Raw genomic sequence first — 115,343 nt, 5'->3', positions numbered from 1 at the left:
CCCAGCGTGCTGTTGCAACGTTAACGCCTTCGTAGATAGCTTCAACGTTGTATTCCGCTTTCAGGCGGGCAACGACCACGTCAAACTGCAGCACACCCACCGCACCCACGATCAGATCGTTGTTTTGCAGCGGACGGAACACCTGTACCGCGCCTTCTTCAGACAGCTGAACCAGACCTTTCAGCAGTTGCTTCTGCTTCAGAGGATCTTTCAGACGAATACGGCGGAACAGTTCTGGTGCAAAGTTCGGGATACCGGAGAACTTCAGCGACTCACCTTGAGTGAAGGTATCACCGATCTGAATCGTACCGTGGTTGTGCAGACCAATGATGTCACCGGCAAAGGCGTTTTCCGCCCGGGCACGGTCACCGGCCATGAAGGTTACTGCATCTGAAATGCTCACCTGCTTGCCGATACGCACGTGGTTCATCTTCATGCCCTGAGTGTAAGTCCCAGATACCACACGCATGAAAGCAATACGGTCACGGTGTTTCGGATCCATGTTTGCCTGGATCTTAAACACAAAGCCGGAGAATTTTTCTTCGGTGGCAGACACTTCACGCTCGTTCGCCTGACGTGGCAGCGGCGCAGGTGCCCACTTCGTCAGTCCGTCCAGCATGTGGTCAACACCAAAGTTACCCAGAGCCGTACCGAAGAACACCGGCGTCAGTTCGCCTTTCAGGAACATTTCCTGATCGAACTCGTGGGACGCACCCAGTACCAGTTCCAGCTCCTCACGCAGCTGTTCAGCCAGTTCAGTACCAACAGCGTCATCCAGTTCAGGATTGTCCAGACCTTTGACGATGCGTACTTCCTGAATGGTGTGGCCCTGACCGGTCGCGTACAGGATCGTCTCATCACGGTGGATGTGGTACACCCCTTTGAACTCTTTACCACAGCCAATCGGCCATGATACCGGCGCACACGCAATGTTCAGCTCGCTTTCCACTTCATCCAGCAGCTCCATCGGGTCGCGGATGTCACGGTCCAGTTTGTTCATGAAAGTGATGATCGGCGTATCACGCAGACGGGTTACTTCCATCAGCTTGCGGGTACGATCCTCAACACCTTTCGCTGCGTCGATTACCATCAGACAGGAGTCAACGGCAGTCAGGGTACGGTAGGTATCTTCCGAGAAGTCTTCGTGTCCCGGGGTATCCAGCAGGTTCACCAGACAGTCGTTGTACGGGAACTGCATGACCGAGGTGGTTACCGAGATCCCACGCTCTTTTTCCATTTCCATCCAGTCGGATTTAGCGTGCTGGTTTGAGCCTCGACCCTTAACCGTACCGGCTTTCTGAATCGCGTTTCCGAACAACAGTACTTTTTCAGTGATGGTGGTTTTACCCGCATCCGGGTGAGAAATGATCGCAAACGTACGGCGTTTGCCCACTTCAGTAAGAAAAGACATAGCGTTGATAATCCTGTGAGAGATTTCAAAATCGAATGGCAGCATGCCGTCACCGGGCGCTTGCTACCGAGCTCCATATAGCGTGCCTGATCAAGCCTGTGACCAGACGCCGTCCTCTGCCTGCGCAGATATGAGGATGGTTTGTACAACAATCAGTTACATTGTTTTTCCTCTGCGGTGCCGCGTGACGGATAATGTATGGGAGCGATAAGAATGGCGGAATTATACGCAAACTCCGCCCAAAGCAACAGCGTTAACGCGCAACTATTGATTAACCGGCTGACAGCATAAGTGGGTACGTCATGATCAACGCATCCTCTCGCCCGTTCTCGGCCGGGTAATAGCCTTCACGGCGGTTAATCTCGTTAAACCCGAGGGCTTCGTAGAGCTGAAATGCACGGGTATTGCTGGCGCGCACTTCCAGCCAGATTTCCTCCGCATCGCGGGAGGCCATCTCGTCGATAAACCCTTCCAGCAGCTGTTTACCGTAGCCCTTGCCCTGACACGCCGGATCCACGGCAATGTTCAGCAGGGTCGCTTCTCCGGCCACCAGCTGACCGAAACAATAACCGGCCACTTTGCCGTTCAGCTCCAGTGCCAGGTTCACCGCAATTCTATTGGGTTCTTTGCGGATCAGGGATTCCGCCCAGGGAAAGGCGTGAGCCGCCTGTTCGATACGCCATACGTCATCAAGATGATGTGGCGCCAGAGGTACAATCTTAAGTGTCATATGAACAAATTTGTTGCCAGAGGGCCTTTTTCGCGGCCGGGTTGGTATGCATCTGTTTCAGTGATATCGAGGTGAGTAACTGACACCCGGCCGGATGGGCTGTTTCACAGCCTGCCACCCAGCACCAGGTGAGGTGGTGTTCGCGCACCAGTTCAACCGCCGCCGACGGCAAGGCCATTGCCTGCTCCGGGGACAGTTTCATGCTGCTGAGGATACGGCCGAACAACCAGCGATCGTGTTCATCCAGCTCGTCATCGCACACAAACAACAGCTGGCAGGAAGCCGGAAGATCAATCGCCGAACGCTCCCAGCCCGGAAAAAAGTCCGGTTTTCTGACCTGCCAGTAGGTCAGCCCCATTTCTTTCATCAGCTGCAAATCACGTTGTTTCATTCACTCACCTCGATGATGCTCACTTCCGGCGGGGATACTACCAGATCCTGCTGCCCAGACGGCAGGAAAATGGCAAAAAAAATACCACCCGCAGGTGGTATCTTACGCTCCCCAGCCGTGCCCGGCCTACTGGCCATGACTGCCGGTATACGGCCGCGACAGCAGCGCATCCGTTACAGGGCCGAAAATTCTTCGCAGTAGGCAATGGTGCCCTGCCGCCCGGCCAAAGTGCCCGGGATCAGTTCCAGCACCATAAAGGCTTCTTCCGGAACCGGCCACTGGCATTGCAAGCCATGGTTGACGGCCGGTTCAAAACCGGCCTTCGGGTAATACTCGCTGTGACCAAGCACCACGACCACCGGGTAACCCAGCTCGGCCAGTGTCTGCTTGGCTTCTTCCATCATCGCCTGTCCGATACCCTGGCCCTGGTAAGCCGGACTGACCGCCATCGGTGCCAGCCCCTGCCAGTTGTCATCCTGCCCGTCGAGGGTCACCGGACTAAAAAAGGCATAACCGATCACTTCACCGTCATCATTGCAAGCCACCAGTGCCAGTGTCCGATTACCGTTTTCCCGTAACCGCTGCACCAGATTGGCTTCTGCTTCAGTGTCAAACACTGACTTGAGTAACGCTTCAATCGGCAGGATATCTGCCGGCGACTCGGATCTAATGAGCATTCATAACCTCTTTATGCGCAATCGGCTCCGCCATCCCTTTGTGGATGAAATCGGCTGACTGCTGCAAAACAAATTGCACCGGTGCAGGGAGTGAATCCAGGTCGATACTGTCCATCAGGTTTTTCACTTCCAGCCCCAGCTCGGTGTCCCCTTCAATACGAAGACGGCGCTGGAAGAACAGTGTATCAGGATCTTCTTTGCGCGCAGCAATTAAAACCAGATCATTGCATTCGCCACTAAAGCTGACGTCTTCCTGCTCGACCTTATCGGCCACCACCAGCTGCTCATCACGGTAGCTGATATACCAGCATAACCCCAGATCGCGGACTTCCACTTTCAGCCAGCGATCTTCGAGAAAGTCAAAATCACCGTCTTCCAGGGCTTCCCGGAACACCATACCCAGTCCTTCCAGCATCACCTTTTTCTGCAGGGCAAACGGTGTCAGTTTCGCGGGAATACGCAATAACGCCGGTCCGCGTCGGACCAGCTGTTTTCTCAGCTCGGTAATCACTGTTTATTTTTCCTGTCTGGGTCTTGTTATAGAAGGATTGTATGGCAAGTCCCGAGACCGATTTCATGCCTTGAGTCAAAAAAAGCGCCTTTGACCGCGTAAAGTTTGGTATTGAGCCCTACTGGCCTATATAGTAACGAGAAAACTACCTGTCGCCCCGCCGAACTGGATGGCAGCCATACACGGATAACATGTTAACTATCATGCCGACAGAGCAACTTAAGTACTGGTTTCCCCTGTTGACCGATAACAGCCCGTTTCTGGTGGCTGTGCTGGACCCCCATCATCACTATCTGATCGTCAATAACCGCTACAGCGAAATCAGTGGCATGACGCCGGATGCATTGATTGGCCGCAATGATATCGACACGCTGGGGCCAGCTTTCTATCAGGCCATCCGCCCCTATTACGAGCGGGCTTTTCAGGGCGAGAGCCTGGAAAGTGAGGTCGTTCTGAACGACAACCAGCATGACACCAGCATGCAGTTCAGCCTGCGGCCGCTGTCTCATCAGCCGGATGGCAGTGTTGCGGCGGTGGTCATGCACTGTCTGGACACCTCTGAGCGCCAGATCCTGGCTCAGTCCATTCAGGAGCTGGAACAGCATGTACAGGCACTGAATGCCCTGATCGATGACGGCAGCCTGATCGTGGTCAATAACATGGTGGTCTCCGCCAACCCGCAGGCAGCCATGCTGCTCGGTTTTGAGTTTCCGCAGGATATTCAGAACACCGAACTCGGCAAATTGCTGGTGGACGGCAACAACCAGCCGCTGCAATTCCCACAGCTGGCATCACTGGGCAAAGGCGAAACCCTGAACTGCCAGACCAGCCGCCGCTGTCCGGTACAACGGGCCGTGCGACTGGCCGCCAGACCGATCAGCCAACTTGGTTCTCCGGCCCAGCTGGTATTGCTGCAGGACAACAGCCGACCGGCTTCCCGCCAGGACAAGTTGGATCACCTGTTGTTCACCAACCCGCTGACCGGGCTGTTCAGCCGCCACGGCTTCAGTCGCCGTCTCGATCAGCTGTTGCATCAGGAAACCCCGCTCTGCCTGCTGTATCTGGATGTCGATAACTTCAAGAACATCAATGATTCACTCGGTCACCATATCGGGGATCAGGTGCTGCAGGAAATTGCCGGACGGCTGCGCCGCCAACTGCCGGAGGAAGCCATTATCGGCCACCTCAGCGGCGATGAATTTGCCATCCTGCTGCCCAATCCGGAGCACAGCCGAACCGGCGATCTGCTTGCTAACCGGGTGATCAGCATGATCAACCAACCGTTCAACCTGCACCACTTTCGCAAGCACCTCGCCTGCTCAATCGGACTGATCAGTGCCCCCGATGACGGAACGGATGCCCGCCTGCTGCTGCAAAATGCCGAAACCGCGATGTATGAAGCGAAAAACCGCGGGCGGAACCGGATGGTGAAGTTCAGCCATGAGATGAACAAAGAAGCGCGCATGCTGTTGTGGCTGGAGATTGAACTGCAAAAGGCACTGCAAAACAATGGCCTGGAAGTATGGTATCAACCCAAGGTCAATGCCCGCGATTTTGCGATCTGCGGCGCGGAAGCTCTGGTACGCTGGAAACATCCGGTCGAAGGTTACATCAGCCCCGGCCAGTTTATTCCGGTCGCTGAGCGCTCCGGGCTGATTGAACAACTGGGACAAACCGTGATTCGGGAAGTGTTTACCACGGTAAAACGCTGGAAAGATCAGGGGTTGCTCGCAGGAAAGGTGGCCATCAATCTGTCGCCACAGCAGTTCGGTAACCCGAACCTGATCCAAATTGTGGATCAGCTGCGCCGGGATACTCGGGTCAATCCGGCTGACATCACTTTCGAGTTGACGGAAAGCGCGGTTATGAGTGATGGCGAGCACGCCATTCAGATGCTTAATGCAATTAAGCAGCTGGGCTTTGCCCTGTCGATTGATGACTTCGGCACCGGTTATTCCTCGCTCTCGTATCTCGCCCGTTTCCCGCTTGATGAGCTGAAAATCGACCGGGCCTTTATTCAGGATATCGACACCATTCCCAAGCAGCTGACCCTGATCGAAAACATCATCAATCTGGGCAAAGCACTGAACATGAGTGTCGTCGCAGAGGGGATTGAAACCCGCCAGCAGGCAACTCTGCTGTCGAACCTCAACTGTGACTCAATTCAGGGCTTCCATTTCTACAAGCCCCTGCCCAAAAACGAGCTGGAGGCGATCCTGCACAAACATGCCCGGGTAAGCTGACCTTTATCAGGTACCTTTACCCACAGCGCTTGCATGCGTTATCCAGGCACGACCACCGGGGGATGGCGCATGTGAGTTGTCCGTCCCCCGATTCTGAAACGGGAAACACCGAAGCCTCAGTTGCCAGTTGCCAGTTGCCAGTTGCCAGTTGCCAGTGCATAAAATTAGCCGCCCGGCGGCCTAAACTCAACAAAACCTGCCTGATATCAATACACCCCGTCCCTCCACCCCCTACTATTTGCCCCACTATTTTTCATCCAACACTGGTCGATAAAAAGATTATGGAGCTACTTTGCCCCGCCGGTAACCTGCCGGCGCTGAAAACAGCCATAGATAACGGTGCCGACGCGGTGTATATCGGTTTTAAAGACGATACCAATGCCCGCCATTTTGCCGGTCTGAACTTTACCGGACGCAAACTGGACAAAGCCGTCGAGTACGTACGTGATCACCAGCGAAAACTGCATGTTGCCCTCAATACTTTCGCCCATCCAGACGGTTTCGAGCGCTGGCGGCGCGCAGTCGATACGGCTGCCAGTTTGGGCGTCGATGCGCTGATCGTGGCCGATATCGCGGTACTGGAATATGCCGCCCGCACCTATCCGGATCTGGAGCTGCACCTTTCGGTACAGGCTTCCGCCACCAACAGTGCAGCCATTGAGTTTTACCAGCAGAATTTTAACGTTAAGCGCGTGGTACTGCCGCGCGTGCTGTCCATCCATCAGGTCAAACAACTGGCCCGTACCACCTCGGTGGAACTGGAAGTGTTCGCGTTCGGCAGCCTGTGCATCATGTCTGAGGGGCGCTGCTACCTGTCTTCCTACATGACCGGTGAATCCCCCAACACGGTTGGTGCCTGCTCTCCGGCAAAATACGTCCGCTGGCAGGAAACCGAGCAGGGGCTCGATTCCCGTTTGAATGAAGTGCTGATTGATCGTTACCGTGCCGGTGAAAATGCCGGTTACCCGACCCTGTGCAAAGGCCGCTTTGATGTCAGCCTAGAGGGTGAGTCTCGCCGTTACCATGCGCTGGAAGAACCCACCAGCCTGAATACACTGGCGATCCTGCCCGAGCTGTTCAAAGCCAATATTGCGTCGGTCAAAATCGAGGGCCGCCAGCGCAGCCCGGCTTATGTGGAGCAGGTCACCCGAACCTGGCGCGCAGCCATTGACCGCTATCAGGCGTCACCGGACACCTATCAGGTTGACCCAGCCTGGGATGCCTGCCTTGGCAATGTGTCCGAGGGCCGACAAACCACCCTCGGTGCCTACCACCGGAAATGGCAATAACAGGAGTCCACGATGAAATATGCTTTAGGCCCCCTTCTGTATTTCTGGCCGCAAACCGATGTTGAGGCGTTCTACCAACAGGCGAAAGACAGCACAGCAGACATTATCTATTTAGGAGAAACTGTCTGCTCTAAGCGCCGGGAGATGAAACCGGCGCACTGGCTGGCGATAGCCAAAGAACTGGCTGCTGGCGGCAAACAGGTGGTGTTGTCGACCATGGCGCTGCTGGAAGCCCCTAGCGAAGTGAATATCATGAAGAAGTATGTCGACAACGGCGATTTCATGATTGAAGCCAATGACGTTTCTGCCATTCAGCTCGCTCATCAAAGCAAGGTGCCCTTTGTGGTCGGCCCTGCGGTGAACTGCTACAACGCCCAGACGCTGAAACTGTTTCTGGATAAAGGCATGGTACGCTGGTGTATGCCGGTCGAACTGTCCCGCGAGTGGCTGCAGAATGTGCTCACCGACTGTGACACGCTGGGGATCCGCCATCAGTTTGAAACGGAAGTGTTCAGCTACGGCTACCTGCCGCTGGCCTACTCTGCCCGCTGCTTCACCGCCCGTGCCGAAGACTGCGCCAAAGATGACTGTGAAACCTGCTGTATCAAGTACCCGAATGGAATTACGGTACACAGCCAGGAGTCCCAGAAAGTCTTCACCCTGAACGGTATCCAGACCCAGTCCGGCTATTGTTATAACCTGATCAACGATCAGGCGGGCATGGACGGCTTGGTTGATGTGATTCGCCTCAGCCCGCTCGGAGTCGATACCCTGGCAACGGTTGACCAATTCCGGGCCAACCGTCAGGGCGAGAGCCGCTATCCGCTGGAAGACGGCCATCACTGTAACGGTTACTGGCATAATCTGGCTGGCCTGACGATTCAGGACTGAGCCAAGCAGAAACAGAAAAGCCGCGAGAGATCGCGGCTTTTTATTTGCTTAAGATTTTTACTGTCTTAGCCGGTTCCAATCCAGGCTGTGGCGTGACCTGACGGCGACTCAGCGTTCGTCAGGAGTCTTCGTCTTCAGCCGGAATCATCGGTGTCTCACGCCGCGCTTCTGCCGTCAGGCGGCTCAGCTCCAGCGTGGCAAAACGGTGCTCGACAAACTCATACACATTGCCGGACAACGCCAGTTTATAAAGCATCAGGGCTGAGGCGTAATCCTTGTTATGATGATACACCTTACCCATGTAGAAATAGGCTTCGGTCAGACGCTCTGCCAACACCTCGTTGTCTTCGCTTTCAGTGGTGATCTGTCCCAGGAACTCCCGTTCACTGATCTCTCCCAGATACAGGCGAACAATATGCCAGCCCCAGTCCTGCTTGTCCGCCGCGGCGTAACGCTGACGCAGCTTGTCCAGCGCCTGCTGCTCATCCACTTCCAGCTCGACCAGATAGAGCCAGATCACCCGGTAAGGATCATTGATATCCTGCTGGTAATGGGCATTCAGATCTTCGCTGGCCAAATCATACCGGCCGCCATAATACAGGGCGATACCGCGGTTGCGCTGGGCAAACGGGTGGCGAATATTCAGCTCTAGCGTGGAGTCGAAGGCTTCATAGGCCGCATCGAAGTGGGCACTTTGGGTAAAATACACCCCGAGGATATTGAAGACATCCGGCTGATCCGGTTTAAGCGACAAGGATTGGTTAAAATCCAGGCGGGCCAGGTCGCGTAACCCCAGGCTGTCATGCAATAGGCCACGCTCATAATAAATCTGAGCCAGTGTATTACCGTCCAAATCATCGCGTCTGAGTAGCTGATCGATACGCGCCAGCTGAATTTGCTGTTGAATCGTCGGCTGAAAAGGAACTGCCATCAGCGGTTGAGTCCACTGCGACGGCGGTGACGAGCAGCCTGCCAGCATCATAGTGAATGCCAGGCACGCCAGTTTAATCCTATTTGCAATCAATGCAGTTCTCCCTGGGTGAGACTTTACTTATCTCTAGCATAATACCAAACGGTCCATGACGAAGGGCTTTACAGCAAAAGCCAGAAGGCCTCAGAGGCATATCCCCGATAACCCAGCCCATGCCATCGCCCATTTGGCCAGAATAAAAAAGGGGCTGAATAGCCCCTTTATATCATGCTTTTAACCAAAAACCTTAGGCTTCTGGCTGCTGTTCACCAGCAGGTGCAGCATTCTGGTCTTCCTGAGCTTCTTTCATGCTCAGACGGATACGACCCTGACGGTCGATTTCCAGAACTTTCACCTTCACTTCCTGACCCAGTTCCAGGTGATCTGCCACTTTCTCAATGCGCTCCTGAGAGATTTGAGAAATGTGAACCAGACCTTCTTTAGAACCAATCACAGAAACGAATGCACCGAAGTCAACAATACGCATTACCTTACCGGTATAGATGCGGCCAACTTCAACATCAGCAGTGATTTCTTCGATACGGCGGATAGCTTCTTTCGCAGCAGTACCTTCGGTCGCTGCGATCTTCACAGTACCGTCGTCTTCGATTTCAATCGTAGTACCAGTTTCTTCAGTCAGTGCACGAATCACAGCACCACCCTTACCGATCACATCTTTGATCTTCTCAGGGTTGATCTTCATGGTGTGGATACGTGGTGCGAACTCAGAGATATCATCACGTGGCGCGTTGATCGCCTGGTCCATCACGCTCAGGATGTGCGTACGCGCACCTCTCGCCTGATTCAGGGCGATTTGCATGATTTCTTTAGTAATACCTTCGATCTTGATATCCATCTGCAGGGCTGTTACGCCGTCAGCGGTACCCGCCACTTTAAAGTCCATGTCACCCAGGTGGTCTTCGTCACCCAGAATGTCAGACAGAACCACAAAGTCTTCGCCTTCTTTAACCAGACCCATTGCGATACCGGCTACAGAGGCTTTAATTGGCACACCCGCGTCCATCAGCGCCAGAGACGTACCACATACAGATGCCATTGAAGACGAACCGTTTGATTCAGTGATCTCAGACACAACACGTACTGTGTACGGGAACTCGTCAACAGAAGGCATTACTGCAGCAATACCACGCTTAGCCAGTTTACCGTGGCCGATTTCACGACGCTTCGGAGAACCTACAAAGCCAGTCTCACCCACACAGTATGGAGGGAAGTTGTAGTGCAGCAGGAAGTGATCTTTACGCTCACCAGTCAGCTCGTCGATGATTTGCGCATCACGCTGTGTACCCAGAGTTGCCGTTACCAGCGCCTGTGTTTCACCACGGGTAAACAGAGATGAACCGTGAGTACGTGGCAGAACGCCAGTACGTACGTCCAGTGCACGAACCATGTCTTTTTCACGACCGTCGATACGTGGGTGGCCAGCGATAATGCGGCTACGTACCACTTTCTTCTCCAGAGAACCCAGCATGTCGCGGATTTCACGCTCGTCCAGAGTTTCGTCCTGCGCCAGCAGCGCTTCAACTACGTCGCCCTTGATCTGGCCAACTTGCTCGTAACGCGCCATTTTCTCAGTGATCTGGTAAGCGTCAGTCAGACGGGCTTCAGCCAGTTCAGCAACACGGGTTTTCAGCTCAGTGTTTTCAACCGGTGCAACCCAGTTCCACGCAGGCGTGTTCACTTCAGCTGCGAACTCTTTGATCGCGTTGATCACAACTTGTTGTTGGTCGTGACCGAACACAACCGCTTGCAGCATTTGCTCTTCACTCAGGCGGTCAGCTTCTGATTCAACCATCAGAACTGCGCTGTCAGTACCGGCAACAACCAGGTCCAGACGGCTTTGTGCCAGTTCAGTGTTGCTTGGGTTCAGAACCAGTTGGTCGTTGATGTAACCCACACGAGCAGCACCGATTGGACCGTTAAACGGAATACCAGAGATTGCCAGCGCCGCAGACGTTGCGATCATAGTAATGATGTCTGGTTGTACATCTGGGTTTACAGAAACCACAGTTGCAATAACCTGAACTTCGTTTTTGAATGCATCTGGGAATAGCGGACGGATTGGACGGTCAATCAGACGAGCAGTCAGTGTTTCGCCTTCTGATGGACGGCCTTCGCGTTTGAAGAAACCACCAGGGATTTTACCCGCAGCGTAAGTACGCTCTTGGTAGTTTACTGTCAGAGGGAAGAAGTCCTGGCCTTCAACAGCTTCTTTCTTGCCCACAACGCTGACGAATACAGAAGTATCGTCCATGCTCGCCATCACAGCGGCAGTCGCCTGACGTGCCATAACGCCAGTTTCTAGAGTAACTGTGTGGTTACCGTACTGGAAAGTCTTTACGATAGGATTCACGTGAATTTCCTTAATATTATTCCGCTTTCTATTTGCGTCGATAAGTATATCTGACACAAGGAAAAGCGTCATGTGATGAAAGACACTTTACAGTAAATTCACGTATCGCGACTAATGCGAAGCCACCCGCTCACAACGTATCCAACCTGGGCAGACTCGCATTAGCCGCGACCTTAGGGTCGACGAAAACGACTCGTGATTTCTATAAAGCGTAGAAAAAAGAAAGGAGCCTTAACGGCTCCTTTCCTAAGCAATCTTAGCGACGCAGGCCCAGACGCTTAACTAGGTCTTGGTAGCGATCCAGATTCTTACCTTTCAGGTAATCCAGAAGCTTACGACGACGAGAAACCATGCGCAGCAGGCCACGACGGCTGTGGTGGTCGTGTTTGTGGTTAGCAAAGTGACCTTGAAGGTGGTTGATTTGTGCTGTTAGCAGTGCAACCTGAACTTCAGGAGAACCAGTGTCGTTTGCGCCTTGTGCGTATTCAGCAACGATTGCTGCTTTAGTTTCTGCATTCAGAGACATAACTCATTCCTAATAAAAAAGGTTTTAATTTGTGCCAGCCAATCTCTGATTCAGCCGACACCCGAGCCGCGGATTATACTGGCAGCCACCGTGAACTACAAGCAAATATTCCGGCCCTGCTGACAATATTCACAGGCCGTTCGCCCCGCTAAACGCCCGACGTTCAGGGTGCCCGCGGATAAAGAAAAAGCGGAATCCCGAAGGTTTCCGCTTTGGTTCAGTCCGGCTACCGCGGTCTCTGCCAGCCGCGCTTCAGCATGGTGGCTTACTGGATGGTTTGCTTGTTTGCCATCACACGTTTCGGTGCCAGCATGCCTTCCCGGTCAATCACGCCAACGCCAATAAAATCGCGCTGTTGACCTACCGTGATGCGTACCTGCGTCCCTTCCGCCGGCACACGCCCCGCATTAACCGGGTTACCGTTCAGAATATAGACGGCCAGCGCCGGCAGGATGTTCACTTCAGGCAAGTCCTGAACCGCGGTATCCGTGGGCAGCAGAAGTTGGTCCAGCACTTCACTTGGCACCACATCATCCGCTTTGGCCTGCTCCAGCATCGCTTCCAGCTGTTCCAGGGTCACCATGCGCTCAACCGGGAAGTTCGACACTCCGGTCCGGCGCAGGAAAGTTACGTGCGCGCCGCAACCAAGCATTTCGCCCAGATCATCAACGATGGTACGGATGTACGTCCCTTTCGAGACATGCAGCTCCATTTCCACCTCGTTGTTGCTAAAGCGCAGCAGTTCAACCGAATACACGGTGATCTTGCGGGCTTCACGCGGTACTTCAATGCCTTCACGGGCATATTCATACAGCTTACGGCCCTGGTACTTCAGTGCCGAGTACATCGACGGTACCTGATCCGTGGTGCCACGGAATTTGGCAATGCAGCGTTCCAGCTGACCGCGGTCGACTTTCACTTCACGCGTCTGCACCACTTCACCGTCCGAGTCAGACGTGTCGGTCCGCTCACCCAGTTTGGCAATAACACGGTAGCGTTTGTCAGAGTCCAGCAGAAACTGAGAAAACTTGGTTGCTTCACCAAAACAAATTGGCAGCATCCCGGTTGCCAGCGGATCCAGCGCCCCGGTATGGCCGGCTTTTTCCGCGAAGAAGATACGCTTCACTTTCTGCAGCGCATCGTTTGAACTGATCCCGGTTGGTTTGTCCAGCAGGATCACCCCGTCAACCGGACGCCCCTTACGACGACGTGCCATCAGTTACTCCTCGTCTTCCTCGCGTGGGCTATTGCCACGGCGGTCTTCATCATCACGAACCGCTTTTGTTACCAGGTTCGAGATACGCATACCTTCAGTCAGTGACTTATCGAAAATGAAGTTCAGTTCCGGCGTGACGCGCAGACGGATTTGCTTACCCAGCAGCGAACGGATGTACGGCGCCATTTCGCGCAGTGCTTCCAGGCTGTCTTCTGCTGTTTGCTCACCCACCGTCAGGAAGGTCACGTACACTTTTGCGTAACCCATATCACGGGAAACGTCGACGCTGGAGATGGTGGCCATGCCAATACGTGGGTCTTTGATCTCGCGTTGCAGGATCACCGCCAGCTCTTTTTGCAGCTGCTGAGCAACACGCTGAGTACGGCTAAATTCTTTAGACATTCTTTTCCTCTCTTAGAGAACAGGCTCTTGAAAGAATGGGGAGCCGAAGCTCCCCATGGATATTATGTAAACCTTTTAGCAGGTTACAGCCTTGAGGATTAGTCAAGGGTACGCTGAATCTCAATGATTTCGTAAACTTCGATCTGGTCACCAACGCGAACATCATTGTAGTTCTTAACGCCGATACCACATTCGTAGCCGTTCTTCACTTCGTTCACGTCATCTTTGAAGCGACGCAGAGATTCCAGTTCACCTTCGTAGATAACCACGTTATCACGCAGAACGCGGATTGGGTTATTACGCTTGATGGTACCTTCAGTAACCATACAGCCTGCAATAGCGCCCAGTTTCGGTGACTTGAACACGTCACGAACTTCAGCCAGACCAATGATTTCCTGCTTGAACTCAGGTGACAGCATACCGCTCATCGCCGCTTTCACTTCGTCGATCAGCTGGTAGATGATTGAGTAGTAACGCAGATCCAGGTTCTCAGTTTCAATCGTCTTACGTGCAGAAGCATCAGCACGCACGTTGAAGCCCAGGACGATTGCGTTAGACGCAGCAGCCAGTACGGCGTCAGTTTCAGTGATACCACCTACACCTGAACCTACGATGTTCACTTTCACTTCGTCGGTAGACAGTTTGCGTAGTGAGTCAGCGATTGCTTCCACAGAACCCTGTACGTCAGCTTTCAGTACCACATTCAGTTCAGCAACTTCACCGGCAGCCATGTTGGCAAACATGTTTTCCAGTTTCGCTTTCTGCTGGCGAGCCAGTTTAACGTCACGGAATTTGCCTTGGCGGTACATTGCAACTTCACGCGCTTTACGCTCGTCACGTACAACTGTCGCTTCGTCACCGGCAGACGGTACGCCTGACAGACCTAGGATCTCAACTGGGATAGATGGACCAGCAGATTCGATCTCCTGACCACGCTCATCACGCATCGCACGAACACGGCCATGCTCCAGACCACACAGAACGATATCGCCCTTGCACAGGGTACCTTCCTGTACCAGAACTGTCGCTACCGGACCGCGGCCTTTATCAAGACGTGATTCAACAACCACACCTTTCGCCATGCCTTCAGCAACTGCTGTTAGTTCAAGAACTTCAGCTTGAAGTAGGATTGCTTCTAGCAGACCGTCGATGTTCGTACCCTGCTTCGCAGAGATGTGAACGAAGATGTTCTCACCGCCCCATTCTTCTGGGATAACGTCGTACTGAGCAAGCTCGTTCTTCACGTTATCTGGGTTCGCATCTTCTTTGTCGATCTTGTTCACGGCAACAATCAGAGGTACGCCAGCCGCTTTCGCGTGCTGAATCGCTTCGATTGTCTGTGGCATTACGCCATCGTCTGCTGCTACAACAAGAACAACGATATCCGTTGCCTGAGCACCACGAGCACGCATTGCGGTAAACGCGGCGTGTCCCGGAGTATCCAGGAAGGTGATCATGCCGTTGTCGGTTTCAACGTGGTATGCACCGATGTGCTGGGTAATACCACCGGCTTCGCCCGCAGCAACGTGTGCTTTACGGATGTAGTCAAGCGTAGACGTTTTACCGTGGTCAACGTGACCCATGATGGTAACAACTGGCGCACGAGGAACAGTAGCCAGGTTCTCATCACGATCAGACAGTACCGCTTCTTCCAGCTCGTTTTCTTTACGCAGGATAACCTTGTGACCCATTTCTTCAGCAACCAGTGCAGCGGTTTCCTGATCGATCACTTGGTTGATGGTTGCCATCGCACCCATCTTCATCATCACTTTGATAACTTCAGCAGCTTTTACCGCCATCTTGTTAGCAAGTTCTGACACAACGATTGTTTCGCCGATAACAACGTCTGACTTAGCGACAGTCGCTGTCTTGTCGAAGCCGTGCTGCATAGAGGTTGGCTTAGCCAGCTGCTGCTTGCCACGGCCACGAGGGGCACGGCCACCACGAGGGGCGCGTTCTTCTTGCTGCTTAGCACCGCTCGGCTTTTTCTTCTTGCGGCGGCGTGCTTGTTCTTCTTTACGATCTTGCTCGTCTTCAGCCGCACGTGCGTAACTGGACGTCGTAGTATGGTAGTCGTCTTTATCCATATTACCTGCATTCTGGTCAGGTTTTGACCAGTTCTTTTCATTCATTTCTGCCATCTTGCGTGCCTCTTCTAGCTGACGCTGACTCTCTTCTTCGGCTTTACGCTTGGCTTCCTCTTCCCGGCGACGTTGGAGCGCCTCGGCTTCTTTCTTAGCCTGTTCATCAGCGGCGGCGCGTTTGGCTTTTTCTTCAACCAGACGCTTATCATCAGCTTCACGCTTCAGCTTTTCCTCAGCTTTGCGTTCAGCATTGAGTTCTGACTCTTGCTTAGCTTTTTCTTCGGCTAGGCGTTTCTCTTCCTCAGCGCGCTGTGCAGCCAGCTCAGCATCACGCTTAGCTTGCTCCTCAGCTTCACGTTTCGCGGCTTCTTCCGTTGCACGTTTAGCTGCTTCTTCTGCCTCACGCTGGGCGGCTTCATCCGCCTGGCGCTTCGCTTCTTCCGCGGCACGCTGTTCTTCTTCAAGAGCAGAACGTTTAACATAGGTACGCTTTTTACGCACTTCTACCTGAACACTTTTATTCTTGCCACCAGAGCCCGAAACACTCAGAGTGCTTCGGGTCTTACGTTGCAAGGTAAGGCGTGTAGGAGCCTCGCCAGTACTGCTGCCACCATGTTCTTTTTTCAGGTGGGCCAGCAGCGACTGCTTTTCCTGTTGGCTTACGGTATCGTCAGCTTTTTTGCTGATACCTGCATCGGCAAACTGTTGAAGCAAACGGTCAATTTGCGTACCGATTTCCTCGGATAGTGCTTTAACTGTAACCTCTGACATGCTGCTCCTCCCTTGCGATTTATGAATTATGCTTCGTCACTGAACCAGCAGATATTACGCGCTGCCATGATCAGCTCGCCGGCTCTCGCTTCATCGACACCATCGATATCAATCAGATCGTCGGTACCCTGATCAGCCAGATCTTCCAGCGTGCGAACGCCTTTCGCGGCCAGTTTGAACGCCAATTCACGCTCCAGGCCTTCCAGACCCAGCAGGTCTTCGGCTGGTTCAGCACCTTCCAGTGCTTCTTCCTGAGCCAGAGCAAGCGTGGTCAGTGCTTCTTTTGCACGGTTACGCAGCTCTTCAACTGTTGCTTCATCCAGGCCTTCAACAGCCAGCAGTTCAGCAACTGGAACGTAAGCGATTTCTTCCAGCGTCGTGAAGCCTTCTTCAACCAGACCTGCGGCGAATTCTTCATCGATATCCAGGTACTTGGTGAATACCTCGATAGATTCCTGAGCTTCTTCCTGGTGTTTCTTCTGAAGATCTTCCACTGTCATCACGTTCAGTTCCCAGCCAGTCAGCTGAGAAGCCAGACGTACGTTCTGACCGCTACGGCCGATAGCCTGCGCCAGGTTGTCTTTCTCTACGGCGATATCCATGGTGTGGTTGTCTTCATCAACGATGATAGAACTCACTTCAGCAGGAGCCATAGCATTGATCACGAACTGTGCAGGGTTCTCATCCCACAGCACGATATCAATACGCTCGCCGCCCAGCTCACCAGACACAGCCTGAACACGTGCACCACGCATACCAACACACGCACCCACAGGGTCAATACGTTTGTCGTTGGTCTTCACGGCAATTTTCGCACGAGAACCCGGATCGCGTGCCGCGCCCATCAGCTCAATCATCTCTTCGCCGATTTCTGGCACTTCGATGCGGAACAGTTCTGACAGCATTTCAGACTTAGAACGCGTCATGAACAACTGGAAGCCGCGCGCTTCTGGACGCACTGCGTACAGCAGACCACGAACACGGTCACCCGGACGGAAGTTTTCACGAGGCAGCTGATCTTCACGCAGAATCACAGCTTCAGCGTTGTTGCCAAGGTCAATGATAACAGCATCGCGGTTAACTTTCTTGACCACACCGGTAATTAGTTCACCTTCGTTATCGATGAACTGTTCAACGACCTGTGCACGTTCTGCTTCGCGAACTTTCTGAACGATAACCTGCTTGGCTGTCTGAGTAGTGATACGGTCAAACGTTACAGATTCGATCTGCTCTTCAACGTAGTCACCCAGCTCGACGGTTTCGTCATCGTACTGAGCTGCTTCCAAAGTGATTTCCAGCGTAGGCTGAGTCACTTCGTCAACCGCTTTCCAGCGACGGAAAGTTTCGAACTCACCCGTTTTACGATCGATCGCAATACGAACGTCGATTTCAGCTTCGTATTTTTTCTTTGTTGCTGTTGCCAGCGCGATCTCTAGTGCTTCGAAGATACGCTCACGAGGAACAGCTTTTTCGTTGGATACCGCTTCAACGACAGCCAAGATTTCTTTGTTCATTTCTAATGCCCCAATTTAGCGGTTAGAATTTTGGAACCAGGTTGGCTTTGGAAATATTGCTAAGTGCAAATGTTTCTTCATTGCCATCAACGTTTAACGTAACTAGCTCGCCATCAACGGCAACGATGTCACCTTTCCACTTACGACGGTTGCCCATCGCCATTTTCAATACCAGGCTGACCTCGTGGCCAATAAATTGTTGGTAATGTGCGGCTTTAAATAGCGGCCTTTCCAGACCCGGGGAAGAAACCTCCAGGTTGTAAGCAACAGTAATTGGATCTTCAACATCCATTACCGCACTGATCTGGCGGCTCACTTCGGCACAATCTTCTACTGTGATCCCGTTTTCGTGATCAATGTAGACACGCAGTGTCGAGTGTTCACCTGCGCGGATAAATTCCAGACCCACCAGCTCGTAGCCTGTAGCCGTTACCGGCGCTTCAAGCAGTTCGGTCAATTGCATCTCTAAAGCTGTCAAAACAACCCCCCGGAAACAAAAAAAGGGCTATAAAGCCCAGTAGATACCTGAATGGTCATATTTCAGATAATAAAAAACCCCGAATTACGGGGTTTATTATCACTGGACCCTGATAATCACAGTTCTTACTGTGACTGAAAAAACACACTTCCTTACAAGGATAGTTGTTTTTTCGGAAAGTGGTTGCGGGGGCCGGATTTGAACCAACGACCTTCGGGTTATGAGCCCGACGAGCTACCAAGCTGCTCCACCCCGCGTCCGTAATCTGATGCGAATTATATCGCTCAGAGGTTACTCTTTCAAGTAACGAAACAATGGTGCCGAGAAGGGGACTTGAACCCCTACACCTTACGGCACTAGCACCTCATGCTAGCGTGTCTACCAATTTCACCATCTCGGCTAAATTCTTAGTTACTGAGGAATGTCACTGTTAACTGGTGCATTCTCAGTTTTTTCAACCACTTGCTCAGTTGCTGGGGCACTTAGGTCTTCCCAACCGCTGTTTTCGTGTGCTTGTTTAGTGCTCATGTTACCCAGCACCAGGCTAATCACGAAGAAGATGGTTGCAAAAATTGCGGTCATTCGGGTCAGAAAGTTACCAGAGCCGCTTGCGCCAAACAGTGTACCTGAAGCGCCAGCCCCGAATGAAGCTCCCATATCTGCGCCTTTACCTTGTTGAACCAAAACCAGGCCAATCACACCAAGCGCAGCCAACAGATAAATCACAAGTAGAATTTCGTACATGGGTTCCACCTATGGTTAAGTTGTTGTGCCGGCTTTGCTTTAGCAGTGCCAGCGCACCCCTTCCTAAGGAGCGGGATGAATACTAGCGAAAGCGCTCTTTAGTGACAAGTAAAATTTCATCGAAAAATCAGTTTCGTGAATCACCTGTCGAAGAAATAAGCAAAACCGGCGCTCTTCCTGACGCGAACACGCGCGCCATTAACAGTTGTCTTTGACGGCCTGAGCTATTTGCTGTGCGGATGCTTCAACCAGCTCGGCATCCTCACCTTCAACCATCACCCGGATCAGCGGTTCTGTGCCGGATTTTCGCAGCAGAACGCGACCTTTATTACCCAGTTTAGCTTCTACAGCTGCCTGGGCAGACAATACCGCATCTGATTCCAGCGGATTGGAATCCCCCGAGAATCGCACATTGACCAGCACCTGCGGGTACATGGTCATGCCATCGGCCAGCTCTTTCAGTGACATTTTACTGCCAACCATCGCAGCCATGATCTGCAGCCCCGCTACAATACCGTCACCGGTTGTGACTTTATCCAGCAGGATCACGTGACCAGAGTTTTCTGCACCAATCAGCCAATTATGTTTTTGCAGCTCTTCCATGACATAGCGGTCACCCACTTTGGCACGGACAAACGGAATCCCCAGTTGTTTGAGGGCATTTTCCATCCCCAGGTTGGTCATCAGCGTACCAACAACACCACCTTTCAACTCGCCACGACGCAGGGCATCACGGGCAATGATGTAGGCAATCTGATCGCCGTCGATTTTGTTGCCCTCTTCATCCACCATGATCACCCGGTCACCATCGCCGTCCAGTGCAATGCCAAAGTCCGCCTTCTCTTCTAGCACTTTCGCCTGCAGGGCTGCAACATCAGTCGCGCCGACCTGATCATTGATGTTGGTACCGTTCGGGGAACACCCGATAGTGATCACTTCAGCACCCAGCTCTTTAAAGACATTCGGGGCGATGTGATAAGTGGCACCGTGAGCACAGTCGACAACAATTTTGTAGCCGGCCAGATCGTATTTGCTCGGGAAAGTGCCTTTGCAAAACTCAATGTAACGTCCGGCAGCATCGTTGATACGGTATGCTTTCCCCAGCAGCGCAGACTCCACACAGGTCAGCGGCTTGTCCATTTCTTCTTCGATAGCCAGTTCAACCTCATCCGGCAGTTTGGTGCCTTCCGAAGAAAAGAACTTGATCCCGTTGTCGTAATACGGATTGTGGGATGCAGAGATCACAATGCCCGCTTCTGCCCGGAAAGTGCGGGTCAGATAAGCAACAGCTGGTGTAGGCATCGGACCGGTGAATGCCGCCTGCAGCCCCGCCGCCGCCAAACCTGCTTCCAGTGCTGATTCCAGCATGTAACCGGAAATACGGGTATCCTTACCAATAATTACTTTTCGGGTTCCTTCTTTGGCCAGAACCCGTCCGGCCGCCCAACCCAGTTTAAGAACAAAATCAGGCGTGATTGGCGCTTTGCCCACAAACCCGCGCACCCCGTCGGTGCCAAAATATTTACGCTCTGCCATGAATCACTCCTAGCAACTAATGATTTCAACCAGGGTTGTTATAATTTCAGACCCGTCTGATGTGATTAACGCTGCGCCAGCGTCATTTCACACACCTTCAGTACATCGACGGTTTCTTTAGCATCGTGTACCCGGATGATCTGCGCACCTTTCATGGCGGCAATCGCGGCGCACGCCAGACTTCCGGCCAGACAGTCCGCTGGCTGTTTCTCTAATAATTTATGAATCATTGATTTACGCGACATCCCCACCAACAGGGGCAAACCGAACTGATGGAACGACTCGAGATGAGCCAGCAGCCGGTAGTTATGCTCAAGGGTTTTACCAAATCCAAACCCCGGATCCAACAATAGCTTATCGCGGGCAATGCCTGCCGCTTCGCAAGCGGCAACCCGCTCAGCCAAAAAGTCGCCGACATCCGCGATTACATCCTGATAGGAAGGTTCTGCCTGCATGGTCCGAGGCTGTCCCTGCATATGCATCAGACAAACCGGCACCCCGGCAGCAGCAGCCGCAGCCAGTGCACCAGGCTCCCGTAGCGCACGAATATCATTGATCAGATCCGCACCGGCTTTGACTGACTCCGTCATGACTTCAGCTTTGCTGGTATCAATGGAGATCCAGCAGTCGAATCGCTGGCTGATGGCTTCAATTACCGGGATGACCCGGTCCAACTCGTCCTGCTGACTGACATCCGCCGCACCCGGGCGGGTTGATTCACCACCGATATCCAAAATAGTCGTACCGGCAGCCAGCATCTCTTCGGCATGACGTAATGCCGCATCCATCCGGTTGAAACGGCCGCCATCAGAAAAGGAGTCTGGTGTGACATTGAGGATCCCCATGGTATGGGGACGTGACAGATCCAGGGTTTTCTCTTTATTCGTCAGAATCAAGTTTTGGCTCCTCAACTGGCTCAATTCCATGAGCATAAAACAATAAAAAACCCCGACCAGAGCCGGGGTTTAAATCATATCGGGCGGTTATGCGTTTGGCTTATCATCTTCACTGCGATGAATCGCCGGTGCATCGGCAGTTTCCTGCTCGTCATCCACCTCTTGGGCTGGCGCTTGCTCAGCAGTTTGTTCTGCTTTGGCTTCGTGCGGCTCACCCACTTTCATGGTGTCGTTTTCGTCACCCCAACCTTTTGGTGCGCGAATCACTTCTTTGCGCTTCATCAGGTCGTCAATCTGGCCGGCATCGATGGTTTCATATTTCATCAGTGCATCTTTCATCGAGTGCATGATGTCCATGTTAGCCATCAGAATCTCACGGGCACGTTCGTAGTTACGATCGATGATTGCACGTACTTCCGCATCGATAGCGCGCGCTGTTTCATCAGACATGTGCTTGGTCTTCGTGACCGAACGACCCAGGAACACTTCGCCTTCATCTTCAGCATACAACAGTGGACCCATCTTCTCGGAGAAGCCCCACTGCGTCACCATCTTACGGGCGATTTCGGTCGCACGTTCGATATCGTTTGATGCACCGGTAGATACTTTTTCTATACCGTAGATCAGTTCTTCTGCCAGACGACCGCCGTACAGGCTGGAAATCATCGATTCCAGGTACTCACGTGAGTGGCTGACACGATCCTGCTCAGGCAGGTACATGGTCACACCCAGCGCACGGCCGCGTGGAATGATAGACACTTTATAAACAGGGTCATGATCCGGTACCAGGCGACCAATGATAGCGTGGCCCGCTTCATGGTATGCCGTGGACTCTTTCTGCTCCTGCGTCATCACCATGGACTTACGCTCGGCACCCATCATGATCTTGTCTTTGGCCAGTTCAAACTCAACCATAGACACGGTGCGCTTGTTACCACGCGCCGCAAACAACGCCGCTTCGTTCACCAGGTTAGCCAGGTCAGCACCAGAGAAGCCTGGAGTACCACGTGCAATCAGCTCAGGTTTCACATCACCATCCAGTGGCACTTTACGCATATGCACTTTCAGGATCTGCTCACGACCACGAACATCCGGCAGGCCAACGACCACCTGACGGTCGAAACGACCAGGACGCAGCAGAGCCGGGTCCAGAACGTCCGGACGGTTGGTTGCCGCAATCACGATAATGCCTTCATTACCTTCAAAGCCGTCCATTTCAACCAGCATCTGGTTCAGGGTTTGCTCACGCTCATCGTGACCACCACCGACACCAGCGCCACGCTGACGACCCACCGCATCAATCTCATCAATAAAGATGATACAAGGTGCAGCTTTCTTGGCTTGCTCGAACATGTCACGGACACGGGATGCACCCACACCGACGAACATTTCAACGAAGTCAGAACCAGAGATAGTAAAGAACGGTACTTTGGCTTCACCGGCGATGGCTTTTGCCAGCAGGGTTTTACCGGTACCTGGAGGACCAACCATCAGAACACCGGTCGGAATCTTACCGCCCAGTTTCTGGAAGCGGCTTGGATCACGCAGGTAATCCACCAGCTCTTTCACATCTTCCTTGGCTTCATCACAGCCAGCGACGTCTGCAAAGGTGGTTTTGATCTGGTCTTCACTCATCATACGGGCTTTCGATTTACCGAACGACATGGCACCTTTGCCACCCCCGCCCTGCATCTGACGCATGAAGAAGATCCAGACCCCGATCAGCAACAGCATCGGGAACCAGGAAATGAAAATAGATGCTAACAAGCTAGGTTCTTCTGGTGGAGTACCCAGCACTTTAACATTTGCGTTAATCAGATCGTCTAACAGCTTTTGATCGTTGTAGACAGGCAGATAGGTGACGTATCGCGTGTTATCACGTTTGAATACGGTAATTTCACGATCATTGAATCGCACTTCCCTAATCTGATCCTGACCGATTTCACGGACAAAGGTTGTATAGTCGACTTGACGGCCAGCATTATCACCGGGTCCGAAGCTCTGAAAAACAGACATCAGAACCACAGCGATGACTAACCACAGAATCAAGTTTTTTGCCATGTCACTCAAGGTGTTAACCTCGCGATAACTAAATAAATGAATTTAGGGTACTACAGTTTGTAACCTGTAGCTACAATATATACCTCACGAGAGCGATCCCGCGATGAATCCGGCTTGCGGATTTTGACCACTTTGAACATAGAGCGCACTTCCGCCAGATATGGGTCAAAGCCTTCACCTTGAAAAACTTTTACCGCAAAGCTGCCGTTAGGCGCAAGTACTTGTCTACACATATCTAATGCTAGTTCAACAAGATACATTGCTCTAGGCTGATCTGATGCCAGGTTACCACTCATGTTAGGCGCCATGTCCGACAGAACCACATCGACCATGTCCGGCTGAATACGCTCCAACAGAGCATCCAACACGGCTTCCTCACGGAAATCACCTTGCAGGAAGCTTACGCCCGGCAGTGAGTCCATTGGCAGAATGTCACAGGCAATCACCTGACCTTCGTCACCAACAATCTCAGCCGCATACTGTGACCAGCCGCCAGGTGCCGCCCCCAGATCCACGACTGTCATACCAGGTTTCAGAAGCTTATCTTTTTTCTGGATTTCTTCAATTTTGAAGATGGCACGGGAGCGGTAGCCCTTTTTTTGTGCTTCCTGAACATATTTGTCATCAAAATGTTCTTTCAGCCAACGGCCGGAGCTGGCCGAATGCTTTTTTTTACTCATGATTTACCTAATGAGTTTGGGGACTTATCAAGTATACTCAGCAACACCATTGATGGCGTATACTAAACAAATTAGTCATCCAGACTATATGGCGTTAGAATACGCGGTTTTCAACCCTAGAATGAAATAGAGTCGACATGAATCTAAGCACCAAGCAGAAGCAATACCTTAAAGGTCTTGCGCACAACCTAAAACCTGTAGTCTTAATGGGTGCAAATGGCTTAACTGAAGCCGTGCTGGCCGAAATCGAACTGGCACTTGACCACCATGAGCTTATCAAGGTTAAGGTTGCTGCTGAAGAGCGCGAAACCAAGTTTTTGATCGTTGATGCCATTGTTCGCGAAACCAAAGCTGAAAAGGTTCAGGTTATCGGGAACACGCTGGTTCTTTACCGTCAAAGCGAAAATCGAAAAATCGAATTGCCACGCAAATAAAAAAGGCCGCCGCTGCGGCCTTTTTTATACCTCAATCACGGCAGGGTGTGCCGTGATTTTTATCTGATAGTCACAATTTCTAACAAATTCTGCTGGTTACAGGTAGGCAACGTCAGAAATTTCGAATTCGCGCTTACCGCCCGGCGTCGTGATTGACACTTCGTCGTCTTGCATTTTACCAATCAGGCCACGAGCGATCGGCGAGTTCACAGAGATACGACCCGCTTTGATGTCAGCTTCGTCATCACCTACGATCTGGTAGGTCACTTCTTCATCGGTATCAATGTCGATCAGCGTAACTGTCGAGCCGAAAATCACTTTGCCAGCGTTCTGCATCTTAGTCACATCGATCACCTGCGCCATCGACAGCTTGTACTCGATGTCGCGAATTTGTGCTTCACAAATGCCCTGCTCTTCACGCGCAGCGTGGTATTCTGCGTTTTCCTTCAGGTCACCCAGTTCGCGTGCTTCTGCAATCGCTTGAGAGATCAGCGGGCGACGTTTCATCAGAATATCCAGTTCTTCACGCAGCATCTTTTCGCCGCGCACTGTCATTGGAATCTTATCCATATTTTTATTTACCTCAACGCCCGTATAGCCAAGGCTATAGAAGGCAAAACAAAGCCAGCCCGGCGACCAGGCCGAACCATATCAATTAAAGGGAACGCTTCATTCTAAACAAAGATTCCTCAGAGATCACCTTTGTTCCTCAGCAACCCTCCTCAAACCGGCGAAATTCGCAGTCTTCTGACAAGGCCTAACGAATGCCACAAAATAAGTATATGTAGCAGATCACAAATATACGCAAAGTAACAAATTAACCCTACGTTTTAGATGTCAATAAAAGACTAAAAACAACTAAAAAGCCACAACCTAAAGGAACTTCCAAGTTTTAAGGTAAACACCTGAAATATAAGGATTAAAAACATCTAAAATGCACAATTTTCCTTTTGGATAAGTATTTTTCAGTTTTTTTTACTAACAGTTCGCCAGGCACAACCAGTAAAAAGAACACTATGCATTTAGCACAAGAATGCATCAGACAAAAAATTCCAAAAGGATTCGATAATGAACAAGACACTGATTGCACTGACAGTAGCAGCGGCTTCAATCTCTTCTGTAGCTACAGCCGCAGAAGTTTACTCGGACGAAACTTCTAGCCTGGCAATTGGCGGCCGTTTCGAAGCTCGTGGCGTTATGAAAGAAAACGACCAGGGCAGCAACAAAGTCACCGATAAATCACGTGTACGTATCAACGTAGCAGGTAAAACTGACATCACTGATTCTCTGTACGGTATCGGTTTCTGGGAAGGCGAGTACACCAGCTCTGGCTCTTCTGACGACAAAGGTGATGTCAACAACCGTCACCTGAACGCAGGTATCGGCGGCGACTTTGGTAAAGTGGTATACGGTAAAACTGACGGCTCTCTGGGCATGATCACTGACTTCACCGATATCATGGCTTACCATGGTAACGAAGCGGGTAACAAAGTAGCTGCAGCTGACCGTGCTGGTGACAACCTGGCTTACACCGGTTCTTTCGATCTGGGCGGCAACAACCTGACTCTGAAAGCGAACTACGTGTTTGACGACGGCAAAGGCTCTGAAGGTCTGGACGACGGTTACTCTGTAGGTGCAATCTACGCTCTGGACATGGGTCTGGCGTTCGGTGCAGGTTACGGTGAGCAAGACACAGCGACTAACAGTGCATTTAACGGCGAAACTCAGAAGCAAACATTCGGTGCAATCTCTTACACCGTGGGTGACTTCTACTTTGCGGGTCTGTACCAAGACGCTCGCCACACTGAAGAAAACTCTGACAAACAACGTGGTTACGAATTCGCAGCGTCTTACACTATGGATAAGACTGTATTCATCGCGACTTACAACTTCCGTGAAGACCGTTCAAACGACGTTGACCTGAACGACTCAATTGCGATTGATGCGACTCACTACTTCAACAGCAACTTCCGTACTTACGCGTCTTACAAGTTCAACCTGCTGGATTCTGACAAAGTAGGTAAAGCGAACGCATCTGACGAGTTCGTCCTGGGTGCTCGTTACGACTTCTAATGCAATGATTGCCTGACAAAGGCAAAGTCATTACATAGACTTTACAGCGTCAGCCTTCGGGTTGGCGCTGTTTTGTTTTATGATGACTGACCCTGACACGCAATGCAAAAGGCCACTTATGCTGCGAATACTGTTTTCGACTCTCGCCCTGCTCCTGACTACTCAGGTGCACGCTTCTTCTATATCACTCCAGCAAGCGCTGAGTCAGTTGCCTGACGGCAATGATACAGCGTTACTGGTTGCCGACAGCCAGACCGGCGAAGTCCTTTACCAGCAGCGGGCCGATCAACTGCAGCCACCTGCCAGCACGCAGAAAATGCTGACTGCGCTGGCTGCCCAGCTGTACCTCGGGCCTCAATACCGCTTTACCACTCGGGTGGAAACCCGCGGCAATGATCTGATTTTCCGTTTCAGTGGTGACCCGACTCTGACCCGCACGCAGCTGACCCAACTATTACAGCAACTCAAAAAGAAAGGCATCACCTCGATCAGCGGCGACATTTTGCTTAACGGCGGGCAGTTCACCAGCTACGAACGTGCGCCTGGCTGGCCCTGGGACATTCTGGGCGTCTGTTATAGCGCGCCAGCCAGCAGCCTGACCCTGGAGCACAACTGTGTGCAGGGCGCACTGTATAGTAACCGCTCACTTGGCGAACCGACCCGGGTTAACATTCCTTCTCACCAGCCGATCACCGTGACCACAAATGCCGTCATCGTGAACAAAGCCCAGCATGAAGCCAGCCATTGCGAGCTGGAACTGGATATTGCCGGGACAGGCAACACCTACCACCTGGACGGTTGCCTAGTAAAACGCGACCAGCCCCTGCCGCTCAAATTCGCGGTTCAGGATACAACGGACTACATCAGTAAAATTCTGCGCAGCGAGCTGACCCGCCAGCGAATCAGCTTCAAGGGTAAAATTAAGCGGGATGATAAGGCGCAGGGCCAGCTTGTTGTCCAGCACCAGTCACAGCCGCTCAATGTCCTGCTGGATATCATGGTCAAAGCGTCAGATAACCTGATTGCCGATAACCTAACCAAAACCCTGGGTGCCCGCTACTACAAACAACCGGGCAGCTTCAAAAACGGTGTGGCCGCCATTGAAGCTATCCTGAAAGAAAAAGCCGGGATCACACTGGACAATGCGGTACTGGTCGACGGTTCCGGTCTCTCGCGCAATAACCGTTTAACTGCCGAACAAATGCTGCAAGTGATCGCTTACATTCGAAAGCATGACAACCAACTGGGGCTGCTGAAAACCTTCCCGGTCAGCGGCGAGAGCGGTACGCTGCAGTATCGGCGCAGCATCCGCCAGAAACCGCTTCAGGGCCAGATTCATGCTAAAAGCGGCTCACTGTATGGAACGTATAACCTAGCAGGGATCCTGACAGCAAAATCCGGCAGAGAGCTGTTGTTTGTCCAGCTGGTGACTAACTATCACCCACCAAAGCAGGATAAAAACGCACCGGCTGTCACACCTCCGATTCAGGCCTTTGAGAACACCTTGTACCATACGCTCTACGAGCAGTTTTGACGATCGCTCCCCTGCCTGGTCAGGACGGGGACATACAGATGAAAAAAAAGCGAGAGGCAGAACCTCTCGCTTTTTTATTGCTCAAACCGGATGGTCGTGAACTGGATAAAACGGTTAGCTAGGCCAGCCCCAGCACTGAGTTCACCGTGGTGAAGTAAATCACCATCCCGGTAATATCGACCACGGATGCCAGCACCGGGCTGACCAGTACTGCCGGATCCAGTTTGCACGCCCGGGCAATCATCGGTAGTACCCCGCCGACGGTGGTAGACAACACCACCTGTAAGGCAATGGCAATCCCGATCGCCAAAGCAATATCCGCCAGTTGCATTCCCACCGGCAGTACAGTGCTGTCACTGAACAGCAACACCCGGCCAACGATTACTGTCGCCAGTACCGCAGCAACAACCATCGCCACCCGGAATTCTTTCCACAGCACTTTCAGCCAGTCCCGACAATGTATCTCTTCCATTGCCAGAGCCCGCACCACCAACGTGGCAGCCTGAGAGCCGGTATTCCCGCCCGCCGCGGCAATCACCGGCATGTAAATCGCCAGCAGCACCAGCTGGCTCAATGTGTCCTCGTAATGCGAAATGATCAGCCCGGACACAATGCCGAGCAGTGCCAGCCCGACGATCCAGCCGATCCGCTCGCGCACATGGCTGAATACGCTGTTTTTCAAATAGTGCCCGGCCGGCTCGGCTTCCGAGCAGATCAAGCCCAGACCGTTAGCCAGGTGGCGCATACACACTTCTTCATCCATTTCATCCAGCAGATCCAACAACGTCTGAACATGACGCAGCGGAACTTCATGCAAGATTGCAATCGCCTCAGAAAGAGGCATTTTGACCAGCAGTGCAGCCTGCTCCGATAGATCGTATTTCAGCAGTGCATTGCGAGCAGCCAGAATATCAGTATGTACAAAAGGTTTATTTGTATCAGCAGCATGCGCTGCATAGTTCATTACCGCCATGGCGAATCTCCCGATTGGCAATGCCGTCTGTCACACAGACAGCTTGGGTAACGACCACCTGAATCGCACAGTGCCACCATTAAAGCAGCGGACACCAAGGCACAACAGTGCCACGGCCTGATACCTGAAACAGGGGCAGGCTGATGCAATTCAATACAGAGAAAGAATGGGGAAAACCGGGGAAGAGTGTGTCAAAAAACTTATCAGCAGGATAAAAATGAGAACAGACTTTTCCGAACCTGAGGAACCGGGTTCGGACAATGAGAGACCGACACCGTCAGCAGGTTTGATTTTCCACCTTCATACTCGGGGGATGGTCGGTATCGTTCATTGAAGTCTCCAATAAATCATCAAGTCGCTTATGCGACGCGCTAATTGTACGCGATTCAGTTAGCAGTTCAATAGAGCCGCAGGACAAAAGTGTCAAATTTTCATCAGGATTTTATTGCCCTGTGAGAACCATAAAAAAGCCCGCTCTATAGAGCGGGCTGTGTGTACATCAAAATCAGTCAGCTACTACGCGATGTGCGCTTTCACGCGCGCGTGCAGCTCTTGAACAGACGTCACTTTGTTACGGTCATCTGCTGTCCAGGACATGCAGGTTGCGAAGGCAGCGTTCAGCGTCGTGGTGTAGTTCACCTTCTCCGCCAGTGCGCCGCGACGCAGTACTTTCGAGTCTTCAATCGCCTGACGGCCTTCCGCAGTGTTCACGATGTAGGTGTACTCATTGTTCTTGATACGGTCAAGAATATGAGGACGACCTTCGTGTACTTTGTTAACCAGACGCGGGTTGATGCCAGCTTCACCCAGTACGACCGCGGTGCCGTGTGTAGCATCCAGCTCGTAGCCCAGTTTGATCAGCTTGGAAGCCAGGTCGACAACACGCTGCTTGTCGTTACCACGAACTGACAGCAGTGCGCGTCCTTTTTCCTGCTTCACTTTGCCACAGCCCAATTCGGCTTTGGCAAAGGCTTCGGCAAACGTGTCGCCCACACCCATGACTTCACCAGTTGAGCGCATCTCAGGGCCCAGTAGCGGGTCAACGCCAGGGAACTTGTTAAATGGCAGCACCACTTCTTTCACCGAGTAGTACGGTGGAATGATCTCTTTGGTAAAGCCCTGTTGTTCCAGAGACTGGCCAGCCATAACGCGCGCAGCAATCTTCGCCAGCGGGGCACCTGTGGCTTTCGAAACGAATGGCACGGTACGGGCCGCTCGTGGGTTCACCTCAATCAGGTACACTTCGTTGTCTTTCACCGCAAACTGGGTGTTCATCAGACCACGCACGCCCAGCTCAAACGCCAGTTTCTCAACCTGACGACGCATTTCGTCCTGGATTTCCTGGCTCAGGGTGTAAGCCGGCAGAGAACAGGCTGAGTCACCGGAGTGAACGCCTGCCTGCTCGATGTGCTCCATGATACCGCCGATAACCACGCGCTCACCGTCGCAAATCGCATCCACGTCAACTTCAGTTGCGTCATCAAGGAAACGGTCCAGCAGTACCGGAGATTCGTTAGAAACGCTGACCGCTTCATTGAAGTAACGACGCAGGTCTGCTTCATCGTACACGATTTCCATCGCACGGCCGCCCAGTACATAAGAAGGACGAACCACCAGCGGGAAGCCAATTTCTTTCGATTTCTCAACCGCTTGCTCAATCGCAGTAACAGTTGCGTTATCTGGTTGCTTCAGGCCCAGACGCTCAACAGCCGCCTGGAAACGCTCACGGTCTTCAGCACGGTCAATCGCATCCGGGCTGGTACCGATAATCGGCACACCCGCCGCTTCCAGAGCGCGAGCCAGTTTCAGTGGAGTCTGACCACCGTACTGCACGATAACGCCTTTTGGCTTCTCGACACGAACGATAGACAGAACGTCTTCCAGAGTCACAGGCTCAAAGTACAGACGGTCAGACGTATCGTAGTCAGTCGATACCGTCTCTGGGTTACAGTTCACCATGATGGTTTCGTAACCGTCTTCACGCAGTGCCAGCGATGCGTGGACACAGCAGTAGTCAAATTCGATACCCTGGCCGATACGGTTCGGGCCGCCACCCAGCACCATGATTTTATCTTTGTCGGTCGGCTGCGCTTCACATTCGTCATCGTAAGATGAGTACATGTAAGCCGTGTCTGAGGAAAACTCAGCCGCACAGGTATCCACGCGCTTGTACACCGGGTGGATGTCGTACTGGTCACGCAGTTTGCGGATTTCAGACTCCGCCACACCCAGCAGTTTCGCCAGACGCGCGTCCGCAAAGCCTTTACGTTTCAGCTTACGCAGTACATCCGCGTTCAGACCGGCAAAGCCACCTTCTTTGACTTCGTTTTCCATTTTCACCAGTTCTTCAATCTGAACCAGGAACCAGTGGTCAACGTTTGTCAGCTTGTAAACACCGTCGACCGACATTCCGGCACGGAAAGCGTCAGCGATGTACCAGATACGCTCTGCACCCGGCTCTTTCAGCTCGTGGCGGATTTGAGTCAGTGCATCAGGCGCATCCAGGTCAACCATTTCATCGAAACCTGTGGCACCAACTTCCAAACCGCGCAGCGCTTTGTGCAGAGATTCCTGCTGGTTACGGCCAATCGCCATCACCTCGCCCACGGACTTCATCTGCGTGGTCAGACGGTCGTTAGCACCGGCAAATTTTTCGAAGTTAAAGCGTGGGATCTTCGTTACGACGTAATCGATGGTTGGCTCGAACGAGGCCGGTGTTGCGCCACCTGTGATGTCGTTCATCAGCTCGTCCAGCGTAAAACCAACGGCCAGTTTCGCCGCCACTTTCGCAATCGGGAAGCCTGTTGCTTTTGATGCCAGAGCAGAAGAGCGCGACACACGCGGGTTCATTTCGATGATAACCATACGGCCATCTTTCGGGTTGATACCAAACTGTACGTTTGAACCGCCGGTTTCAACACCGATTTCGCGCAGAACCGCCAGCGAAGCATTACGCATCAGCTGGTATTCTTTATCCGTCAGGGTTTGCGCCGGAGCAACCGTGATAGAGTCACCGGTATGGATGCCCATTGCATCGAAGTTTTCGATAGCACAGACGATGATGCAGTTGTCGTTTTTATCACGAACCACTTCCATCTCGTACTCTTTCCAGCCAATCAGCGACTCGTCAATCAGCAGCTCGTTAGTCGGTGACAGGTCCAGACCACGGCGACAGATTTCTTCGAACTCTTCTTTGTTATACGCAATACCGCCACCGGTACCACCCATGGTGAAAGACGGGCGGATAATACATGGGAAGCCCACCATATCCAGCACTTTATAGGCTTCTTCCATGGTTTTCGCGGTATCAGCGCGCGGACATTCCAGACCAATGGATTTCATCGCCGCATCAAAGCGAGAACGGTCTTCCGCCTTGTCGATAGCATCTGCTGTCGCACCAATCATCTCAACGCCGAACTCAGCCAATACGCCGTGACGTTCCAGATCCAGCGCACAGTTCAGTGCAGTCTGGCCGCCCATGGTCGGCAGCACAGCGTCAGGACGCTCTTTCTCGATGATCTTGCGGACCACTTCCCAGTGAATTGGCTCAATGTAGGTCGCATCAGCCATTTCCGGGTCAGTCATAATAGTGGCCGGGTTCGAGTTCACCAGAATGACACGGTAGCCTTCTTCACGAAGGGCTTTACAAGCCTGTGCACCTGAGTAGTCGAACTCACATGCCTGACCGATAACGATTGGGCCAGCACCCAGAATTAGAACACTTTTAATGTCAGTACGTTTTGGCATTGCTTACTACTCCGGCTTAGGCGCTGTGCTGTTTGATTAGTTCGATAAAGTGATCAAAAAGTGGTGCCGCGTCGTGCGGACCCGGGCTCGCCTCAGGGTGGCCCTGGAAGCTGAACGCAGGTTTGTCAGTGCGGTGAATCCCTTGCAGGGAGCCGTCAAACAGTGACTTATGGGTGGCACGCAGATTGTCCGGCAATGTTTCTTCGTCAGCTGCAAAGCCGTGGTTCTGGCTAGTAATCATCACGACGTTGCGATCTAGGTCTTTAACCGGGTGGTTGGCACCGTGGTGACCAAACTTCATCTTAACGGTCTTCGCCCCGCTGGCCAGAGCCAGAATCTGGTGGCCCAGACAGATGCCGAAAATCGGCAGGCCTTTTTCCAGGAACACTTTGGTCGCTTCGATGGCATAGGTACATGGCTCCGGGTCACCCGGTCCGTTTGATAGGAAAACACCGTCCGGCTTAAGAGCCAGCACGTCTTCTGCCGACGTTTGCGCCGGAACGACAGTCAGACGACAGCCACGGTCAACCAGCATGCGCAGAATGTTGCGCTTGGCACCGAAGTCATACGCGACGACGTGGTATGGCAGCTCGCTGTCATCCTGCGCTTCAGGCAGCCCGCCTTCCAGCGTCCACGAACCTTGCTTCCACTCGTACATTTCCGTTGTTGAGACCACTTTCGCCAGGTCCATGCCTTTCAGGCCCGGGAAATCTTTCGCTTTTGCCAGTGCCAGCGCTTCATCCAGGTTGTCGCCCGCCATGATACAGCCGTTCTGCGCGCCTTTTTCACGCAGCAGACGAGTCAGTTTGCGGGTGTCGATGTCAGCGATGCCAACGATGTTCTGGGATTTCAGGTAATCAGAAAGGGTTTGCTGACTACGGAAGTTGGAAGCGATAAGAGGGAGGTCGCGGATTACCAGGCCTTGAGCGTGGATGGAGGAGGATTCTTCGTCTTCGGAATTCGTTCCGGTATTGCCAATGTGGGGATAGGTAAGAGTAACGATCTGTTGAGAGTAAGAAGGGTCGGTGAGGATCTCTTGGTACCCCGTCATCGAGGTATTAAAAACAACTTCACCAACGGCCGAACCATCTGCCCCAATGGACACGCCGTGGAACACTGTCCCATCTTCCAGGACTAACAGCGCTGATTTACTCAAGACAACCTCCAAGAATAATAATAATGCAATAGAAACAAATAAATTTTCAGTTACTCATTCCATACAAAGTCAAAAGCCGAGTCAAGCGCATTTTTGACAAATTGCGCGCATTCTAGAGATGACCGTTTGCGCTGTCAACCTTTCACAATAAATTAATACAAGATTACAGCCAACTGACCCAAATTACGCATCGAGACTGACAAAAGAGCAAGAAAAGTCCTGTATTTCCATTCAACCCCGTACACCAGGAAAAATTTTATCGTTTGCTTTTTCTTGGAATGTTAAAAGAAAATAACCCACCTTCAAAACCGTCAAAAAACCCAAAGATAACCCAATATTTTGATGACCAGACCACAGAAACCAACCACAAGCCCACAAAAAGCCAAGATTGAACCACGAAAACACCATACTCGGCAGACTTTGACGCAAACACCATAACCACAGATAAAATTTAACTATTTATGCAAAACATACTGAGTAAATCATCGCCACGAATACCCTAAAGGTATTTTTTGCATTGCTATTGAGAAGCCGTAAAACAAAAAGGCCGCGACAAACGAGTCTCCCTGAAAAGAGAAACTACGTCTGTCACGGCCTTTGATCGGGTGTGTTTGGGGATATCTGTGTCGGAAGGTACCTGGTTACAGCTGATCCAGTCCCAATACATCCTGCATGGTGTAGAAGCCAGGCTGACGCTCATTGAGCCAGGCGGCGGCTCGCACAGCACCATTGGCGAAGGTCATGCGATCGGTCGCCTTATGCGTGATCTCTACCCGCTCACCAATGTCGGCAAACATCGCTGTGTGCTCACCCACAATGTCACCGGCACGGATAGTGGCAAAGCCGATTTCATCACGACGGCGCTCACCAGTGATCCCCTCTCGGGCGTAGACAGCCACGTCACTGAGTTTATTACCCATGGCCCCGGCAATCGCTTCACCCATGCCAATCGCCGTGCCTGACGGCGCATCAACCTTGTGACGGTGATGAGCTTCAATAATCTCAATGTCACAGTAGTCACCCATCACTTTGGCGGCTTTCTCAAGCAACTTAAACACCAGGTTCACCCCGACGCTATAGTTCGGTGCCATCACAATCGGCGTCGTCTTGGCGGCTTCATCGATCAGCTCGCGCTCCTGCTCGGTAAAACCGGTTGTACCGATCACAATCTTTTTGCCATGCTGCTTACAGAAGGCCAGATTCGCCAGCGTCGCCACCGGCGCCGTAAAGTCGATCAATACATCAAAGTCATCCACGGCTTTCGCCAGATCATCAACAATAGTCACGGATACCGGTCCCAGACCGGCCAGTTCGCCAGCATCCACACCAACCAGTGTAGACTCCGGACGCTCTGTGGCAGCGCCTAGTTGTGCCTGCTCAGACAGGTGTGTCGCTTTCAGCAGCTGGCGGCCCATGCGTCCTGCCGCACCAGCAATCGCAATTCTTACCATTGCGTAATTTCTCCCTGGGTGAATTCGTTTCGGTGTCTCCCAATGTAGCCTGTTGAGACAGATAAAAAAAGCCCCGGCGACTGGCCGGGGCTCGGATTAATGCCAGGCTGAGCTCAATCAGCCGACGTTTTTGACCTGCAGCTCGCGCGGCACTTCAAAAAACATATTTTCTTCACGGCCAGTCAGCTCTTCCACTTCCGCGCCGGTCAGCGCCTGAATACGGGCGATGATCTGATTAACCAGCTCTTCTGGTGCCGAGGCCCCTGCGGTAACGCCAATTTTGCCTTTGTCGATAAACCAGCTGCTGTCGATATCCTCGGCGCAGTCAGTCAGGTAACCCGGAGTACCAAGCTTTTCAGCCAGTTCACGCAGGCGGTTTGAGTTAGAAGAGTTTTTAGACCCCACCACAATCATCACATCAACATCGGCGGCCATTTCACGCACGGCATCCTGGCGGTTCTGAGTCGCGTAACAGATATCGTCTTTGCGCGGGCCCTGAATCTCCGGGAACACTTCCCGCAGTTTGTTGATCACATCTGCCGTTTCATCAACAGACAGAGTGGTCTGGCTGACGTAATGCAGGTTGCTTGGGTCTTTAACCGGCAGCCCTTCCACATCCTCTGGTTTCTCGACCAGATACATGCCGCCGGTTTCACTCGCGTACTGCCCCATAGTGCCTTCCACTTCCGGATGGCCGGCGTGGCCAATCAGCACCACTTCCATATTCCGGCGACTGGCGCGGGCAACTTCCATATGGACCTTGGTAACCAGTGGACAGGTTGCGTCAAACACTGTCAAGTTACGGGCCTTGGCTTCGTTGCGAACCGCCTGCGACACGCCGTGAGCAGAGAAGATCACGATGTTGTCATCCGGCACTTCGTGCAGCTCTTCGACAAAAATCGCGCCGCGCTGCTTCAGCCCTTCCACCACAAAGCGGTTATGGACAACTTCATGGCGAACGTAGATTGGCGGCTGGTAAAGTTCCAGCGCACGCTCGACGATACTGATCGCGCGGTCAACACCGGCACAGAAACCACGGGGGTTTGCGAGTAAGATTTTCATTGCTAGCTGCTCTTAATTTTCAATGGCAACGACTTCCACATCGAAAGTCACGCGCTGCCCGGCAAGCGGATGGTTAAAGTCGACAGTCACAGAATCACCGGTTACATCCGTAATGATGCCCGGAATATCCTGCCCGTCCGGACCGGCAAATGCGATAATGTTGCCGACTTCCGCCGGGGCTTCAGCACCAAAGCGGGTCCGATCAATATGGTGAATGTTATCCGGATTCGGCATCCCGAAGGCATCTTCCGGTTCCAGCTCAAAGCTGCTTTTTTCGCCCTGGGTCAGACCTAAAAGGCATCTTTCAAAATTTTCGGTCAGGCTGCCGTCGCCCATCCGGAACTTGGCCGGTTTACCCATTGCCTGGGTGGAATCCGCCACTGAGCCGTCTTCCAGTTTGATGGCAAAATGCATCAGTACTTCGCTGTTTTCCGTAATCACCGACATGTAGGGTCCTTTTGCGTTCATTCGTTATCCACCCGGCAGCACAGGCTGCGTCATTGCAGCGGCAGCGCACCGGTTTTCGTTTCTCTCACAGGCGGTTTTCGCGCAGGGAAACGACGGCTTCTTTGTCGCCGGGCATGTTTTATCCCGCCCATTTAACAACAAAGCGCCGCCCGTATCAACGGACGGCGCTCAGGGTTATCTTAGCCAAGGAGGCGATCAGTGCTTAACCGGCTGCTTTTTCTTATCGTCAATCAGGCCTTCGATGATAATCAGGCCTGCACCGATGCAGATTGCCGTATCGGCAATATTGAATGCCGGCCAGTGATAATTCCCGACATAAAAGTCCAGGAAATCCACCACAAAGCCGTGATACATCCGATCAAACAGGTTACCCAGCGCACCACCGATAATCATCGCGTAGCTGCTGTTCGCCAGCTTGTTGGATGCCGGCGAGCGGCGCATCCAGAAAACCAGTAACGCACAAACCCCCAGAGCGATCGCTGTGAACAGCCAACGCTGCCAGCCACCGGCGTCGCTCAGAAAGCTGAATGCGGCCCCGTAATTATGAACGTACAGCAGGTTGAAAAACGGCAGAAGTTCGATGCGGTTAGGCCATCCGTACTCCATGGTATTCATGACCACCAGCTTGCTGGCAATGTCCACGATGAACACCAGAGCCGCCAGCCATAGCCAGCGGACTCCCGATTGTTTCAACGACAGCTTGTTCTCAGACGATAAATCACTCATCAGGCAAACTTACGCTCTTCGCCATCACCTTCAACGTTGCTGACACAACGGCCACAGATAGACTCGTGACCTGCGATTGTGCCAACATCAGCAACGTGGTGCCAACAACGGTCACACTTCGCAGCTTCAGACGCTTTCACAATCACATACAGACCATCTACGTCAGTTTCCTGCGCGTCTTCCGGCTTGCTGTCAACGGTGACCACTTGCGCTTTAGACGTCAGCAGCACAAAACGCAGCTCGTCTTCCAGCAGATTCAGCTTCGCCGCCAGTTCAGCGGTAGCAGCCAGTGTCACTTCTGCCTGCAGAGCGCCACCGATCACTTTATCGTTACGGGCAGACTCCAGCAGCTTGTTCACTGCACCACGTACTTTCTGGATTTCAGTCCAGAATTCGTTGTTCAGCGCTTCGCCGTCCGCCAGACCAAACAGGCCTTCGAACCACTCACCAGTGAAGACAAACTTCTCGCGCGACTCACCGTTACCCTGCGCAGCCGGCATCTCGTTCCAGATTTCATCGGCCGTGAACGACATGATTGGTGCCATCCAGCGAACCATCGCTTCGATAATGTAGAACAGTGCAGTCTGACAGCTACGTTGTGCGTGACCGCCAAGTTTTGCTGTGTACTGACGGTCTTTGATCACATCGAGATAGAAAGAGCCCATCTCGATGGAACAGAAGTGCATCAGACGCTGAGTTACAGCGTGCAGGTTGTATTCGTCATAGGCTTTGATGATGTCAGCCTGTGCCGCTTCCGCACGACCTACCGCCCAACGATCCAGTGCCACCATGTCTTCCGCCGCTACGCAATCGGTCGCCGGGTTAAAGCCACTCAGGTTCGCCAGGAAGAAACGTGCGGTGTTACGGATACGACGATACGCATCAGCAGAACGTTTCAGGATTTCATCCGAAACGGCAACTTCACCAGTGTAGTCGGTTGAAGCAACCCACAGACGCAGGATGTCAGCACCCAGCTTGTTGGTCACATCTTTTGGCGCAACTACGTTACCGATAGATTTAGACATCTTACGGCCTTGGCCATCCACCACGAAACCGTGAGTCAGAACCTGACGGTACGGTGCCTTGCCTTTCATCGCTACCGATGAGATCAGCGAAGACTGGAACCAACCGCGGTGCTGGTCAGAACCTTCCAGGTACAGATCGGCGCTGTTGCCATGGTACTCTTCTCGGCTGTCAACCACGGAGAAGTGAGTCACACCGGAATCGAACCATACGTCCAGCGTATCCAGCACTTTCTCGTAATTTGCCGCGTCGGCGTCACCCATCAGCACAGCCGGATCCAGATCCCACCAAGCCTGAATGCCTTTCTGCTCAACCAACTGAGCCACTTTCTCAATCAGTTCAGCTGTGTTCGGATGCAGTTCCTGCGTCTCTTTGTGAACGAACAGGGCAATTGGCACACCCCAAGTACGCTGACGTGAGATACACCACTCCGGACGACCTTCCACCATTGACTCGATACGGCTTTGACCCCACTCAGGCATCCACTGAACGCCTTTGATTTCTTCCAGCGCTTTCGCGCGCAGGCCAGCCTGATCCATTGATACGAACCATTGTGGCGTTGCACGGAAGATGATTGGCGTTTTGTGGCGCCAGCAGTGCGGGTAGCTGTGCTCGTACGCATGGTGGTGCAGCAGCGCACCGTGCTCTTTCAGCGTTTCGACCACGGCATCGTTGGCTTTAAATACGTGCTGACCAGCAAACAGTTCAGTGTCAGGGAGATATACACCGTTGCTGCCCACAGGGTTCGCCACTTCCAGATCGTATTTCTGACCCACCGCGAAGTCTTCCTGACCGTGGCCAGGAGCAGTGTGTACGACACCTGTACCCGATTCAGTCGTAACGTGATCGCCAAGAATCGCCGGTACATCAAAGCTGTAGAACGGGTGTTGGAAACGAACCAGCTCCAGATCAGCCCCTTTACAGAAGCCCAGGTTGTGGTAGTGCTCAATACCGGCACGATCCATCACGTCTTTCGCCAGCTCGGCAGCCATGATCAGACGTTCTTTCTTCTCACCTTCAACCTGAATCAGTACGTATTCCAGATCATCACGCACCGCCACTGCACGGTTTGCTGGCAGGGTCCATGGCGTGGTGGTCCAGATAACGATAGATACATCACCTTCACCGGTGTGGCCATCAGCACAATGGAATTTCGCTACGGTAGCTGCTTCATCCACGGCCTTGAAACGCACGTCGATAGAAGGTGAAACTTTGTCTTTATATTCCACTTCAGCTTCAGCCAGCGCTGAACCACAGTCAGTACACCAGTGTACTGGCTTGAAGCCTTTCAGCAGGTGGCCTTGGTCAGCAATTTTGCCCAGCGAGCGAATAATGTTGGCTTCAGTACCGAAGTCCATCGTGCGGTACGGCTTGTCCCACTCACCCAGTACACCCAGGCGCATAAAACTTTCTTTCTGGCCTTCTACCTGACCCGCAGCGTATTCACGGCATTTTTCACGAAACTCTGCCGCCGTGATTTTCTGGCCCGGTTTGCCGACTTTTTTCTCTACCATCAGTTCGATAGGCAGGCCGTGACAGTCCCAGCCAGGAATATATGGTGCGTCAAAGCCAGACAGCGTCTTTGACTTAATAATAATGTCTTTAAGAATCTTGTTTAGCGCGTGACCAATGTGAATATCACCGTTGGCGTATGGAGGGCCATCGTGTAATACGAAGGATTTCTTACCCTTCTTGGCTTTACGGATTTCACCGTAAAGATCTTCATCGTACCAACGCTTAAGCATTGCTGGCTCACGCTGAGCTAGATTGCCTCGCATCGGAAACCCTGTTTCAGGCAGGTTCAGGGTATCTTTATAGTCGCTCATTGATTCTCGATTCCGTTACTTGGACGAAGTTGGACATTATTTCGCTCAGCCAGCCACACCCGTGCGGACTGGGCATCACGCTCAATTTGTGCTTTCAACGCATCAAATGATTCAAACTTTTTTTCGTCGCGGAGCTTATGCCGCAACACGACTTCAATCTGGGCTCCGTAAAGATCAGACTGAAAATCAAACAGGTGGACCTCCAGCTGGCGACGAACCCCGTTAACGGTAGGTCGTCGGCCGACATTGGCCACACCCGGAAGTGGCGTCGCCGCGACACCATACACCTCGACAGCATAGACGCCGGACACCGGTGATACCCGGCGTTTGAGCGGGACATTCGCAGTCGGAAATCCGATTGTCCGTCCCAGTTTCCGCCCATGGGAGACGCGCCCGGAGATACTAAACGGACGCCCTAGCATGGACTCAGCCAGTTCCAGCTTGTCTTCCGCCAGAGCCTGGCGAATAGCGGTACTGCTGACACGCTGCTGTGAGACACAAAAACTCTGCGTACTGACTACCGTAAAGCCGTATTGCCTGCCGGCAGCCTGCAGATACGCGTAATCTCCGCTTCGGCCTTTACCAAAGCGAAAATCATCGCCAACTACCAGAAACTTAACACCCAATTGCTCAACCAACAAGCGGCGGACAAAATCTTCTGCTGTCAGGCTGGCAAAGTGATGATTGAAGTGAACGCACAGAAAACGGTCAAGCCCAACTTGCTTCAGTTGTAAGTACTTGTCGCGAAAACGGGTTAACCGCGCCGGCGCATTATCCCCGGCAAACAGCTCCTGAGGCTGGGGTTCGAAACTCATGACGGCCGCTGGTAGGCCCAACGAGATCGCCTCAGCCATGACATTACGCAGCACAGCCTGATGCCCCAGATGTACCCCATCAAAATTACCAATTGTCAGCACACAACCGTGGTGACTGGGTTTGATGTTATGTATTCCTCGGATTAATTCCATGCGTCTTTTTTCAGTTTCGCAGAGTGAAAAACTGACGGATTATATACTACTCTGAACCCATCATACCAATTTGAATCATAAACTGACTATTTTATAGCCAGTTTACGTGTGTTTCTCTCCCCCGCCTCCTATCTGTGTCTTTCGATTGGCCCGTTTCAGTTTGAGGGCATACCCCAACGACACCAACATCAGAGCCAGCGCCAGAACCGAAATCTGCACCTATAAAATAGAGAGGTAGTTTCCTCAGCCAGCAGTACGCAGGTGACGCGGACGAACACCCAGCGCGATGACCGATATCACATATGCCATGGCACCGGCACCAATTAAACCTGCCAGCCACAGCGCACGATGTGCCAGTGACCAGTCGAGCCACTGCTGCATCCCCGGCAGCATCCACAGCAGTACCGCCACCATCACAGCGCCAGACAGTGCCAGTCGCGCAACGAACCACAGCGTTTCACTGGTCAGTTGGTACACGCCTTCCCGGTGCAGCCCACGATAGAGCAGCGCTGCATTAACCAGCGCCGACAGCGCGGTTGCCATCGCCAACCCGACATAGCCAAAGAACGGGGCAAGCATGCCGTTGAAAACCATGTTACTGACCATGGCGATAATACCGATTTTCACTGGCGTTTTAGTATCCTGACGGGCGTAGTAGCCCGGGGCCAGGATCTTGATCAGCATGAAGTTCAAAAGACCGGCCGACATCGCCCACAACGACAGCGCCGACTGGTTCACGTCATAGACACCAAACTCGCCCCGCATAAACAGTACCATCAGCATAGGCTTGGCCAGTATCATCATGCCGAGCATGGCCGGAATCCCAAGCAGCAGCACCATACGCACGCCCCAATCCATGGTGTGTGCAAACTGCTCACGGCTTTCATCGACATGCTTGCGCGACAGCGCCGGCAGGATCACCGTCGCAATGGCGATCCCAAACAGCCCAAGCGGGAATTCCAACAGGCGGTCGGAATAATAGAGCCAGCTGATTGAGCCGGTCATCAGGAAACTGGCAATAAAGGTATCCAGCAGCAGGTTAATTTGGCTGACTGACACCCCGAACAGCGCAGGCAGCATCAGCTTGCGGATTTTCACCACGCCTGGATCGTGCCATCCCCACTGCGGGCGCACCAACAATCCCTCTTTCTTAAGGAAAGGCAACTGGAACAGAAACTGGATCAGCCCGCCCAGAAAGACCCCTATCGCCAGTCCCAGCTCCGGCTGCTCCAGTTGCGGAGACAGGAACCAAGCACAACCAATAATAGCGACATTCAGAAACACCGGGGTAAAGGAAGAGATCGCAAACTTACCCAGCGTATTTAAAATGGCTCCAGACAGCGCGACGAACGTGATAAACCACAGATACGGAAAGGTCACTTTCAGCAGCAAACTGGCCAGCTCAAATTTCGCCGCCGCCGGACCGTCATTTACCCAGTCAAGAAACCAGCCGAAGCCAAACAGCGCAGTGACGGCCCCGGAGCCCAGGATACCCACCAAGGTAACCAGAGTCACAATCCCACCCAGAGTTCCGGAAGCCCGCGCAATCAACTGCCGCGTCTTATCCATATCCCCAGAGGCATGATATTCGGTCAAAACCGGAACAAAGGCTTGCGAGAAAGCACCTTCGGCAAATAATCGACGCAGAAAGTTAGGAATTTTATTAGCAAAAAAGAACACATCCGCGGCGGCACCGGCCCCCATCAGATTTGCGACGACCACATCGCGGACCAAACCAAGCACTCTGGAGACCAGTGTCATGGTGCTGACAATCAGCCCTGAGCGCAAAAGACGCTTGCTCACAAAAAAAAACCTCTTAAAGATGGACGCAAAAGGTGACTTCCGAGTCCAAATGCTGGTAAAATCTGCCGCCATATTAACCGTGTTATTCCGCAAGTGCCAATTCAATTGGTTCGGCGGTTATTTGCACAAATCATTTGACAATCTTCGGTTTAACAGGCATAGTCCTCGGCCTTAAATTGTCACCGTACCAAGTTTTGGAGTTATACCCTTGGCAAACATCAAATCTGCTAAGAAACGTGCGATCACTTCAGAGAAACGTCGTAAGCACAACGCTAGCCGTCGCTCTATGATGCGTACTTTCTTCAAGAAAGTTGTTGCTGCTATCGAAGCTGGCAACAAAGAAGCTGCAACTCAAGCTTTCGTTGAAATGCAACCTGTTATGGATCGTATGGCTACTAAAGGCCTGATCCACAAAAACAAAGCTGCACGTCACAAAGCTCGTCTTGCTGCTAAAATCAAAGCTCTGTAATTTGAGCCCTTTGATTCAATAAAAAAACCGGCATTAGCCGGTTTTTTTATATCCGCTCTCCGCGGAAAGTCATTCAACATGACAATACATCTTGTGCAAAAGCTGAATCATTGATCTGACTTCATCGCTTTTCAGACGATAGTACACCGTCTGTGCTTCCTTGCGTGTCTCAACCAATCCATCGCGCCGTAGCCAGGCCAGATGCTGCGACAAGGCCGACTGACTTAGCCCCAGCTTGTCACTCATCATGCCGACCGACATTTCTTCTTCCAGCAAATAACACAGAATGAACAAACGCCGTTCGTTGGCCATGGCTTTAAGCAGGGCTACCGCCTTCGGAGCGTTCTGCTCCATTTGCTGTAGTTCCATACTGCTACCACTCACTAAGTTTAGTTAATGCTAATATACTTAAAAACTACGGGGTTTTCTAGCAGAAGGTGGTGATAATTACAGCAATCAGCTCAACCTTATTTAAACAATTTCCTAAAATCTGCCTCACAAATACGTTTTACCGCCGGGTGCATGATCATCCGCTCAGCAAAAATCACGTAATACTCTTCTTTTATTTCCCTCACCCGCTTCACTTCGTGAATGTTCTGATTACCCTCTTCCAGCTCTGCGGCATAAATGGACGGGGCAACAAACATCGATTTCTGGTACAAGCCAAACGCTTTCATCAGCGCCGCATCATCAAACTCGCCAAGGATATTGGGGGTGATTCCCATGCGATCAAACCAGTGGTGCAGCTTCCGCCCCATCGCGGTACGCCGCCCCGGAATCAGTAATTTGTAATTTTCGATACAGGCAGGGAAATTCTGGACTTTATCAGTATCGGAGCAGAAGAAACTCATGCTCGATTCGCCCAGCTTTTTACTGTACAGGCCAGGGCTCTGGCTGGAGTCGACAGGACAATCAGACAAAATCATATCCAGCTTGTGCTGGGACAGCTGCTCAAGCAGCATTTCGTGGGTAGATTCGTAACAGCGCAGGTGAATACGCTCGTCTTCCGGCAGGCCCTCCATCAGCACCTTACTGACCAGCCTTTTTGACAAGGCATCTGCCACCCCAACCTCCAGCAGCAGGTTTTCCCGCTGGGTATAGTTGACGATATCCAGCATTTCATAGCTGAGGTCGAACATTTTATCCGCGTACTTGAAAACCAGCTGGCCGAGTTCAGTCGGTTCGATATTACGTCCAACCCGTTTTGTCAGCTTGCCCTTGAGTCGCTCTTCCAGCGCCCGAATCTGGCCAGTTACTGTTTGAGGGGCGAGAAACAGTGCATCGGCAGCTTTCGTGACTGAGCCCTGTTTGCAGACCATCCAGAAGTAATAGAGGTGGTTGTAATTAAGGTGAGACATCGTTTGAAACCATGTTGTCCGGCTCACGCACGCTATGTCGTCAGCCAGAAAGAAAAAATCCCAGAAGCCAGCTTACGCTGAGCTTCCGGGACCTTCAACTCAAAATGTCTCTCGATTCAGGTTAACGCCACTGCTGACAGGCCATCTTGGGTCGCACAGCCAGTAGCGGTGAGTTAACGTCAGAATACTTGTGGTACTGAGGCTGTTTTTTGCTCAGTCTGGGCCATTTTCCGATAACGCTCTCCGACCCGTTGTTCCAGTGCCCGGGAGCGGAAGCCGTCTTGCGCTTCAGCCATCGAGGCCGTTCGCGCCGTCTTTCCGTCGTTCAAGCCAGCCAGGTAAGCCTGACACACTTCTGAATTGCTTGCTGCGGTACAGCCCTGATAATCAGGCGCCGAAATCACCGCCGCAGAGAACAGCATAGAAACCAGATACAGAGAACGTTTCATCTTATACCTCCTTGTTAGGCAAGGCACGGCTTAGCAGGAAGTAACCAATCACTGCAGAGGCCGTAGACCCTATCAGGATCCCCAGTCGAGAATAGGTACTGAAGTCTTCCGGTGCACCGACAAAGGCCAGTGACGAGATGAAGATCGACATCGTAAAACCGATACCACACAGTACAGAGACCGCAAAAATATGTTTAAAGCCAATACCTTCCGGCATTTTCGCCCAACCAGCCTTCACTGCCAGGTAGCTTGCGGTGAAAATACCCAGCGGCTTACCAATCAACAGGCCAAGCGCAATACCCAGCGGCAGCATCGATGTCAGGCCTGCCAGTGAGACACCTTCCAGCGAGATACCTGCGTTTGCGAAGGCAAACAGCGGTAGAATCAGGTACGCCACATACGGGTGCAGGGCATGCTCCAGATGCTTCAGCGGTGAATGCTGATCACTGTGGCCTTCTTTCCCAGAGAGCGGGATAGCAAAGCCCAACACAACCCCAGCCAGCGTCGCGTGGACACCCGACTTCAGCACACTGACCCAAAGCACCGCACCCACAATCAGATACCAGGACAACTTGGTGACATTTTTCGCGTTCATGATGAACAGGGCGGCGGTTGATGCAAACGCAACAGCCAAAGCAATGGTCGACAGATCGCTGCTGTAGAACAGTGCGATAATCACGATTACGCCTAGGTCATCAATGATGGCTAGTGCCAGCAAGAACACTTTCAGTGAAACCGGTACACGGTTACCCAGCAGCGCCATGATGCCCAAGGCAAACGCAATGTCTGTCGCAGCCGGGATTGCCCAGCCCTGGATCGCCAGAGGGTCGTTCATGTTAAACAGGCTATACACCAGTGCCGGGGCAATCATGCCGCCGACCGCGGCAATCGCCGGGAATATCGCTTTTTCTTTAGTATTCAGGGCACCTTCAATCAGCTCGCGCTTAACTTCCAGGCCGATCAGCAGGAAAAAGATTGCCATCAGGCCATCATTAATCCAGTGAGCGACAGAAAGTCCGGCTACATAGCTATGCAGGGTGTGGTTATACACATCCTGCAGTGGTGAGTTGGCAATGATCATCGCGATCACTGCCGCAATAATCAGAATGATTCCGCCAGCGGACTCTAATTTTAAAAATTTACGAATTGCATCGGTCATCGACCGGAACTCCTTTCCATGAAACGAATGTCACAATAAAAAAGTAAAATTAGTTTAGTCGTCACACCGCCAAACTGTTAAGTCGTTTGTTTAGAAGTAAACACTCGGGAAAACCGATGATTTAAACCTTATAGAAAGTAATATCCGCACTATTGCAATTTTGACTCAAAAGCCGATACACAACGCGCCAGATTTATTAAAACTCACTCGAAAAAACCAAATTATTCTCAAAAAACAGTAAAATCATGGTCTAATTCACAAAATCATCAGAGCCCAACAAACCAATTAAAAATCAGCAAGTAACAGACAAAGTAAAGAATTAATGACAACCAGAACCAGAGTTTATTGCTCATAAAATAACCACAAAATGACTTTATGACAGGCAGTGTCATATTTCTGAAATATAACCCCTCTACCATCGCCGACAGATTTCAATGAAATGACACTCAAACGACATATTCCTGTCACGGAGAAATGATTATGACTACCCAAGCCACTACTGCTGAACAACCAATAAGCAGCTCTATGCGCTTGGTCCGCTGGGCAAACCTGGCGTTCATGCTGTATGTCCTGCTTGTCGCCGTTTCAACGGTAAGCAGCGGCTTCAAACTGTCTGTCGGTGAACAAGCTAAAACGCTTTTTGAATTTGCCTCTCATCCGATTGCCGGTTTGATGATTGGTCTGGTCGCGACATCGCTGATCCAGTCCTCCAGTACGGTAACGTCGATCATCGTCGGTCTGGTAGCCGGCGGCCTGCCAGTGGAAACAGCGATTCCAATGGTAATGGGTGCCAACATCGGTACCACTCTGACCAATACGCTGGTCAGCCTAGGTCACGCACGCTGTAAAGAAGAATTCCGCCGCGCCTTTGCCAGTGCCACTGTTCACGACTTCTTTAATCTGCTGGCGGTCTTTATCTTCCTGCCGCTCGAAATGATGTTTGGCCTGTTGGACAAAGTCTCTTCTTGGCTGGTATCCCCGATGCTGGATGCGGGCAACATGAGCATGAATGGCATGAACTTCATGAAAGTGGTGACCAAGCCGGGCGTCGAGCTGATCAAAGCCCCACTGGAAGGCATGGGCTCGATGGGTGGTGTGTTCATGATCTTAGTCGGTATCGGTCTGATCTTCGTGTCAATCACCGCGATGGGTAAACTGATGCGCAGCCTGATGGTTGGCCGAGCTCGCGACATCCTGAAAAGCGCAATTGGTCGCGGTCCTATGCACGGTATTGCATCAGGAACACTGGTTACCGTTCTGGTTCAGTCGTCTTCAACCACGACCAGTCTGATGGTACCGCTGGTTGGTACCGGCGTGCTGAAAGTGCGTGACGTCTACCCGTTTACACTGGGTGCGAACATCGGTACCTGTATTACCGCCCTGCTGGCCGCTACAGCTGTTACCGGTGAGTTCGCAGTATTCGCGTTGCAAATCGCGCTGGTTCACCTGTCATTCAACGTGCTGGCCACTCTGCTGATTTACGGTGTACCGTTCCTGCGTGAATTGCCACTGAAAGGCGCTTTCTTCCTGGGTGACCTGGGTACGAAAAGCAAAGCAGCGGTTGCTGCCTACATCGGCCTGGTATTTATTGCCCTGCCAAGCTCAATCCTGGCACTGACAGCCTAAGTAAGCGACCACAGGCTGAGAAACCAAATACAAAAAGCCCCGCAGCACTGCTGCGGGGCTTTTTCTTTTCTGTCGGAAACGGTGCTATTACATTTCACTGGCACTCGCCCAAGAGCGAAAGCTTAAACCGAAAACGGATACTTAATCGGATCATGGTGCTGATAGCCAACCACCTCAAAGTCATCCATGGTGACCCAAGTTTCCAAGTCTTCCAGCGATTTAATGTCCGGGTTGATAATCAGCTGCGGTGATGGGAACGGCTCACGTTTAAGCTGTACATCGCGCATCAGTTCCAGCTGGTCTTCGTAAATGTGTGCATTCACAATCTTGTGGTAAGCCTGACCGGCTTTGTGCCCGGTAATCTGCGCCACCAGTGCCAGCAGTGTGTAAACCTGAATCTGGTTGAAGTTCAGGCCCAGAGGGACATCACAAGAACGCTGGTAACTGGTCAGGTACAACGTATCACCCAGCAGTGAGAAAGTATGAGTGTGCATACAAGGACGCAGACAGCCCATGTCGAATTCTCCCGGGTTGTAAAACGTCAGAATTTCGCCCCGGTCATCAATCCCCTGGCTGAGGTCGTCAACAATTTTGCGCAGCTGATCGATGGTGGTGCCGTCTGGTTTACGCCAGCTTCGCCCCTGAACCCCGTAGACGCGGCCCATGTCATCTTCGCCTTTACGGTGCGGATTGTTCAGCCAGGCTGCGTTGTCATTGGCGTTCATGTCCCAGGTTTTCGTGCCCAACGCACGAAAATCGGCGGCATTGTCATAGCCGCGAATATAACCCAGCAGCTCGGCAATCGCGGCTTTCCAGAAGCTTTTACGGGTGGTGATCAGCGGAAACTGGTTGTTGGCTACATCGTAGGTTAAATCGGCATTGATCACCGTACGGCAACGCTTGCCCGTGCGCTGGTTTTCGACCCACACCCCTTCGTCAACTATGCGCTGACACAATTCTAAATACTGCTTCATTCCGCTGATCCAAACTTACAAAAAATTAGGGGCAATTCTACCGAAAAATGGCCAATTCAGCGACTGGGAATCGCACCGCCCGGAGACAAAAAAGGCAGCCTTCTCAGGCTGCCTTTGGGGTACATAGCTGACAGTTTATGCAGTCTTGCTTTTCGGCTGGCATTTGTATGCCCACAGCATCATCAGTGCACCGGCAATCACCATCGGCAAAGACAGGATCTGCCCCATACTGATCCAGCCGCCAAACAAGCCAAGATGGGCATCCGGTTCACGGAAGTACTCAACGATAAACCGGAAGCTACCGTAACCAAACAAGAACAGGCCAGATACCGCACCTGCCGGACGCGGTTTACGGATAAACACGTTCAGAATGAGCAGCAGTACAACCCCTTCTAGGAAAAATTCATACAACTGAGACGGATGACGCGGTAGCGGCCCGCCAGTCGGGAACACCATGCCCCATGGCATGTCCGTCGGGCGTCCCCACAATTCGCCATTGATGAAGTTCCCCAGTCGGCCAACCCCCAGCCCAAACGGCACCAGTGGCGCAATAAAGTCAGCCACATTAAAGAAGGTACGGTTGTGTCGGTAGGCGTACCAGAACATCGCCGTAATCACACCCAACAGACCACCGTGGAACGACATCCCGCCGGTCCATACCTTAAACAGGTACAGCGGGTTATCGAGGAACATGTCAAAGTTGTAGAACAGCACGTAGCCAATACGGCCACCCAGCACAACACCAAGGAAGCCAGCGAACAGCAGATCGCTGACCTGCTCACGTGTCCAGCCACTGCCCGGCTTATCTGCCCGACGGTTTGCCAGCCACATCGCAAAGACAAACCCCAGTAAGTACATCAGCCCATACCAGCGTATGGCCAACGGCCCGATTTCAATCAATACCGGGTCTATATTCGGAAACGTCAAATAACCTTGGCTCATCAAATCATTCTCAACATATACATAAGTTTGCCAGCTATCTTAGCCCGTAAACATTTTCACACTGACAAATAACAGAAAAATTGCAAAGATTTTTTTTAGTACCGGGGTCGGTAAACGGCTGACCCAGGCGGCACCAAAACGGGTGGTATACATGGAAGTTAGCACAATCCCCAGCAAGGCGGGCAGATACACATAGCCGATACTGAACAGCGGCAGATTCTGATCCCCCACCCCAGCAGCAATGAAACCGGCCATCCCGGCAATCGCGATCAGGGCACCGGAAAAAGAGGCGCAGCCAATGGCGCGGCGCATTTCAACACCGTGCCAGCTCAGATACGGCACCGTCAATGACCCGCCTCCGATCCCAGCCAGGCTGGATACCACACCGATCAGCCCACCCGAGCCAAATAGACGCACTCCGCCCGGCAGCGGGCGCTGTGACGAGAACCGCATAGACGCCAGCATTTGCAGCCCAAGCAACAGTACAATCACAGCAAAAATTTTCGGCAGCATATGGGACGGAACCATTTCAGCCACCACGCTGCCCCCCAGTCCCCCGAGAATCACGCCGGGCGCCAGACTGCGCACTATGGAAACATCGATGTTGCCGAGGCGAAAGTGGTTTCGCGCCGAAGCGCCGGATGTCAGCACAATACTTGCCAACGAGGTCGCCAGCGCAATATGCATCACCAGGGTTGGTTCAATGCCGGCCAGCGGCAACAACCACACCAGTGCCGGAACCACAACCAGCCCTCCGCCAATCCCCAGTAACCCGGCCAGTACCCCGACAACGGCACCCAAGCCCAGACACACAGCAAACAGCCAGATTTCATTGCTGTAAGCAGCAAACAGGCTCAGCGGCCCCGCAAAATTTTCAGTCATTTTCTCTATTTACCAGCCCGAATAAACCCACCCAGGCCATGTCCATCAACAAATTCAGTGGTTTTGGCACGAACATCCGCCGCGACAGTTGCCTTCAGCGCATAATCGGCCAACTGCTCCATCTCCGTGACCGGTATATGGCGCAGAATATATTTTATTTTGGCGACGTTTCGGGTATTCATACTCAAAGAGCGATACCCCATCCCTACCAGCAGCAGCGCACCAATCGGATCCCCCGCCAGTTCACCGCACACACTCACCGGCAGCTGATACTGACGGCTGGTTTCAATAATGTGCTTGAGCGCGTGCAGTACTGCAGGGTGCAACGCATCATAGACACCGGCAACCCTGGCGTTGTTCCGGTCCACGGCCAGCAAATACTGGGTCAGGTCATTGCTGCCGACGGATATGAAGTCCACCCGATCTTTGAGTACCGGCAGCTGATAGAGGATGGAAGGCACTTCAATCATGATCCCGATGCGCGGGCGGCGTAGGCGGTAGCCCTGCTCCAGCGCAATGCTGGCCACCTCGGTATACGCACGTTCAATCAGTCGCAGCGATTCATCCAGCTCCGCAATGCCGGAAATCATCGGCAGCAGGATATCCATGTTGTCGAACCCAATACTGGCCCGCAGCATCGCCCTGACCTGCATCAGGAAAATTTCCGGATGATCGAGCGTAAAACGGATCCCGCGCCAGCCAAGGAAAGGATTATCTTCTTCAATCGTGAGGTAGGGCAACGGTTTATCCCCACCAATATCCAGTGTACGCATAACAACCGGTTTGTCACGGTAGGTGGAAAGTATCGAACGGTATTGCTGGGTTTGCTCTTCCTCTGAAGGGAAGCTGCGCTGCATCAGGAACGGCACTTCGGTCCGGTACAGCCCAACGCCGTCCACGCCACGATTTACCGCAATGCTGGTATCGGCACTGAGCCCGGCGTTCAGGTAGACGTGAATACGCTCTCCGTCCTGCGTTTTCGCCGGCTTCCCTAAATCGCCTTCGACGACTTTGGCCAGCTCATTCTCTTCCCGCAGCAGGCGGGTGTATTCTGCCAATACATGCCGATTGGGGTTGACCAGCAGATCACCACGGTACCCATCGACAATAACCCGGCAGTTGTGAATTTTTTCCGGTACAAAGTCCACCCCCATAATCGCGGGGATACCCAGTGCCCGCGACAGAATAGCCGCGTGCGAGTTGGCCGCCCCTTCCTGTGACACCACCGCCGCCAGTTTATCGCGCGGCACACTGGCCAGCATGCCGGCAGTCAGCTCCCGGGTCAGCAGGACGATCGGCTCGTCCCATTCAATGTCTGCCACTTCGTCGTTATGGAGGAAGAACAGCAACCGCTGGCCCAGCTCGCGAATATCCCGCGCCCGCTCTTTGAGATAGCTGTCTTTCATATTGGCAAAGCGCGCGGAATAAATTTCAACGACCTGACGAATGGCCCACTCAGCCAGATCGCCTCCCGCCACCTTACTGAACAGATCTTTTCGCAGCATCGGGTCGTTGAGTAGGTGACTGAACAGATCAAATATTGCCAGCGTTTCTTTGTGTAGCTCGCTGTCAAAGCGCTTACGAAGCCGACGGAACTCCGCACTGGCCATTTCAATGGCAATGCTTAGCCGCTCTTGCTCGGCTTCTGAATCCAGGCAGGATGCCGGAGCGATCGCTTCCAGACGGGGTTGATTATCATCCCACCAGGCGCGGGCAATCGCCACACCGGTTGATGCTGCAGAGCCCATCAGGTGTAAGCCGTCATGCTGATCCGGCCACATGCCCTGAGCTTTGGCGTGGGCAAGGATCATCGCCAACTGGGCAGCCAGCGTGACCATGAAAGATTCTTCGCTTTCGTCAAATTCGCGCTGATCGCGCTGCTGAATAACCAGCACGCCCAGTACCTGGCGCTGGTGAATGATCGGGGTACCGAAAAAAGAGCCGAAGACTTCTTCCCCGGTGCCCGGGATGTGCTTGAAATGAGGATGATGCTGAGCATCTGCAACGTTGATGGGTTCGGCGCGTTCCGCCACCAGCCCCACCAACCCTTCACCAAAGGCTAAGCCGACATGGCGGTGCGGTTTAGTCAGCCCCTGCGTTGCCATCAGGGTGTAGCGTCTGCGTCGGTTGTCGACAATGTACACAGAGCAGCACTCCGTTTTCATTGCCTTGCACGTGCTGACCACCAACTGATCTAGCGCATCAAGCAGACTTGGTGCACTTGCTACTTTTTCAACAATTTCTCTCAGTTGTGTCAGCATCTCCCGCCTGCTCCACTTCGTTTGGATCAGCTCCGTTTAACCCGGCGCTTCCTGCGTTCCTTGCGCTCCTTAAACGGCATGGCCATTGCCGCAAATTCTTTCAGCGCCCGCCGGTAGACATCCCGCTTAAAGGACACAACCTGACGCACCGGGTACCAGTAGCTGACCCAACGCCAACCATCAAACTCCGGTGTGCTGCCACGCTGCATGTTCACCTTTGACTCATCACATTCTAGGCTAAGCAAAAACCATTTCTGCTTCTGCCCGATACAAACAGGCTTAGAATCCCAGCGTACCAAACGCTTCGGCAGTTTGTAGCGCAGCCAGTGACGGCTGGTTGCAATAATCCGAACATCTTTCTTGGTAAGCCCCACTTCCTCATACAGTTCCCGGTACATGGCTTGTTCGGGGGTTTCTCCCTCATCAATGCCTCCCTGGGGAAACTGCCAGGAATGTTGTCCATATCGTCGAGCCCAGAATACTTGGCCATGGCTATTGCAGATCACGATTCCCACATTCGGGCGGTATCCATCGCCATCAATCACTGGACGACCTCAAGTATAAATCTCTATTAACAGTGATTTTTTCACAGACAATGCTGGGGGTAAACAAACATTCTTATTTATCATTCTATTTTCTTACTGAAGCCTCACTTTCTGGATAACTTTTCAGCTCCGCTGGTTTTATAAACAGAGCAATGAGACCTAGGCCACATTTATACACGTTTTCTGTGGATAGATTTGTGAAGAAGCCGTAAATCCCGCTGTTTTATCCTTAAAACCCCCACGAAAACCGCCATACCCCAAGATCGAAAAAATCAAAAAATAAATTACAAAACAATAACTAACAAAACAAAACCCCATAAACCCTGAATTCATAGCAAATGCCATAACTTAAAAAACCGGGATCGGTTAAAGATCCACCACCCTTGACGTTATCCACATCAAAAATCATCAACCGCTCAATAATAACGCAACCAAGCGCGCAAAATAACAACACACCCCTGTATGAATCCTCAGTTTTCAGGCTGAATGGAATGCATACCTCCCCACCTGTGGATAACTAATTCTGTAAGATCATTCTGCTTTTATCCCGGAGAGGTCAGAAACGTAACCCAGCTAAATATCATTAGAAATTAAAAATAAAATCAATAGCTTATTATTATCACCTGCGCATATTGCTGCATCATTACGGTGATCAGCCCTATGAGGGATGATCCTTATCTCTCCGCTGTTCTCCACTTTATGATTCATCCTACGGCCTGTGGTAGGATAGCGAGCCACAGTGTGAGGTACCGTAACGATGCAACCAACCCCAAAAACTGAACAGGAACTCCTGGAGCGAGCCCAGTCTCTGGCCGGCCTGACTCTGGGCGAACTGGCCGATGCAGCCGGCATGATCACGCCTCCGGATCTGCGTCGTGATAAAGGCTGGGTGGGACAGTTGCTGGAATGGCATCTTGGCGCCACCGCCGGCAGTAAACCGGTACCGGATTTCGCTGAACTGGGGATCGAACTCAAGACAATCCCGATTGGCTACAACGGCAAACCGCTGGAAACAACCTTCGTCTGTGTTGCCCCGTTGATCGGCCTGCAGGGAGTCAGTTGGGAAAACAGCCACATCCGCCATAAACTGGCGCGCGTCCTGTGGATGCCGGTTGAAGGGGAGCGGGATATTCCGCTCGGGGATCGTCATGTCGGCTCCCCCCTGCTCTGGAGCCCGTCACCGGAGGAAGAACAGCAACTCCGGCGTGACTGGGAAGAGTTGATGGACATGATTGTCCTCGGTCAGGTTGAGCAGATCACGGCCCGCCATGGCGAGGTCTTACAATTGCGGCCGAAAGCCGCAAACGGGCGGGTACTGACTGAAGCCTACGGTGCCAACGGTCAGCCGATAAAAACGCAGCCGCGTGGCTTCTACCTGAAAACCCCGTTCACGGCGAGCCTGCTGGAACGATACTTTGTCATCTAATAACGCAGTGATCTCATACCGCAGAGCTCAAAAAACTCATCATATAAGCACCTCACTCATCGCCACGTTCTGACACCAGTAACCTCAAAATCCAGTAAGGGCAGGCAAACAGGCGGCGACGCAACAAGTTCAGGCTTACAGCGCAATCGTCATATCCTGCTGGCAACTGCCCGACTGGCCATCGGTCGACATACATTCATCGTGTGGATCGGTCACTCTCAGGGTCACGGAGGAGATACCGAGAGGTTTGAGCAGCTCTCTAACCTGTTCAATTGATTGAAATGTCACCATTTGGTCATTGTCATCTTTCAGCGGCTCCAGCTGATTTTTATACTCCACTTCCATCAAATAATCCGCACATCCGGCATAACTGGTCAGAATACAGCGCGGCATATCTCCCTGCTCTGACCGGGTCCAGTGTTTAAACTGTGACAGTTTCATAATCTCTCCCATCGCTTTCCGTCCAGTAACTATTGGTCAGAACTGCAACATCATCAAGCTGCTAGGATGAATTTCCAGGGTTTACCTGCTCTTCTCAGAGCCGCTGACACAGGATATAGTCATATTAGGGTCCGCCCACAATTTGACAGGCTAGCAGTCCAAGGAGGGCTGATGAAATACCATAAAATTCCTCACTCCACCCTGGAGGTGAGCAAAATTTGTCTTGGCACCATGACCTTTGGTGAACAGAACAGTGAACAGGATGCTCACAGCCAACTGGATTTTGCTTTTGAGCGCGGTGTGAACTTTATCGACACCGCTGAAATGTACCCAGTCCCCCCAAAACCGGAAACACAGGGACTGACCGAAACCTATATCGGCAGCTGGCTGAAAAAGACCGGTCGCCGTGACAAAGTGGTGCTGGCGACCAAAGTTGCCGGGCCTCGTAACCTTCCCTATATCCGCCCGGATATGGCGCTGGATCGCCGCAATATCCACGATGCCGTCGAAGACAGCCTGAACCGTCTGCAAACGGACTATATCGATCTTTACCAGCTGCACTGGCCCCAGCGGGAAACCAACTGCTTCGGTCAGCTGAATTATGAATATAAAGAAGATCACTCCGGCGTCACAATCACTGATACTCTGGAAGCGCTGGCTGAACTGGTACGTGCGGGTAAAATTCGCTACATCGGCTTGTCGAACGAAACGCCATGGGGCGTGATGTCGTTCCTGCGTCTGGCAGAAAAACATGAGCTGCCGCGCGTCGTTTCCATTCAGAACCCTTACAACCTGCTCAACCGCAGCTTTGAAGTCGGATTGTCCGAGATCAGCCACCATGAGGGCGTTGAGCTACTGGCTTACTCACCACTGGCATTCGGCACACTGAGCGGCAAATACCTCAACGGTGCCCGCCCGGAAGGTGCCCGGTGTACATTGTTTGAACGCTTCCAGCGCTACTTTAACCCTCAGGGTATTGCGGCGGCCGCAGCCTATGTGGATGTGGCACGTAAGCACGGCCTGGATCCGGCGCAAATGGCATTGGCCTTTGTAAACCAGCGTCCGTTCGTTGCTTCTAACATCATCGGTGCTACTAACCTGGAACAACTGGAAGCGAATATCGCGAGTATCGATCTGACGCTAAGTGACGAAGTACTGGCCGATCTGCAAGCGGTCGGAATTCAATACTCTAACCCTTGTCCTTAATATCGCCCGGTTATCACTGGCAGCCATAAAAAAAGCCCCCGTAAAAACGGGGGCAGTATGACATCAGCTCAACCAACCCAATCAATATGAGTTGATAGTTTTCACTTTAATGATTCCCCTTCCCCACCACCAGATGCCTTTCGTCGCAAATCGTTGTGAAGTGTTACAAGGGATAAACCGTCAAAATCGTATCCCCGCCAAGTCTTGCCCGACGGGGACACTATTACGTTACAAGTCTCGATCGGTACTTGTTGCGCAGACGCTGAGTTTTGCGTCCAGCCGGGGTCAGCAGACGATCCGACGCAATAAATTGCTCCTTGTCGATGCCGATATCACGACGTATATGGACCGACAGATGTGGAATATGTACCTGAATACGGCGGTGCTCATGACGCCATTGGGCGGCTTCGCGTTGCAGATCCAGTTGGATAAAGAAAACAGCAAGACGTAAATAGACTGATTGGCGCATTATCGTGCTCTCCATAAAGGTTAAGAGTATTGGAGGGACGCGAAAACACTGCCGTTTCAGGCTGACAACTTAAGCAAAAAAAGACTTAACTAGCCGCGACAGGTATCCGCGGCCCATTTACACAGCGGATTGCCGTTAGTGAAATTGTTTGAACGGGGTATCACCGAAAGAACAATTTTTTGTATTCAGTAGATTTTGCATCACTTGTTCCTCCGGTAATAAGTTATAAAGATGTGAAATATGGAGTTATTGTAAACAAACACGCTTACAAAACAAGCAGATATTCGCTACAGCAAAAATTACACGATAATCTTCCGGTAATCGTGGTACACCGGTGAGAAATCAGGCTGGATACTCCGGCTTACATATGAAACACAGAGCATCGAACGGTTCAGCTTTGCCGGAAATGTCGCGGCGGGGGCACCAGATCGTGCTTATTCAGCAACCGGTACATGGTCGCCCGCGAGACCCCAAGCTCACGGGCCGCGGCTGAAATCTGGCCTTTGTTGTTTTCCAGTACGGCCAGCAAGGCACCACGTTCGGAGTCTTCACGGATTTTCTTGAGACTTTGGCGATCATCCGCCAGCCTCGGTAAATCAAAATGCTCGTCGTCCAGTTCTTTGCCATCAGCCAGCAGGATTGCCCGCTTAATCTGGCTGATCAGTTCTCGCACATTACCGGGCCACGAATAACTGCTGATCAGGCGTTTAGCCTCTTCGGTGATATGCTTGACCGGGCTGTTGTACTGCCGGGCAAATTTGAGCAGCAGGTACTCCGCCAGCAGCACAATATCGTCCCCTCGCTCCCGCAACGCCGGAACAGTCAGGCTAAGGATATTCAGGCGGTAATAAAGCTCTTCCCGCAGGCAACCCGATTCCAGCAACTCCTCCGGGGTATAGCGGGTCGCTGCAATCAACCGAAAACGCAGATCAATCACTCGCCCGCACTCGGTCGTAAAGCGTTCATCTTTCAGCAAACGCAATAACTCCTGCTGTCGCGCAGGACTGAGCGCAGAAATTTCGTCCAGATACAGCACCCCATTGTCCGCCGCATCAAAACAACAACGCTCTGGCTGATTGCTGTTTGCTTCGAGCATCCAGCGGCTATCAAGGGATTCACAGTTCACAATGACAAACGCCCCTTTTGAGCGGGTCGATGCCTGATGAATCGCCTGCGCCACCAGCTCTTTTCCGGTGCCGATTTCTCCCTGAATCAGTACCGGCATATCTGACATCGCCAGCCGTTTGACCTGATGACGCAGTTTTTTCATGGCCGTCTGTTCACCCTGCAAGCCATGTTGACCAAACTGCCCTAACTGAGGCCAGACCCGCCGCTCAAGCCGCAGCATCCCGAGCTGATGCCCGATCGTTTTAAGCAATTGAGATTCAGGTACCGGCGCCGTGAAATAGTCGATACAGAAACTGACGATAAACTGGCAGATAGCATCGTGCTGCAGTTGATCATCCCGGACCAGAGCCAGCCAGCGCGCCTGCTTGTTGCGGGTAATCACACCGGCAATTCCTTGCAAACTGAAATCATCACGGGTCAGGTCGACAACCCCGATACAGGGACCGGTTTCCAGCAACAGGTTTTCAGCCGCCCGGAGATCATCACATCTATGGCAAAGCCAGCCGGCACGTTCCAGGGCGGTCGACCAGGGAATATCCCCACTTCCCAGCACCAGGAGTGTTCCAAGCAACGAGTTATTTTTCTTCACTTTGTCCATTCAGCGTACCTTTCCCGTGTCAGAGCCAGCATTATCGTGGCGCCCTGTCATGCAGTCATACCATGACGGGGAGTTTCTGCCAGTAAGGATCTTATGTTGCCTACCCGATCAAATGCAACTTGTTTACTATCCAATTTGTAACTAACCGTATTGATACAAAAAATTGTGGTACCAAAACACAAAAAGCGCCCGCAGGCGCTTTTTTTTCCGGTAGGGTTTGTGACTTAACTCACTTTAATGACTTCAGGTTCATCAAGTTCAGCATCAATTTCATTCTCGGTTTTGGCCACAATGGTGTTAACCGCAGTATCACCCACAACGTTTGAGCTGGTACAGAACATGTCATTGATACGGTCTACAGCAGCCACAATCGCCAGGCCTTCCGGTGGCAGACCCAGTTGGTGCAGCAACACGCCCACCATTACCACGCCACCACCCGGTACACCACCAGCACCAATCGACAGCAGTAGGATGGTCAGACCCAGTGTCACCACATCGGCGCTGTTAATTGGCTGGCCGAACGCATTGGCGACGAACAGGGTTGCCAGCGTGATGTAAATCGATACTCCAGACATGTTCATGGTCGCGCCCAGTGGCACACCAAATCCGGCAACCGATTTTGAAACCCCCAGTTTGTCAGTCAGTGTACGCATCGTCACCGGGATAGTGGCATTCGAACTGGCTGTCGACAGCGAGAACAGGATCTGCTCACGGGTGTGGCGCAGGAAAGTCATCGGTTTGATACCAGTTGTCAGCCCTACAGCCATCGGGTAGAAAATGAAGATCCAGAATACCAGCATGGTAATAACCAGTGCCACGTAACCCGCGACTGACATCAGCGTTTCAGCATTCAGTGTCGCGCCCAACTGTACCATCAGGGCAAATACACCGTATGGAGCCAGACTCATGACCAGCACGACCAGCTTCATCATCAGCTCATTCGCCACTTTAAAAGTGCGGATCGCCGGGCCACCGCGCGAGTCCAAAGCCTGAATTGCAAGACCTGTCAGAATCGCCATGAAGATAATCTGCAACATATCTCCATTAGCAAAAGCCTGTACTGGATTACTTGGTACGATATTAACAATCAGTGAGAAAATATCAGGGGTTTCAGTGGTAGTCAGCGTAACCGTTTCGGATACCGTACCTGCCAGATTAGCACCAGCGCCCGGCTGGAAAATCATCCCTACGGTCAGTGCTGCTGTAATCGCAATGATGGTGTTTAAAATGTATAGGGTAAAAGTTTTTCCACCAAGGCGACCAAATGCAGTGATGTCCTTCAGCTCCACAATACCGCAGACAATAGATACGAAAACCAGAGGCACGACCAGCAGTTTAATCAATGAGACAAACATCCCACCAACCCCTTCCGCCGCCCCTAGGACATAGGTATCCATCAGCGTTACGCCACTAAACAGGTATTGAATGGCCGTGCCGAGAATCAGCCCGGCAAACAAGCCTGTAAAAATCTTTCCTGATAGCGATTTGTTCATCGTCCATCTCCAGTCTGTTGTGCTTGTATATGTGTATTTAACGTCCTGCTCCCGCTGTTAACCGCGGGATACGGCGACATTTTACACAGATGCTTTTCCGGAAAAAGCGAAATATTTACACTGGAGTTACATTTCAAAAACCCAAAACAAACACTTTTAAATCACACAAATAACAGATGAAGTCACTAAAGCATTTAAATATCCATAGCTTACTGATAAACAAGACAGCATGATTAACCAAGAACACCGTTTTATTCACTCATTCATAAATGTTAAAGAGTGTGAATGGTGTCACAGCGGAAATTTACTAACTTGCGCAAAAGTTGCCCAATTTTCACTATTGGAAACTCTTTTTCTTTTATGAAGAAACAGACAATAAATGCAAATAACGGAGGATTGGGGAAAGCAAAAAGGAAGCAAAAGTAAGTAAAACTCTGACGCTGAAAAACCTTGTGTTCACAACTGAAACGGCCCCGTTGAGCCGTTTCAACGGCGGTCAGTTTTTGGCAGAGGCAAGGTGGGTCTGGCAAATTTCCGGGGTCAGTACCTCCGTTTCAAAACTCCCATTCCCCGCAAACCAGGCTCGAACACCTAACCCATGGTCAATAGCGGCTCCAAAATTCTTGCAGAGCTTAGGAAATATTTCTGCTTCCGTTTCAGCTTTATGTATTCCCCAAGTCCACCGAGGGTTAGGTAAGCGATAGATGAGCGTTAACAATGCGGTGTCTTCATCATAGTGAAAAGTTTGCATTCCGCCGCGAAATGGCACAGCAGGTTCATCATTCAGCCGTTTAAGTTGCTCGTTCAACTTAGCAGGCACCTGGCTGGCAAAATCGGAAGCGGGTGGCATTAGCTGGGTGGTCATACAGCCGGAAAACAGCACGCAGGCGGCAACAAGGGAAGCTTTTCGGTACATTCTTTCACCTGATCACAATAAGATACTCGTTTTATATAGGCAATATTTTACAGACACAGAAGAAAAAAGATGAGACATATCAAACAGAAAGAAAAAAGCCACCCGGGTGGGTGGCTTTTATAATCATTCCGCGAGAAATCAGTTCACTTGTGGACGCATCGCCGGGAACAGAATCACGTCACGGATGGTGTGCGTGTTGGTCATCAGCATCACCAGACGATCGATACCAATACCCTGACCTGCTGTTGGTGGCAGGCCGTGCTCCAGCGCAGTGATGTAATCGGCGTCGTAGAACATCGCTTCGTCATCGCCTGCATCTTTCGCTTCAACCTGTGCTTTGAAACGAGAATCCTGATCCTGGGCATCGTTCAGCTCAGAGAAGCCGTTCGCCACTTCACGACCACCGATGAAGAATTCAAAACGGTCAGTAATGAACGGGAAATCATCGTTACGACGCGCCAGTGGTGAGATATCCGCCGGGTAACCCGTGATGAACGTTGGCTGAATCAGTTTAGGTTCCGCCGTTTCACCAAAGATCTCTTCCAGCAGCTGGCCACAAGTCCAGAAATCTTCCACTTCCACGTGAACAGACTTCGCAATCGCAATCATGTGGTCACGATCCTGAACTTTGTCGTAGTCCAGCGCCTGAATATCAGCGTGGTTCGGGTTGTAGTGCTTGATCGCTTCCAGCATGCTCATGCGAGCGTAAGGACCGGCAAACTCAACGGTTTCATCGCCGTAAGGCATGCTGGTTGAACCCAGTACGTCTTGTGCGATTTTGCTTAGCATCTCTTCCGTCAGATCCATCAGATCTTTGTAGTCTGCGTACGCCATGTAGAATTCCATCATCGTGAATTCTGGGTTGTGGCGCGGAGACAGACCTTCGTTACGGAAGTTACGGTTGATTTCGAACACACGCTCGAAGCCACCAACAACCAGACGCTTCAGGTACAGCTCAGGCGCAACACGCAGGTACATGTCGATATCCAGCGCATTGTGGTGAGTCACGAACGGACGAGCTGTTGCACCACCTGGGATCACGTGCATCATTGGGGTTTCGACTTCCATGAAGCCTTTTTCCACCATGAAGTTACGGATCGCCGATACTACTTTAGAACGTACCACGAAGGCGTTACGAGAATCTTCGTTAACAATCAGGTCAACGTAACGCTGACGGTAACGCATTTCCTGGTCAGTCAGGCCGTGGAATTTTTCTGGCAGAGGACGCAGTGCTTTTGTCAGCAGGACGTACTCGTTCATGTTGACGTACAGGTCACCTTTACCTGACTTGTGCAGCGTACCTTTCACACCGATGATGTCACCGATATCCAGGCCAGAGTATTTCTCTTTCAGCTCTTTCTGCACTTCTTTGTCAGCATAAACCTGAATGCGGCCAGAGACATCCTGAATCGCCAGGAATGGGCCACGCTTAGCCATAATACGGCCAGCTACAGCAACAATGTTGCCCGCCTCTTCCAGCTCTTCTTTGCTCAGCTCACCAAATTGAGCTTGCAGATCAGCAGCCAGGCTATCGCGACGGAAATCATTTGGGTGGCCGTTTGCTTTACAACCTTCGCGGATTCTGTCTAGTTTCGCGCGACGTTCAGCAATCAGCTTATTCTCATCTTGTAATTGATCAGTCATGGGTGAACCCTTAAATACATTAACCGAACTCGGTTACAGACCCGATTTCAGGCTGGCTTCAATAAAACGGTCTAGATCGCCGTCTAGAACTGCCTGGGTGTTTCGATTTTCCACCCCGGTACGCAAATCTTTAATGCGTGAGTCATCCAGTACGTATGAACGGATCTGGCTACCCCAACCAATGTCAGACTTGGCATCTTCATTGGCCTGCTTCTCAGCATTTTGCTTTTGCATTTCAAGCTCAAACAGTTTTGCTTTCAACTGTTTCATCGCCTGATCTTTGTTCTTGTGCTGAGAACGGTCGTTCTGACACTGCACCACAGTATTGGTTGGCACGTGCGTAATACGTACCGCAGATTCGGTGGTGTTTACGTGCTGACCACCGGCACCGGATGCACGGTATACGTCAATACGCAGATCCGACGGGTTGATATCGATATCGATATTGTCATCCACTTCCGGATAAACAAACGTCGAGGCAAAAGAGGTATGACGACGGCCGCCGGAGTCGAACGGTGACTTACGAACCAGACGGTGAACGCCGGTTTCTGTGCGCAGCCAACCGTAAGCATATTCGCCGCTGATGCGGACTGTTGCCGACTTCAGACCTGCCACGTCGCCTTCAGACACTTCAATCACTTCGGTCTTGAAGCCTTTGGCTTCTGCCCAACGCAGGTACATGCGCAACATCATTGACGTCCAGTCCTGAGCTTCGGTACCACCCGAGCCCGCCTGCAGGTCAATATAACAGTCTGACGAGTCGTGATCGCCGGAGAACATGCGACGGAATTCCAGCTGTTCCAGCTTGTCTTCCAGTTCTTTCAGCTCAGGCTCGATTTCGTCAAACGTTTCCTGATCGTTCTCTTCTACCGCCAGCTCCAGCAGACCTTCGACGTCTTCAACGCCCTGATCCAGCTGATCGATAGTATCTACCACTGCTTCCAGTGCCGCACGTTCCTTACCCAGCGCCTGGGCGCGTTCAGGTTCGTTCCATACATCTGGTTGCTCTAATTCTGCATTAACCTCTTCTAGACGCTCTTTCTTAGCATCGTAGTCAAAGGTACCCCCTAAGGACGTCAGTACGTGCTGACACATCCTCAAGTCGGTTTTTAATAGGATTAATCTCGAACATTGCCACTCTTCATAGCCGAAATGGACATAACCGAAGGATTCTATCGAATTGTAGATAGAATATACAGGGGGGAAGAAAAGGAATCAGCGATTTTCTTCTCCGCCTGAGGCGCTGAAACAGTGCCGTTACCACTCAGTCATACTTTGTTTACTTCCCCTTGCTCGGCTTTGGTTGCGATAGCGGATGCAAGGCAGAAAACATTACCGTGAAAAGGCAAGGGATTACAGACGCAAACGGCAGGGCTGAGCCCTGCCGTTTGCAGACGATAACATGGAGAAAAAGCGTCTTTCCGTGACAGCATGAGAACTACGCCAGACTCAACAGCAAGTGCTCATCACAACCACAGACACGAGTAAGAGTTAACCATGCTAGTGGCTAACGCCCCTGAGTTTTTACAATCCTAAGCTTTTACAGTCCTAAGATTTTACAACCCTGAGATTTTACAACCCTGAGATTTTATACCCCAGATATTGTATATCCCGGAGACTTTGCCACTCGGATTCGTACTGCACGCTACAGCGCTGACAGGTGCTCCACCAGCAGCTGAACGTTACTGTTACCGCGGAACTCATTCACGTCGAGACGGTAAACCAGCTCGACCTGCTGAACCGACGCATCCGGCCAGCGGCGCAGATCGACGTTAAATGCGATCCCGTCAATCACGCTGCCCCCCGCCAATGGCTCCAGCATCATTTTCAGGTGCTTGCCGCCCACCAGTTTCTGATGCAACAAACGGAAGTGGCCATCGAACAGTGGCTCCGGGAACTGCTGTCCCCACGGCCCACCGGCGCGCAGCAACTCGGCAGTTTGCAGGTTCAGCTCCTGCGGCGTCAGCTCACCGTCAGTCAGCAATACCCCTTTGAGGGCATCCTCATCCAGCTCATTCCGGACCACCAGATCAAACGCCTTGGTAAACGCGTCAAGCTTCTCTTCGTGAATCGTCAGACCGGCAGCCATGGCATGGCCGCCAAATTTACTGATCATTCCCGGATTCTGGGTATCAATCAGGTCCAGCACATCACGCATGTGCAAGCCGGGAATCGAGCGGCACGAGCCTTTGATTTCACCGTTACCGGCATCGGCAAAGGCGATCACCGGGCGGTGATAAATCTCTTTAATGCGGGAAGCCAGGATCCCAATCACGCCCTGATGCCAGTCCCGCTGGAACAGCGCCAGGCCGAAAGGCATGTCCTGCTGATTAAACTTGAGGCGCTCACAGATTGCCATCGCCTCTTCTTTCATCCCCTGCTCAATTTCTTTACGGGTCTGATTCAGGGCATCCAGTTCTGCCGCCATTCGTCGGGCCGCTTGAATGTTGTCACACAGCAGCAACTCAACCCCAAAAGACATATCGTCCAGTCGACCGGCCGCATTAATACGCGGACCGAGCGCAAAGCCTAAATCGCTGGCCACCAGCTTGGCGGGATCGCGGTTTGCCACTTCAATCAACGCACGGATGCCCGGACGGCATTTGCCGGCCCGGATACGTTGCAACCCCTGATGCACCAGAATGCGGTTGTTGCCGTCCAGTGCCACCACGTCTGCCACCGTGCCCAAGGCAACCAGATCCAGCAGCTCAGCCAGATTCGGCTCTGCGATCCCCTGCTCGGCAAACCAGTTGGCCTCACGCAAAGCGGCACGCAGCGCCAGCATCAGATAAAAAGCCACCCCGACGCCACACAGGGATTTCGACGGAAAATCACACTCATGCAGGTTCGGGTTCACAATAGCATCAGCATCCGGCAGGGTATCACCCGGCAGGTGGTGATCGGTCACCAGCACCTGAATCCCTTTGGCTTTGGCTGCCGCCACGCCACTGAGCGATGACACCCCGTTGTCTACCGTCATGATCATTTCCGCGCCGCGGGCAGCGGCCTGCTCCACCACTTCCGGACTCAGACCGTAACCGTCATCAAAGCGATTTGGCACCAGATAATCCACATTCCGGCTGCCCAGCATACGCAAAGCCAGTACCGACAAAGCTGAGCTGGTTGCGCCATCGGCATCAAAATCCCCCACCACAATGATACGACGCTGCTCGCTGAGTGCTTGTTTGAGCAACTCAACCGCAGGCTGAATACCGTGGAGCTGGTTGTAGCTGTGCAAGCCGCGCACGCCGCGCTCCAGATCATGTTCACTGCGGATACCGCGGCTGGCATAAATTCGTTGTAACAGGGGATGAACAGCATCGCTGAACTGGCTGGTATCCGCCTCGGGGCGGCGCTTAATTTCAATCATCAGGCTTATCTACTGACCGGCAGGGGTTAAATAGGCAAGGTTTCGTCTTGCTCTTTTATCGTACGCTTTCGCTGTGCTTGTAGGCACCGCCGTTTGCGCTGTGTGTTCATGTGGCTTGTTCATTGGCTTTATCAGCTTTGGCTTTTAACTGCTTGAGCCTTTACAACTTTGGGGGTTTAAAACTTGGGCTTTTATCAGCGCAACGACAGACCGCGGAGATATTATAGACAGTCGGGAAAGACGAGCAACCGCCGCGCCGGAATTTCAACCGGAAAAAAACACGCCCGGAATCATCTTCCGGGCGTGGCGTTTGTACTCTTGTGACGAACTGCTTTAGCTGTCAGGTGCGGCTGTCGAGCAATTTACGCAGCATTGGGGCTGGCTGGTAACCCGGCAGCATGGTGCCGTCTTCCAGAATCATCGCCGGGGTACCGGAGACTCCCATTGCCACGCCCAGTTCGTAATGCTTGCGCACCAGATCATCACGTTTCTTGCCGTCATTCGGATTAAACGTCCCGTTCTTGGCATCGTTCATAGCTTTGGCTGGGTCACTGGCCCCCCAGATCGCGCTCATTTCACCAAAGTTACGCGAACGCTCGCCACCTCGTGGAAACGCCAGATAACGGATAGTAATACCGGCATCGTTGTATGCCTGCATCTCACTGTGCAGCTTGCGGCAGTAACCGCAGGTGGTATCAGTAAACACTGTCACCACGTATTTTTCATTTTTGGCCGGATAAACGATCATCTCATCTTCCATGCCTTTGAGCTTGTCTTTGTTCAGTTTGGCCATCTTCTGCTCAGTCAGGTTGACTGGCTCTGCGCCGTCATTCTGATACAGGTGACCAGCCAGGAAGTATTTGCCGTCATCAGAGACATAGACGATTCCCCGCTCTGTCACTACCTCATTCAACCCAGGCAGCGGCGAAGCACTGATCGTTACTGGCACTAAACCCAGCCCACTCAGTTTGCTTGTAATGGCAGCTTCGTCAGGCTTGGCTGACGCGGCAAAAGCTGTCATGGCCACCGCAGTAGCGAGTAACGTACGACCCAAAAAGTGCATTCGACTCTTTCCTTTCCAATTAGATAAAAACAGACCAAACAGGGATACCGCGCGATTGTGACCAATCGATACCCACTTGTGAGGGATAAGACCACGGGTGTCTGAAAAAATTTCAACGGAACAAAAAATTCCTGACCTGATCAGTATAACCAATCCGGCAGACCTACAGCCAGTCTTCCGGCTGAGACACCCCGCCCGGTAACCGTTTATGCGACAAAAGAAGCCCTTCAACGGGATGATTCCCGCACCATCCCTCTGTTATGCACGCGGATGGTGAGTTTCGTGCAACTGCTTGAGGCGCTCAGTGGCCACATGGGTATAAATCTGGGTGGTCGATAAGTCACTGTGTCCCAGCAACATCTGTACAACCCGCAGATCCGCACCGTAATTCAGTAAATGTGTGGCAAAGGCATGACGCATCACGTGTGGCGACAGGGTTTCGGCATCAATACCGGCCAGCACCGCATAGTGTTTAATCCGGTGCCAGAATGTCTGCCGCGTCATCTGCTTGGCACGGCGGCTCGGAAACACCACATCGGAGCTTTTCTCGCCCAGCAGCTGAGGCCGGCCGTATTGCAGGAACTGAGTGATCCAATCAATCGCGTTCTCCCCCATCGGCACCAAGCGCTCTTTATCGCCTTTACCGATCACCCGGACCACCCCCTGACGCAAGCTGACATTTTCCATCGTCAGGCTGACCAGCTCAGTCACACGCAGGCCGGTAGCATACAGCAGCTCCAGCATAGCTTTGTCTCTCAGCTCCAGCGGATCGTCCGTGTTCGGCGCCTCCAGCAGGGCATCAACCTGGGCTTCAGTAATGTCTTTCGGCAGGCGCTTGGGCAGTTTCGGGCTCACCAGCATCGCACTCGGGTCATCATCACGCAGCTTTTCCCGGTGCAGGTACTGATACAGGCGACGAATCGCCGACGCCATCCGGGCCCGGGATGTCTGCTTGTACTCGGCATCAAACAGCCACTGTTGATAGCGCTGTAAATCGTCTGCCGATACGGTTATCAGGGTCAGCCCCTGGTCATCAATCCAGCCTTCGAGCTTTTTGAGATCGTTGCGATATGACGCTAGCGTGTTTTCCGACAAGCCGCGCTCCATCCACATTGCATCGAGAAACCGCTCGATAATCACTGCCTCGTTTTCCACTACTACCTCGAACACTTTATTGCCTGAACACCATGCGCTGAACACGATTCAAATGAAACACTGCATACCTAAAACACTGAGCAAGTGAAACATATGTACCTGAAAAACAGGCACCTGAACGATTGTGAGCAAGTACAAACACATGGATAAATAAACAGTATCCGTATAGTAGTCGATTTTGACCGAAAATGTAATGGCAGCCGTTATGGCCGCCATTTTATGTCGTTCCGCCAGCGGCATGGCATAGAACCCGTAACCTTAACGTCGGGACCAGCCTGCGATAACCAAACACAGTAGTGACCACGCGGTAGAAGGTCGATAGATCACGCCGTCATGCCGCCACAACCACCGACAGTAACTTTAACTGGCAATCAGGGGATGGGGATAGGTAAAATCCCGTTATCACTTTTTTGTAAAATATTGGATACGCAGCATGAAGATTGGCCTATTCTACGGCTCAACCACCTGCTATACCGAAATGACCGCAGAGAAAATCCGCGAGTGTATCGGTGCGGAGCTGGTTGAGGTGTTTAACGTAAAAGAAGCAGACCTGACCGCCATGAACCAGTACGACATGCTGATCCTAGGAATTTCGACCTGGGACTTCGGCGAGTTGCAGGAAGACTGGGAAGCCATTTGGGAACAGCTTGACGGTCTTGATCTGACCGGCAAAACCATTGCCCTGTTTGGCCTGGGCGATCAGGAAGGGTATACCGAGTGGTTCCTCGACGCGATGGGTATGCTGCACGACAAATTGCTGCCATCTGGCGCAAACTTTGTCGGCTACTGGCCAAATGAAGGCTATACGTTTGAAGCGTCCAAAGCCCTGACCGAAGACGGCAAGTTCTTTGTCGGCCTGGCACTGGATGAAGACAGCCAGTACGAACTGAGTGACGAGCGTATCACAAGCTGGTGTGAGCAAATCCTGACGGAATACAGCGAGACACTGTAAGCGCTGCTGTGTGAAACCCAGGATAAAAAGACAGAAACAAAACGGGATGCCTGAGCATCCCGTTTTTTATGTTCGGATCGTCTTGGATGGACGGGCCTTTATGCCGCAGAAGCTTCGCTTTGTGACTCTGGCGAACCAATGAAGCGAGTCACAACCAGTGCCAGTGCCGTTGGCAGTACCCACGCCATGCCATAGTCAAACAGCGGCAGGATATTCAGCGCGCTTAGATCCATGCCGATAAATTTGCCGGCATCAATCAGGCTGAACAACAGTGATACCGCCAGCACCACACGGTATGCCAGACGCGGATTTGGCAACCAGCGACGCACAAAAGTCAGGGCCACCAGCGCTACTGCCACCGGATACAGCGCAAACAGAACCGGAATTGACAGGGAGATCAACTGGCTCAGACCTACGTTGGCGATTACCGCACAAACCACGCCCAACAGCACCACCCATTTTTCATAAGACAGCTTAGTCAGTGAGCTGAAGTAATCAGAACACGCACTGATCAGGCCAATGGCAGTTGTCAGACAGGCCAGCAGCACAATCGCAGACAGGATCAGTTGACCTACCGGGCCAAACAGTGCCTGTACATAGCTCGCCAGGATAGTCCCGCCATTGTCAGCACCTGCCGCCACTGCAGAGCTGGTCGCCCCCAGATAGAACAGTGACACATACACAAATGCCAGACCCGCAGCGGCAATCAAACCTGCGTAAACCAGATAAGTACAAGTGGTTTTTTCGTCAGTAATGCCTTTGCTGCGAATCACATCGACAATCAGCATCCCGAACATCAGGGCCGCAAAGGTATCCATAGTGTTGTAACCTTCCAGGAAGCCTTTGGTGAACGCCATGTTCGCGTACTCACCCTGAGCCGCCTGAATCTCCCCCTGAGGGAACAGGAAGACAGCCACCGCCAGAACAGCCAGTACCGCAAACAGGGCTGGCGTCAGGAACTTACCGATAGTGTCAATCAGCTTACCGCGAGACCATGCAAAGAACATCGCCACGGCAAAAAACAGAATCGAAAACAGCGTCAAGCTGACTTGACCGGCTTCAGGGATAAACGGCTTCACCGCCATTTCGTAAGCCACAAGACCTGTACGCGGTGCTGCAAAAGCGGGACCAATAATAATGAAGATCAGCACAGCCATCAGAGTCGCCACTTGCGGTGGCAGATCACGAGTCAGCCCTTTCCAACCCCCACCGGCAATCGCTACCGCGATAATGCCGACCAGTGGCAGACCCACCGCGGTAGACAGGAAACCAAACATGGCCGGTAGCAGATTCTCACCCGCCGCCAGACCGGCCTGCGGAGGGAATATGATATTCCCAGCGCCTAAGAAGAATGCGAAGGTCATAAAACCTATCGCCATGATATCAGTGACTTTGAGTGACTTTTTCAAACTGCACCTTCCACTCTTACGGATTAATGTTGTGTTAGCGTTTTGCTTATATTTTTAATATCGAGATCACAAAAAATGAAAAGCTGAATGTGACCTTGCTCGCAGCATAATGACGAAAAAGCATTCAATAAGCAAGGGAATAGATAAAAACACCACAATCTTTGGCTGGATACCTTTGAAACCAGAATATCAAACCAAAATCAAAACCTCGAACGGAACTATAAACCACCACATACGCATTCGATAAAAGATCACCATCAGAATTAAAACCTATTCAACAACCTGTTAACAGCTCATCACTGAACTTGCTTCTCTTTCTTGACGCGTTACTATCATCTGCAAAATTGTGACAGAACCTCAAACAACCATGGCAAAAGGCTTCACCTTCAAACAATTTCACGTCAATGATCACGGCTGCGGAATGCCGGTAAGCACCGACGGTGTGCTGCTAGGTGCCTGGGCGGAATTACCTCCCAGTGCACCGCACGTACCCGACCTTGCTGGTCAGGACGGGAAGACCGCCACAAAAAATACGGTACTGGATATTGGGACCGGCAGCGGTCTGCTGGCTCTGATGGCAGCCCAGCGTACGACTGAGCACACGACGGTGACCGCCATTGAGCTTGATGCCGGTGCTGCCCTGGCTGCACAACACAATTTTGCCGATTCCCCCTGGTCGTCTCGCCTGACGCTGGTCAATGCTGATGTGCAAACCTGGGCGACAGCGCAGCCAGCCGGGGCGTACCCAGCCATTGTCTGTAATCCACCGTATTTCAACCACGGGGAGCAGGCTGACTGCCAGGCCAGGGCCACGGCACGCCACACCGACAGCCTGACCCATCAGGCCCTGCTGACCGCCTTGCGGCACTTGCTGGCCCCGGAAGGCACCGCCAGCCTGATTCTGCCGGATTATGAAGGCCGCCAGTTCATCGCTATGGCTGAGACCTTTAAGCTCCATTGCCGCAGGGTATGTGAAGTGCGCACGACCGGGAACAAACCGGTCAGCCGCTTACTGATCGCACTGTCCCCCACCGCCGGGACGTGCCTGAACGAACAGCTGGTGATCCACCATCAGGGAAGCTATTCAGCGGATTTTATTGCGCTGACACAGGCGTTTTACCTGAAGATGTAACCCTGCCGGACAGAAACGGACGCCATCGCCGGCAGTTTTTTGTATATTTATCGGTGATAGTTACGCCAATAATCACTATAATGCCGCCCCTTGTCGCCGAAGCGATAAGCGGCAAATAAACCGGAACCACAACGAGACGCCCCATCAGGGCCGTCGTCCTGCATTCCCGAGGAGAATTGACTGGTGAGAAACTTTTCCGAATTAGAATTAGATAGTGAGCTGTTGCAGGCCATTGAAGAGATCGGTTACGAGCGCCCAACCGCGGTCCAGACCGAAGCAATCCCACACGCACTGGACGGGCGGGACGTGCTGGCTTCCGCTCCTACCGGCACCGGAAAGACCGCCGCGTTTCTTCTGCCAATGCTGCAGCATTTGCAGGACTTCCCGCGTAAGAAGCCGGGGCCTGCACGCGTACTGGTACTGACGCCGACCCGTGAGCTGGCCATTCAGGTTGCCGATCAGGCTCGCGCCCTGGCTAAGTACACTTCGCTGAAAATCTTCACGATTACCGGCGGTATTTCTTACGACGAGCACGCCGAGCTGCTGGGTAAAACCCAGGATATCGTTGTGGCCACGCCGGGCCGTCTGATGGAGTACATCGAAGCTGAGCGCTTTGACTGTCGCGCCATTGAATGTCTTATTCTGGACGAAGCCGACCGCATGCTCGACATGGGCTTTGGTAAAATCGTGGAACGCATTCACAATGAATGTCGCTGGCGTCGCCAGAGCCTGCTGTTCTCTGCCACTCTGGAAGGGAAAGGGGTTCGTGACTTTTCACAGGGTATTCTGAATGAGCCGGTAGAAGTCAACGCTGAGCCGCCGCGCCGCGAGCGTAAGAAAATCCACCAGTTCTACTACCGTTGTGACGATATGGCGCACAAACTGGCGCTGTTGCAGGAAGTACTGAAAGAAGCGGATCGCACCATCATTTTCGTCAAAACCCGTGAACGCCTGGCCGAGCTGCGCGATCAACTGGCATCGATGAAAATTAATTGCTGCTGGCTACAGGGTGAAATGGCTCAGGCATCGCGTAACAACACGATCAACCGTTTCCGCTCTGGTGACATCAATATCATGCTGGCGACCGATGTCGCAGCCCGTGGTATCGATCTGCCGGATGTGAGCCATGTGATCAACTTCGACATGCCACGTACCGCAGATGTCTATCTGCACCGTATCGGCCGTACCGCTCGTGCTGGTAAGAAAGGCACCGCAGTCTCACTGGTTGAAGCGCACGATCAAAGCCAAATCGAACGTGTTAGCCGCTACATGAAAGAAGATGTGCCGGAGCGCTTCGTCGAAGGTATGCGTCCGAAACACAAGAAAGCCAGTACGGTGAAGAAGAAAAAGAAAAAAGACACAAAGAAAAAAGATGCCAAAGGCACTGCAGCGAAAAAGAAGAAAGTAAAAAAGTAACGACTCTTCCGTAATTTGCTGGACACGTGCTCCCTCTTACTGACGGGGCACCCGGATCAAAAAAGGCTGGTTTCGACCAGCCTTTTTGTTTGCCTGCGGATTGTTCATCCACGGCCTGTGTGCCGCACGCTCTACTTTCCTGACGTCCCGGATTTCCCGGATATATCAGGAACAGCCCGGTTTATTGCTCTTCGCGCTTAAACACCAGTTCCGTTGCCGTCGACTCCGCCGGTACAAAATAATAGCCAGCGGTATCAAAGGCTTTCAAGCCTTCAACCGAATCCACTTTGTGATCCAGAATGTAGCGCGCCATCATGCCACGCGCTTTTTTGGCGTAAAAGCTGATAACTTTGTAGGTGCCGTTTTTACAGTCTTTGAACACCGGGGTAATAATCTTGCCCGCGATTTTCTTCGGCTTCACCGCTTTGAAATACTCGTTGGAAGCCAGATTCACCAGCACATCGTCACCTTGTGCGGCTAACGCGGCATTCAGCTTATCTGTAATGATATCGCCCCAGAACTGGTACAAGTTCGCCCCACGCGGGTTTTCCAGTTTCGTCCCCATTTCCAGGCGATACGGCTGCATCAAATCCAACGGGCGCAGCAGGCCATACAGACCAGACAGCATGCGCAGGTGTTGTTGCGCATAGGCAAAACCGTCTTCATCCAGCGTTTCCGCTTCCAGCCCGGTGTAGACATCACCTTTAAATGCCAGGATCGCCTGACGGGCATTGTCAGTGGTAAATTCCGGTTGCCACTCAGCAAAACGGGCCGCATTCAGGCCGGCAATTTTATCGCTGACTTTCATCAGGCTCGCAATTTGCGCCGGGGTCAGTTCGCGACACACTTCAATCAGTTCAGCCGAATGTTCAGTCAGCTCCGGCTGGGTGTAAGTCTGGGTCGCCAACGGCGATTCATAATCCAGGGTTTTGGCCGGTGATACCACAATTAGCATAAGTTGTTCCTTTATCAGGCGCTCAGGTCCGACAAAATGGTAACAGCATTGCAAAAAAAAACCACGCGTAATCCGCGTGGTTTTTCCTATCAGAACCATCTGCTTGGCCGATGGTTAGCGTGGTAAATGATGGTGACCAGGAAGCGCTTACTGCTTACCGGACTGGTCCCAGATCCCTTCTTCTTCCAGCTGAGCATGCAGCTCCGGATAATCATTGCTGTCGAAGGTCGGCACTTTGCCTTGCTCCAGCTGCTTGTTATAGTCCCGCGCCAGCTTCACCACCGTACCGGACAGCAGCACAATGGCTATCAGGTTGATGATGGCCATCATCCCCATCGACACATCGGCCATCGCCCAAACGGTCGGCAGATCAGCCATTGCACCAAACATCACCATCCCCAACACAACTAACCGGAATAAAGTCAGACCCGCTTTGTGGTTGTGTTCCAGGAAGATCAGGTTCGTTTCAGCGTACGAGTAGTTAGCCACCAGCGAGGTAAACGCAAAGAAGAAAATCGCCACGGCAATGAAAATCGATCCCCAGCCGCCAACCTGTGAACTCAGGGCGCGCTGAGTCAGCTCAATACCGGTAATTTCGCTGTGCGGCACATATTCGCCAGACATTAGAATAATGGCAACGGTCGCCGAGCAGATCACGATGGTGTCCATAAACACCCCCAGCATCTGCACATATCCCTGCGAGGCCGGATGCGGCGGGTAAGGCGTGGCCGAGGCAGCCGCATTAGGTGCCGATCCCATCCCAGCTTCGTTTGAGAACAGGCCACGTTTCAGGCCATTGATCATCCCTTGGGCAATGGTGTAACCCAACGCCCCCGAGGCCGCTTCTTCCAGCCCGAAGGCGCTGCGGAAAATCATCCCCAGCACATCCGGCAGCTTCTCAATATTCATCATCAGAATGAACATCGCCAGCACCAGGTAACACAGGGCCATGGCCGGCACCAGAATTTCAGCTGTACGGGCAACGGCACGCAGGCCACCGAAAATGATCACACCCGCCATAATGACCAGACCGATCCCGACATACATCGGGTTCCAGCCAAACGCGACATTCATCGCCTGAGAAATAGAGTTCGCCTGAACCGAGTTAAACACCAGACCGAAGGCAATGATCAGGCAGATTGAGAAGGCGACCCCCATCCAGCGCATGCCCAGGCCTTTTTCCATGTAATAGGCCGGGCCGCCACGGTAGTTTCCATCGTCATCGCGGGTTTTATACAACTGTGCCAGTGCACTTTCAGCAAACGCCGTGGCCATGCCCAGCATCGCAATCAGCCACATCCAGAAAATCGCCCCCGGACCACCCAGTGTCAGCGCGACGGCCACACCGGCCATGTTGCCGGTTCCCACCCGTGCTGCCAGGCTGGTACATAATGCCTGAAACGACGAAATACCTGCCTCGTCAGACTTTCGGCTGTTACGCATGACACTGAACATGTGACCGAAATGACGGAACTGGATGAAGCCCAGGCGGTAAGTGAAATACACGCCGACCCCAATCAACAGATATATCAGGACGGAGCCCCACAACAGATCATTCAAAAAGTTAATCTGACTTGACACGTCAACCCCTTTCAATTCATTCGAACACTGACGACTGCGACATAAAAATGGCAACCGTCAGGAAAAGACAAATGTAGCCTCAGCCAAACGGGCAAACTGCCGGAACAACGGAGAGTGCTACAACCTTAGTGTTATTATTTGATAAATGGCAGCGAAAGCCGGTTGCAGAGCAACATTCAGACCTTCACTTAGCGCAGTTAGCTTGTTATTGATTTGTAAATAACGGCCGGTTCTGTCGACAACCGGTCGTACCGATTGCACTTGGGCTAACTGCAGATGGGCGGTGATCATGCAAACTTACCCCTCAAAAATCAATATCTCATCCCTAAATTATTGGTGGATGACATGCTTTATGCCTGTCAGGTGCTTATAAATCGCCCCTGCATCCCGATTTTGAAACATCAGGAGGTCACCCCAGGTGGTGAAATATTCCGCAAGCCAAACGTTTTTGCGAGGTTTGACACATAAAACATTCATCAGCTGGCAACAATTGTGAAACACTTCAATTTTATTTTTAGGCCTGTTGTGATATTTAACTACTGACCGATTGTGAGGAAGAGGTGCTCTATGGACAGTTACGCATTCGATGACATTCTTGCAACAGACATGCCGACCCGAAGCTCACGCAGCAAGCCTGTGAAACGCAAGTGGCGGGAAATTGAAGCATTGAAGGACAAACAAAGACTACGCCGCGAACTTGCTGATATCGACATGTTCCGCGATTTATCAGATGACGAATTAGATCTCTAATCTAATCCACAGCTTACCGAAAAAGAGTCGGCCTGTGCCGACTCTTTGTGTTTCCCTGGTTACGTACCAACACGCCACGCTTTTCCTTTTGTCGGTCACTCGCGCCCCGGCCCGTATGCCGGGGCGAATTCCCTCACCCCGGTCGATTCAGCGTTTGGCTCATGTCAGAGGCCGCCTCTATTAACGACTAACAACTAACTACGGGGTGTGATCAATTACGGACTATCACTGACTATGGCAGGCGCTGCAGACGCTCTGACAGCGCGCGATACCGTTCGGCGACCTGAGAGCCAAACAAAGGATCGCACTCGCACTGTGAGTATTGCCCGGACACGGCAAGCCAGTCATCTTTGGTGAAGTTAGCCCGGATCCGCGGAAAGACATTCTGCTCTTCGAATTCCAGGTGAGCCCGCTGCCGGGTGACAAACGCGTTCAGCTTGTCGGCAAAGACATCAAGCGGCACAACCGCATCCATCAGGATCATTTCGACGGTATCTGAAAACTCGTGGGTCAGCTGGGCCAACTCCTGGTGCTCCCGCTCCAGACTGGCCATATCACCCTGATCATCGGCATAGTGGCTCTGATAATAGTGGTAAAGAATATCTTCTTTCGGGTGGTGGCACTGTTCTGCATGGCTTTGCAGGTAATCCACGATCTCTTTGATCAGCGTGTAATTCACCGTCTGTCCCTGCCGAATAGCATCCAGCTTTTGTTGCAGAATATTGAGCAGACGGATGATATAACCATGCTCAGTGTGAATGTCATCCAACATCATTGTCGTTACCTCCCAGTCATCTTTCCATTACTGAAAGTGTAAGCACAGAATGGCATCCCCACCTTGATCCCGATTAGCAAACCCGAAAAAAGATCACACTTTCATCACAAATCACTCAATTAGGTACGATCGGCTAACATCCAGTTAATCGGCGATTTATTCATCTGCTCCAATAACTTATTTGTCTGAGAGAAGTGCTTGCAGCCGAAGAATCCGCGATACGCGGAGAGCGGTGACGGATGCGCTGAATGCAGCACATGGTGGCGGGCAGTGTCGATTTTCTTCCCTTTTTTCTGCGCATGGGCTCCCCAAAGCAGGAACACGACCCCCTCGCACTGCTGATTAATCACTTCAATCAGGCGGTCGGTGAACGTCTCCCAGCCGATCTTGGCATGCGAATGCGCTTTGCCCTGCTCCACCGTCAGAACCGTATTGAGCAACAACACGCCCTGCTCGGCCCACCCTTGCAGATAGCCGTGCTCGGGAGCCGTGAAGCCCGGAATATCGGTCGCCAGTTCTTTATACATGTTTGCCAGCGACGGCGGCACTTTGATTCCCGGCCGAACGGAAAAGCTCAAACCGTGCGCCTGCTCTGGCCCGTGATACGGATCCTGGCCCAAAATAACGACTTTCACCTGCTCCAGCGGGGTGCTGTTCAGCGCGCTGAACACCTCCGCCTCGGGAGGATAAATGGCTTTGCCGGACTCACGCTCAGCCGCCACAAAGTGCTCGATTTGCTGAAAGTAAGGCTTCTCGCGCTCAGCCGTGATGACTTGCTGCCAGGTCAGCGGTTGGCTCATATCATGCTCCTGTCATGTGATTGAGCCGCTATTGTATAGCCTTCCGCAAACAAAAAAAGCGCCCGCAGGCGCTCTCGATTATTCCGGTTGCTGACGTACTTTGGAACGGACTGGCGTTCGCCAGTGGCCACGTCCCTGGATATGACGGTATGCCTGAGGCAATCGGGATATGCCATAGCACAGGATCATCATCTCAGTATTCATAGTGCCTCCTCATTCTTGCGGCCAATGATCACTGAAACAACCTATAAAAAAAGGATGCCAAAATAATTAACCATTAATAATCAATATATTAAGTATCTTACACCCTTTTTCCCCGCAACTCGTGCGCCGAGGTGGGGCGCTCATGCGCCAAACCTGCACATCTCAACCCGAGATTACGCAGGTCGCTGCTGTAACCGTCAGACCCGTTACGATGCCGGGATGAAAGCACGCAGGGTCGCGATCTCCTGCGCCCAGATATCCGGATTGATGGTTTCCAGCACCAGCGGAATGTTATCGAACCGGCTGTCCTGCATCAGATAACGGAAACAATCCCAACCGATTTCCCCTTCACCCAGGCTGTGATGGCGATCCAAACGACTGCCCAGCCCGCCTTTCGAATCATTGAGATGCATACCGCGCAAATAGTGCATGCCAACAATCTGATCAAATTCGGCAAAGGTCTGATCGGTCGCGGTTTCAGTGCGCAGATCATATCCGGCAGCGAACGTGTGGCAAGTGTCGATACACACACCGACCCGACTTTTATCCTCAACCTGCGCAATAATTTCAGCCAGATGCTCAAAGCGCCAGCCCAGATTCGTCCCCTGACCCGCCGTGTTCTCAATCACCGCCACAACATCCGGCACCGCCTGATGGGCCAGGTTGATCGATTCTGCAATCAGCGACAGGCAATCGGCTTCACTGATTTTCTTCAGATGACTGCCGGGATGGAAATTCAACAGGGTCAGCCCCAGCTGCTGGCAACGTTCCATTTCATCGATGAACGCCGCGCGCGATTTCTCCAGCTTATCCGCTTCCGGAGCACCCAGATTTATCAGGTATGAGTCATGGGGCAATATGGATTCGGGCCCGAAACCATATTGCTTACATCGCGCCTTGAACGCAGCCACAACATCTGCGGTCAGTGGCTTGGCCACCCACTGCCGCTGATTTTTGGTAAACAGGGCAAAGGCGTTTGCGCCAATCTGGCGGGCATTTTCCGGGGAATGATGTACACCACCGGCGGCAGATACATGTGCGCCAATTAACTTCATGGCTCTCCTACTCAATCTCGTTACTGATTAACGTTTGCGACGACAATTCTGACACTGTCGACTCACATTTTTCTTAGGGTTAGTGATTTAACCCCTCTTATTTTGTAGTAATTTTACAACAAAATAAGCGTTCAATTATTTTTTAATGTTGGCAAAAACAATTACAAAACCAGTTTATTTAAGGGTTGATTGACCAAGCTCAAAAAATCAGCCTTATTTTATTTGTGGTTTTTTGTGGTTATTTGATCTAAATCAACACAGAAAAAAGGGGCTCGGGGTATATAATACGCAGCTCGACACGAAAATCGAAAAAATTAACGACATCCCCCTGAAGGAGAAAGCCATGATCAAGGGTATTCAAATCACTAAAGCGGCAAACGATGATCTACTGAACTCTATCTGGATCCTGGACAGCGACAAGAATGAAGCGCGCTGTGTAGCCGCTTCAGCAGGCTTTGAAGCCGACCAGGTTGTTGCCGCTACTGATCTGGGCGACATCGAGTACCGTGAACTGCCAATCGAAGCACCGGCAAAAATCGAAGGCGGCCAGCACCTGAACGTGAACGTTCTGAAGCGTGAAACGCTGGAAGATGCCGCGAAGCACCCTGAAAAGTACCCTCAGCTGACAATCCGTGTTTCGGGTTACGCTGTGCGTTTCAACTCGCTGACAACAGAGCAACAACGCGACGTGATCGCTCGTACTTTTACCAGCACGCTGTAATCGCCAATCTGGTTATGCCCAGCTTGGGCAACCCGCCTTAGGCACCCGAAATAAAAAAACGGCATCTTGGATGCCGTTTTTTGTTACCTGCCGTTCTGCGCAGGCTTATTGTACGTCGCGTAGCACCACTTTTAGCTGGGCAAAGTCATTATCACGCTCCAGCGACAGCAGCTCCATGGCGTTATGCTTAGCCAGTGGGGTGGGTAGTGGGATGTCTTTGCCCAGAATGTCATCCACCACTTCCTTAAATTTGGCCGGATGGGCGGTACACAGGAACAGCCCCGTTTCACTGTCTGCCAGTTGCTCATTCAGCACGCGGTAAGCAATAGCACCGTGAGGTTCACACAGGTAACCTTCCTTCTCCATCTGACGCAGCGTGTCGGCGGTCTGCTCATCATTCACCGCGCCGTAACCCAGGGTATCCAGCCCCCACCCCTGCTTGTGGCACAGCTCCTCGATACGCGGCCAGTTGTTCGGCTGGCTGACGTCCATCGCATTAGACAGCGTCGGTACGGTCGGCGTCGGTTCCCAGTTACCGGTTTGCAGGTAACGTGGCACTGTATCATTAACGTTGGTGGCCGCGATGAAACGCTTCACAGGCAAGCCAATCGCCTTGGCCAGCAAGCCCGCCGTCAGGTTACCGAAGTTACCGCTTGGCACGGCAATAACCAGCTCCTCGCGCTCAGCTTTTGACAGCTGTGCCACCGCTTCAAAGTAGTAGCAAATCTGCGCCAGCAGGCGGCTGATATTAATAGAGTTCGCCGAATTCAGACCCACTTCCTGACGCAGTTCAGCGTCGTCAAAGGCCTGTTTCACCAATGCCTGGCAATCATCAAACGTACCGTTAACGGCGACCGTGGTGATGTTGTCACCCAGCGTACAGAACAGTTTTTCCTGCAGCGGGCTGATTTTTCCTTTCGGATAGAGAATGACCACTTTGATGTTGTCCATGCCAAAGAAAGCATGGGCAACTGCCGCGCCAGTGTCGCCGGATGTCGCGGTCAGAATCGTGATCTTGCCGTCACGTTCAGACACCGCAGCCAGTGACTGAGCCATAAAGCGGCCACCGAAATCTTTAAACGCCAGAGTCGGGCCGTGGAACAATTCCAGCGCGTATACCCCCTCTTTTACTTTGGCAATCGGGGCCGGGAACTGGAACGCATTACCAACCATTTGCGCCACGGTTTCCGCCGCCAGTTCGTCACCGATAAAGGCCGATAAAATGCGCGTGCTGCGGCTGATAAAGTCTTGCTCCAGCAGAGCATCCACATCATCAAAAAACGGCAGCTCAGACGGGAAAAACAGCCCTTGATTCGACCCCAGTCCCTGACGGACCGCCTGGCCAAAAGAAACCTGTTCCTGGTGATTTTTTAAGTTATATAGCTTCATGGTTACAGCTCACTTCCTGTTACTTTCGAGCCCTGACTGTCAAGACGACAGACATGGACAAATCCTTCATCGTTCTGAACATAATGATCTTGCAACCATCGTGCAATACGCTGGGCAACGTCAATGTCATTACAGATGCTAAACATGGTCGGTCCGGAGCCGGAGATCCCGCTGGCCAGCGCCCCTGCTTCCAGCGCATATTGCCTCGCCTGGGCAAATCCCGGCAATAAGCGTTCACGGTATGGCTCCGCCACCACATCTTTGATCATTTTTGCGGCCAGCTCAGGCTGCTGCGAATGACAGGCGTGGATAAAGCCTCCCAAATAACGGCCGTGGGCAATAACGTCCTGACGGCGGTACTGCGACGGCAAAATTGCGCGCGCTTCTGCGGTGGGTACTTTGATCCCCGGATACGCCATCACCCAGTACCAGTCGTCAAAACACGGGACTTCCTGGCTGATGATTCCCAGCTCTTCCACCATAAACTGCAACCCGCCAAGGTAGCACGGCGCGACATTGTCGTAGTGCAGGCTGCCTGAAATTTCCGCTTCCATCTCGCCCATCAGGGCCAGCAGTTCCGTTTCTGTCAGCGGCAAATCGTGGTAGTGGTTTAACGCATCCAGCGCAGCCACAATGGAACAGGCACTGGAACCCAGTCCTGAGCCAATCGGCATGTTCTTTTCCAGCGTCAGGGCAACCGGTTTTAGGGTCTGGCCTTTTTTGTCCAGCTCCCGGGCAAAGACCTGCCAGCAGCGGTACACAATATTTTCTTCCGCCTGCTGTGGCAGTTTGTCCACAAAGCGGCCGATACACTGCAGCGAGAAGGGCTGCTCTCCGGCAGCCACTTTCACCCGGTCCCCCAGTAATGTGCCGTCCAGCGGCGATACGGCCGCCCCCAGCACATCAAAACCTACGCTGACGTTCCCAATTGACGCTGGCGCGTAAACAACAACACTCATTTTATACTCCTAGTTTCCAGCCCAACGTCCGCATCAGATCCGCGAATACACCGGCCGCCGTTACTTCAGTACCGGCTCCGTAGCCACGCAACACCAGTGGGATTGGCTGGTAGTAGCGGCTGTAGAATGCCAGGGCATTTTCGCCATCCTTGATCTTGAACATAGGATCATCGGCATCCACGGCGGCAATGCGCACAGCACACTGCCCCTGATTAATTTCACCCACATAGCGTAGCACTTTCCCTTCTGCGGCTGCTTTTTCAGACAGCTCGGCAAAATAGGCATCGGCTTGCGGCAGGCGCGCCATAAACTCGTCATTACTGCCGCTGGCATCAAAGCCCGGCGGTAGTGCCTGTTCTACCACCACATCGTCCAGTTCCAGTTCCAGACCGGACTCACGGGCAAGAATAAGCAGCTTACGCGCCACATCCATACCGGACAGATCATCACGCGGGTCTGGCTCAGTAAAGCCATTATTGCGCGCCACTGTTGTCGCTTCACTGAAGCTCATGCCTTCATCCAGCTTGCCAAAGATGTAAGACAGCGAGCCGGACAGGATACCGCTGAAGCGCTCAAGCTCATCACCGGCTGCCATCAGGTTCTGCAGGTTTTCGATAACCGGCAGACCGGCACCCACAGTGGTGTCATACATGAACTTACGGCGCTTGGAACGGGCCGCCTGACGCAGCTGCTGGTAGTATGCCATGCTGGCCGTGTTGGCTTTCTTGTTCGGTGTGATGACGTGGAAACCGGAGGCCAGGAAGTCCGCATACTGCTCGGCAATGCCCTGATCCGACGTACAATCGATCACCACCGGGTTGATGATATGGTTGCGTTTCACCAACTGGATCATTCGCGCCAGACTCAGCGCCTCGCGGGCCTGTCCCATCAGATCACGCCAGTTATCCAGAGGCAGCCCGTTGCTGTCCATCAGCATGCCACGGCTGTTGGCCAGGCCACAAACCCGAATCACGATGCCGTTGTCAGCCAGTTTCGCCTGCTGGCGACGGATCTGCTCGACCAGCTCACCGCCCACACCGCCAACGCCGATAACAAACACATCTAGGAAGTGCTGGCTGTTAAACAGGTTTTCGTGACAGGCTTTCACCGATTCCGACACTTTTTCATCCGGGATCACCGCAGAAATCGCGCGCTCCGAAGACCCCTGCGCAATGGCCACAATGTTGACGTCCACTTCTGCCAGCGAGGTAAAGAACTGAGACGCCACGCCACGAGAGGTACGCATACCGTCACCCACCAGCGTTACGATCGCCACGTTATCCATGAACTCGACCGGCTCCAACAAGCCTTCTTTGAGTTCCAGTTCAAAGTTGTTGTGCAGGGCTTTCTCGGCCGCAACTTTGTCATCGCTTTCAATACAGAAGCTGATGCTGTACTCCGACGATGACTGAGTGATCAGAACAATCGACACCCCGGCGGATGACATCGCGCCAAAGACTCGGGCCGCCATGCCGACCATTCCCTTCATACCCGGACCGGAAACGTTCACCATGGTCAGGTTTTTCAGCGTGGTGATGCCTTTGATATCCAGCTTGTCTTCGCCGGTATCCTGACCGATCAGCGTACCGGCCCCCTGCGGGTTAAAACTGTTTTTGATTAGGCAGGGAATGTGGAACTGGGCAATCGGAGCAATGGTTTTCGGGTGCAGTACGGAGGCGCCAAAATACGACAGCTCCATCGCTTCCTGATAACTCAGGGATTTCAGCAGACGGGCATCCGGTACCAGACGCGGGTCACAGCTGTAAACACCGTCCACATCGGTCCAGATCTCACAGCAGTCAGCACGTAGGCAGGCTGCCAGCACAGCGGCTGAATAGTCAGAGCCGTTACGCCCCAATGTGACCAGTTCGCCTTTCTCATTGCCTGCGGTAAAGCCCGGCATGATGTTGACATGGCCTGCCGGTAACGGCTGATTACGGAAGTTCTGAGTGGATACTTCGATATCCACATGGGCTTCCAGGTAATCGCCGTGCGCTTTCAGGTACACCACAGGGTCAATCAGGAAGGCAGCCTGACCGCGGGCTTCCAGCAGAGATTTCATTGCCGCAATCGACAGCCGCTCTCCCTTGCTGATAATACGGGCATAAACGTTGTCCGGACACAGCCCCAGTAGCTTAATCCCGTGTACATACTGCTTCAGCTGACCCAATGAGCTGGCCAGTTTCGCTTCCAGTGCCGCCTGATCGAACTTAGGTTCCAGCGCTTTCAGGCCGGCAAACAGATCTTTAAAGACCGATTCCAGGTCAGCCAGTTGTAACTCTGCTTCACCGTAAGCAATGGTATTTTCGATAACGGACACCAGCTTATTGGTGACCTTGCCCGGAGCCGACAGCACGACAGACACGTCTTCCTGCTGGGCGTTGTTAAAAATGATGTCTCCTGCACGTGCAAAGCGTTCTGCATCGGCCAGAGATGAACCGCCAAATTTTAATACTCGCATTCCCTACTCCCAACTTCCTCAATCTTGCCCCATCTATGACCTGTCCGGGGATAAAAACATGGTTAAAAAAAAGCCCACACCTTGGAGGGGTGTGGGCTTTTTTTGTGCGATTCTTATTCGTCGTGCATCAGCCCCCCCCAGCAACCATGGTGCCGGTAATAATAATGGTGGTGGTGTTCATGCTGATGACGTTGTGCATTGCAATCCTGCTACTATGCCTTTGAATTAGTATTTATCTACGTTTACCGGAAAGCTTTTGATGAGTCAACCATCAATTTCATCCCATTCTGGCTTTTAATTGCCACAAGCGCATAAAAAACAGCCGTAAAGGGATATAACGAAGACAGAAAATCAACGCAATTGATTGCAGTCACTCGGCTCAGGATGCATAGTAGGAAGCGATGGATATTTAAGCACTCGGCTATTTTTACACATGCTCAGCCCTAATTAGGCTAAGGTTAGATTCGGAGGGATCCCGAATGACTTCTGCAATGGAACAACTCGTCGCACACACCATCCTGCAAGGCTTTGACGCCATGTACGGACGGTTTCTTGATGTGACTGCTGGCGCTCAGGAGCGATTTGAATCGCAAGACTGGCCCGCCGTTCAGCAGGCACTGAAAACCCGGATTAATTTTTATGACCACCACGTTGGTCTGGTCACCAGTCAGATTCAGATCATGCTGGGAAAGCAGTATGCCAGCCACAGTTTTCTGATGGCGGTGAAAAATGCTTATGAAGATCTGCTGCTTGACTATCCGCGCTACGACATTGCAGAAAGTTTTTTTAATTCCGTATACTGCCGTATTTTCGAGCACCGTAATATCAATCGTGACAAGCTGTTTGTGCACAGTTCCCAGGAAGGGCGGATTCCCTCCTATCCCACCGCGCTGACCCGGCTGTACAATACCGGCGCAGGACTGGACACGCTGCTGGAACGGGTGATGGATGACTGCCCTTTTACGCTTTGCTGGGAAGATAAATACCGTGATATTCAGGAGCTGAGCCAACGGCTGCAGGCGGTGTTACCCGATACCCTGAGTACCCCGCCAGTGATCGAGATGATCCGCGAGCCCTTTTACCGGAACAAGGCAGCTTACCTGATTGGCCGGGTCCGGCTTGATGACTACCAGTTTTTCCCGCTGGTTCTGCCAGTGCTGACCACCGCCAACAATGAACTCTTTATCGATGCCTGCCTGACCAACGTCGATGACGTCAGCATCCTGTTTGGCTTCGCCCGTTCCTACTTCATGGTCTATGCCCCGGCGCCGGCGGCACTGGTGCGTTTTTTGGGAGAGCTGCTGCCCAAGAAAACCAAAGCTGAGCTTTACACTGCGATTGGCTGTCAGAAACATGCCAAAACCGAGCTTTATCGTGAATTTTTGCGTCATATGGCCAATTCGGATGATCAGTTCGTGCCCGCCCCAGGGATCAAAGGGATGGTCATGTCGGTGTTCACCCTACCCTCATACGGTTTTGTGTTTAAGATCATCAAAGACAAATTCGCACCGCAAAAAGATATCAGCCATGCGGTCGTCAAAGAAAAGTACCGTCTGGTTAAAGAACATGATCGGGTAGGCCGAATGGCTGACACCCAGGAATACCGCAATTTTACGTTTGACCGCCACCGTTTCAGTGACGAGCTACTGGACGAACTGCTGGCCGTAGCGCCGTCCATCATTACCGTGACCGATACCCAGGTCATCATCAAACATCTCTATACCGAGCGGCGCATGATTCCGTTTAACCTGTATATCGAACAGGCCAACGATGACGACTTGCGCCACGCGGTGGACGAATACGGCAAAGCCATCAAACAACTGGCCGCTGCGAATATTTTCCCCGGCGACATGCTGTTCAAGAACTTCGGGGTGACCCGTCACAAACGGGTGGTGTTCTATGACTACGATGAAATCAGTTACATGACGGAGATGAATTTCCGGCGGATTCCGCCGCCACGCCACCCGGAAGATGAACTGGCGTCAGAGCCCTGGTATAGCGTCGGTATTAACGATGTATTCCCGGAAGAGTTTCGCACCTTCCTGCTGATCAACCCCAAAGTACGGGCGCTGTTTGAGGAACTGCACAGTGATCTGTTTGATCCGGCTTACTGGCAACACCTGCAGCATAACATTACCGACGGGCTGTTTGAGGATGTATTCCCTTACCCCAATTCGCTACGGCTATCACGTTTTCAGGTAACCGACGGCAACCCCGAGAAAGAGAATATGGCAGAGGGGCGCAGCCTGTGAAAACGCTCTGACGTGGAGTGTCTTTTTCCGGCAACCTAGCCTAGTATTATTTTGCTAAGAAATGGATAAATAATTCACAAAAGAAAAACAGGGAAGGTGATCAATGCGTAATTTGCTAATCACAATTACCCTGTTGGTAGTGGCCTTACCGACAGCAGCGGCAGAAAGCGACCCGCTCACTCTGCTGGATGACAAATCGAAATCCGGGTGGTTTTTGACCTCCCAGTCCCGAGGTGCGGAGCAGTTTGATCTGTGGCAGATCGACAGTGGTTATACGTACGCCCTGACAGACAAAACCGAGGTTTATTTAAGTACGCGTCTGAAAACGTCGACCAGTACGCAACCGGCCAGCCGGGGCTTACTGTCCGGGGTCAAGTATTCCTTGTCTCCGCGTCTGAGCCTGCAAAGCGCCGTGACGTCTGAAACGGAAGATCGCGAAACCGTGATGGGGGTGGAAGTGTCGAGCCAGTTTGAGGTCACCGACAGACTCAACCTGCACGCGACCCTGGACTACGAGTCCCTTGAGCAGATCTATCAGGTAGGCATAGGTTTTCGTTTTTAGCCTCTAGCCTTTTCGTTTCTAACTCATGCCTATAGCTCATACCGTAGTCAGGTTAAGCAGAACGGTATCCTGCCCCCGTGACGCCAATGCCACCTTGGTACGAATGACATCAGCGCACAAAAAGCAGGCTCCGTTGATCACTGAGCCTGTTTTTTATGCCTGACGCCTGTCTTGTGTTTCACGTTTGTGATTCATGAAAATGGCTAGTCTTTACCGCCGCAACCGCCAGCCTTCGTTTCTCGTCAGGTAACTGCCAACCTCGTTCACCTATCCCAGAGCCGTTTCCATGAGCCAGCAGATTGCTTCATGCGGACAACCGTGTTGGCCCCCGCGGCGTTACAGTTTAGATAAGTCCAGCGGCTCTTTGCTGAACACGATGCCGTTGCGATCGGCGTAAAGCATATCACCGGGGTAAACCAGCGTATGGGCAACCGTCAGGGTCACATTCTCTTCACCTGTCTGACGTTTGACGGTTTTGATCGGGCACGTTCCCAGGGCTTTTACCCCAAGTGCCATGGTTCGCAGCGCACCGGCGTCACGCACAGCGCCATTGACGACAATTCCCTCCCAACCGTGTTTCTGTGCCAACAAGGCAAGCTGGTCTCCCAGCAAGGCCCGGTTACATGAACCATGACCATCAATAAACAGCACTTTACCGACACCTGAACGAGATACAATGTCACGCACCAGGCTGTTGTCTTCAAAGCAGCGCAACGTCACCACTTCACCGTAAAAAATATCGCGTCCGCCAAAATCCTGCATCGTCAATGGCAGCCAGCGAACCTCTCCCTCAAAGTTGTCACATAAGTCCGGGGTCAAATCCTGCATTTTTGGCTCCTGGGCTGTTGTCATTTTCTTCCCTCCTTCTGACTGAAAGCACTGCCTGTGCTTCTTTTGATGAATGTGCTTCTTTGGTTAAGTGTAGAGAAAGCTCGGCCAATCTCCCAATCTTTGTATCTCCTGGCCCTCAATTAAAACCGGCACTAAAAACAATTCGTTATCTTCAACCCAATATATGGCATTCTGCTCCCATTGCCGAGCCAGCTGGCGCACTTTGGTCAAGCTCAGTGGCACCACAAATCCCGGCTCCTGCCATTGCCCGTCCAACCCACTGCAGGTGATCGGCAACAGCTCCGGCACCAGAGTGCTGAGTTCCGCCACCATTTGGGCATTGCGGTCAAGGTTTTCTCTTTTACTAAGAACAATGCTTCTCGGATTAAATGCTGTTAGAATTGCAAAACAAGGGTAAACAGGGTGTTGCTTGAGATTAAAGATGATTGACTGGTAGCTACACCACAGTGAGAGTTTTTCACACATAATCTGACAGCCCCTGGGCACGATGCATTTTTTTGTAGCGAATGTTAAACAAAGTAGCGAGTCGTAAAACACTTCATACGGTTTGATATAAATCAAGAAAGTGCCCGAAAGCAGCGCTGAAACAAAAACCAATTATTGTTAGCGAGCTGTTAAGTGAATACAATCGTCGCCATCCCACGGAAATAGAAGCCAATGCCCTCTATTTTGGGCTTTTTTCAGCGCGAAATGAAATATCATACTAAACGCTGGATTAAAGGATGGCGTACCAACAGGCAAACCATGGGTCTTACACGTCTTTTCCCCTCGACTTTGCCTGTATGTGAATTTTTTTTATAGAATTTAACTATTCTGTTTTTGACCAGATTCCGTTTTTAGATATTAGGTACTGCCAATGCAAACCCCTCACATTCTAATTGTAGAAGACGAGCACGTTACACGTAACACCCTGAAAAGCATCTTTGAGGCAGAGGGTTATACGGTCTTTGAAGCCAACGATGGCGAAGAAATGCATCAGATGTTGTCTGAACACCCAGTTCACCTGGTGATCATGGACATCAACTTGCCGGGTAAAAACGGCCTGTTGCTGGCCCGTGAACTGCGTGAGCAAGGCGACATGGCACTGATGTTCCTGACCGGACGTGATAACGAAGTCGACAAGATCCTGGGACTGGAAATTGGTGCGGATGATTACATCACGAAACCATTCAACCCACGCGAACTGACGATCCGTGCCCGTAACCTGCTGACCCGTGCGATGAACCAGGGTCTGCCGACTGAAGACAAGCGTCTGGTTGAGCGTTATGAGTTCAACGGCTGGTCTCTGGAAATCAACAGCCGCTCTCTGGTTAGCCCAAATGGCGATCAGTTCAAGCTGCCACGCTCTGAGTTCCGTGCTCTGCTGCATTTCTGTGAGAACCCGGGCAAAATCCAGACTCGTGCCGAACTGCTGAAGAAAATGACTGGCCGCGAGCTGAAGCCACACGACCGTACGGTTGACGTGACTATCCGTCGTATCCGTAAGCACTTCGAATCTGTGGCTGATACACCGGAAATCATCGCGACCATTCACGGTGAAGGCTACCGTTTCTGTGGCGATCTGGACGAAGAGTAATCTTCGCACTGATACCCCGCCACAGGCTCAGCGCTGTGCACACTGCGTGTATCTGATGCTGTGGTTTAGGTAGTGCGATGGTTTGTGTGGTGCCAGTTTAACTGTTCGCTGCGGGCGGGCGAGAGTAGTTTTGTCTGAACGAAACGATATCAGAGTGCGACTTAAACGACACGCCACATAAACGGCAAACGACCTAAAAAAAGGCTCCTTACGGAGCCTTTTTTGTTTGTTGTATTGCTCGGTTCTGGCAGGTTGTCACACGCTTAGTGGGCCTGCTCCAGCAGCACGCCGGTTTCGACCAACACATGCTCCTGCCCTTTATACAGTAAAGTCACCGCAATATTGGCCTTACCGCCCGGCAGCCATTCAGGGCCGCCATTAATGGCAATTTCCAGTCCCTGCTTTTCCAGCACCCGAACATCGAGCTTATTCTGGCTAAGCCACTGCTCATCATCCTGCGCCATCATAACCTGCATGATCTCCACGCCTTTCGGCAGCGGCTTATCATCGGCGGTGACAACTTTGATGGAAGCAAACAGCTTGTTGGCCGGGACGCTGCCGTCCTCACCAATCACCGGCATGGTATTCAGCCACAGTGCACTGTGGAGCGTGACCTTGGTCCCCTCCAGATCCAGCTCCGTTGGGGATTGCCAGATATCCACTTCAGCCGGCAATTTCACCGGCTCTTCTACCGCTACCGGCTGCTCGGCTTCCGGCGCCTTGGCTTTATCGGCCTGATCCGGTTCACCGCACCCGGCCAACGCAGCCAGCATTGCCAGAAGGATCCCATGCTGCCTTAATTTCATCACACTACTCCTGCTGGGCTAACCAGTCTTTCAACACCTGAAGATCATTCTGGTAGCCGTCTTTGATTTCATCGACCCAGTCATTGATGTTTTCCCACCAAGCCGGCAGTTCCGGCGACTGGGCTTTCTGTGCGACCTGCTGGATATGTTTGAGACCAATCGAGCCTGCCGCTCCTTTTATTTTATGCGCTTCAAACTTAATGCCATCTTGATCTTTGGCCATCATGTTGGAATCCAGTATGGCAATGTACTCCGGCATCTTCGCTTCAAACATCGCGATACTGTCATAAACCGGTTTCGTCCCGACAATCTCGACATACGAACTGAGCATTTCCAGATCCAGCAGCTTGCTGACCATGTCATCACTCAGTTGAGGGGTTGGTTCAGGCATTTCATCTATCTCCTCTTCCTCATCCAGCGGGCAGGTCAGCACCAGGCTCTGAATCACATCCGTGATGGCTTTGACGCTCAGCGGCTTGCTGATGGCATCATCCATGCCCTTATTCAGGTATTCGCTTTTATCTTTAATCACATTGGCCGTCAGGGCGACGATTGCTGGCAGGTGGTCATACTGCTCCCGCAGACGGGCCGCGATGTCAAAACCGGTCATGTCCGGTAACTGAATATCCAGCAGTACTAGGTCATACAACTCCGGATCGAACATTTCCAATGCTTCTTCGCCGCGCATCGCGATCGTGACTTCATGGCCGAGGCTCTCCAGCAGCGCTTTTGCCACCGTAATATTGAGCTCAATGTCCTCCACCATGAAGATGTTCAGGCTGGCCTGCGGCACACGCGGCATGGCTTCTTCCTCATCGTCCTCCAGCGCGGCGATTGGGGCGGTAATGGTCACGGTGAAGGTGCTGCCTTCGCCCACTTCCGACGACACGGTAATATCGCCGCCCATCATCTGCACCAGCTGACGGGATACCGCCAGTCCGATACCGGTGCCGACTGCATGCAGATTGTCGTTTTCGTCTTTCACCTGGTAATACATGGCGAAGATCTTCTCAAGTTCGCGACTCGGGATCCCAATCCCGCTGTCTTCAACCTCGAAGGTGATTTGCGCCTGATCGTCTTCCACCTCGCAGCTGACCGACATCACTACCCCGCCGTCTTTGGTGAACTTGGTGGCATTACTGATCAGGTTCCACAACACCTGACGCAGCCGGGTACCGTCAACTTCAATCCCGTGTGGCAAATCAGTCAGGCGCTCAAGGTCAAACCTCAGCCCTTTCTGCTCGGCCATCAGCGCCGAGATAGTGCCCATTTCCGACACAAACGCTTCAAAGTCGAGTGGTTTAGGCAGCAGTTCCAGACGACGGCGGTCCGATTTATCCATATCGATTATGTCGTTAAAAATATTGCCGAGGGTAATGGCACTGACGTAAATCGTTCGCATGTAACCACGCTGCTCTTCGTTCAGCGACGAGTTCATCAGCATCCGGCTCAGACCGACAATGCCGTTCAGCGGGGTACGCAGTTCATGGCTGATGGTCGAAATAAAGGCGGTTTTGTCACGGCTGGCTTTCTCCTGAGCATCCTGATACTGCTTGCGCTCGGTGATATCCCGGCCAAAGCCCATCAGCCCCAGGCGCCGTCCCTCACGGCTGTAGAACGGTACTTTTCGCAGCTCGAACACCGCTTTGCGGCCATCCGGGTATTCAAGCCATTGCTCGTAAGTCAGGGAAACATTCTGCTGGAAGACCTGCTGGTCGGTTTCCACAATCTTGCGCGCGATGTCTTCGCTGTAGACATCCCACGGCGTCAGACCGACCAGCTGTTTCTCGGTGCGGTTGGTCAGTTCTTCCATCGCCCGGTTGCAGCCGGAGAACTCCCCTTTTTCGTTACGGTAGTAAATCAGATCCGGCGAAGCATCGAGAAACGACTTCAGCAGCGCGCTTTGCTCCGCCAGTTCCAGCTGAGCATTTTCCCGCTGGTACACTTCGTTCTCCAGATCCCGCATGGCTTCTTCACGGGCTTCTTCTGCTTTTTTCCGCTCTTCGATTTCCTGATTGAGCTGGGAAATATTTGCCTGCAGCTGCTTGTTGAGCTGCATATCGCGCGAGCGCATCTCTTCCAGCTTGGTCACCAGTTTTGACAGCCGCTGGCGCGACTCTTCCAGCTGATCCACCACAACAGAAAGGAAATACACCGCCCACGGTGTGATCAACAGACCAAACGTCACCGAACGCACGATATCAATATTGAGTACTTCGCCCTGCATCACCAGTGTGACACCAATCTGGACGACCACCGCCAGTGCCACCAGCGCCAAGGCCAGCAACATGCTAAAGCGGATAATCCCGAGCTTCACCAGCAGATCTACATAGAACTGCGCCAGAACCCTGATTTGTTTCATTCTTTAATCCCAGTCATTACTGCTGAGTTTATGATACTGGGCGAGTTGCCAGATCCCAAACGGTCATGACGGAATACCCGGTTTAGGCTCACAGTTTGGCACGAGAGCTCCCTTCCCCGAGTGGCTCGGGGTGGGTAAAGATGGAGAGAATTTCGCCGGTAGGTCTTTCAGAATGGATTGACAGACGAGAATGCCCCTCGTCCGCCGGTTGTTACCAAGGCCTACCAGACGCGGGAGCTAATCAACGGTGGTTCGTGTCCGCCCCGGCGAGGTCAGCCACCGCGGTCAGCGACATGGTGCAGTTACGTCCGGCAGCTTTGGCTTTGTACAACGCAATATCCGCCATTTCAACCAGTTCGCCATAATCCTGATTCGGCTGTGGCGTCAGAGTGGCAACCCCGAGGCTGACCGTCAGCTTGGTATCCACTTCAGAATACAGGTGGGTCAGGCCGACATCTGCCAGCGCCTGATGAATTTCAGCCGCCACCACTTCGCCGCCGGGCAGATCCGTATTGGGTAACAAGAAAGCAAATTCTTCACCGCCGTAGCGGGCAACTTCATCGGTTTCCCGTTTGATGACGCTGCTGAAAATTTTCGCCACCTCACGCAGGGCGAAATCCCCCTGCTGGTGACCGTAATTATCATTAAACGCCTTGAAGTAGTCGATGTCACACAAGATCAGGGTCAGCGGCTGCTGCTCCCGCATGTGGCTGAACCAGAGTTTACGCATCTGCTCGTCAAAACTGCGGCGATTGGCCACTTTGGTCAGGCTGTCGACAAAGCTCATCTCCTGCAGCTCCATGATGGCATCGGCCAGTTGTTGCTCTGCCATCTTGCGCTCCGTCACATCCCGGGCCATCACCAACACGCCGTTGGTGCCATCGGTCGGATCCAAATACGGCGATTTAAGCACTTCGTACCAGATCGGCGTACCGTCTTCGAGCACCACATAATCGTCCGTTTTGATGCTGCGCCCTTCGTTGATCACCTTCTGATCCGTCTGACAGAACGACTCATATTGCTCACCCGTCAGCACATCCCGGGCACTTTTCCCCAGAAGCCCTGTCTGTGTATGGCCAAGCGCACGGGCAAAAGGCTCGTTGCAGATAACATACACCCCTTGCTCGTTATACATGCCGATCGGATCACGGCTGGCGCTGAGGATGGTATCGAGCAGGCTGTTGCGCTGTGCCAGCTCCTGCTCCGTGATTTCCCGCTTTTCGATTTCGCTTTTCAGCACTTCCTGCATTTCATGCCAGTCCGTCACATCGTGACTGATACTCAGGGTACCGAACACGCCGCCATTGTCATCCACCAGTTGCGTGCGGTTAGACTCCAGCAGGCGGCTGGTACCGTCCGGTGCCGTGGTCCAGGTGTGGCTGGCACTGTTGCCGATTCGCCCGACCTCTTTAATGCTTTCCATACCTTCGTCATACCGGCCGCGCCAGAAGCGATCGAACGCCTTATTGGTGCCAATCACTTCGCCCGCATTGTTCTGGAAATACACCAGTTCTGACAGGGAGTTCAGCACCTGCTGGAACAGTTTGGGCTCCTCCTCCAGCTTGATCTGGTTCCTCTGTGCGGCCTTGTCCGGCACGATCGACAGCAGCCAGCAGTCTTGCCATCGGCAGCGAATAGCCTGTCCGGAAATAGAGAGAGCAATCGGCTTACCATCGACACCCGGCAGCTCATCACGGACATGAACGAACTCCGACAGACTGGCCAGCGGGCGCAAAAAGTCACACAGCATGGTCGCACTCAGCGCATCAGGATAGAGATATCGGTCATTGATTTTGCGCACCCCCAGCAGCTCACGGCAGGCGCGGTTGGCATAAACCAGCTGACCGTCTTTACTGCGCACAATCGCGACAGCCATTGGCATGGCCGTCAGCAGACGGTGCAGCCGGCGAAAAGAGACAGAGCTCAGGTAACTGATCAGCAGGGTCAGAAAGCCGCAGCTGACCACCAGTACCAGAAGCAGCAAGGTATATTGCAGGGCAGAGCTTTCAAACGACTCCGGCTGCGCCGCCATGGCCGGTCCGGTTAGTCCCCAGCCGACAACACTGATAAGACGGGCTCGGATCGCAGCAGACAGCCCGTGATGAAAAAGGAATGAGAGTAACGCGGCGCATCGAAAATTCGTCATGACAACGGAGTAAAAGCTCATAGTGACTCGTAATCTAACACAGAACCCGCACAGATCTTAACCTTCCGTTTGCTACTGATTGCACTATTTGAGAGGCTGAGCCCGTACAACGTCGAAGGGGGCTCCCAATGCCGCACCTTGTCCGCCGTTCACATTCAGATCACGGCCGATTTCGGTCATCGCCAGCCAGCGGTTTTCACACCATTCCGGCGCCAGCAGGGTCGGTTTGCGGGCACTGGCCGACACCCGGTGATACACCACCTCCGGCGGGGTACGCCGGATCATCTCCGCCGCAATCGCGCTGTAACTTTCCAGCGACAGGGCTGCCAAACGGCCGGCTTTCCAGGCCTGCCCCATTTTGCTGCCTTCAACAATATGGAGCGGGTGAAGCTTAATACCGTCCACGCCTGTCGCCACCACCTGATCGATCGTTGCCAGATTATCCTCACGGGAGTCCCCCGGCAGGCCGACAATCAGGTGAGCACACACTTTCAGTCCCAGCTCACGGGCACGGCGGGCTATCGTCTGATAACAGGCAAAGTCGTGACCGCGGTTAATGCGCTTCAGGGTTTTATCATTGGCGGTCTGTAGCCCCAGCTCCAGCCAGATTTCATAGCCCTGCCGCTGATACCCGGCCAGCAGGGCCAGCACGTCATCCGGCACGCAGTCCGGGCGGGTTCCTACACACAGTCCGACAATATCGGTGGTACGCAAGGCTTCTTCATACATCTGTTCCAGGCGATGTACTTCCGCGTAAGTACTGGTGTATGCCTGAAAATAAGCCAGATAGCGCCGGGCCCGGTTCACTTCTCCGGCGCGCGTCGCCAGCTGGACGCTGATGGGCTGATACTGGGCCTGCTCATCGGCAAAAGAGGCCACATTGCAAAACGTGCACCCTCCGCGCCCGATCGTACCGTCCCGGTTGGGACAGCTGAATCCACCGTGCAGGGTCAGTTTATGGACTTTTTCACCGTAGCGGCGCTGTAAATCCTGGCCAAATGTATTCACCAGCTCATGCAGTTGCATTCTGTTTTTCCTCGGCTTGCAGGGAGTAACAAAGAGCCGCACAGCGTACCAGTCTCAGCACATTCCAAACTTGTGCCAAAGCAAGAAAGATACTTTTTAATTCATTTCGCCAAGATGAAAATAACCTACATTTAAGAATGTAAAGAACATTCCACTTCCTTATTGGCTTTTTACTTACTTGACCAACACCCTCCCAAAATATGCAAAATGAGAACCATTATCGAATATTTAGCCAAATAAAATTAAAAAACTATTCAAAGAGCACCTCGTTCAGGCTTTTCAGGGGCCAATTTTTGTTGGTAATTAATAAATCAAAAATGTAGGATAGTTACAGCTGTGTGCAATTAATGAACAATAAAAGCAACTGAACCTCACGTTTTGTAACGGTTTATGTTGCCTACCCTCAGAGCTGTAGTGCTTTTGCATACCAGAGCAAAGAACAACAGCATTTCGTTTGCTTTGACAGACAACATCCCACAGCAACGCCATCGGCACAGCCGGACAGGAGTCCACCATAGGCTGACGCCGATCGGAACAATAATCATAGGGATAACTCAAGTGCCCGGAAGGTACTTGTTGCAACTGGAAGGAAGTATCTATGACAGAGCAAGAGCTGAATGCTCAGGGCCTGTATGTGCCTGAACTCGAGCACGATGCCTGTGGTATCGGCTTTGTAGCCCACCTCAAGAACCGAAAATCCCACGACATTGTCACCCAGGCCCTGGATATGCTTGCCCGTATGGAGCACCGTGGTGGTCAGGGTTGTGACCCATGCAGTGGTGATGGTGCCGGTATTTTGCTGCAGAAACCCCACGAATTCCTCCTGGAGGAAGCCGTAAAACAGGGGATTCGTCTGCCGTCGTTTGATCAGTACGGCGTGGGGGTCGTTCTGTTCCCGAAAGATGAATACAAACGTCAGCAGTGCCGCGACATTCTGGAGCGCAATGCCAAACGCCTGGATCTGGAAGTGCTGGGCTACCGGGTGTTGCCGGTCGATAACTCGATGATCGGGGAAGACCCGCTCAGCACCGAACCCCAGTTTGAGCATGTGTTCATCAGCGGTGGCCCGAGCCTGGAGCCAGCGGCGCTGGAACGTAAACTGTATGTGCTGCGCAATTACACCATCCGTGTGTGCCTGGAAAGCATCTCGAATATCGGTGACGATTTCTACATTAACTCTCTGTCATACAAGACGCTGGTTTACAAAGGCCAGCTGACCACAGAACAAGTGCCGCAATATTTCCTGGACCTGCAAAACCCGTCGATGGTCACGGCGCTGGCGCTGGTTCACTCTCGCTTTTCAACCAACACCTTCCCGAAATGGCGCTTGGCTCAGCCTTTCCGTTACATAGCCCACAACGGTGAAATCAACACCGTGCGCGGTAACCTGAACTGGATGAAAGCCCGCGAAGCCATTCTGGAATCCGACCTGTTTACCCAGCAGGAAATCGACATGCTGCTGCCAATCTGTCAGGAAGGCAGCTCCGATTCTGCCAACTTCGACATGGCACTGGAACTGCTGGTACTTTCCGGTCGCAGCCTGCCGCACGCACTGATGATGCTGATCCCGGAAGCCTGGCAGGAAAACAAAACCATGGATCCGAAGCGTCGTGCGTTCTACCAGTACCACGCCAACCTGATGGAACCGTGGGATGGCCCGGCTTCGGTCTGCTTTACCGACGGCGTTCAGGTCGGGGCCACGCTGGACCGAAACGGTCTGCGCCCGTCTCGCTATACCGTGACCAAAGACGACTTCCTGATCATGGCCTCAGAATCGGGCGTGGTGGAAATCGCGCCGGAAAATATCCAGTTCAGGGGCCGCCTCCAGCCGGGCCGGATCTTTGTTGCCGATCTGGAACAAGGCCGCATCATTTCCGATGAGGAAGTGAAAGATACCATCGCATCGGCTCAACCTTACGAGCAATGGGTGCAAGACAACCTGCTGAGCCTGAAAGCGCTGCCGGATGCCGGGAACGTGCATCACCAGCCCTCACCGGAACGCCTGCTGCATCACCAGCAAGCCTTCGGCATCAGCTCGGAAGAAGTGAACGACATTATCGTGCCTCTAGCCCAGACAGGCTACGAGCCTCTGACCGCCATGGGGGCCGACTGGCCGCTGGCTGTGCTGTCACACCAATCCCAGCATTTATCGAATTACTTCAAGCAGCTGTTTGCTCAGGTGACCAACCCGCCGATTGACCCAATCCGCGAACGGATGGTGATGTCGCTCAACACCTATCTGGGTAAAGATCAGAACCTGCTGACCGAAACCCCGCTGCACTGTCAGAAAGTGGAACTGGAATCCCCGGTTCTGAGCAACGCCGAGCTGGAAAAACTGCGTGCCATTGACAATGAGCACTTGCAGGCGAAAACGCTGGATATCGTGTTCCGCGCCAGTGGAGAACCGGGCAAACTGGAACGAGCTCTGAAGCGGATCTGCCAATACTCGGAAGATGCGGTGATCGACGGTTACTCCATCATTATCCTGACGGACCGCGCCGTGAACTCCAACCATGCGGCAATTCCGGCCATGCTGGCTGTGGGAGCGGTTCACCATCACCTGATCCGCAAAGGTCTGCGCGCCAAGTGTGACATCGTAGTGGAAACCGGTGACGCCCGTGAAACCCACCATTTTGCCACCCTGCTTGGCTATGGGGCCAATGCCGTCAACCCGTATCTGGTGACGGAAACCATTGTGGATCTGCAACGTACCCGCAAGCTGGATCCGGCAACATCCGCGGAAGCGCTGTTTGAAAACTACCGCAAAGGGATCAACGGCGGCCTGCTCAAGATCTTCTCAAAGATGGGGATTTCGACCCTGCAATCCTACCACGGCGCTCAGATTTTTGAAGCGCTGGGGATCAGCAAAACGGTGATCGACAAATACTTCACCGGCACCGTCTCTCGTATTCAGGGGCTGACTATCGACGACATCGCCAGAGAAGTGCTGATCCGTCACCGTGTCGGCTACCCGACCCGCGAAGTGCCTATCCAGATGCTGGATGTAGGCGGGGTCTACCAGTGGAAACAGCGTGGTGAGAAACACCTGTTCAATCCGGAAACCATTTCGCTGCTGCAACAGTCGACCCGTAACAAAGACTATGCTCAGTTCAAACAATACGCCAAAACCGTCGATGATCAGGGAGACCATGCGGCGACCCTGCGCAGTCAGCTGGAATTTGTGAAAAACCCGGCGGGTGCCGTACCGCTCGATGACGTTGAACCGGTTGAGCACATCCTCAAGCGTTTTGCTACCGGGGCGATGAGTTTCGGCTCGATTTCCTATGAAGCGCACTCGACGCTGGCCGTCGCGATGAACCGTATCGGCGCCAAATCCAACTCCGGTGAAGGCGGTGAAGATCCGGCGCGTTTCGAGAAAAAAGACAATGGTGACTGGGAACGCTCAGCCATCAAGCAGGTTGCCTCCGGTCGTTTCGGGGTCACGTCATACTACCTGACCAACGCCGATGAGCTGCAAATCAAGATGGCACAGGGCGCCAAGCCAGGAGAAGGCGGTCAGTTACCGGGAGATAAAGTCGATGACTGGATCGGGGCAACCCGTCACTCCACGCCGGGCGTCGGCCTGATCTCACCACCGCCGCACCACGATATCTACTCGATTGAGGATCTGGCGCAGCTGATCTATGACCTGAAAAATGCCAACCGCACCTCACGGGTTAACGTCAAGCTGGTATCCGAAGCCGGGGTCGGCACCATCGCCTCCGGCGTTGCCAAAGCCAAAGCCGATGTGGTCCTGATTGCCGGTTTTGACGGCGGAACAGGGGCATCACCGATGTCGTCAATTCGTCACACCGGCTTGCCGTGGGAATTGGGACTGGCTGAAACCCACCAGACGCTGCTGAAAAACGGCCTGCGTAACCGAATCGTTGTCCAGTCAGACGGCCAGATGAAAACGCCGCGCGACCTGGCGGTTGCCACTTTGCTGGGTGCCGAAGAATGGGGGATCGCCACCGCCGCGCTGGTCGTGGAAGGCTGTATCATGATGCGTAAGTGTCACAAGAACACCTGTCCGGTGGGTATCGCAACCCAGAATAAATCCCTGCGCGAGCGCTTTGATGGCCGCGTTGAAGACGTAGTGACCTTCTTCCATTACATGGCACAGGGCCTGCGTGAAATCATGGCTGAACTGGGCTTCCGTACGATAGACGAAATGGTTGGTCAGGCGCAGAAACTGAAAGTTCGTGACAATATCGGCCACTGGAAATACCAGAACCTCGATCTCAGCCCGGTGCTGTTCATCGAGCAGCCACGTGACGAAGACGGCATCTACAACCAGCGTGAGCAGAACCACGGCCTGGAAGACGTGCTTGATCGTAAGCTGATCGAGGTTGCCGCCCCTGCCCTGTATGAAGGCAAACCGGTTGAGGCGGAATTTGACATCATCAATACCGACCGCAGCACCGGCACCATGTTGTCGAACGAGATCTCCAAGATCTACAAAGACAAAGGCCTGCCGCAGCCAATGAACATCAAGTTCAACGGCTCTGCCGGACAGAGCTTCGGCGCCTTCCTGGCCAAAGGGGTCAAGTTCGCCGTAGAAGGCGATGCCAATGACTACTGGGGCAAAGGCTTATCCGGCGGTACGCTGGTGCTGTACCCGGATGCCCGCGCCGACATCGTGCCGGAAGACAACATCGTGGTCGGTAACGTCTGCTTCTATGGCGCGACATCCGGTGAATCCTTTATCCGCGGCAAGGCCGGTGAGCGCTTCTGTGTGCGCAACTCCGGTGCCCATGTGGTTGTAGAAGGTGTCGGCGACCACGGTTGTGAATACATGACCGGCGGGGTGGCGATCATCCTGGGTCAGACCGGCCGCAACTTTGCCGCTGGGATGAGCGGCGGGGTGGCCTATGTCTGGGATCAGTTTGACGACTTCGCGACCAAACTCAACCCTGAGCTGGTTGACTTGGATCCTCTGGACAGTGACGACCAGGCCCTGTTGCGAGACATGCTGACCAAACATGTGGAATACACCGGCAGTACCGTCGCACAGACCTTCTTGGCACATTTTGAAGCCAATCTGGGCAAAATGGTTAAGGTAATGCCGCGCGACTACAAAGCGGCACTCGAGAAGCGCAAAGCGGAAGTAGAACAAGCGACAGTTGCAGAGGCAGACGTCGCAGACAAGGACGTGTTGGAGGCCATCGATGGGTAAGCCTACTGGATTTCTGGAATTTGGCCGCGAGCTGCCAAAGAAAGTTGACCCGAGCGTACGAATTCAGGACAACAAGGAATTTGTCCTGAACCAAGAGTTCGGAGAGAAAATCAACACGCAGGCTGCGCGTTGTATGGACTGTGGGGTGCCGTTTTGCCATAACGGTTGTCCTATCGGCAACATCATTCCGGAGTTTAATGACGCGGTTTACCGCGACAGCTGGGAAGAGGCCTGGAATATCCTGAGCTCAACCAACAACTTCCCGGAATTTACCGGTCGTGTCTGTCCGGCACCTTGTGAAAGCAGTTGTGTGTTGGGGATCAATCAGGATCCGATCACCATCTGTAATATCGAGAAAACCATTGTCGAGACGGCGTACCGTGAAGGGTACGCCAAACCGAGAACGCCTCGCAGCCGTACCGGCAAAAACGTGGCGATCATTGGTTCCGGACCATCCGGCCTCGCCGCCGCCGAGCAGCTAAACAGCGCCGGTCACAGCGTGACCGTGTTTGAGCGCGACGAAAAAGTGGGTGGCCTGCTCCGCTTTGGCATTCCGGATTTCAAGCTCGGCATGGACATCATTGATCGCAAAATCAACCTGATGGCCGACGCCGGGATCAAATTTGAAGTCAACGCGCATGTGGGGGTGAACATCAATGCCCAACAGCTGCGTCAAGACTTTGATGTGGTGCTGCTGACCGGTGGTTCCACCGTTCCGCGTAACCTGCCCATCCCGGGCCGAGAGCTGAAAGGCGTTCACTTTGCCATGGAATTTCTGGCACAGAACAACCGCCGCGCCAACAACATGGATCTGAAAACGGAAGAAATCCATGCCAAAGGCAAACACGTGGTGGTCATCGGTGGCGGTGACACCGGCTCCGACTGTGTCGGCACCTCTAACCGCCACGGTGCGGCCAGCATTACTCAGGTGGAGATCATGCCGATGCCGCCGGAAAAACGCCCAGTGAATCAGCCATGGCCGTCTTACCCGATGATCCTGCGGACCTCGACGTCTCACGAAGAGGGCTGTGAACGTCACTGGAACATCCTGACCAAAGAGTTTATCGGCGACGAAGCAGGCAATGTCAAAGCCCTGCGTATTGCCGATATTCAGTGGCAGGATGCCAAGCCAGGCGAGCGTCCGGGGTTTGAGGAAATCCCAGGGTCAGAGCGCATTATCCCTTGTGATATGGCCTTCCTGGCGATGGGCTTCTTGCATCCGGAACCACACGGGGTGCTGGCACAGCTGGATATCGCCCTGGATGAACGCGGCAACGTGGCCACCCAAGGCTTCGCCACCAACCAGAAAGGCATTTTTGCCGCCGGTGACATGCGAACCGGCCAATCGCTGGTCGTCCGCTGTATCAATGAAGGACGTGAATGCGCCCGTGAAATTGATGCTTACCTGATGGGCAACAGCAATCTGGAAGCGAAAGCCGACTCCCTGATGCTTTCTGCCTAAGGGCAGAATCGCTGCCAAAATCAGTATTTGTAGCATATAAAACAAACCGGCCTAACCAGGCCGGTTTTTTATGCTTTTCGTTTTCCTGAACGTCATATTTATTCACTTTCAATTTGTTAACTCCGTCGCATTCTTTGCCTCCCGCGCACCAAATACTAACGGTTTGTTAAACCCGCGAACAATGTTTGACCTTTCTGTAATTAGCCGTTAACGTGAAAGGTCGCTGGAAGCACATGAATACCTTTAGCCGTACCTGAACAACAATAAAAACGTGGAAAGGAAACAGTGCTTAGGTAAGTTTTGGACGGTCAGGATGACTGTCAAAAAAATGCAGTAACACTGCTTATTCAGGCAGATGCTAGGGAGAGTTGCAATGACACTGTATGACCCAACGCTGGATAAGGACAACTGTGGCTTCGGGCTAATCGCCCATATAGAAGGACAAACCAGCCACAAGCTTGTACGTACCGCGATTTCCGCTCTTGACCGAATGACCCACCGTGGTGGTATTGCCGCCGACGGGAAAACGGGTGACGGTTGCGGACTTTTAATGAAGAAGCCCGATAGTTTTTACCGAATTATCGCCGAAGAAAAAGGCTGGAAACTCTCACGCGAATTTGCGCTGGGGATGGTTTTCCTCAGTCAGGATCCGGTATTGGCCGAACAGGCCCGTACCATCATCAATGAAGAGCTGGCCAAAGAAACCCTGTCGCTGGTGGGCTGGCGTGAAGTGCCTATCAACCCGAAAGTTCTGGGCCCGATTGCGACAGAAAATCTGCCGAACATCGAGCAGGTCTTTGTCAATGCCCCGGCCGGCTGGAAGCCGCGCGATATCGATCGCCGCCTATACGTTGCCCGTCGCCGGATCGAAAAACGCATCAGCAGCGACCCGGATTTCTACATCTGCAGCCTGTCGACGCAAGTCACGGTCTACAAAGGCCTGTGCATGCCGGCGGACCTGCCGCGCTTTTATAAAGACTTAGGCGACATCCGTCTGGAGTCTTCTATCTGTCTGTTCCACCAACGCTTTTCAACCAATACCCAGCCCCGCTGGCCACTGGCACAGCCGTTCCGCTATCTGGCGCATAACGGTGAAATCAACACCATTGCCGGTAACCGCCAGTGGGCACGCGCCCGGGCATATAAATTCGCCTCGCCGCTGCTGCCGGATCTGCAAAATGCCGCGCCGTTCGTTAATGAGACCGGTTCGGACTCCTCCAGCCTCGATAACATGCTGGAGCTGTTCCTGTCCGGCGGGATGGATCTGTTCCGCGCCATGCGAATGCTGGTCCCGCCAGCATGGCAAAACCACCCGGACATGGATCCTGAGCTGCGCGCTTTCTATGATTTCAACTCCATGCACATGGAACCGTGGGACGGCCCGGCCGGGATCGTGATGTCCGACGGTCGCTACGCAGCCTGTAACCTCGACCGCAACGGCCTGCGCCCGGCGCGCTATGTGATCACCAAAGACAAACTGATCACCCTGGCGTCGGAAGTCGGGATCTGGGATTACGCTCCGGACGAAGTCGCTGAAAAAGGCCGCGTTGGCCCGGGCGAGTTGCTGGTAATCGATACCAAGTTCGGCAAGATCTGGCATTCTGATGACATCGATAATGATCTGATGGAACGCCATCCCTATAAAGAGTGGATGGACAGCCACGTTAAGCGTCTGGTGCCGTTTGAAGATCTCGGCGACGATCAGGTTGGCAGCCGTTCGCTGAGCGACAACGAGTTGTCGTCCTACCAGAAGCTGTTCGGCATCAGCCGGGAAGAGCTGGATCAGGTCATCCGAGTGATGGGCGAGATAGGTCAGGAGGCAACTGGCTCCATGGGCGATGACGCCCCGATGGCCGTGCTCTCGTCCAAAGAGCGCGCGGTTACTGATTATTTCCGCCAGATGTTTGCCCAGGTCACTAACCCGCCAATCGATCCGCTGCGGGAAAAACACGTGATGTCGCTGGCCACCTGTATCGGCCGCGAGATGAACGTCTTCTGCGAAACCGACGGTCACGCATATCGGGTAGCCTTTGCCTCACCGGTCCTACTGTACTCAGATTTGGTGCAGTTGCTGGAGCTGGACGATCAGCATTATCGCAACAGCATCATCGACATCAATTTCGATCCTAGCGAGAAAGATCTGAAGCAAGCGATTCTGGATGTCTGTGATCAGGCTGAGCGGCTGGTGCGTAACGGTACCGTTCTGCTGGTGCTGTCTGACCGTGGCGTAACGCCAGAGAAACTGCCGATTCCGGCAGCGATGGCGGTCGGCGCGGTCCAAAACCGACTGGTGGCGCAAAACCTGCGCTGTGATGCCAACATCATTGTGGAAACAGCTGCAGCACGCGATCCGCACCAATTTGCGGTACTGCTCGGCTTCGGGGCCACCGCGATCTACCCTTACCTAGCCTATGAATCACTGGGTAAGCTGGCTGACAGCGGCGCTCTGACCCACCCTTACCGCGAAGTGATGCTGAACTTCCGGAACAGTATCAACAAGGGTCTGTACAAGATCATGTCGAAGATGGGGATCTCAACCATCGCCTCTTACCGCTGCTCCATGCTGTTTGAAGCCGTGGGTCTCGACAGTGAAGTGGTTGATCTGTGCTTCAAAGGCGTCTCCAGCCGTATTCAGGGCGCAGGTTTTAGCGATTTTCAGCAGGATCTGTTTAACCTGTCCCGTCGGGCTTGGCTGAAACGCAAGCCTATCGAGCACGGCGGCCTGCTCAAATACGTCCACGGCGGTGAGTTTCACGCCTATAACCCGGATGTGGTCGGCACCCTGCAAAAAGCCGTGCGCAGTGGCGACTACCAGGACTACCTCGCGTTTGCCCGCGAGGTCAACGAGCGTCCGGTGGCCGCCATCCGTGACCTGTTCAAACTCAAAACCAGTGGCGACCCGATTGCCCTGGAGCAAGTGGAAGCGGCTACTGAGCTGTTCAAACGCTTTGACTCCGCGGCAATGTCTATCGGTGCTTTGAGTCCGGAAGCGCACGAAGCGCTGGCCATTGCGATGAACCGCCTCGGCGGTTACTCAAACTCCGGTGAAGGCGGTGAAGATCCGCGTCGCTTCAACACCGAGCGAAACTCGCGTATCAAACAGGTGGCCTCCGGTCGCTTCGGGGTCACACCGCACTATCTGGTGAACGCCGACGTCCTGCAAATCAAGGTCGCCCAAGGGGCAAAACCGGGTGAAGGTGGCCAGTTGCCGGGGCATAAAGTCACGACAGAAATCGCCAAGCTGCGCTTTGCGGTACCGGGCGTCACTCTGATCTCACCACCGCCGCACCACGATATTTACTCGATTGAGGATCTGGCGCAGCTGATTTTCGACCTCAAGCAGGTCAATCCGGATGCACTGGTGTCCGTCAAACTGGTTTCTGAACCGGGCGTCGGCACGATCGCGACCGGGGTTGCCAAAGCCTACGCCGATCTGATCACCATTTCCGGCTACGACGGCGGTACTGGTGCCAGCCCGCTCACCTCTGTGAAATATGCCGGTAGCCCGTGGGAATTAGGACTGGCCGAGACCCAGCAAGCACTGGTGGCCAACGGACTGCGTCACAAAATCCGCCTGCAGGTGGACGGCGGTCTGAAAACCGGTCTGGATGTGGTGAAAGCCGCCATTCTCGGGGCCGAAAGCTTTGGTTTTGGTACGGCGCCCATGGTAGCTCTAGGCTGTAAATACCTGCGTATCTGTCACCTCAACAACTGTGCTACCGGGGTCGCGACCCAGGATGAAACCCTGCGCCGTGATTTCTTTAAAGGGCTGCCGGATCAGGTCATGAACTACTTCATCGGCCTCGGCCAGGAAGTGCGTGACCTGCTGGCCACTCTAGGCGTCGAGAAACTGACTGACCTGATTGGCCGCACTGACTTGCTGGAAGTTGTGGAAGGTTACACGGCCAAACAGAGCAAATTGGATCTGTCGCCTATCTTGGCAACCGCAGAACCGCAGCCGGGCAAAACGCTGTACTGCAGCGAGCCTAATACACCGTTTGACCCGGCAACCCTGAACGCCGCGCTACTGGAGCAAGCACTACCGGCCATCGAAAGCCGCAGCGGAGCCGATATTTTCCAGAATATCCGTAACACGGATCGCTCAGTCGGTGCCCGCCTGTCGGGTGAAATAGCCAAACGCTGGGGCAACCAGGGCATGGCAGCCTCACCGATCAACCTGCACCTGACCGGCACCGCCGGGCAGTCGTTCGGGGTCTGGAACGCCGGCGGCCTGAATCTGTACCTGACCGGTGATGCCAACGACTACGTCGGTAAGGGCATGGCGGGCGGCCAGATTGTGATCCGCCCACCGGTAGGCTCGGCATTCAAGTCCAGCGATGCCACGATTGTCGGTAATACCTGCCTGTACGGCGCCACCGGCGGTAAATTGTATGCAGCCGGTAAGGCCGGGGAGCGTTTCGGGGTACGTAACTCCGGCGCCATTGCGGTGATTGAAGGAGCCGGGGATAACGCCTGTGAGTACATGACCGGCGGTATCGTGGCAATTCTGGGCAAAACCGGGGTGAACTTCGGGGCCGGGATGACCGGTGGCTTCGCGTATATTCTGGATGAAGACGGCGATTTTGCCGGCCGGGTAAACCCGGAACTGGTTGAAGCCCTGCCGCTGGCAGAGCTGAAAATCCACCAGGAGCACCTGCGCGGCCTGATTGACCAGCATCTGGAACACACCGGCTCCAGCCGGGCTCAGGAGATATTGGCTGAATTTGACCAGTGGATTCCGAAGTTCTATCTGGCGAAGCCAAAATCTGCCGATGTAAATACCCTGCTTGGTCACCAAAGCCTGTCGGCGGCCGAGCTGCGCGTTCAAGCACAATAGGGAGGGAGTCCGATGAGCCAGAACGTATACCAGTTTATTGATGTGGCGCGTATCGACCCACCCAAGAAACCACTGAAAGTGCGCAAGATTGAGTTTGTCGAAATTTACGAGCCGTTTACCCAGCAGCAGGCCAGCGCACAGGCTGACCGCTGTCTGGATTGTGGCAATCCGTACTGCGAATGGAAGTGCCCGGTGCACAACTACATTCCGCAGTGGCTGAAACTGGCCAATGAGGGACGGATTATTGAAGCGGTGGAACTGTCCCACCAGACCAACACCCTGCCGGAAGTTTGTGGCCGGGTCTGCCCGCAGGATCGCCTGTGTGAAGGGTCCTGTACCCTGAATGACGATTTCGGCGCGGTCACTATCGGTAACGTGGAAAAATACATTACCGATAAAGCGTTTGAAATGGGCTGGAAACCGGACATGTCGCAGGTGGAATGGACCGACAAAAAAGTCGCGATTATCGGGGCCGGCCCTGCCGGTTTGTCATGTGCCGACATTCTGGTCCGCAACGGGGTCAAACCGGTGGTGTTTGACCGCTACCCGGAAATCGGAGGCCTGCTGACCTTCGGCATCCCGTCGTTCAAGCTGGAAAAAGAGGTCATGATCAATCGCCGCAAGGTCTTTAGCGAAATGGGGGTGGAGTTCCGCCTCAATACCGAAGTCGGCAACGATGTCTCTCTGGCTGAGCTGGTCAATGACTACGACGCGGTTTTCCTTGGGGTCGGCACGTACAAAAACATGCGTGCCGGACTGGACAACGAAGACGCGCCGGGAGTGTACGATGCCCTGCCGTTTTTGATCTCCAACACCTACCGGGTGATGGGGCTGGAAAGCGGCCCGGATTACATCGACATGAAAGGCAAAAACGTGGTGGTACTGGGCGGTGGTGATACCGCGATGGACTGCGTGCGCACCTCTGTCCGTCAGGGTGCCAAGAACGTGATCTGTGCATACCGCCGTGATGAAGCCAACATGCCGGGGTCAAAGCGGGAAGTCAAAAATGCCCGAGAGGAAGGCGTAAAATTCCAGTTTAACCTGCAGCCGATTGGTCTGGAACTGAACGATAAAGGCCATATCTCTGGGGTGAAGATGGTGAAAACGGCGCTGGGTGAACCAGACGAAGCCGGTCGCCGCCGCCCACAGCCTGTCGAAGGCAGCGAGCACGTTCTGCCGGCGGATGCCGTGGTCATGGCGTTTGGCTTTCAGCCTCATGCGATGCCTTGGCTGAGCGAGTTTGACGTGGCGCTTGATGACTGGGGACGCATTAAAGCGCCAGCTCAGGCCGAGTTTGCCTACCAGACCACCAACCCGAAAATCTTTGCCGGTGGCGATGCGGTACGGGGCTCAGATCTGGTGGTGACCGCCATCGATGAAGGCCGCAAAGCCGCAGACGGTATCCTCAGCTATCTGGAACTCTGAATCTGGGCGTAACAAGGGCGGCAATTTGGCAATTGCCGCCACGCTCATGTTACAATCACACCATTCTAATCAGGCTCCCATTCGGGAGCCTTTGTTCACCAGCAAGAGATCCTATTGATGAAAATCGGCATTATTGGCGCGATGGAGCAAGAGGTTGCGATCCTGAAATTGCAACTGGCAAACTGTGAAACTCACCAGAAAGCAGGCTGTACCTTCTACACCGGGACGCTGAACGGCGCCGATGTGGTTCTGCTTCAGTCTGGCATTGGTAAAGTGGCAGCCGCTGTTGGCACAGCCGTTCTGCTGGAAGTGTTCCAGCCAGATGTCGTACTGAACACAGGTTCAGCCGGTGGTTTCGACAGCTCACTGAATGTAGGTGATGTAGTTATCTCAACGGAAGTACGCTACCACGATGCTGACGTAACGGCGTTTGGCTACGAAATTGGCCAGATGGCACAGCAACCAGCCGCTTTCCAGTCCGACGAAAAACTGATGGCCGTGGCGGAAAAAGCCCTGGCAACAATGGGTGATATCCACGCCGTACGCGGTCTGATTTGTACAGGTGATGCTTTTGTTTGCTCAGCCGACAAACAGGCTTTCATCCGTGAACACTTCCCGTCAGTCGTTGCCGTCGAAATGGAAGCCGCAGCTATTGCTCAGGCTTGCCATCAGTTCAACGTTCCGTTTGTCGTTGTCCGTGCGATTTCAGATGTCGCGGATAAAGAATCGCCAATGAGCTTTGAAGAATTCCTGCCACTGGCCGCGAAAAGTTCTTCGGCCATGGTCAGCAAAATGGCTGAGATTCTGAGCCAATAATGAACGAAGCCATTGCCCTGCTGACCGCATCCCCTTACCTGCTGGCACTGTGGGGTGCCCTGGCATTGCAATGGCTGCTCCCCCTGCCCGCCGCCCTTCATCCGCTGCAAATATGGCAGCAACTAGCCCGTGCCATAGCTGACAGAGTCAACCACCCTGATGACGCCCCCCGCCAGCAACAACTGGCTGGTGCGCTGGCCTGGAGCGTAATGTGGCTGACCGTGCTGGTGCTGCTGATTTGCCTCTACCAGCTGGTATGGATAGAAACGGCCTTTCACCTGCTGCTGCTCTGGATTGCGCTAGACTGGCGCAACACCCGCCAATTCAGTCAGGCTTTTATCCGGCATTACAGCCGGGAAGACAAGCAAGGCTGCCGCTTTCTACTCTCCACCCGTATCAACCGCCACACCGACTCATTGTCGTTGCTGGGGCTGGGTAAAGCCGGAGCGGAAACCCAACTGCTGGCATACGGCCGTCTGGTCGCAGGCGTGCTGTTCTGGTTTGGCATTGCAGGCGGCATCGGCGCCATTCTCTACCGGCTGGCGGTGTCACTGGCGCGGGTGTGGTCGCCAAGCCGACAGCAATATCGCCTGTTTGGCTTGCCGGCAGTAAGAATTCTGGCGCTGCTGGATATCGTCCCGCTTCGCCTGTTTGCCGTCCTGATCAGCCTCGGCCAAAACGTGCGCGTCGCCTGGCGCGGGCTCGCCAGTCAGGGAGAAGCTTGGCTGCTACCCGGTCCGGGCTGGTTGCTGGTGGCAACCGGACACAAACTGTCGCTCTCTCTCGGTGGCCCGGCCATTTACGATACAATCAAGCGGGAGCGTCCGCGCCTGGGCGGTCCCATCGCCCCCGCCGCGCTGCACCTTGCCCAGATTGATCGACTGGTTAACCAACGCCTGATTGGCTGGGTGATCCTGCAAAGCCTGTTACTACTTCTGACTCAAGGAATGTTCTGAGTGCGTTTACTTGCTTTCTGTTTTCTGCTGCTCAGCGCAGCAACCGCGACCGCCGCTGTGGAGCGGGTGATCAGTCTGTCCCCCCACACCACCGAACTGGCCTATGCTGCAGGGCTGGGCGATAAACTGGTTGCCGCAAGCGACTACAGTGACTACCCGGAAGCAGCCAAAGCCCTAGAGCGGGTCGCCAACTACCGCGGCATTAAACTGGAACGTATCGTGGCTCTGCAACCGGATTTGATTCTGGCATGGCAGGGCGGCAATCCGAGCCGGGAGATGGAGCGACTGGAGCAGCTTGGCTTCACCGTTTTTTATTCCAATCCGAAGACACTGACTGACATTGCTACTAGCCTAGAGGCCCTCGGCAAATATGCCGATTCCCCGCAGCTGGCGAACGCGGCCGCTACCGATTTCCGCCAGCAGTTAAACGCACTGCAGCAAAGCCACCAGACCCAACGCCCGGTGAAATACTTTTATCAGCTCAGCGATGCCCCGATGATCACCCTGTCCGGCGAAAGCTGGCCAAGTCAGGTTTTTGCCCTGTGCGGGGGCCAAAATGTGTTCGCAGACAGTCCGGCAGCCTACCCGCAGGTCTCCGAAGAGCAAGTCATTATTCGCCAGCCGGAAGTGATTTTTGGCACCAACCATGCGGGCAGCCAACTGTCGCGCTGGAACAAGTGGCAGCAACAATTACCGGCCGTTGCCCGCGGTAATCTGTTCTTTCTGACCTCCGACTGGCTGAACCGCCCGACCCCCCGTACGCTTAAAGCGGCCCAGGAGGTATGCCATTACTTGGATAAGGTTCGCCAGCAGCCACACTGAGCCTTGTTAAAGTTATGTGACAACACTCACAAAGCCAATGTATCCGGTTGTGCGGCGAACGATTCCTCGTACAATCACGCGGTTTTTTAACTGACTTTGCGCAGGCGAGTAACCCCATGCTTATCTACATTCTTGATATGTTCGGAACGGCCGTGTTTGCCGCTTCGGGCGTTTTGCTGGCTGGCCGTCTCCGGATGGACCCGTTTGGGGTCGTGGTACTGGCCAGCGTCACGGCTATCGGCGGCGGTACCATCCGTGATATGGCGCTCGGCGCAACGCCGGTCTTCTGGATCACCGATACCAACTACCTGTGGGTGATCTTTATTACCTGCCTCATCAGCATGGTGGCAATCCGGCGCCCGCGGCAAATGCCTTGGTATATCCTGCCGGTTGCAGATGCCATCGGACTTGCCGTATTTGTCGCGATTGGCGTCGAGAAAGCCCTGCGCTTTGGTGCCACCCCGATGGTCGCGGTCATAATGGGGGTCATTACCGGCTGTGGCGGTGGGGTGATACGTGATGTGCTTGCCCGCGAAATCCCGATGGTTCTGCGTACCGAAGTCTATGCGACCGCCTGTATTCTTGGGGGAATTGTGCACACGGTGGCGCTGATAATGGGCGTGGAAACCGCACTGGCAACGCTGGTCGGCGTCATCACTACCCTAAGCATTCGACTGGCCGCTATCCGCTGGCACCTGTCATTGCCAACCTTCGCCTTAAGAAATTGATCCAGCCAGCAAAATAGCCTCAGTTTTTGCACCCATACATAAAAAGACTGCCAAACAGGCGGTCTTTTTTACGTCCCACACTAATTAAATAAACAAAAAACTTTATTTATCCACACCACCGTCTATCCTATTAGTAAATCAAAAACATTACTAATATGCTTTTACTAAAACCATACGCAATATACTTCAGGAGGCAACATGAGCACTGATCACGTCCCGTATGTCGAACACGCCAATCTCACCGTCAGCAACATTGACCACAGCATCGCATTTCTGCAAACCGCCCTGCCCGGTTTCTCTGTCCGACATCGCGGTCAGAGCGAGCTCTATCGCTGGTGCCATATTGGCACTGAACACACTTACCTGGCCCTGCAGGATGTCGTGAATCGCGACAAGATCGATCGTGCGCCTTACCTCGACAGCGGAATCAATCACATCGGTCTGGTCACGCAGGATGTTGACGGCGTCAGACAGCGCTTACTGGCTGCCGGTTATCAGGAAAATGACATCGAAACCACACACCCGTGGCGAAAACGCTGTTACTTCTGGGATCCCAACGGCATTGAGTGGGAGTTTGTCGAATACCTCAGTGACGATCCCGCCCAGCGCAACGACTATCACCTATAACCAAAGTACCCATCCGTTTTCTGTTTACGGCAACCAGGAGAAAGGCATGTTTCATCCTATTTCTGAGCACTGCTTGCAACTGATCCGTCAAGGGCAACGGTATGATCCTGTCTACGGCCGCGGTCTGGCCAACCACTTGCCAATGGCGTTGGCCGCCCTGGCTTTTCAGGGGGCGTCCGAGAACCAACTGGATGCGTTTTATCACCACTATGCCGGCCAGTTGGTGCCCATGCGTCCGGCCTGCACCGATGCACAAACGCCGACACTCGGCAATAGGGCCGATTTCGGCCGATTTCTGTCCCGTTATCGCAGGCAAATCCACCAGCAGGGAATTGAGCAAACCGTGCGCCATGCCCTGCCCGAACTACTGCCAGGGCTGATCAGCGCCGCTTTTCATGGGGTGATCCGCCTCAGCTACGGCGTTACCCTGCAAGATCCCGACGAAGTGGCCATTGCCCTGGCCTACTGGGCCAGTGAATACCAAACCCTGGGGGCGTTGCACCAAAGTGAGACGATACAGGCCGAGCAGCAATTGCGTCTTGTGCAGCATCACTTTGCCGCGCACTCATATCAGCCCGGCCTTATTGTCGATCGGATCGCTGAACTCAGCAGCCTGCCCGACTTTGCATCGCTTGCCGTCATTCCGGCCGATTTAAACGAGTCGCTGGTCGCCCGGATCACGATCCGTCACTATCTTGCCACCAACAATTTCACCCTGCTGCACGGGGTTACCGGTTTTCAGGCCCTGCACCAATTGCAGCCTTACCTCGCTGAGCCAGCGCTGGCGCTACGCTACTACTGGCAGGCCTTCGTCGCTGCGTTGGGGGTTGCCGGGACTGCTGCGCCTCCAGTCTCGATTAGGGATTGTCCGCCGTTACAGTGGGCCCACAGGCAGGCGCAAACCTGCACCAGCGATGATGATCACACTATCAAGCTGATCTATAGCTGCCAGTACCTGTATCACCATTTTTCGTTGCCGGAATACCCGGCCGCTATCATGAGGCGACTTGCCAAGGAGAACCCATGACCTCAGTCTTTATTGTCTACTTTTCCCAATCCGGCTGTACCGAACAATTAGCCCAGGCGTGCGCGGCGGGAGTCAACCAACAGCCAGGGGCACACGCGACGATCTATCCGATCCGG

General features: G+C 53.0%; 93 protein-coding genes, 2 tRNA genes and 1 other annotated feature (2 of these 96 cut by a window edge). Of the genes, 29 read left to right on the top strand and 66 right to left on the bottom strand.

What is annotated here, in order from left to right:
* From prfC to ubiT, 5 genes are all read right to left on the bottom strand, one after another.
* Positions 1-1,411: the 5' portion of a peptide chain release factor 3 gene (gene prfC / locus PGW97_RS02900; RefSeq protein WP_207103331.1), read on the bottom strand. The gene continues 170 nt to the left of window position 1, outside the view; 1,411 of the gene's 1,581 nt are visible here — the first part of the coding sequence; the start codon lies at positions 1,409-1,411; its stop codon lies beyond the left edge, outside the window.
* 271 nt (positions 1,412-1,682) lie between these two features.
* Positions 1,683-2,141, bottom strand: coding sequence for a ribosomal protein S18-alanine N-acetyltransferase (rimI, locus tag PGW97_RS02895; protein WP_047886513.1), 459 nt, complete (start codon positions 2,139-2,141; stop codon positions 1,683-1,685).
* A complete protein-coding gene (locus PGW97_RS02890) occupies positions 2,131-2,532 on the bottom strand; it encodes a DNA polymerase III subunit psi (RefSeq protein ID WP_047886512.1) in 402 nt (133 codons plus the stop codon). The genes rimI and PGW97_RS02890 overlap by 11 nt, the downstream gene beginning before the upstream one ends.
* A 173-nt stretch (positions 2,533-2,705) precedes the next feature.
* Positions 2,706-3,209, bottom strand: coding sequence for a GNAT family N-acetyltransferase (locus PGW97_RS02885; RefSeq protein ID WP_047886511.1), 504 nt, complete (start codon positions 3,207-3,209; stop codon positions 2,706-2,708).
* The gene (ubiT, locus tag PGW97_RS02880; RefSeq protein ID WP_047886510.1) at positions 3,199-3,720 is read right to left on the bottom strand and encodes a ubiquinone anaerobic biosynthesis accessory factor UbiT; all 522 of its coding nucleotides are present in this window, start codon (positions 3,718-3,720) and stop codon (positions 3,199-3,201) included. The genes PGW97_RS02885 and ubiT overlap by 11 nt, the downstream gene beginning before the upstream one ends.
* Positions 3,721-3,923: 203 nt before the next feature.
* On the opposite strand from ubiT, the gene PGW97_RS02875 reads away from it, so the two are divergent.
* The 3 genes from PGW97_RS02875 to PGW97_RS02865 all read left to right on the top strand — a co-directional run bounded on the left by PGW97_RS02875 (position 3,924) and on the right by PGW97_RS02865 (position 8,143).
* Entirely contained in the window at positions 3,924-5,963 is a 2,040-nt protein-coding gene (locus tag PGW97_RS02875; protein WP_273859615.1) for a sensor domain-containing protein, read from the top strand.
* Between the two features lie 281 nt (positions 5,964-6,244).
* Complete coding sequence (gene ubiU, locus PGW97_RS02870) at positions 6,245-7,252, top strand: ubiquinone anaerobic biosynthesis protein UbiU (RefSeq protein ID WP_047886509.1); 1,008 nt, start codon at positions 6,245-6,247, stop codon at positions 7,250-7,252.
* Between the two features lie 12 nt (positions 7,253-7,264).
* Positions 7,265-8,143: a U32 family peptidase gene (locus PGW97_RS02865; RefSeq protein ID WP_273858582.1), complete on the top strand. Its 879-nt coding sequence runs from the start codon at positions 7,265-7,267 to the stop codon at positions 8,141-8,143.
* A 118-nt stretch (positions 8,144-8,261) separates the two neighbouring features.
* Here PGW97_RS02865 and nlpI read toward each other — a convergent pair whose 3' ends face one another.
* The 15 genes from nlpI to rlmE all read right to left on the bottom strand — a co-directional run bounded on the left by nlpI (position 8,262) and on the right by rlmE (position 24,392).
* On the bottom strand, positions 8,262-9,167 hold the full coding sequence (gene nlpI / locus PGW97_RS02860) for a lipoprotein NlpI (RefSeq protein ID WP_273858580.1): 906 nt from the start codon (positions 9,165-9,167) through the stop codon (positions 8,262-8,264).
* 193 nt (positions 9,168-9,360) lie between these two features.
* Complete coding sequence (gene pnp / locus PGW97_RS02855; protein WP_047886507.1) at positions 9,361-11,484, bottom strand: polyribonucleotide nucleotidyltransferase; 2,124 nt, start codon at positions 11,482-11,484, stop codon at positions 9,361-9,363.
* A 256-nt stretch (positions 11,485-11,740) separates the two neighbouring features.
* Positions 11,741-12,010, bottom strand: a complete 270-nt coding sequence (gene rpsO / locus PGW97_RS02850; RefSeq protein WP_047886506.1) for a 30S ribosomal protein S15 — start codon at positions 12,008-12,010, stop codon at positions 11,741-11,743.
* 265 nt (positions 12,011-12,275) lie between these two features.
* Positions 12,276-13,226, bottom strand: a complete 951-nt coding sequence (gene truB / locus PGW97_RS02845) for a tRNA pseudouridine(55) synthase TruB (RefSeq protein WP_047886505.1) — start codon at positions 13,224-13,226, stop codon at positions 12,276-12,278.
* 3 nt (positions 13,227-13,229) lie between these two features.
* Positions 13,230-13,628, bottom strand: coding sequence for a 30S ribosome-binding factor RbfA (rbfA, locus tag PGW97_RS02840; RefSeq protein ID WP_047886504.1), 399 nt, complete (start codon positions 13,626-13,628; stop codon positions 13,230-13,232).
* A 98-nt stretch (positions 13,629-13,726) separates the two neighbouring features.
* Complete coding sequence (infB, locus tag PGW97_RS02835; protein ID WP_273858576.1) at positions 13,727-16,483, bottom strand: translation initiation factor IF-2; 2,757 nt, start codon at positions 16,481-16,483, stop codon at positions 13,727-13,729.
* Between the two features lie 26 nt (positions 16,484-16,509).
* Positions 16,510-17,997, bottom strand: coding sequence for a transcription termination factor NusA (nusA, locus tag PGW97_RS02830; RefSeq protein WP_047886502.1), 1,488 nt, complete (start codon positions 17,995-17,997; stop codon positions 16,510-16,512).
* A 22-nt stretch (positions 17,998-18,019) separates the two neighbouring features.
* Positions 18,020-18,475: a ribosome maturation factor RimP gene (gene rimP / locus PGW97_RS02825; protein WP_047886501.1), complete on the bottom strand. Its 456-nt coding sequence runs from the start codon at positions 18,473-18,475 to the stop codon at positions 18,020-18,022.
* Between the two features lie 180 nt (positions 18,476-18,655).
* Positions 18,656-18,732, bottom strand: a tRNA-Met gene (locus PGW97_RS02820).
* Positions 18,733-18,790: 58 nt separating this feature from the next.
* Positions 18,791-18,875: transfer RNA gene (locus PGW97_RS02815), tRNA-Leu, on the bottom strand.
* A gap of 11 nt (positions 18,876-18,886) precedes the next feature.
* Positions 18,887-19,219, bottom strand: a complete 333-nt coding sequence (secG, locus tag PGW97_RS02810) for a preprotein translocase subunit SecG (RefSeq protein WP_047886500.1) — start codon at positions 19,217-19,219, stop codon at positions 18,887-18,889.
* Positions 19,220-19,417: 198 nt separating this feature from the next.
* Positions 19,418-20,755: a phosphoglucosamine mutase gene (gene glmM / locus PGW97_RS02805; RefSeq protein ID WP_217392150.1), complete on the bottom strand. Its 1,338-nt coding sequence runs from the start codon at positions 20,753-20,755 to the stop codon at positions 19,418-19,420.
* 65 nt (positions 20,756-20,820) lie between these two features.
* Positions 20,821-21,600, bottom strand: a complete 780-nt coding sequence (folP, locus tag PGW97_RS02800) for a dihydropteroate synthase (protein ID WP_443147116.1) — start codon at positions 21,598-21,600, stop codon at positions 20,821-20,823.
* A gap of 138 nt (positions 21,601-21,738) precedes the next feature.
* A complete protein-coding gene (gene ftsH / locus PGW97_RS02795) occupies positions 21,739-23,712 on the bottom strand; it encodes an ATP-dependent zinc metalloprotease FtsH (RefSeq protein WP_207103332.1) in 1,974 nt (657 codons plus the stop codon).
* 50 nt (positions 23,713-23,762) lie between these two features.
* The gene (rlmE, locus tag PGW97_RS02790; protein WP_047886496.1) at positions 23,763-24,392 is read right to left on the bottom strand and encodes a 23S rRNA (uridine(2552)-2'-O)-methyltransferase RlmE; all 630 of its coding nucleotides are present in this window, start codon (positions 24,390-24,392) and stop codon (positions 23,763-23,765) included.
* A 137-nt stretch (positions 24,393-24,529) separates the two neighbouring features.
* Here rlmE and yhbY point away from each other — a divergent pair, with 137 nt between their 5' ends.
* Positions 24,530-24,826: a ribosome assembly RNA-binding protein YhbY gene (yhbY, locus tag PGW97_RS02785; RefSeq protein WP_047886495.1), complete on the top strand. Its 297-nt coding sequence runs from the start codon at positions 24,530-24,532 to the stop codon at positions 24,824-24,826.
* 96 nt (positions 24,827-24,922) lie between these two features.
* Here the strand turns inward: yhbY and greA are convergent, their stop codons facing one another.
* On the bottom strand, positions 24,923-25,396 hold the full coding sequence (gene greA, locus PGW97_RS02780) for a transcription elongation factor GreA (protein WP_047886494.1): 474 nt from the start codon (positions 25,394-25,396) through the stop codon (positions 24,923-24,925).
* Between the two features lie 498 nt (positions 25,397-25,894).
* On the opposite strand from greA, the gene PGW97_RS02775 reads away from it, so the two are divergent.
* Together PGW97_RS02775 and dacB are read left to right on the top strand one after the other, a co-directional pair.
* A complete protein-coding gene (locus tag PGW97_RS02775; protein ID WP_047886493.1) occupies positions 25,895-26,899 on the top strand; it encodes a porin in 1,005 nt (334 codons plus the stop codon).
* A gap of 118 nt (positions 26,900-27,017) precedes the next feature.
* The gene (dacB, locus tag PGW97_RS02770; protein ID WP_217392153.1) at positions 27,018-28,433 is read left to right on the top strand and encodes a serine-type D-Ala-D-Ala carboxypeptidase; all 1,416 of its coding nucleotides are present in this window, start codon (positions 27,018-27,020) and stop codon (positions 28,431-28,433) included.
* Positions 28,434-28,551: 118 nt separating this feature from the next.
* Here dacB and PGW97_RS02765 read toward each other — a convergent pair whose 3' ends face one another.
* The 10 genes from PGW97_RS02765 to murJ all read right to left on the bottom strand — a co-directional run bounded on the left by PGW97_RS02765 (position 28,552) and on the right by murJ (position 43,636).
* On the bottom strand, positions 28,552-29,406 hold the full coding sequence (locus PGW97_RS02765) for a magnesium transporter (protein WP_047886491.1): 855 nt from the start codon (positions 29,404-29,406) through the stop codon (positions 28,552-28,554).
* Positions 29,407-29,922: 516 nt separating this feature from the next.
* A complete protein-coding gene (carB, locus tag PGW97_RS02760) occupies positions 29,923-33,153 on the bottom strand; it encodes a carbamoyl-phosphate synthase large subunit (protein ID WP_047886490.1) in 3,231 nt (1,076 codons plus the stop codon).
* Between the two features lie 16 nt (positions 33,154-33,169).
* Complete coding sequence (gene carA / locus PGW97_RS02755; RefSeq protein ID WP_207103334.1) at positions 33,170-34,309, bottom strand: glutamine-hydrolyzing carbamoyl-phosphate synthase small subunit; 1,140 nt, start codon at positions 34,307-34,309, stop codon at positions 33,170-33,172.
* Between the two features lie 641 nt (positions 34,310-34,950).
* Positions 34,951-35,760: a 4-hydroxy-tetrahydrodipicolinate reductase gene (gene dapB, locus PGW97_RS02750; RefSeq protein ID WP_047886488.1), complete on the bottom strand. Its 810-nt coding sequence runs from the start codon at positions 35,758-35,760 to the stop codon at positions 34,951-34,953.
* 117 nt (positions 35,761-35,877) lie between these two features.
* Positions 35,878-36,822 carry a 4-hydroxy-3-methylbut-2-enyl diphosphate reductase gene (gene ispH / locus PGW97_RS02745; RefSeq protein ID WP_047886487.1) on the bottom strand — a complete coding sequence of 315 codons (945 nt, stop codon included), beginning with the start codon at positions 36,820-36,822 and terminating at the stop codon, positions 35,878-35,880.
* Between the two features lie 12 nt (positions 36,823-36,834).
* The gene (gene fkpB / locus PGW97_RS02740) at positions 36,835-37,269 is read right to left on the bottom strand and encodes an FKBP-type peptidyl-prolyl cis-trans isomerase (RefSeq protein ID WP_047886486.1); all 435 of its coding nucleotides are present in this window, start codon (positions 37,267-37,269) and stop codon (positions 36,835-36,837) included.
* A 216-nt stretch (positions 37,270-37,485) separates the two neighbouring features.
* Positions 37,486-38,016, bottom strand: coding sequence for a signal peptidase II (gene lspA / locus PGW97_RS02735; protein WP_047886485.1), 531 nt, complete (start codon positions 38,014-38,016; stop codon positions 37,486-37,488).
* Positions 38,016-40,865 (bottom strand): isoleucine--tRNA ligase, encoded by a 2,850-nt coding sequence (gene ileS / locus PGW97_RS02730; protein WP_273858566.1) that lies wholly within the window; start codon positions 40,863-40,865, stop codon positions 38,016-38,018. The genes lspA and ileS overlap by 1 nt, the downstream gene beginning before the upstream one ends.
* Positions 40,862-41,833: a bifunctional riboflavin kinase/FAD synthetase gene (gene ribF / locus PGW97_RS02725; protein ID WP_273858564.1), complete on the bottom strand. Its 972-nt coding sequence runs from the start codon at positions 41,831-41,833 to the stop codon at positions 40,862-40,864. Before ribF ends, ileS begins: the two co-directional genes overlap by 4 nt.
* A gap of 243 nt (positions 41,834-42,076) precedes the next feature.
* Complete coding sequence (murJ, locus tag PGW97_RS02720; RefSeq protein WP_277991773.1) at positions 42,077-43,636, bottom strand: murein biosynthesis integral membrane protein MurJ; 1,560 nt, start codon at positions 43,634-43,636, stop codon at positions 42,077-42,079.
* A 208-nt stretch (positions 43,637-43,844) separates the two neighbouring features.
* Here murJ and rpsT point away from each other — a divergent pair, with 208 nt between their 5' ends.
* Complete coding sequence (rpsT, locus tag PGW97_RS02715) at positions 43,845-44,105, top strand: 30S ribosomal protein S20 (RefSeq protein ID WP_047886482.1); 261 nt, start codon at positions 43,845-43,847, stop codon at positions 44,103-44,105.
* A gap of 69 nt (positions 44,106-44,174) precedes the next feature.
* On the opposite strand, the gene PGW97_RS02710 is transcribed toward rpsT, so the two are convergent.
* The 4 genes from PGW97_RS02710 to nhaA all read right to left on the bottom strand — a co-directional run bounded on the left by PGW97_RS02710 (position 44,175) and on the right by nhaA (position 47,071).
* Positions 44,175-44,474, bottom strand: coding sequence for an ArsR/SmtB family transcription factor (locus PGW97_RS02710; RefSeq protein WP_047886481.1), 300 nt, complete (start codon positions 44,472-44,474; stop codon positions 44,175-44,177).
* 98 nt (positions 44,475-44,572) lie between these two features.
* On the bottom strand, positions 44,573-45,463 hold the full coding sequence (gene nhaR, locus PGW97_RS02705) for a transcriptional activator NhaR (RefSeq protein WP_047886480.1): 891 nt from the start codon (positions 45,461-45,463) through the stop codon (positions 44,573-44,575).
* Positions 45,464-45,642: 179 nt separating this feature from the next.
* Positions 45,643-45,912, bottom strand: a complete 270-nt coding sequence (locus PGW97_RS02700) for a hypothetical protein (protein WP_047886479.1) — start codon at positions 45,910-45,912, stop codon at positions 45,643-45,645.
* 1 nt (position 45,913) lies between these two features.
* On the bottom strand, positions 45,914-47,071 hold the full coding sequence (nhaA, locus tag PGW97_RS02695; protein ID WP_047886478.1) for a Na+/H+ antiporter NhaA: 1,158 nt from the start codon (positions 47,069-47,071) through the stop codon (positions 45,914-45,916).
* Between the two features lie 480 nt (positions 47,072-47,551).
* On the opposite strand from nhaA, the gene PGW97_RS02690 reads away from it, so the two are divergent.
* Positions 47,552-48,697, top strand: a complete 1,146-nt coding sequence (locus tag PGW97_RS02690) for a Na/Pi symporter (RefSeq protein ID WP_047886477.1) — start codon at positions 47,552-47,554, stop codon at positions 48,695-48,697.
* A gap of 122 nt (positions 48,698-48,819) precedes the next feature.
* Here PGW97_RS02690 and PGW97_RS02685 read toward each other — a convergent pair whose 3' ends face one another.
* From PGW97_RS02685 to rppH, 5 genes are all read right to left on the bottom strand, one after another.
* Entirely contained in the window at positions 48,820-49,671 is an 852-nt protein-coding gene (locus PGW97_RS02685; RefSeq protein ID WP_047886476.1) for a thymidylate synthase, read from the bottom strand.
* Positions 49,672-49,806: 135 nt separating this feature from the next.
* Entirely contained in the window at positions 49,807-50,613 is an 807-nt protein-coding gene (gene lgt, locus PGW97_RS02680) for a prolipoprotein diacylglyceryl transferase (protein ID WP_217392156.1), read from the bottom strand.
* A gap of 39 nt (positions 50,614-50,652) precedes the next feature.
* Complete coding sequence (locus tag PGW97_RS02675) at positions 50,653-51,495, bottom strand: sulfite exporter TauE/SafE family protein (protein ID WP_047886474.1); 843 nt, start codon at positions 51,493-51,495, stop codon at positions 50,653-50,655.
* A gap of 5 nt (positions 51,496-51,500) precedes the next feature.
* Positions 51,501-53,756: a phosphoenolpyruvate--protein phosphotransferase gene (ptsP, locus tag PGW97_RS02670; RefSeq protein WP_217392157.1), complete on the bottom strand. Its 2,256-nt coding sequence runs from the start codon at positions 53,754-53,756 to the stop codon at positions 51,501-51,503.
* A 26-nt stretch (positions 53,757-53,782) separates the two neighbouring features.
* A complete protein-coding gene (rppH, locus tag PGW97_RS02665) occupies positions 53,783-54,301 on the bottom strand; it encodes an RNA pyrophosphohydrolase (protein WP_047886472.1) in 519 nt (172 codons plus the stop codon).
* 757 nt (positions 54,302-55,058) lie between these two features.
* Here rppH and mutH point away from each other — a divergent pair.
* Positions 55,059-55,727 (top strand): DNA mismatch repair endonuclease MutH, encoded by a 669-nt coding sequence (gene mutH, locus PGW97_RS02660; RefSeq protein ID WP_047886471.1) that lies wholly within the window; start codon positions 55,059-55,061, stop codon positions 55,725-55,727.
* Between the two features lie 135 nt (positions 55,728-55,862).
* Here mutH and PGW97_RS02655 read toward each other — a convergent pair whose 3' ends face one another.
* Positions 55,863-56,168, bottom strand: coding sequence for a DUF6482 family protein (locus PGW97_RS02655; protein WP_047886619.1), 306 nt, complete (start codon positions 56,166-56,168; stop codon positions 55,863-55,865).
* A 171-nt stretch (positions 56,169-56,339) separates the two neighbouring features.
* Here PGW97_RS02655 and PGW97_RS02650 point away from each other — a divergent pair, with 171 nt between their 5' ends.
* The gene (locus tag PGW97_RS02650) at positions 56,340-57,374 is read left to right on the top strand and encodes an NADP(H)-dependent aldo-keto reductase (RefSeq protein ID WP_047886470.1); all 1,035 of its coding nucleotides are present in this window, start codon (positions 56,340-56,342) and stop codon (positions 57,372-57,374) included.
* A gap of 223 nt (positions 57,375-57,597) precedes the next feature.
* Here PGW97_RS02650 and PGW97_RS02645 read toward each other — a convergent pair whose 3' ends face one another.
* The 9 genes from PGW97_RS02645 to xerD all read right to left on the bottom strand — a co-directional run bounded on the left by PGW97_RS02645 (position 57,598) and on the right by xerD (position 69,168).
* Complete coding sequence (locus PGW97_RS02645) at positions 57,598-57,843, bottom strand: hypothetical protein (RefSeq protein ID WP_047886469.1); 246 nt, start codon at positions 57,841-57,843, stop codon at positions 57,598-57,600.
* Between the two features lie 391 nt (positions 57,844-58,234).
* A complete protein-coding gene (locus PGW97_RS02640) occupies positions 58,235-59,569 on the bottom strand; it encodes a sigma-54-dependent transcriptional regulator (RefSeq protein ID WP_047886468.1) in 1,335 nt (444 codons plus the stop codon).
* Positions 59,570-59,793: 224 nt separating this feature from the next.
* On the bottom strand, positions 59,794-61,062 hold the full coding sequence (locus PGW97_RS02635) for a dicarboxylate/amino acid:cation symporter (RefSeq protein ID WP_047886467.1): 1,269 nt from the start codon (positions 61,060-61,062) through the stop codon (positions 59,794-59,796).
* Positions 61,063-61,558: 496 nt separating this feature from the next.
* Entirely contained in the window at positions 61,559-61,978 is a 420-nt protein-coding gene (locus tag PGW97_RS02630) for a hypothetical protein (RefSeq protein ID WP_273858554.1), read from the bottom strand.
* Between the two features lie 138 nt (positions 61,979-62,116).
* Complete coding sequence (lysS, locus tag PGW97_RS02625; RefSeq protein ID WP_273858552.1) at positions 62,117-63,622, bottom strand: lysine--tRNA ligase; 1,506 nt, start codon at positions 63,620-63,622, stop codon at positions 62,117-62,119.
* A gap of 33 nt (positions 63,623-63,655) precedes the next feature.
* Positions 63,656-64,754, bottom strand: a protein-coding gene (gene prfB, locus PGW97_RS02620) for a peptide chain release factor 2 (RefSeq protein ID WP_107193815.1) whose coding sequence is annotated in 2 segments (ribosomal slippage) — positions 63,656-64,678 and positions 64,680-64,754 — 1,098 coding nt in all. Because the reading frame shifts where the segments join, the coding sequence is not laid out codon by codon here.
* Between the two features lie 513 nt (positions 64,755-65,267).
* Positions 65,268-66,992 (bottom strand): single-stranded-DNA-specific exonuclease RecJ, encoded by a 1,725-nt coding sequence (gene recJ / locus PGW97_RS02615; RefSeq protein WP_273858550.1) that lies wholly within the window; start codon positions 66,990-66,992, stop codon positions 65,268-65,270.
* A 340-nt stretch (positions 66,993-67,332) separates the two neighbouring features.
* Positions 67,333-68,055: a bifunctional protein-disulfide isomerase/oxidoreductase DsbC gene (dsbC, locus tag PGW97_RS02610; RefSeq protein ID WP_047886463.1), complete on the bottom strand. Its 723-nt coding sequence runs from the start codon at positions 68,053-68,055 to the stop codon at positions 67,333-67,335.
* A 258-nt stretch (positions 68,056-68,313) separates the two neighbouring features.
* Complete coding sequence (gene xerD / locus PGW97_RS02605) at positions 68,314-69,168, bottom strand: site-specific tyrosine recombinase XerD (protein ID WP_242551894.1); 855 nt, start codon at positions 69,166-69,168, stop codon at positions 68,314-68,316.
* 475 nt (positions 69,169-69,643) lie between these two features.
* On the opposite strand from xerD, the gene fldB reads away from it, so the two are divergent.
* Positions 69,644-70,162 carry a flavodoxin FldB gene (gene fldB, locus PGW97_RS02600; RefSeq protein ID WP_047886462.1) on the top strand — a complete coding sequence of 173 codons (519 nt, stop codon included), beginning with the start codon at positions 69,644-69,646 and terminating at the stop codon, positions 70,160-70,162.
* Between the two features lie 98 nt (positions 70,163-70,260).
* Here the strand turns inward: fldB and brnQ are convergent, their stop codons facing one another.
* Entirely contained in the window at positions 70,261-71,571 is a 1,311-nt protein-coding gene (gene brnQ, locus PGW97_RS02595) for a branched-chain amino acid transport system II carrier protein (protein WP_217394192.1), read from the bottom strand.
* Positions 71,572-71,938: 367 nt separating this feature from the next.
* Between brnQ and PGW97_RS02590 the strand changes: the two genes are divergently transcribed.
* Positions 71,939-72,703, top strand: coding sequence for a tRNA1(Val) (adenine(37)-N6)-methyltransferase (locus PGW97_RS02590; protein WP_273859614.1), 765 nt, complete (start codon positions 71,939-71,941; stop codon positions 72,701-72,703).
* A gap of 183 nt (positions 72,704-72,886) precedes the next feature.
* A complete protein-coding gene (gene srmB / locus PGW97_RS02585; protein WP_047886459.1) occupies positions 72,887-74,119 on the top strand; it encodes an ATP-dependent RNA helicase SrmB in 1,233 nt (410 codons plus the stop codon).
* A 181-nt stretch (positions 74,120-74,300) separates the two neighbouring features.
* Here the strand turns inward: srmB and yaaA are convergent, their stop codons facing one another.
* Both yaaA and PGW97_RS02575 read right to left on the bottom strand, forming a co-directional pair.
* Positions 74,301-75,074, bottom strand: a complete 774-nt coding sequence (yaaA, locus tag PGW97_RS02580) for a peroxide stress protein YaaA (protein WP_217394190.1) — start codon at positions 75,072-75,074, stop codon at positions 74,301-74,303.
* A 147-nt stretch (positions 75,075-75,221) separates the two neighbouring features.
* Positions 75,222-76,655, bottom strand: coding sequence for an alanine/glycine:cation symporter family protein (locus PGW97_RS02575; protein WP_047886616.1), 1,434 nt, complete (start codon positions 76,653-76,655; stop codon positions 75,222-75,224).
* A 567-nt stretch (positions 76,656-77,222) separates the two neighbouring features.
* Between PGW97_RS02575 and PGW97_RS02570 the strand changes: the two genes are divergently transcribed.
* Positions 77,223-77,405, top strand: coding sequence for a DUF3545 family protein (locus PGW97_RS02570; protein WP_047886457.1), 183 nt, complete (start codon positions 77,223-77,225; stop codon positions 77,403-77,405).
* 232 nt (positions 77,406-77,637) lie between these two features.
* Here the strand turns inward: PGW97_RS02570 and PGW97_RS02565 are convergent, their stop codons facing one another.
* From PGW97_RS02565 to nfo, 4 genes are all read right to left on the bottom strand, one after another.
* Positions 77,638-78,180 carry a hemerythrin domain-containing protein gene (locus tag PGW97_RS02565; protein WP_047886456.1) on the bottom strand — a complete coding sequence of 181 codons (543 nt, stop codon included), beginning with the start codon at positions 78,178-78,180 and terminating at the stop codon, positions 77,638-77,640.
* 119 nt (positions 78,181-78,299) lie between these two features.
* Positions 78,300-78,980, bottom strand: a complete 681-nt coding sequence (gene ung, locus PGW97_RS02560; RefSeq protein ID WP_047886455.1) for a uracil-DNA glycosylase — start codon at positions 78,978-78,980, stop codon at positions 78,300-78,302.
* 78 nt (positions 78,981-79,058) lie between these two features.
* The gene (locus tag PGW97_RS02555; RefSeq protein WP_273858543.1) at positions 79,059-79,184 is read right to left on the bottom strand and encodes a hypothetical protein; all 126 of its coding nucleotides are present in this window, start codon (positions 79,182-79,184) and stop codon (positions 79,059-79,061) included.
* Between the two features lie 206 nt (positions 79,185-79,390).
* The gene (gene nfo, locus PGW97_RS02550; RefSeq protein ID WP_217393520.1) at positions 79,391-80,239 is read right to left on the bottom strand and encodes a deoxyribonuclease IV; all 849 of its coding nucleotides are present in this window, start codon (positions 80,237-80,239) and stop codon (positions 79,391-79,393) included.
* A gap of 343 nt (positions 80,240-80,582) precedes the next feature.
* Between nfo and grcA the strand changes: the two genes are divergently transcribed.
* On the top strand, positions 80,583-80,960 hold the full coding sequence (gene grcA / locus PGW97_RS02545; RefSeq protein ID WP_047886453.1) for an autonomous glycyl radical cofactor GrcA: 378 nt from the start codon (positions 80,583-80,585) through the stop codon (positions 80,958-80,960).
* 105 nt (positions 80,961-81,065) lie between these two features.
* On the opposite strand, the gene thrC is transcribed toward grcA, so the two are convergent.
* Genes thrC through thrA form a run of 3 tightly spaced genes read right to left on the bottom strand, consistent with a single transcriptional unit; the run spans position 81,066 to position 85,769 of the window.
* A complete protein-coding gene (gene thrC, locus PGW97_RS02540) occupies positions 81,066-82,349 on the bottom strand; it encodes a threonine synthase (protein WP_273858541.1) in 1,284 nt (427 codons plus the stop codon).
* 2 nt (positions 82,350-82,351) lie between these two features.
* Positions 82,352-83,308, bottom strand: a complete 957-nt coding sequence (thrB, locus tag PGW97_RS02535) for a homoserine kinase (RefSeq protein WP_047886451.1) — start codon at positions 83,306-83,308, stop codon at positions 82,352-82,354.
* 1 nt (position 83,309) lies between these two features.
* Entirely contained in the window at positions 83,310-85,769 is a 2,460-nt protein-coding gene (thrA, locus tag PGW97_RS02530; protein WP_273858539.1) for a bifunctional aspartate kinase/homoserine dehydrogenase I, read from the bottom strand.
* A gap of 63 nt (positions 85,770-85,832) precedes the next feature.
* Positions 85,833-85,958: a sequence feature (Thr leader region), on the bottom strand.
* A 290-nt stretch (positions 85,959-86,248) separates the two neighbouring features.
* On the opposite strand from thrA, the gene aceK reads away from it, so the two are divergent.
* The gene (gene aceK, locus PGW97_RS02525; RefSeq protein WP_047886449.1) at positions 86,249-88,021 is read left to right on the top strand and encodes a bifunctional isocitrate dehydrogenase kinase/phosphatase; all 1,773 of its coding nucleotides are present in this window, start codon (positions 86,249-86,251) and stop codon (positions 88,019-88,021) included.
* A 103-nt stretch (positions 88,022-88,124) separates the two neighbouring features.
* Entirely contained in the window at positions 88,125-88,583 is a 459-nt protein-coding gene (locus PGW97_RS02520; protein ID WP_047886448.1) for a hypothetical protein, read from the top strand.
* 336 nt (positions 88,584-88,919) lie between these two features.
* Here PGW97_RS02520 and PGW97_RS02515 read toward each other — a convergent pair whose 3' ends face one another.
* The gene (locus PGW97_RS02515; protein WP_047886615.1) at positions 88,920-89,411 is read right to left on the bottom strand and encodes a putative 4-hydroxy-4-methyl-2-oxoglutarate aldolase; all 492 of its coding nucleotides are present in this window, start codon (positions 89,409-89,411) and stop codon (positions 88,920-88,922) included.
* 87 nt (positions 89,412-89,498) lie between these two features.
* Positions 89,499-89,900: a DUF3293 domain-containing protein gene (locus tag PGW97_RS02510; protein ID WP_273858536.1), complete on the bottom strand. Its 402-nt coding sequence runs from the start codon at positions 89,898-89,900 to the stop codon at positions 89,499-89,501.
* Positions 89,901-90,291: 391 nt separating this feature from the next.
* On the opposite strand from PGW97_RS02510, the gene arcA reads away from it, so the two are divergent.
* The gene (arcA, locus tag PGW97_RS02505; protein ID WP_047886446.1) at positions 90,292-91,011 is read left to right on the top strand and encodes a two-component system response regulator ArcA; all 720 of its coding nucleotides are present in this window, start codon (positions 90,292-90,294) and stop codon (positions 91,009-91,011) included.
* Between the two features lie 263 nt (positions 91,012-91,274).
* Here the strand turns inward: arcA and PGW97_RS02500 are convergent, their stop codons facing one another.
* The 4 genes from PGW97_RS02500 to PGW97_RS02485 all read right to left on the bottom strand — a co-directional run bounded on the left by PGW97_RS02500 (position 91,275) and on the right by PGW97_RS02485 (position 97,351).
* Positions 91,275-91,817, bottom strand: a complete 543-nt coding sequence (locus tag PGW97_RS02500) for a hypothetical protein (RefSeq protein WP_273858534.1) — start codon at positions 91,815-91,817, stop codon at positions 91,275-91,277.
* A 4-nt stretch (positions 91,818-91,821) separates the two neighbouring features.
* On the bottom strand, positions 91,822-94,179 hold the full coding sequence (gene arcB / locus PGW97_RS02495) for an aerobic respiration two-component sensor histidine kinase ArcB (protein WP_047886444.1): 2,358 nt from the start codon (positions 94,177-94,179) through the stop codon (positions 91,822-91,824).
* A 241-nt stretch (positions 94,180-94,420) separates the two neighbouring features.
* Complete coding sequence (locus PGW97_RS02490) at positions 94,421-96,346, bottom strand: diguanylate cyclase domain-containing protein (protein ID WP_273858531.1); 1,926 nt, start codon at positions 96,344-96,346, stop codon at positions 94,421-94,423.
* Positions 96,347-96,409: 63 nt separating this feature from the next.
* Positions 96,410-97,351 (bottom strand): TIGR01212 family radical SAM protein, encoded by a 942-nt coding sequence (locus tag PGW97_RS02485; RefSeq protein WP_273858529.1) that lies wholly within the window; start codon positions 97,349-97,351, stop codon positions 96,410-96,412.
* 598 nt (positions 97,352-97,949) lie between these two features.
* On the opposite strand from PGW97_RS02485, the gene gltB (PGW97_RS02480) reads away from it, so the two are divergent.
* From gltB (PGW97_RS02480) to PGW97_RS02430, 11 genes are all read left to right on the top strand, one after another.
* The gene (gene gltB / locus PGW97_RS02480) at positions 97,950-102,527 is read left to right on the top strand and encodes a glutamate synthase large subunit (RefSeq protein ID WP_273858527.1); all 4,578 of its coding nucleotides are present in this window, start codon (positions 97,950-97,952) and stop codon (positions 102,525-102,527) included.
* Positions 102,520-103,989 (top strand): glutamate synthase subunit beta, encoded by a 1,470-nt coding sequence (locus PGW97_RS02475; RefSeq protein ID WP_273858526.1) that lies wholly within the window; start codon positions 102,520-102,522, stop codon positions 103,987-103,989. The genes gltB (PGW97_RS02480) and PGW97_RS02475 overlap by 8 nt, the downstream gene beginning before the upstream one ends.
* 373 nt (positions 103,990-104,362) lie before the next feature.
* Positions 104,363-108,826, top strand: a complete 4,464-nt coding sequence (gene gltB / locus PGW97_RS02470; protein ID WP_273858525.1) for a glutamate synthase large subunit — start codon at positions 104,363-104,365, stop codon at positions 108,824-108,826.
* Between the two features lie 12 nt (positions 108,827-108,838).
* A complete protein-coding gene (locus PGW97_RS02465; protein ID WP_273858523.1) occupies positions 108,839-110,251 on the top strand; it encodes an FAD-dependent oxidoreductase in 1,413 nt (470 codons plus the stop codon).
* A gap of 117 nt (positions 110,252-110,368) precedes the next feature.
* Entirely contained in the window at positions 110,369-111,067 is a 699-nt protein-coding gene (mtnN, locus tag PGW97_RS02460; RefSeq protein WP_273858521.1) for a 5'-methylthioadenosine/S-adenosylhomocysteine nucleosidase, read from the top strand.
* Positions 111,067-112,023 carry a cobalamin biosynthesis family protein gene (locus PGW97_RS02455; RefSeq protein ID WP_273858520.1) on the top strand — a complete coding sequence of 319 codons (957 nt, stop codon included), beginning with the start codon at positions 111,067-111,069 and terminating at the stop codon, positions 112,021-112,023. Before mtnN ends, PGW97_RS02455 begins: the two co-directional genes overlap by 1 nt.
* Complete coding sequence (btuF, locus tag PGW97_RS02450; protein WP_273858519.1) at positions 112,024-112,845, top strand: vitamin B12 ABC transporter substrate-binding protein BtuF; 822 nt, start codon at positions 112,024-112,026, stop codon at positions 112,843-112,845.
* 116 nt (positions 112,846-112,961) lie between these two features.
* Positions 112,962-113,573, top strand: a complete 612-nt coding sequence (locus tag PGW97_RS02445) for a TRIC cation channel family protein (protein WP_047886435.1) — start codon at positions 112,962-112,964, stop codon at positions 113,571-113,573.
* 198 nt (positions 113,574-113,771) lie between these two features.
* Positions 113,772-114,200: a VOC family protein gene (locus PGW97_RS02440; RefSeq protein ID WP_273858518.1), complete on the top strand. Its 429-nt coding sequence runs from the start codon at positions 113,772-113,774 to the stop codon at positions 114,198-114,200.
* A 46-nt stretch (positions 114,201-114,246) separates the two neighbouring features.
* Positions 114,247-115,227 carry a questin oxidase family protein gene (locus PGW97_RS02435; RefSeq protein WP_273858517.1) on the top strand — a complete coding sequence of 327 codons (981 nt, stop codon included), beginning with the start codon at positions 114,247-114,249 and terminating at the stop codon, positions 115,225-115,227.
* Positions 115,224-115,343, top strand: the start of a protein-coding gene (locus PGW97_RS02430) for a flavodoxin family protein (RefSeq protein WP_273858515.1). The gene runs 510 nt beyond the window's last position; only the first 120 of its 630 coding nucleotides appear in the window; the start codon lies at positions 115,224-115,226; its stop codon lies off the right edge, out of view. Before PGW97_RS02435 ends, PGW97_RS02430 begins: the two co-directional genes overlap by 4 nt.

This window comes from Photobacterium sp. GSS17 (assembly GCF_028621875.1).
GTDB lineage: Bacteria > Pseudomonadota > Gammaproteobacteria > Enterobacterales > Vibrionaceae > Photobacterium > Photobacterium ganghwense.
This window is presented reverse-complemented; position numbering and strand designations above follow the sequence as displayed.

What these genes read in the sequence shown, in the direction of transcription:
- rimI (WP_047886513.1), bottom strand. Translation starts at nt 2,141, where the DNA reads ATGACACTTAAGATTGTACCTCTGGCGCCACATCATCTTGATGACGTA.
- PGW97_RS02890 (WP_047886512.1), bottom strand. Translation starts at nt 2,532, where the DNA reads ATGAAACAACGTGATTTGCAGCTGATGAAAGAAATGGGGCTGACCTAC.
- PGW97_RS02885 (WP_047886511.1), bottom strand. Translation starts at nt 3,209, where the DNA reads ATGCTCATTAGATCCGAGTCGCCGGCAGATATCCTGCCGATTGAAGCG.
- PGW97_RS02875 (WP_273859615.1), top strand. Translation starts at nt 3,924, where the DNA reads ATGCCGACAGAGCAACTTAAGTACTGGTTTCCCCTGTTGACCGATAAC.
- ubiU (WP_047886509.1), top strand. Translation starts at nt 6,245, where the DNA reads ATGGAGCTACTTTGCCCCGCCGGTAACCTGCCGGCGCTGAAAACAGCC.
- PGW97_RS02865 (WP_273858582.1), top strand. Translation starts at nt 7,265, where the DNA reads ATGAAATATGCTTTAGGCCCCCTTCTGTATTTCTGGCCGCAAACCGAT.
- rpsO (WP_047886506.1), bottom strand. Translation starts at nt 12,010, where the DNA reads ATGTCTCTGAATGCAGAAACTAAAGCAGCAATCGTTGCTGAATACGCA.
- truB (WP_047886505.1), bottom strand. Translation starts at nt 13,226, where the DNA reads ATGGCACGTCGTCGTAAGGGGCGTCCGGTTGACGGGGTGATCCTGCTG.
- rbfA (WP_047886504.1), bottom strand. Translation starts at nt 13,628, where the DNA reads ATGTCTAAAGAATTTAGCCGTACTCAGCGTGTTGCTCAGCAGCTGCAA.
- infB (WP_273858576.1), bottom strand. Translation starts at nt 16,483, where the DNA reads ATGTCAGAGGTTACAGTTAAAGCACTATCCGAGGAAATCGGTACGCAA.
- nusA (WP_047886502.1), bottom strand. Translation starts at nt 17,997, where the DNA reads ATGAACAAAGAAATCTTGGCTGTCGTTGAAGCGGTATCCAACGAAAAA.
- secG (WP_047886500.1), bottom strand. Translation starts at nt 19,219, where the DNA reads ATGTACGAAATTCTACTTGTGATTTATCTGTTGGCTGCGCTTGGTGTG.
- glmM (WP_217392150.1), bottom strand. Translation starts at nt 20,755, where the DNA reads ATGGCAGAGCGTAAATATTTTGGCACCGACGGGGTGCGCGGGTTTGTG.
- folP (WP_443147116.1), bottom strand. Translation starts at nt 21,600, where the DNA reads ATGGGGATCCTCAATGTCACACCAGACTCCTTTTCTGATGGCGGCCGT.
- ftsH (WP_207103332.1), bottom strand. Translation starts at nt 23,712, where the DNA reads ATGGCAAAAAACTTGATTCTGTGGTTAGTCATCGCTGTGGTTCTGATG.
- rlmE (WP_047886496.1), bottom strand. Translation starts at nt 24,392, where the DNA reads ATGAGTAAAAAAAAGCATTCGGCCAGCTCCGGCCGTTGGCTGAAAGAA.
- yhbY (WP_047886495.1), top strand. Translation starts at nt 24,530, where the DNA reads ATGAATCTAAGCACCAAGCAGAAGCAATACCTTAAAGGTCTTGCGCAC.
- greA (WP_047886494.1), bottom strand. Translation starts at nt 25,396, where the DNA reads ATGGATAAGATTCCAATGACAGTGCGCGGCGAAAAGATGCTGCGTGAA.
- PGW97_RS02775 (WP_047886493.1), top strand. Translation starts at nt 25,895, where the DNA reads ATGAACAAGACACTGATTGCACTGACAGTAGCAGCGGCTTCAATCTCT.
- dacB (WP_217392153.1), top strand. Translation starts at nt 27,018, where the DNA reads ATGCTGCGAATACTGTTTTCGACTCTCGCCCTGCTCCTGACTACTCAG.
- PGW97_RS02765 (WP_047886491.1), bottom strand. Translation starts at nt 29,406, where the DNA reads ATGGCGGTAATGAACTATGCAGCGCATGCTGCTGATACAAATAAACCT.
- carB (WP_047886490.1), bottom strand. Translation starts at nt 33,153, where the DNA reads ATGCCAAAACGTACTGACATTAAAAGTGTTCTAATTCTGGGTGCTGGC.
- dapB (WP_047886488.1), bottom strand. Translation starts at nt 35,760, where the DNA reads ATGGTAAGAATTGCGATTGCTGGTGCGGCAGGACGCATGGGCCGCCAG.
- ispH (WP_047886487.1), bottom strand. Translation starts at nt 36,822, where the DNA reads ATGAAAATCTTACTCGCAAACCCCCGTGGTTTCTGTGCCGGTGTTGAC.
- fkpB (WP_047886486.1), bottom strand. Translation starts at nt 37,269, where the DNA reads ATGTCGGTGATTACGGAAAACAGCGAAGTACTGATGCATTTTGCCATC.
- lspA (WP_047886485.1), bottom strand. Translation starts at nt 38,016, where the DNA reads ATGAGTGATTTATCGTCTGAGAACAAGCTGTCGTTGAAACAATCGGGA.
- ileS (WP_273858566.1), bottom strand. Translation starts at nt 40,865, where the DNA reads ATGAGCGACTATAAAGATACCCTGAACCTGCCTGAAACAGGGTTTCCG.
- ribF (WP_273858564.1), bottom strand. Translation starts at nt 41,833, where the DNA reads ATGGAATTAATCCGAGGAATACATAACATCAAACCCAGTCACCACGGT.
- PGW97_RS02710 (WP_047886481.1), bottom strand. Translation starts at nt 44,474, where the DNA reads ATGGAACTACAGCAAATGGAGCAGAACGCTCCGAAGGCGGTAGCCCTG.
- nhaR (WP_047886480.1), bottom strand. Translation starts at nt 45,463, where the DNA reads ATGTCTCACCTTAATTACAACCACCTCTATTACTTCTGGATGGTCTGC.
- PGW97_RS02700 (WP_047886479.1), bottom strand. Translation starts at nt 45,912, where the DNA reads ATGAAACGTTCTCTGTATCTGGTTTCTATGCTGTTCTCTGCGGCGGTG.
- nhaA (WP_047886478.1), bottom strand. Translation starts at nt 47,071, where the DNA reads ATGACCGATGCAATTCGTAAATTTTTAAAATTAGAGTCCGCTGGCGGA.
- PGW97_RS02690 (WP_047886477.1), top strand. Translation starts at nt 47,552, where the DNA reads ATGACTACCCAAGCCACTACTGCTGAACAACCAATAAGCAGCTCTATG.
- PGW97_RS02685 (WP_047886476.1), bottom strand. Translation starts at nt 49,671, where the DNA reads ATGAAGCAGTATTTAGAATTGTGTCAGCGCATAGTTGACGAAGGGGTG.
- lgt (WP_217392156.1), bottom strand. Translation starts at nt 50,613, where the DNA reads ATGAGCCAAGGTTATTTGACGTTTCCGAATATAGACCCGGTATTGATT.
- PGW97_RS02675 (WP_047886474.1), bottom strand. Translation starts at nt 51,495, where the DNA reads ATGACTGAAAATTTTGCGGGGCCGCTGAGCCTGTTTGCTGCTTACAGC.
- ptsP (WP_217392157.1), bottom strand. Translation starts at nt 53,756, where the DNA reads ATGCTGACACAACTGAGAGAAATTGTTGAAAAAGTAGCAAGTGCACCA.
- mutH (WP_047886471.1), top strand. Translation starts at nt 55,059, where the DNA reads ATGCAACCAACCCCAAAAACTGAACAGGAACTCCTGGAGCGAGCCCAG.
- PGW97_RS02655 (WP_047886619.1), bottom strand. Translation starts at nt 56,168, where the DNA reads ATGAAACTGTCACAGTTTAAACACTGGACCCGGTCAGAGCAGGGAGAT.
- PGW97_RS02650 (WP_047886470.1), top strand. Translation starts at nt 56,340, where the DNA reads ATGAAATACCATAAAATTCCTCACTCCACCCTGGAGGTGAGCAAAATT.
- PGW97_RS02645 (WP_047886469.1), bottom strand. Translation starts at nt 57,843, where the DNA reads ATGCGCCAATCAGTCTATTTACGTCTTGCTGTTTTCTTTATCCAACTG.
- PGW97_RS02640 (WP_047886468.1), bottom strand. Translation starts at nt 59,569, where the DNA reads ATGGACAAAGTGAAGAAAAATAACTCGTTGCTTGGAACACTCCTGGTG.
- PGW97_RS02635 (WP_047886467.1), bottom strand. Translation starts at nt 61,062, where the DNA reads ATGAACAAATCGCTATCAGGAAAGATTTTTACAGGCTTGTTTGCCGGG.
- PGW97_RS02630 (WP_273858554.1), bottom strand. Translation starts at nt 61,978, where the DNA reads ATGTACCGAAAAGCTTCCCTTGTTGCCGCCTGCGTGCTGTTTTCCGGC.
- lysS (WP_273858552.1), bottom strand. Translation starts at nt 63,622, where the DNA reads ATGACTGATCAATTACAAGATGAGAATAAGCTGATTGCTGAACGTCGC.
- recJ (WP_273858550.1), bottom strand. Translation starts at nt 66,992, where the DNA reads ATGATTGAAATTAAGCGCCGCCCCGAGGCGGATACCAGCCAGTTCAGC.
- dsbC (WP_047886463.1), bottom strand. Translation starts at nt 68,055, where the DNA reads ATGCACTTTTTGGGTCGTACGTTACTCGCTACTGCGGTGGCCATGACA.
- xerD (WP_242551894.1), bottom strand. Translation starts at nt 69,168, where the DNA reads ATGTGGATGGAGCGCGGCTTGTCGGAAAACACGCTAGCGTCATATCGC.
- fldB (WP_047886462.1), top strand. Translation starts at nt 69,644, where the DNA reads ATGAAGATTGGCCTATTCTACGGCTCAACCACCTGCTATACCGAAATG.
- PGW97_RS02590 (WP_273859614.1), top strand. Translation starts at nt 71,939, where the DNA reads ATGGCAAAAGGCTTCACCTTCAAACAATTTCACGTCAATGATCACGGC.
- yaaA (WP_217394190.1), bottom strand. Translation starts at nt 75,074, where the DNA reads ATGCTAATTGTGGTATCACCGGCCAAAACCCTGGATTATGAATCGCCG.
- PGW97_RS02570 (WP_047886457.1), top strand. Translation starts at nt 77,223, where the DNA reads ATGGACAGTTACGCATTCGATGACATTCTTGCAACAGACATGCCGACC.
- PGW97_RS02565 (WP_047886456.1), bottom strand. Translation starts at nt 78,180, where the DNA reads ATGATGTTGGATGACATTCACACTGAGCATGGTTATATCATCCGTCTG.
- ung (WP_047886455.1), bottom strand. Translation starts at nt 78,980, where the DNA reads ATGAGCCAACCGCTGACCTGGCAGCAAGTCATCACGGCTGAGCGCGAG.
- PGW97_RS02555 (WP_273858543.1), bottom strand. Translation starts at nt 79,184, where the DNA reads ATGAATACTGAGATGATGATCCTGTGCTATGGCATATCCCGATTGCCT.
- nfo (WP_217393520.1), bottom strand. Translation starts at nt 80,239, where the DNA reads ATGAAGTTAATTGGCGCACATGTATCTGCCGCCGGTGGTGTACATCAT.
- grcA (WP_047886453.1), top strand. Translation starts at nt 80,583, where the DNA reads ATGATCAAGGGTATTCAAATCACTAAAGCGGCAAACGATGATCTACTG.
- thrC (WP_273858541.1), bottom strand. Translation starts at nt 82,349, where the DNA reads ATGAAGCTATATAACTTAAAAAATCACCAGGAACAGGTTTCTTTTGGC.
- thrB (WP_047886451.1), bottom strand. Translation starts at nt 83,308, where the DNA reads ATGAGTGTTGTTGTTTACGCGCCAGCGTCAATTGGGAACGTCAGCGTA.
- thrA (WP_273858539.1), bottom strand. Translation starts at nt 85,769, where the DNA reads ATGCGAGTATTAAAATTTGGCGGTTCATCTCTGGCCGATGCAGAACGC.
- aceK (WP_047886449.1), top strand. Translation starts at nt 86,249, where the DNA reads ATGACTTCTGCAATGGAACAACTCGTCGCACACACCATCCTGCAAGGC.
- PGW97_RS02520 (WP_047886448.1), top strand. Translation starts at nt 88,125, where the DNA reads ATGCGTAATTTGCTAATCACAATTACCCTGTTGGTAGTGGCCTTACCG.
- PGW97_RS02515 (WP_047886615.1), bottom strand. Translation starts at nt 89,411, where the DNA reads ATGCAGGATTTGACCCCGGACTTATGTGACAACTTTGAGGGAGAGGTT.
- PGW97_RS02510 (WP_273858536.1), bottom strand. Translation starts at nt 89,900, where the DNA reads ATGTGTGAAAAACTCTCACTGTGGTGTAGCTACCAGTCAATCATCTTT.
- arcA (WP_047886446.1), top strand. Translation starts at nt 90,292, where the DNA reads ATGCAAACCCCTCACATTCTAATTGTAGAAGACGAGCACGTTACACGT.
- PGW97_RS02500 (WP_273858534.1), bottom strand. Translation starts at nt 91,817, where the DNA reads ATGAAATTAAGGCAGCATGGGATCCTTCTGGCAATGCTGGCTGCGTTG.
- arcB (WP_047886444.1), bottom strand. Translation starts at nt 94,179, where the DNA reads ATGAAACAAATCAGGGTTCTGGCGCAGTTCTATGTAGATCTGCTGGTG.
- PGW97_RS02490 (WP_273858531.1), bottom strand. Translation starts at nt 96,346, where the DNA reads ATGAGCTTTTACTCCGTTGTCATGACGAATTTTCGATGCGCCGCGTTA.
- PGW97_RS02485 (WP_273858529.1), bottom strand. Translation starts at nt 97,351, where the DNA reads ATGCAACTGCATGAGCTGGTGAATACATTTGGCCAGGATTTACAGCGC.
- gltB (WP_273858527.1), top strand. Translation starts at nt 97,950, where the DNA reads ATGACAGAGCAAGAGCTGAATGCTCAGGGCCTGTATGTGCCTGAACTC.
- PGW97_RS02475 (WP_273858526.1), top strand. Translation starts at nt 102,520, where the DNA reads ATGGGTAAGCCTACTGGATTTCTGGAATTTGGCCGCGAGCTGCCAAAG.
- gltB (WP_273858525.1), top strand. Translation starts at nt 104,363, where the DNA reads ATGACACTGTATGACCCAACGCTGGATAAGGACAACTGTGGCTTCGGG.
- PGW97_RS02465 (WP_273858523.1), top strand. Translation starts at nt 108,839, where the DNA reads ATGAGCCAGAACGTATACCAGTTTATTGATGTGGCGCGTATCGACCCA.
- mtnN (WP_273858521.1), top strand. Translation starts at nt 110,369, where the DNA reads ATGAAAATCGGCATTATTGGCGCGATGGAGCAAGAGGTTGCGATCCTG.
- PGW97_RS02455 (WP_273858520.1), top strand. Translation starts at nt 111,067, where the DNA reads ATGAACGAAGCCATTGCCCTGCTGACCGCATCCCCTTACCTGCTGGCA.
- PGW97_RS02445 (WP_047886435.1), top strand. Translation starts at nt 112,962, where the DNA reads ATGCTTATCTACATTCTTGATATGTTCGGAACGGCCGTGTTTGCCGCT.
- PGW97_RS02440 (WP_273858518.1), top strand. Translation starts at nt 113,772, where the DNA reads ATGAGCACTGATCACGTCCCGTATGTCGAACACGCCAATCTCACCGTC.
- PGW97_RS02435 (WP_273858517.1), top strand. Translation starts at nt 114,247, where the DNA reads ATGTTTCATCCTATTTCTGAGCACTGCTTGCAACTGATCCGTCAAGGG.